The sequence below is a fragment of the Neisseria dentiae genome, assembly GCF_024580525.1.
GTDB lineage: Bacteria > Pseudomonadota > Gammaproteobacteria > Burkholderiales > Neisseriaceae > Neisseria > Neisseria dentiae_A.
Window position 1 is genome coordinate 1 of record NZ_JANIKQ010000010.1, and the last position, 103,395, is coordinate 103,395.

Here is a 103,395-nt window from a genome sequence, read left to right on the forward strand (position 1 = left end):
GCCCACCCCGGCACCCGATTTATGGCATAATAGAGACCGTATATCCGTCAGGCAGGCCACCGCCCTGCCTTATTTTTCCCCGATATTTTTTCAGACGGCCTATATTTTCACCGCCCGCACAGGCCGTCTGAAACGAAAGCAAACATTATGAATCCGACCTTTTCATCACTCGGCTTGGGCAGCGAAATCGTCGCCGCCCTCACCGAACAAGGCTACGAAACGCCCACCCCGATTCAGGCCGCCGCCATTCCCAAAGCATTGGCCGGACACGACCTTCTGGCCGCCGCCCAAACCGGCACCGGCAAAACCGCCGCCTTTATGCTGCCCAGCCTCGAGCGCCTGAAACGCTACGCTACCCCCAGCACCTCGCCCGCCATGCACCCCGTGCGCATGCTGGTGCTCACGCCCACGCGCGAGCTGGCCGACCAAATCGACCAAAACGTGCAGGGCTACATCAAAAACCTGCCGCTGCGCCACACCGTGCTCTTCGGCGGCGTGAATATGGACAAGCAAACCGCCGACCTGCGCGCAGGCTGCGAAATCGTGGTCGCCACCGTCGGCCGCCTGCTCGACCACGTCAAACAGAAAAACATCAATTTCAGCAAAGTCGAAATCGTGGTGCTCGACGAAGCCGACCGCATGCTCGACATGGGCTTTATCGACGACATCCGCAGCATCATGCGCATGCTGCCCAAACAGCGCCAAACCCTGCTGTTTTCCGCCACGTTCGCCCCGCCCATCCGCAAACTGGCGCAGGATTTCATGAACAACCCCGAGCAAGTGGAAGTGGCCGCCCAAAACGCCGCCAGCGCCAACGTCGAGCAACACGTTATCGCCGTCGACACCGCCCGCAAACGCAATCTGCTCGAGCGCCTGATTGTCGATTTAAACATGAACCAGGTTATCGTGTTCTGCAAAACCAAACAAAGCGTCGACCAGGTAACCCGCGACTTGCAGCGCCGAGAAATTTCCGCCCAAGCCATCCACGGCGACAAATCGCAGCAAACCCGCCTCGAAACTCTGGGCGCATTCAAAGAAGGCGCATTGCGCGTGCTGGTGGCCACCGACGTGGCCGCCCGCGGCCTCGACATCGCCGAGCTGCCGTTTGTGATCAACTACGAGCTGCCCACCCAGCCCGAAGACTATGTGCACCGCATCGGCCGCACCGGCCGCGCAGGCGCCGACGGCGTGGCGATTTCGCTGATGGACGAACACGAACAGAAAATGTTCGAAGCCATCAAAGAGCTGACCCGCAGCCAAGTGGAAGTCGAGCGCATCGAAGGCTTCGAGCCGAGCTGGTGGCAGCAAGACGGCACCGCGGCAACCCCGGCCGCACCGCGCACCGCCCGCGAACGCGAGCGCAACACCCGCGAGCCGAAAAACCGCGACAACAAATACGCCCGCAGCGAAAACCGCAACGAACGCCAGGCCGACCGCAACGACCCCGGCGCCGCCTGCGGCAAAATCGCCGGCCGCTCCCGCCGCAGCCGCCGCGAACGGCAGAAATGCGCCCTGCTGCAACCCAACTACGGCGCGTGAACCGCAGAGTGTTGAAGCCTTTGCACAATTCAACGAGCCTCACCGGCAGCCGCCCGGATCAAGCCCGAACATGATGCAGATGTTTTAAAAACCTGAAATGGTTTTGGCAAAATATATCAGGCCGTCTGAAAATCAAATTTTTCAGACGGCCTGATATATTTTGCCGTTATGAGGCGGCCTTAACGACCTCCTTCACATCTCCGCAGGATCCACATCCACCGACCACCTGATTTTGCCGTCGCGGTATTGCTGCAACACCTGCACCCACAGGCTCACGGCGCGGTGCAGGCTGCGGCGGTCGGGCGATTCTAAAAACACTTGCGCGCGCTCGCGTTCGGCCAGCCGCACCATAAACATCGGGGCGGGGCCGAACACGGATACGTTTTCACTGATTAACGGCTCGGTTACGGCTTTGATGCCGTTGAGAAAATCCATCGCGTCGGCCACTTTGGCGGCATCGGCGCGGATGGCCGTCTGAAAGGCAAACGGCGGCATATTCAGCAGTTTGCGCTCGGCCAATTCGGTTTCGGCGAAGATGCGGTAATTTTGCGCTTTCACGGCGGCGAACACGGGGTGTTCGGGCAGTTGGGTCTGTATCAGCACGCTGCCTGCGGTTTGCGCGCGGCCTGCGCGGCCGGAAACCTGCATCAGCTCGGCAAACAGACGCTCGGGCGCGCGGAAGTCGGCGCTGTAAAGGCTGCCGTCGGCGTTGAGCACCACCACGAGGTTCAGACGGGCGAAGTCGTGGCCTTTAGCGAGCATCTGGGTGCCGACCAGCACGTCGATTTCGTTGCCGGCGATGCGGCGGTATAAATCGGCCCAGTCGTTTTTATGGGCGGTGCTGTCGCGGTCGACGCGGGCGACGGCGGCTTGCGGCATCAGCGCGCGCAGGGTTTCTTCAACGCGCTGCGTGCCCTGGCCGACGGCGGTCAGGTCTTGGTTGCCGCAATCGGGGCATTTGTAGGGCACGCTTTGGCGGTAGTCGCAATGGTGGCAGCGCAGTTGGCGGGCACGCTGGTGCAGCACCATTTTGGCCGAACAGCGTGGGCAGCCGAAAGTGTGGCCGCAATCGCCGCAAAACAGGGCGGGGGCGAAACCGCGGCGGTTGAGGTAAACCAGCGACATACCGCCTTGTCGGTAATTTTGTTGTAAAAGTTTGAGGGCCTGCGGCGAAAAACCGTTGTCGAGTTTCAGACGGCCTACGTTTAAAACCTCCACCTGCGGCAGTTTGGCGGCGGCATGGGCGCGTTCGGCCAGCTCCAGCAGCCGGTAGGCGCCGCTTTGCGCTTTGTGCCAGCTCTCGAGGCTGGGCGTGGCGGAACCTAACACAATCGGGCAACCGCTCTGTTTGGCGCGCCACACGGCCAAATCGCGGGCTTGGTAGCGCAATTCGTTGTCTTGTTTGAACGAGCCGTCGTGTTCTTCGTCCACCACAATCAGGCCGATATCGGGCAGCGGCGTGAACACCGAGAGCCGCGTGCCGATAACCAGCTTGGCTTGGCCGAGCATGGCGCGCAGATAATCCTGCGTGCGCTGTCCGGCGGCGGTTTGGCTGTGCAGCACGGCGGCGGGCACGTCGGCAAACCGCGCCTGCACCCGTTTGAGCAGTTGCGGCGTAAGGTTGATTTCGGGCAGCAGAAACAGCACTTGTTTGCCTGCGGCCAACACTTCGGCCATCACGTCGAAATACACTTCGGTTTTACCGCTGCCGGTGATGCCGTAAAGCAGAAACGGTTGGAAAGTGCCGCCGGCAGCCTGCACGGCCTGCGATGCGGCCTGCTGCGCGGCGTTGAGCGTATGTTCGGACGGATTCAGCTTCGGCGCGGCAGCGTGTGAAGTCTGTATCCAGCCTTGGGCCGCCCATTCTTGCACGAGCTTAGTGGCTTGGTTGTTGATGCGTTTCAAGGCCGCCATTTCGAGGCCGTCTGAAAACAACGCCTGCCATAATGCGTGTTGTTTGCGAAATCGCTCCGGCGGCGGCGTTTGCGCCCTGCCGGTTTCGTTTAAAGCATAAAACAGCGGCGGCTGCGGCATGCCAACGGGCTTCGGCTCTTTCAACCCTGCCGGCAGCGCGGCAAATACGGCCTGGCCGGTGGGGTAATGATAATAGCGGGCGGTAAAGTCGAGTAGCTCGCGCCAGCTTTCGGGCAGCGGCGCCTCATCGGTAAAAGCCGTTTGCACGGGCAGGATTTTCTCAATCGCCATGCTGCTTTCCACGCTGCTTGCCCACACCACGCCCGCCACCGTTTTGCCGCGAAACGGCACCGCCACCCGGCAACCTGCGGGCAGCGCAGTCGGGTGGCGGTAAGTAAAGAGGCCGTCTGAAACCGGCACGTTGAGTGCGATGTGGTGCAAAATCATGCGGGCATTATAAGGGATATGGCGGCATTGCTGAATGCGGCATTGCGGCGGCGCGGCTTCAGGCGGATAATCGCCGTCTTTACCCGGCCGATCTGTTATGAATTCCGCGTATTCCGCCCAAGAAACCCGCAAAGGCATTTGGTATGCCGCCGGCTGTTATGCCATTTGGGGGCTGTTTCCGATTTATTGGTATCCCATCAATCAGGCGGGCATGGCGGCCGATCAGGTGTTGGCGCAGCGGATTACGTGGTCGGCGCTGTTTGCCGTGGCGGTGTTGCTGTTCACCCGTCAGCAGGGCGCGTTTGCCGCCGTGCTCAAACAGCCGAAGGTTCTGGCGGCGCTGGTGTTGAGCGGGTTCTGTATCGGCATGAACTGGCTGGTGTATTTGTGGGCGATTGCCAATAATCATGTGCTCGATGCCAGCCTGGGTTATTTTATGTCGCCGCTCTTTAGCGTGTTTCTCGGCCGCGTGGTCTTGAAAGAGCGGCTGGATAAGCTGCAAGCCGCTGCGGTGGCACTGGCGTTTGTGGGAATTTTGTGGCTGGCGGTGCCGGCCGGGCAGATACCGTGGGTGGCGCTGCTGCTGACGCTGACTTTCGGATTCTACGGTTTTATCCGCAAGCTCGCGCCGGTGGGCGCTTTGGTGGGGTTCACTTGGGAAACCCTGATCCTGCTGCCGTTTGCGCTGGGCTATCTGGCGCACCATTATGCGGCAGGCAGTTTGCAGTTTGCCCAACTGGGTGTGTTGCCGCTGGCGGTGCTGCTCGGCTCGGGCATGATTACCACCGTGCCTTTATTGATGTTCGCTGCCGGTGCGCGGCGGATTCCGCTTTCGATGCTCGGTATGCTGCAATATTTTTCGCCGGTGCTGCAATTATTGGCAGGTTTGCTGCTGTTCGGCGAAGCCTTTGATACCAACCGCCTGATCGGCTACGGCTGGGTGTGGCTGGGCGTGGTGCTGTATCTGCTGGCCGTGTGGCAGCAGTATCGCGCGGCAGGGCATAAGGTTTAGATGCCCTATTCCGAATGGAAAAGCAACAGGTGTAGGAAAAGCTAACGTTGTTTAAAGTATTCAAAGGACAATACTGTATGAACATCCATAAAAACACCCGGCTCTAACCGCCAAGCCATTTGGTGTGCTTATACGCAAGACAAAATTAGCGTTACCACGCCGGCACAACAATACCATGTCAGCAGAGTAACGATTTACCGTATACTCAAAGCAACACGGTTGCGGCTACTGGTGCCGTAAAAAAGCACCAACAACCGCTTTAAGCAAGCAAAATACGGTACGCAACGCCTGACTAAAGTTGAACGGAAAATCGAAGAGAAACTCAAAACACAGACAAAGCGTTACAACAAATCCTCCCTTGGCGAAATGGTTCATTTCGACACCAAGCGGTTGTTCTCACTGCATAACCAAAAAGCAACCAACTCCCGGACTTATCTGTTTGTTGTCATTTATGATTTTCCCGAGAACTGTACGCTGCGATATTGCCGGACCGTACCGCAGCCTGTATAGCCAAATTTCTTTTGCGCGATGTGATAGATTGGATGTAGGAAATTCTAGCGTTGTTTACACTTTCCGTTTTTTGCATACAGACCCATTTTGGGATTTTTGAGGGTTGTCAAGAATGCCGAAAGGCACGGCGAAGCCGCATCGTTCTTGAGAATGCTCAAAAATCACGAAACCATCATTCCAGCAAAAAATAAAAGCCGTTTGGCATAAAAAGTGTAAGCAACCCGACCATTTCCCACAATTGAGACCTTTGCAAAATTCTTTGAGGCCGTCTGAAACATCCAATTATCGTCATTCCCGCGTAGGCGGGAATCCAGATGGAAGTATTGAACTATTGATTAAACAAATACTTGAATACCAAGCGTCTGGATTCCCGCCTACGCGGGGATGACGGAAATCATGTTTTTCAGGTGGTAATTTGAATTTTGCAAAGATCTCAGATTGTGTCCCTATACCATCGAAGCGCCTATTCCGACAACAGTGGAGAATATCAGAACAATACTGGTATCCGTTCGACGTTGTCTGCACGCAAAACAACATAGGCCAAAAGTTCCCCATGTTGCCCAGCTGCAAACCAATGGTAAAACCGAGTGGTTTATCCGTACTTTAATGAAAATGTGGGCATGACAATATCGTTTTAAGAACTCAGCACTCCGGCAAAAAGAGCTAGGTCATTTTGTTAACTTTTATAACACCTCCAAGCCCCACAAGAACCTGAAAGACGGCACAACTTGTGAGATTTTATAGACTTCATTCCCAACCCGTTGTGTAAACACCCCAGCCTTTTCTTACATCTCTATTACCGGTATAACCTGAAAATAAAAAAGAGCCTGCATTTGCAGGCTCTTTTACACTAATCATAAGATTAGAATTTGTGACGCAGACCAACCAAACCGGCGGTAGTTTCAGCTTTGTTCTCACCGCTGCCAGCTTTCAACCAACCGGCAGATACCATGGCAGTAGTGCGTTTGGAGAAGTCATAATCAGCACCTACAACAACTTGTTTGTATTGAGTGCCGTCAACTTTGCCAGAAGCAGTTTTAGCTTTGAAGCCGTGTGCATAAGACAAGCGAGGGGTTACGTTACCGAAGCGATAGGCACCAGTAATAGCCGCTTCGTGGGTTTTCACACCAGCGCTATCGTCGGCTGCACGATCAGCATCAGTATACTCAGTATTGGTAATAGCAGCAGCATAGCTGTCTAAAGAATCCCAACCATTGGTGTATTGATAGCCCAAACCTACGAACAGATTGTTGGCATCATAGCCAGCCTCTACACGATGAACTTGACCGCTTTTGCTTGCATTATTAGCAACATAGGCCGATTTTTTATAACCCAAACCATACTGTGCAAAGAAGCCAGAGTTTTCATAATTCAAACCGGCATAGTAAGCAGAGGTATCGCCTAAGTTATTAGTACGACCAGTGCCGTCAACATTGGTGCCTAAACCGCGAGCCTCAGTTTGGTTGTCACGCGGAGTGTATTGTACGTTAGCACTGAAGCCGCCGAATACGGGGGTGTCGTAACGGGCAGACACTACTTTAGTAGCTGTACGAGTGAATACACCTAAGCCCAAAGCGTTGTTGTTGTATTCCCACGGATCGATAGTACCCATATCGTCGAGTTGGGTAGCGATTTTACCGGCGCGAATGGTACCGAAACCGCCTTCTAAACCGATATAGGCTTCACGATTACCCCAACCCTTATCAGTACCGGCGATAGAAGTTTTTTGCTCAACTTTCCAAATGGCATTCAGGTTGTTACCTACATGCTCATGACCTTTGAAACCGATGCGTGAACCGAAGTCAGCAATTTCAGTTTTGGTGTGATCTTTAGTAGTTACACCACCTTCTTTAACTTTGGTTTGAGAAACTTCAACACCGCCTTTGATTTGGCCGTACAGGGTTACGTCGGCGAAAGCGGCAACAGGCAGGGCAGCCAGGCTCAAGGCAATCAGAGATTTTTTCATTGCTGTATTCCTTTTCTATCGTTTAAGAAAACAAACTCAAATGGGCATGAAACCATCCAAGCTTTGGCATTCATCGCAAGGTTAGCGATTTCATGTCTGCTAATATAATTGCTTCGTTGCAAAAAAACAAACTTTATCGGCTTTAAATGCGCCATCCCTTGGCAGAATGTGTGGGGTTTATTCCACACCATAAAACAAATTCCTTTTAAATCAATTCAATACAAAAAAACCAACGAGATTTGGCACATTTGCAACAAATTGTCAGTTTGTGTTGTTTTTCGGCACCGTAGGGCTTTATCGGTTTTCAGACGGCTTGAACGGTAACGGTTTCGGCTACATCAAGCCTAAACTTCTTAACGCTACGATGCCTGCTGCGGCGGTAAACATGGCGCCGAAAGTGGTGATGCCGGTGATGTTGGCGGCTGCGGTGTCGTTACCGCCCATGGCTTTGGCCATCACATAGGCTGCGGCGGCTACGGGCGTGGCCGTCATCAGGAACAATACGCCGAACGCTACGCCGCTCAGGCCGAAAACCAAACCTGTGATAACGGCGATAACGGGGGCGGCCAACAATCTTCCGATGCTGGCTTGCAGGGAGATATCCGACATTTTCAGCATGGAGCGGATATCGAATGCGGCACCGGCGCAAATCAGCGCCAGCGGCAATGAGATGTTGGCGACATACCCTGCGGTTTTCATAATGGGTTTGGGTACGGGAATATGAAAGTGTTGCAGCAACAAAGCGGCCACGATGGCGAGAATCAATGGGTTGGTGAAGATTTTTTTGAGAATGTTGCCTGCTTTTTTATGCCATGCGCTGCCTTCGGCCCTGCTGAGGGTGATAACCGCCAAGATGTTGAACAATATGGTTATCACGCCGGTATAAACCGCGCCGGCGGCTACGCCGCTTTCTCCGTAGGCGTTGAATACGAATGCCAGGCCCATAATGCCTAAATTGCCGCGGAATACGCCTTGTACGAACACGCCTTTGTCGCGCGGATCGGCAACGAATTTCCATGCGTAAAGTTCGGCGGCGGCAAAACAAACCAGCACGGATGCGGTGCCCGCCGCCAACAGCAGGGCTTGTTCGCCGTAGTTGATGTTGCTTTCGGCAAGATTGGCAAACAGCAGGCACGGCAGGCCGTAGTGGTAAACCAGTTTGGAAGCTTGTGCGATAAAGTGTTCGTTAATTTGTGCCGCGCGGCGCAAAAATATGCCGAAGCCCAGCAGCAGGGTGCTGGGCAGGGTTACATTGATGGCAAACAAAACGGCGTCGGTAAAATTCTGCATGGATGGGTTTGAAACGGTTGTTCGGCAGGCGGCAACGGCAGGTTACTCTAAAATATTATGATGTCGGCCGGACGGCTTGGCGGAGGTTTCCGGCCGTCTGAAACATGGTATATTCCGCCTGCCCCGCAAGGGCTTTGCGGCAGGCGTTTTCAGACGGCCTCAACGGTGTTTGCGCCTGCTTTGGCTTTAATCGGATATTGAAACATATATTATATAGTATGAACGACACTCTGCTTTATCTGTTGTTTGCCGCGTTTGCCGGCATCGGTTTGGGCGTTTTGTTTGCCTGGCTGTTTCTGCGTGCCAAACACCAAGCCCAAGCGCACCGTTTGCACACCGAGCTGGCCGCAGCCGAAACCCGCGCTGCGCAGATCGGGCCGCTGCAAAACGAGTTGGATGAAAGCCGCCGCCGCGAACAGGAAATCCGTGCCGAGCTGCAAGAAACATCAAGCCGTTTCGCCGCCGCCCGCCAGCATATCGAAAGCCTGCAAGAGCGCGAAAACGAATTGGGCCGTCTGAAAAACGATTACCGCGATTTGCAGCAGGAGCTGGCCGAAAGCCGAATCGGTTACGAGCGTTTGAACACCCAAATCGGGCAGGAACGCCTTGCCCACGAAGAAAAAATGGCGCTGCTGGCCGAAGCCCGCCAAAGTTTGGCCGACCAGTTTCAAAACCTCGCCAACAATATCCTCGAAGAAAAAACCAAGCGCTTTACCGAACACAACACCGAAAGCATCAACCGCCTGCTTACCCCGCTCAACGAGCGCATGGGCAAATTCAGCGAGCTGGTGCAGAACACTTATGAAAAAGAAGCCAAAGAGCGGCTGACTCTGGAAAACGAACTCAAACGCCTGCAAAGCCTCAACAGCCAGCTTCACGCTGATGCCAAAGCGCTCACCGACGCGCTCACCGGCACGCAAAACAAAACGCAGGGTAACTGGGGCGAGATGATTTTGGAAACCGTGCTGGAGAATTCCGGCCTGGTTAAAGGGCGCGAATATTTCGTTCAGACGGCCTCCACCCGCACCGAAGAAGACGGCAGCGTCCGCCGCCTGCAACCCGACGTGCTCGTCAACCTGCCCGACAACAAGCAAATCATCATCGACAGCAAAGTGTCGCTTACCGCCTATGTGCGCTACACCCAAGCGCAAACGCCCGAAGCCGCCGAACGCGAGCTGGCCGCCCACACCGCCAGCGTGCGCGCCCACATCAAAAGCCTGTCGCTCAAGCAATACAGCGATTTGGAAGGGGTGAACACGCTCGATTTCGTGTTTATGTTTATCCCCGTCGAGCCGGCCTATTTATTGGCCTTGCAGCACGACGACAGCCTGTTTCAAGAATGCTTCGACAAGCGCATTATGCCCGTCGGCCCCAGCACACTGCTGGCAACCCTGCGCACGGTGGCGAATATCTGGCGCAACGAGCAGCAAAACCAAAACGCGCTCGCCATCGCCGAAGAAGGCGGCAAGCTCTACGATAAATTCGTGGGCTTCGTTACCACGCTTGAAGGCGTGGGCAAAAACATCGAGCAGGCGCAAAGCCAATACCAGGCCGCCTACAAACAGCTTTACGAAGGACGCGGCAATCTGGTCGGCCGCGCCGAAAAACTGCGCAAACTGGGCGTGAAAGCCAGCAAACAGCTCGAAAAAAGCCTGGCGGAAAAAGCGGCCGGCGAAATGCTCGAAGCCCCTGAGGCGGAATCGGAAAACGGGGAAGGGAACGTGTAAATATGGTTCCATTCTATTCGGATTAAGCCGTCGTATGGCGTGTGTACTTTTTCTCAGGTTGGCTGACTGTAGCCCGAAGGGAAAAAGGAAATACGGCAGCATTTGCCGCAGTCTGCCATCGGTGTTTTGTGCGGATTTTGTTTGCTTGGGCTTGAGGTGCCGACTGTTTTTTTATATAGCCGCAGGCCGTCTGAAAGATTTCAGACGGCCTGCGGTCTTTGCAATATTCAAAAAATATCACAAAAAGTTTGAGGCCTTTGCAAAAAAACAATTCAAACCTGAAAACATTTGTGTCTCGTCATTCCCGCGTAGGCGGGAATCCAGCCCTAAAATCATCAAGTATTTTATTTCAATAACTTATGAAAAAGTGGCTAGATTCCCGCCTACGCGGGAATGACAGAAGTTAAGCATTTCAGACGGCCTCAAAATGGTTTTGCAAAGGTCTCAGTTTATTTGCCGCTATTTAGATTCAAGCACGGCAGGTGGCGAAAATGTCTTGCTCTTTGCGGTATTCTGCGGTTTGCACATCGAAAACGCCCAGCAGCGAATGGAACAGGTTGTCGTGCGAATAGCTGCGGCCGGCGTTGCTTTTCAGACAGGCGGCCGACACGCCGCTGCCTTGGTACCAGCCCTGCTTCGCCCAAAAAATCATCGGCACTTGAGTTTGCGTTTTCGGAGCGATAGCGTAAGGCGTACCGTGCAGGTAGATGCCGTTTTCGCCCAATGATTCGCCGTGGTCGGAAACATACCATAAGGCGCTGTCGGTGTCGGTTTGCCGGTCGAGCAGTTTGATGGTGGCGGCCAGCATATGATCGACATAGCGGATGGTGTTGTTATAGGTGTTTTGCAGCGCCGCGGTGCTGCAATCTTGCAACTGGTTGGTGTCGCAAGTGGGTTGGAAGGTTTTGAATTCGGGCGTGTAGCGCTTGTAATATGCGGGGCCGTGGCTGCCTATGGTGTGCAGCACGATGATGCCGTCGCCTTTCATCGCGCGGATTTCTTCTTCCAAACCGTTGAGCAGAGCCATATCGAGACAGCCGTCGCTGCCGCATTGGCCTGCTTGGGCGATGTCGCCGATATTGATGTGTTTGATGCGGTCGCACACGCCTTTGCAGCCGCCGTCGTTTTCACGCCAAGAGGCATAGAGACCGCTGCGTTGCAATACGTCCATCACGTTTTCTTGGTGCTTGGCGCGGCTGGCGTTGTAATCGTTGCGGTTCATATTGGAAAACATGCACGGCAGCGATACGGCGGTGGATGTGCCGCAAGAAGATACGTCGGGATAGTTGATCACGCCGGCGGTTTGTTTCAACTCGGGCGTGGTATCGGGCGCGCCGGGGTTCAGCCCCCAGTTTTGCGCGCGGGTGGTTTCGCCCACCACCAACACCAGCAGGCGCTTACGCTCGTGCGGTGCGGCATGACGTTTGGCATCGTTGCCGATGGTTTCAAACGGACGGTTGGCATCGTAGGCAACATAAGCCGTTTTGATACCTGCACCAATCAGGTTGGTGGGGGTAATCTGGTGGCTGATTTTGGAGTGGTTGCGGAAAAACGAGGCGTAATGCGAATACGATGTTGCCGCCAACGCACCGATAACGGCCAGCGATGCGGCTGCGCTCAAAACGCGCCAGCCCAGCGCTTTATACCATTTGGTTGCATGCCGGATTTTGCCGTAGCGGGCGTACAGCACGGCCGGTAACACGCCGGTAAGCGCCACCCACAGCATGAATTTCCACGAAAGCCATGCGCCGGCTTCCGCCGGATTGGTTTGCAGCAGGTTTTGAATCATGTCGTCATTGAAAAAAATGTTTTGCGTCATCACCGCAAACGACGCGCCCGCTCCGGCAAGCAGCAGCAAGGGGATGGTGAGCCGGTGCAGCTTGGGCCAGAACAAAAGCTGCATAATCAGGTTCATGGCGGCCACCAAAAACAGCGGCATGGTGAGTATCAGCAGCCAGTCGCCGGTTTGGAAAACCGAACGCCAATAACCGATATTGAACACGGCGGCGACATAAAGGCTGAACAGGAAAACGGCGCGGTTGGCAGTAAAACGGAAATGCATGGAGAACTCTTGCTTTGGGATAGTCAGATTAACGAGCGGGCGATTATGCACCGGCAGGATTAAGGCTTTCTTAAGGTATAAACAAAGTTGGAGATATTTTAATAAGACGGCTTTTTTAGAAATTTCTAACAGCCTGACTTGAAAATATTTATTAATAAAATCAATTTATTATTTCTTATTTTCAGGCCGTCTGAAAAAATTGGCGGCTTTAAGGTTTGCTTAAGACGGGTTTGTTTTAATGGCACCACAGCAACAGAGACCGAGACCTCGGCAACCCAACCATCTGCGGCGCATTTCTGCGTTGCACGCTGCTCGCTCGCTTGCCTAACCATATGTTATGTCTGCACTCGCTGCGCTGCTGCGCCTTGAACTGCATCCGCATCTGGCTGGGTTGCCAAGGCCTCATGCTGTTTCATTTTCCCCTTATCAATCATTTTGAATAACCCGTTTCCCACAAGGAGCACACCATGTTGAAACAAACCCTTTTCGGCCTGATGGCCGCCGCCGTATCCTTAACCGCTTTTGCCGAAACCACCTGCACGGCCTACCCGAAAAACGAGCAGATTCCGCCCGCCAAATTCCAAGAGCAGCTCAAGCAGCAGGGCTACCAGATCATGAAATTCAAGCAAACCAAAGGCAATTGCTACGAAATCTACGGCAAAAACAAAGAAGGCAAGAAAGTTGAAATCTATTTCGACACCAAAACCGGCAAACCCGTGAAAAGCAAAACCGAAAGTTAATTTCAGACGGCTTTCACACCGTTATATACGCAGAACCAAGCAGGCCGAGACCTTTGCAAAACCCCCATCTGCGGCGCATTTCTGCGTTGTGCGCTGCTACGCCTTGAACTGCATCTGCATCTAGGGGGGGGGCAAAGGTCTCAGGCCGTCTGAAAAAAACTTTTCAGACGGCCTTGAAGCACCGAGAAAGGACGTATCATGCAAACCGTTAAAGTATGGGATTTACCCGTGCGCCTGTGCCACTGGGGGCTTGCCGCCTGCGTGCTGGCGAATCTGGCGTTTACCGAAGAGGGCAGCGACATCCACGAATATGTTGGCTATACTGCCGCCGGTATTGTCGCCTTCCGCCTGTTGTGGGGCTTTATCGGCAGCCGTTACGCCCGTTTCAGCAACTTTTTCCCCACCCCCTCGCGCCTGATGGCGCACGGCAGCAACATCATACGCCGCCGGCCCGACACCCATCTCGGCCACAACCCTTTCGGCGCACTGATGATGTTTGCCCTGTGGGCGGCGGTTATCGGCTTGGGCGTGAGCGGCTACCTGATGACGACCGACCGCTTCTGGGGCGACGAAACCGTAGAAGAAATCCACGGTTTTCTGGCCGACAGCCTGATTCCGCTGATTGCCCTGCACGTTACCGCCGCGCTGGCCATGTCGTTTCTGAGCAAAACCAATCTGGTGCGCGCCATGATTACCGGCAAGAAAAACGTGCCCGACGATGCCTTCGTTCGGCCGCAGATTTTCGATAAAGATTAGAGCCTTAACCATTCAGTTAAGCGCCCCCCCGATAAAGTTTTCAGACGGCCTCACCATCAGGCCGTCTGAAAATACACCACCGAACACACAACCGAACAAGGCCACCATCATGCGTATCCTCTTAATCGAAGACGACCCCCATATCGGCGACGGCCTCTATCACGGCCTCACCAAACATGGCTTTACCGTCGATTGGCTGAAAACCGGCAAACACGGCCGCGACGCCCTTTCCAACGCGCCTTACGATGCCGTGGTGCTCGATCTCGGCCTGCCCGATATCGACGGCATGGACATTCTCGCCGGCTGGCGGCAGCAGCGGCACGACACGCCCGTGCTGATACTCACCGCCCGCGACGCCCTGCCCGACCGCCTGGCCGGCCTCAATGGCGGCGCCGACGATTATCTGTGCAAGCCCTTCGCACTCGACGAAGTTGCCGCCCGCCTGTTGGCACTGGTGCGCCGCAGCCAAGGCCGCGCCGCTTCGCTGCTCGAATACGGCAGGCTGAAGCTCGACACTTCCGCCAAATCCGCCGAGCTGGCCGGCGAGCCGCTCGCCCTCACCCAGCGCGAATACGTCCTGCTCGAAATGCTGCTCTCGCAACCCAAACACATCCACAGCCGCGCCCAAATCGAAGACAAACTCTACGGTTGGGATCAAGAAGTCGAAAGCAACGCCGTAGAAGTGCACATTCACAACCTGCGCAAAAAAATCGGCAAAGACTTTATCCAAACCCGCCGCGGCTTGGGCTACCAAATCGGAACCGCACCGTGAAATTCTTTTGGAATATGTATCCCGCCACCAGCCTGCGCCGCCGCCTGTTTGTCTATATCAGCGGCGGCCTGCTGGCCGTTTGGCTGGCCTCGGTCAGTGCCGCCGCCTATTTTTCACTGCATGAAATCGATGAAGCCGCCGACAGCCAGATGTCACAGCTTGCCCAAACCCTGATGCAGGTGTCGCACGACAACAATACCGTACGCAATATCGTCGATATCGAAACTCTGCTCGACAGCAATCCCGGCGACGCACAAACCAGTAACTACGGCTTTGCCGTGTGGGACAAAAACGGCCGGCTCTTAATGGCCGACCGGCACGGCAAAGAGATTCCGTTTCAGACGGCCTCAGGTTTTCGGAACAACCATCCGGTATGGCAAAGCGGTGCATGGCGTTATCTCTACCTGCACGATAAAGTGGACGGCCACACCGTTGCCGTATCGCAACGCTTAAAAGAGCGTCTTTCCATCGTTGCCAGCGCCGTCGGTGCCCAATTGGCCGTTTCATTCTTAGCCTTACCCGTTTTGCTGATGCTGATTTATTTCGGCATACGCCGCGGCCTGGAACCGCTCGACAAGCTTTCCGACGAACTGCGTACCCGCGATGCCGACAGCCTGCACGCCGTATCCGAAGACGTACCCGCCGAAGCCCTGCCCATGGTGCAGTCGCTCAACGGCCTGCTCACGCGCGTGTCGGCTGCCATCGGCCGCGAACGCCGCTTCACCTCCGATGCCGCCCACGAATTGCGCAGTCCGCTGGCCGCACTTAAAGTGCAGGCCGAAGTGTTCGCCCTGAGTAACGAGCGCGAACAGCCCTACCACTTAGCCAAAATGCACGAAAGCATCGCCCGCGCCCAACGCCTGACCGAGCAACTTTTGGTGTTGTCGCGCATCGACCCGCTAAACGAAGTGCCCGATGCCGAACCCGTCAACTGGCAGCAGATTGCCCACCAAGCCCTGAAAAGCGCCAACCTGCAAGCCCGCGAAAAGCGCGTGCGCCTGCAACTGAACAGCCCCTGCGGCATCGAAAACGCCCTGCCCCTGCACGGCAACGCCGTATTGCTCGAGCTGATGCTGCGCAACCTGCTGGACAACGCCGTGCGTTACAGCCCCGAGAACAGCCGCGTATCGCTCACCCTCAACCGCGACGGCATCAGCGTGTGCGACGAAGGGCCGGGCATCGCACCCGAACACATGATGCGTATCTGCGAACGCTTCTACCGCCCCGCCGGCCAAGCCCAGCAGGGCAGCGGTTTGGGCCTGTCGATTGTAGAAAGCATCGCCGCCCTGCACGGCCTGCGGCTGGATTTGCAAAACCGCCCCGAGGGCGGTTTGTGTGCGGGTTTGGAAAAGGCCGTCTGAAACATCCGGCCGCCGTCATGCCCGTGCTCAACCCGGGTATCTGTTATTTCTTTTGAAACAAAAAGATGTTTGGGTCAAGCCCGGGTATGACGTAACGGTTGCCAAACAAACAGAGACTTTGCAAAACTGCCTTCAGGCCGAGACCTTTGCAAAATTCTTTTAGGCACCTTAAAACACTTGCGTCATGCTCGGGCTTGACCCGAGCATCTGTTTGTTTTAGAAGCAAAAGAGATACTCGGGTCAAGCCCGAGTATGACGGAATATCATACATTCAGGATTAAAACGGCTTTTTTGCAAAGGCCTCAAGCGGTTTTACCAACAAAAAACGGCTGCGCATAAACGCAGCCGTTGCCGTATGTTTCACCATACCGGTTGATCAGTTCGACCCCACTTTGATTTTCTGCCACAGATTTACCGTGAGTTTCTTCGCATCGCCTTCCATCTGCGGCATCACGAAGCCGTTTTTCATGTCTTCCTGAGTCGGGAAGATGGAACGGGTGGCCACCAGTTCTTTCGGCAGTTTCTCGCGTGCCGGCAGGCTGGCCGGTGCAAAGGTTACGGCTTTGGCGTTTTTCGCCGCAATTTCGGGGTCAAGGGTGTAGTTGATGTATTTGTGCGCGTTGGCTACGTTTTTCGCATCGGCGGGAATCAGCCAGGATTCGATCCAGAAGCCCATGCCTTTGGGCGTGAGCACTTCGATGCCGACATTGTTTTTCACTTCCTCCGAACGCGCTTTGGCCATATTCAGGTCGCCGCCGTTACCGGCCGCCAAACACACGTCGCCGCGCGCCAGCTCGTCGATAACCGAGGGGCTGAAGCGTTTCACGTCGGGGCGGATGGCCTGCAACACGCCGGCGGCCGCCTTGATGTCTTCGGCATTGCTGCCTTTCGGGTCTTTGCCCAAATAGTTCAACACAATCGGGAACATTTCAGACGGCGTGTCCCACAGCGCGATGCCGCAGGATTTCAGCTTGTTGGTGTATTCGGGTTTGAACAGCAAATCCCAGCCGTTTTCAGGCAGCTGCCCGCCCAGCACTTCTTTGCCTTTGGCGGTGATGGCCAGCGTGTTCACACCCGAGAAATAAGGCACGGCATATTCGTTGCCCGGATCGGCGGTTTCGAGCATTTTCAAAAGCTCGGGATCGATGTTTTTATAGTTGGGGATTAAGTCTTTATGTATTTTCTGATAGGCGCCCGCTTGGATTTGGCGCGGCAAAAAGGCGATGCCGGGCACCACCAGATCGTAGCCCGACTTGCCGGTCAGCACTTTGGCCTCCAGCGTTTCGTTGTTTTCATACAGGTCGTAAGTGAGCTTCAAATTGTTGGCTTTTTTAAAGTCTTCAACGGTGCTCTCGTCAACATAGTTCGACCAGTTGTAGATATTGAGCGTATCGGTAGCGGGCAGGCCGTCGGTGGCAGCAGCGGCAGAACCTGCATCTGCTTGAGGTTGGGCGGGTTTTTGCTCGCTTTGGCCGCCGCAGGCTGCCAAAGACAAGGCTGCGATAACGGCTAATACAGATTTTTTCATACGGGTTGGTTTCCTAATGAAAGGGTTGAATGAACGAAAAACCGCTGCCCCATAAAAAACCCCGGCGGCGGCGCGGGCTATTGTAAAGGAATGCTTAATAAAAATCAAAGTGATATGCACGTTTTCTTCGTATGGCCGTATGAAGCGGGCGAAGGCCGTCTGAAAACGGCAGGCAGCGGCGGGGCTGTCGTTTTTCGGGCAGGCTTCTGCAAACGGAAAGCGGCAGTCGGTGAAAACACTTGCACAGATAAGGCTAAGTATTTAAAATTACGCGTTTACGAAATTAAATTTTGATTTTTATCAGGAGACATTCAATATGGCCAACAGCGCACAAGCCCGCAAGCGTGCCCGCCAGTCGGTTAAACAACGTGCCCACAACGCCAGCCTGCGTACTGCCTTCCGCACTGCGGTTAAGAAAGTATTGAAAGCGGTTGAAACCGGCGACAAAGCCGCCGCACAAGCGGTTTACCAAGAGTCGGTAAAAGTAATCGACCGTATTGCCGACAAAGGCATTTACCACAAAAACAAAGCAGCCCGCCACAAGAGCCGCCTGTCTGCCAAAATCAAAGCTTTGGCTTAACCCGGTTCCGGCGCAGTGTCTGCTTTCCGCCACGGCGGAATGCGGAACGTTGCTTGAATACAATGCCCCTGAAGAGCGGATATCGAGCCTTTCGGGGCATTTGCTTTTTGTTCGGCGCAAGGGTAAATTAGACCGCCGAACGGCCTTGAAACCGGTGCACATTTCAGCTTAACTATTTGAGCAGCAATGGCTTCAGACGGCCTATAGTGAATTCACGCTTCAATACAAGGCAGCAAGCCGCAGACAGTACAAATAGTACGGAACCGATTCTGTTGCCACTTTAGCGGCTTACAAAATCGTTCTCTTTGAGCTAAGGCGCAGCAACGCCGTAATGGAGTAAGTGGATTCACTATAAATATACCCGATACGCCCAAAGGTAGCCCATATGACTTGGAAACATTTCGTTGCAGCCGGAGCCGGTTTGGCGGCCTTTTCTTCCGCCGCATTCGCCGAAAACAACAATGCCGCGCTGCAATGCACGCTGATACAGGACAATGCCCTGCGGCTGGCCTGTTTCGACAAAATCTATGCCGCCCAATTTCCGCCGCAAACACCGCCGGTGGCCGAAAAGCAGCCGCCCAAGGCGGTGGATTTGGTGAAATCGGTGGATACGAGTTTGACCAAAAAAGAGCCTACGGTTGTGTTCAGCCAAAACGATGCCGGCAGCGAGCCCACCGAAGCCCTGCTCGATGCGGCCGATGCCTATACGCCGTTGAGCCTGATGTATGATTTGGACCAAAACGACGTGCGCGGCATTTTGTCGGTGCGCGAACACAATCCCATGTATCTGCTGCCCGCCTGGTATAACAGCAGCCCCAACCGCTACCCTGAAACATCTACGCGCGGCGTAACCGACGACGTCCGCGCCAAAGACCAGAAACGGCTGGAAGCGAAAATGCAGGTGTCGTTCAAAACCAAACTGCTGGAAGATTTGTTCCGCACCCGCTCCGACGTGTGGTTCGGCTACACCCAAACCGCGCACTGGCAGTTGTGGAACCAGGGTGAAGAATCCGCCCCGTTCCGCAACAACGATTATTCGCCCGAAGTTTTCATCACCCAGCCCGTGAAGGCCGACCTGCCCGGCGGCGGCAAGCTGCGTATGCTCGGCCTGGGCTTCGTGCACCAATCCAACGGCCAGAGCCGCCCGATGTCGCGCTCGTGGAACCGCTTATACGGCATGGCGGGTATGGAATGGGGCAAGCTGACCGTGATTCCGCGGTTGTGGGTGCGCGCGTTCGACCAAAGCGGCGATAACGACGACAACCCCGACATCACCGACTACATGGGCTACGGCGATTTGAAACTGCAATACCGTTTCAACGACAAGCAAACCGTTGCCGCCACCATGCGCTACAACCCCAAAACCGGCAAAGGCGGCGTGCAGGCCGACTACACCTTTCCGATTAAAGGCAAGCTCAAAGCCTATGTGCAGGGCTACCACGGTTACGGCGAAAGCCTGTTGGACTACAACCACAAGCACAACAGCATAGGCTTCGGCGTAATGCTCAACGATTGGGACGGTTTTTAAACACCCGATTCGCGGCAAACACTCGTTTCTTACTGCCCGAGCGCGTATAATGGCGCGTTCGGGCGGTATTTACCGTTCACCACATATGGAATACCGATATGGCAAAAAATGCGGCTGAAAGCGGCGGCATCTCTAAGGCATTGAAAAAATACCTGATTACGGGCATTTTGGTGTGGCTGCCGATAGCCGTAACGGTATGGGTGATAACCTATATCGTTTCCGCATCCGACCAACTCTTCCAACTTTTGCCCGAAAAATGGCAGCCGGCCAGCCTGATGGGCTTCAACATTCCCGGTTTGGGCGTGATTGTGGCCGTGGTGGTGCTGTTTGTAACCGGCCTGTTCGGCGCCAACGTGCTGGGTAAGCAGATTATTGCCGCGTGGGACAACCTGCTCGGCCGCATTCCCGTGGTGAAGTCGATTTATTCCAGCGTGAAAAAGGTTTCCGAATCGCTGTTGTCCGACAACAGCCGGTCGTTCAAAACCCCCGTTTTGGTGCCGTTTCCGCAGCCGGGCATCTGGACCATCGCTTTCGTGTCGGGCAGTTTGGCGGGCGCAGTGGCGCGCAGCCTCGATAACGGCGAAGAATACCTTTCCGTTTACGTGCCGACCACGCCCAACCCCACCGGCGGCTACTATGTGATGGTGAAAAAAAGCGACGTGCGCGAACTGGACATGAGCGTGGACGACGCACTCAAATATGTGATTTCGCTGGGCATGGTGATGCCGGACGATCTGCCGGTAAAAGCCCTGCCCGATGCGCAGAGGCCGTCTGAAAACCCCGAGGGGCAAGAATAAGCGCAAGGCAATATTTTTTATTGCAGGCCGTCTGAAAAAACAAAACCTTTTCAGACGGCCTGCCGATACCGTTCAACACATTTGTCAGAAAATCAAACGAAAACAAACCGAAGGTTTTATTTATGCGTACCAATTATTGTGGCTTGATTAACGAGCAATACCTAGACCAAACCGTTACCGTCAAAGGCTGGGTGCACCGCCGGCGCGACCACGGCGGCGTGATTTTCATCGACCTGCGCGACCGCGAAGGCATCGTGCAGGTGGTGATCGATCCCGATACCCCCGAAGCCTTTCAGACGGCCGACTCCGCCCGCAACGAATACGTTTTGAGCATCACCGGCCGCGTGCGCAACCGCCCCGAAGGCACCACCAACGATAAAATGATTTCCGGCAAAATCGAAATTCTCGCCAAAGAAATCGAAGTGCTCAATGCCGCCGCCACGCCGCCGTTCCAAATCGACGACGAAAACCTGAGCGAAAACGTGCGTTTAACCAACCGCGTTATCGACTTGCGCCGCCCCGCCATGCAGCGCAACCTGCGCCTGCGCTACCAAGTGGCGATGGGTGTGCGCCGCTATCTCGACGCGCAAGGCTTTATCGATATCGAAACGCCGATGCTTACCCGTTCCACCCCCGAAGGCGCGCGCGATTATCTGGTGCCCAGCCGCGTGCACCCGGGCGAATTTTTCGCACTGCCGCAATCGCCGCAACTGTTCAAACAATTGCTGATGGTGGCCGGCTTCGACCGCTACTACCAAATCACCAAATGCTTCCGCGACGAAGATTTGCGCGCCGACCGCCAACCCGAATTCACCCAGATCGATATCGAAACCTCGTTTTTAAGCGAAAACGAAATCATGGACATCACCGAAGGCATGGCCAAACAGGTGTTTAAAGATGCCTTGGGCGTGGAATTGGCTGATTTCCCGCGCATGGAATACCGCGAAGCCATGTTCTACTACGGCTCCGACAAACCCGATATGCGCGTGAGCCTGAAATTCACCGAGCTGACCGACTTGATGAAATCGGAAGAATTCAAAGTGTTTCGTGCCGCCGCCGACATGAAAGGCGGCCGCGTGGTCGCCCTGTGCGTGCCCGGCGGCGCGAAACTCTCCCGCAAAGACATCGACGAATACACCAAATTCGTCGGCATCTACGGCGCCAAAGGCTTGGCCTATATCAAAGTGAACGATGTTACCAACCTTTCCAACGGCGAAGACAGCGGCCTGCAATCGCCGATTGTGAAATTCCTGTCTGAAAACGCCCTGAAAGAAATCATCACCCGAACCGGCGCACAAAACGGCGACATCATCTTCTTCGGTGCCGACAAAGCCAAGATTGTCAACGAAGCCATCGGTGCGCTGCGCATCAAAATCGGCCACGAGCACGGCGCCGAAAACGGCTATTTCACCGACGAATGGCGCCCGCTGTGGGTAATCGATTTCCCGATGTTCGAATACGACGAAGAAAACGACCGTTACGCCGCCATGCACCACCCCTTCACCTCGCCCAAACCCGGCCATGAAGACCTGATGGAAAGCGACCCCGAAAACTGCCTCGCCCGTGCCTACGATATGGTGCTCAACGGCTGGGAAATCGGCGGCGGCTCCATCCGTATCCACCGTGCCGAGATTCAGGAAAAAGTGTTTGCCGCGCTGAAAATCACCCCCGAAGAGCAGCAAAACAAATTCGGCTTCCTGCTGGACAACCTGAAATACGGCGCACCGCCGCACGGCGGTTTGGCGTTCGGCCTCGACCGTTTGGTGACGCTGATGACCGGCGCCGAATCCATCCGCGACGTGATTGCTTTCCCGAAAACCCAGCGTGCACAATGCCTGCTTACCAACGCCCCCAATGCGGTGGACGACAAGCAGCTGCGCGAATTAAGCCTGCGCCTGCGCCAAAAAGCGGCTGAGAGCAAAGAAGCTTAACGGTTTTGGCCGTTTAAACCATACAGGCCGTCTGAAAAATATTTTTCAGACGGCCTGATAGCTTTGAAAAATTCGTTTAGGCCGTCTGAAACTCCAATTGTCGTCATACTCGGGCTTGACCCGAGTATCTTGAATTCCAACAGTTTAACGCACTCGAACCAAGCCCGGATACGACGCAAAAACCTCAGGTTGAGGCATTGTTCAGCTTGGCTTAAGCCGGCGCATGTAATATTGCCATTTTCATTTTGATGCAGGAAAGCCGTGCAAAACGAATATTTGATTATGTTGATTCCCGCCGCCGTGGCCGTTGCCGGCGGCGTATTGGCATTGTTGTGGAACCCGTCGGCACAGGCGCGCAGCCTGATTCAGCACTTTGCCGCCGGCGTGGTGTTGTCCGCCTTGTCGGTAGAGTTGCTACCCGAAATCGGCCGCGAACACGCCCGCCCGTGGGTATTGATTGCATCATTTGCGGCAGGCAGCCTGTTAATGTTCGGCCTGAAATTGCTGACCGAAAAATTGGAAAGCGGGGCTGAACACGGCAAGCATTCCGGCGTAGCGGCTGCCGGTGCCGCCTTGCCGGTGGGCCTGCTGCTGGCCACCTTTATCGATATCGCCACCGACGGTTTTATTATCGGCGCGGGTTTTGCGTCGGGCGGCGAATCGGGCCTGATTCTGGCGCTGGGTTTGTCGGTGGAATTGTTGTTTCTCGGCCTGGCTTTGATGAGCGATGCGCTGAAAGGCTGGCGCATGGTTGTTTTAACCACATTGTTGGGCGTGGTGGTGTTTGTGTTTGCCGCACTGGGCAATTGGTTGTTAAGCGGCGCATCGCATGACGTGATGGGTGCCGTGTTAGCAGCCAGCGCGGCGGCATTGCTGTATTTGGTAACCGAAGAATTGCTGATCGAAGCGCACGAGGTGCAGGAGAAAAATTATTCGGTGTTGGTGTTGTTCGCCGGATTTTTAAGTTTCTGGGCCGTGCAGCTTTTGGCTTGATACAACTCCGGAATCGGGTTTTGCCAATGTCTTACAGCTACAGGTTCATGCTGAAAAATCTTTGTTTATTAACTTTAAATTTTAAAATTTTAAGTTTTTGGCCGATATTTTGTTTTTGTGCTTGTTTATGGGTTAGAGTGCTTGCACTTTCAATTTAAATGAATTACATTCCGTTACATAAAGTGATTCACATCACCAAGCCAAGTACACAAAGGCATATATAAAATAGAGAGAAATTTCCGGCATTATCAAAAACAGGCTGCTTTGAAGGCAGCCTGTTTTATTTGCGCTTTTGAAAACTTTCGCCCTAGCGGTGCAGAATGATTTCCAGCACGAATTTACTGCCCACATAAGCCAGCATCAGGCTGACGAAGCCGATTATCGTCCACACGGCGGCTTTTTTGCCGCGCCATGCCGTCATGCCGTGTTTCAACAGCAGGCCGCCGTAAATCAGCCACGAGAGTATGCCGAACACTGATTTATGGGTGAACGCAAACGGTTTGCCAAACACGGTTTCGGCGAAAAACGTGCCGCTTACTACGGAATAGGTCAGCAGCAGAAAGCCCGCCCATATACCTTGGAACATCAGTTTTTCAAGGCTCAGCAGGGGCGGCAGAAAAGACACCAAAGGCGAAAATTTTTTCTTGTGCAGGTTGCGGTTCAACAGCAAAACCAGCACCGCCAGCAAAGTTACGATACCGAACAGCCCGTAGGCCAGCAGCGATGCGCCCACATGCAGCATAAACGGCCAGTCGCTGATTTGGTAGCCGGTAAACTTGCCGGGAAACACCGCCGCAAGCAACAACGACAACGCCGCACACGGGTAGAGCAGCAATTGCAGCCCGCGCAGGTTATAGAAGAAGCTGCCCAGGCAATACATCATCAGCATCAGCCACACAATCAGGCTCACCGAATAGCCGAACCCCATCACCAGCACCCTGTCGTGCAGCACGGGCAAAAACAGCACCGCGCCCTGCAACAGCAGTGCGGGTGCGAGTACCGCCAATTCCGTTTTCAACGGATAAGGCCGGTCATCACGCTTTTTGTGGTGCAGCCATACGAACACCGCCATTCCCGCATACAGCAGCATCAGGCAAATCAATACTATCGGCATGACAAACTTTCTTTTGCACGCATACTCACGAAGCTGCGTGTGGTGTAAAATAAGCCGATTTTATCAAAAACGGCGGCGCCTATTGAAACTTTAATGCGGTTTTGCCGTTTTCAGACGGCCTCAAGCCCCCGCCGCCCGCCCCGATTCTCAAGGACACCCATGTTAGACAACTTAACCAGCCGCTTTGGCAATGTGCTGAAAAACATCCGCGGCCAAGCCAAGCTCACCGAAGACAATATTAAAGAAGCCCTGCGCGAAGTGCGCCTGGCCCTGCTCGAGGCCGACGTTGCCCTGCCCGTGGTGAAAGAGTTCATCAACAACGTTAAAGAAAAAGCGCTCGGCCACGAAATCACCGGCAGCCTCACGCCCGACCAAGCCTTTATCGGCGTGGTAAACGATGCCCTGATCGAATTGATGGGCAAAGAAAACAGCACGCTCAACCTTGCCGTTTCGCCGCCCGCCGTGGTGCTGATGGCCGGTTTGCAGGGCGCGGGCAAAACCACCACCGTGGGCAAACTGTCGCGCCTGCTGAAAAACGACCACAAAAAGAAAATCCTTGTGGTTTCCGCCGACGTTTACCGCCCTGCCGCCATCGAACAGCTGAAGCTTTTGGCCGAACAAGTGGGTGTGGATTTCTTTCCTTCCGACACCAGCCAGAAGCCCGTCGATATCGCCAAGGCGGCCGTGGACTATGCTAAAAAGCATTTCTACGACGTATTGATGGTCGATACCGCCGGCCGCCTGGCGATTGACGAAGAAATGATGAATGAAATCAAAGCCCTCCACGCAGCGGTTAACCCTATCGAAACCCTGTTTGTGGTGGACGCCATGCTCGGCCAAGATGCGGTGAACACCGCCCAAGCCTTTAACGAAGCCCTGCCGCTGACCGGCGTGATTCTCACCAAGATGGACGGCGATTCGCGCGGCGGCGCGGCCTTGTCGGTGCGGCAGGTAACCGGTAAGCCGATTAAATTCATCGGTATCGGTGAAAAAGTAACCGGCCTTGAGCCGTTCCACCCCGACCGCATCGCCAGCCGCATTCTCGGCATGGGCGACGTGTTGAGCCTTATCGAAGACGTGCAGAAAGGCATTGATGAAGAAGCCGCCGCCAAAATGGCGAAAAAGCTGCACAAAGGCAAGGGCTTCGATTTGAACGATTTCAAGGAACAAATCCAGCAGATGCGCAATATGGGCGGCTTGGAAAACCTGATGTCGAAAATGCCGGGCGAACTCGGCCAGCTTTCCAAACAGATTCCCGAAGGCACCGCCGAAAAAGCCATGGGGCATGTGGAAGCCATCATCAACTCGATGACGCCGAAAGAACGTGCCAACCCGGCCTTAATCAAAGCCAGCCGCAAGCGCCGCATCGCGGCCGGCTCGGGCACTTCGGTGCAGGAAGTAAACAAAATGCTCAAGCAGTTCGAGCAGTCGCAGCAGATGATGAAGATGTTCAGCGGCAAAGGCATGGCCAAGCTGATGCGCATGGCCAAAGGCATGAAGGGAATGAAAGGGATGTTTCCGGGTATGTAGCCAGTTTGTTTGATACCACCCCAACCGTTGAAGCCGCAGCCTTTGTAAAAATCAAACGATTCTCTCAAAAACCTGAAGCCTGTTATTCCCGAGCAAGCAGTAATCCAAATGGAAATATTAAAGTATTGATTAAACAAATACTAGACACCGTGGAAATTTTGTTCCAGTACATTTTGTCTACTTCGTAAAAATTACCATGGTATGGCAACTTGTGATATGATTTTCAATACTAATTCTATGTTAAAAGGAAAAGCAACCATGTCTTATGCAATCGCTTTTGATTTGGATACCGCTGTTTTACAGGGACTGTATCCGAATGATTCTTGGCAGAATGCTTACGGTGATGTCAAAAAAACGCTGCTTACCCTCGGTTTTAATCACCAACAGGGTAGTGTGTATTTTGGCAACAGCGATATTACCGCAGTGACCTGCGTTTTAGCTGCACAGAAGCTAAGTCAAACTTACCCGTGGTTCAAACCATCTGTATCGGACATCCGTATGTTACGAATTGAAGAAATGAACGATTTGGCTCCTGCGCTGTAAAATCCCTGAAGCTTACAATATTCAACCCGTACTTTCAGGTACACCCGAGTTTCACTTACCCATTATTATGCCAAGCGTCGCCAATGACGACGGTTGTGTATTTCAGACGGCCTTAGTGACTTGCAAAAATATCTTGAGGCCGTCTGAAAAGAAAAAAGCCGTTCCTTTTTCGGGAACGGCTTTTTAGGTTTAACAGGCACTTACGTTTACAAATCCGTCATCGCCATCAGGCTGGCATTACCGCCCGCCGCGGTGGTGTTGGTGCTGCACGAAACTTCTTCAAACACTTGGTAAATATCCAAACCGTTTTCAGACGGCAGCACTTTAATCAACGCGCCGTCTGAAGCGGCCAGCGACTGTTTGTATTCCGCCGGCAGCGGCGAGAGTGCGGCCACATGGCGGATGCCGCTTTGCTCGGGGCGGGTGTGCACTTCCAGCAGGCCGCCAAGCTGCTCCGCATGGGCGGCCAGCGGATGGCCGGATTCGACCACGGAGCGGATACCGTTGGCCGCCAGCGCAATCAGCGCCGCGAAACCTTGCGCCAAATCGCCGCCATACAGCCACACGCGGTCAGGCGCATGCCAGCTTAAAACGTTGCGTTCGCCGGTGGGGCCGGCCAGCACCACTTCCGCCCCCCGCAGCGTCAGCACCCTTGCGGTGCCGAGATCGCCGGCCAACCTCATTTTCAGCTCCTGCGGCAACGGCAGGTTGTGCAGCAGGCTTTCCAAGCGTTTGAGTGCGGTTTCGTCGGCCTGGCCGATGCGGCTCAGATGCGGCACTTTCCATTGCGGCAGGCGGGTGAGGCGTTGCAGGTAGAAGGGGCCGCCCGCTTTCGGGCCGGTGCCGGACAAGCCGTGGCCGCCGAAAGGCTGCACGCCAACCACCGCGCCGACGATATTGCGGTTGACATACACATTGCCCGCTTCGATACGGCCCTTGATGTGCTCGATGGTGCCGTCGATGCGGCTGTGGATGCCGTGGGTTAAGGCATAGCCTTTGGTATTGATTTGGCTGATTAAATCGTCGAGGCCGTCTGAACGGTAGCGGACAACGTGCAGCACGGGGCCGAACACTTCGCGCTGCAATTGGTCGAGGTTGTCCAACTCGAACAGGGTGGGCGGCACAAACGTGCCGTTGCCGGCGTTTTCAGACGGCCTGATTTGATGGCAGGCACGCGCGCCGCCTTTCATTTTTTCGATGTGCGCCAACAGGTTGGCCTGCGCTTCGGCATCAATCACGGGGCCGGTGTCGGTGTTTAGACGCTGCGGGTTGCCCACGCATAGCTCGTTCATCGCGCCTTTAATCATGCCCACCATATGGTCGGCCACTTCTTCCTGCACACACAAGATGCGCAGCGCCGAACAGCGTTGGCCGGCCGAATCGAAAGCGGAGTTGAGCACATCGGCGCACACTTGCTCGGCCAGCGCGGTGCTGTCGACAATCATGGCATTTTGACCGCCGGTTTCGGCAATCAGCACGGGGTTGTCGCTGCGTTTGGCCAAAGTTTGGTTAATCAGGCGCGCCACTTCGGTGGAACCGGTGAAAATCACGCCGTTGATGCGCGTATCCTGCGTAAGGGCCGCGCCGACATCGCCCGCGCCCAATACCAATTGCAGGGCTTCGGGCGGCACGCCCGCCTCGTGAAGCAGGCGCACGGCGTAATGGGCAATCAGGCTGGTTTGCTCGGCGGGTTTGGCCACCACGGTATTGCCTGCGGCCAGCGCCGCCGCCACTTCGCCCACGAAAATCGCCAGCGGGAAGTTCCACGGGCTGATGGCCACCACCGTGCCCAAAGGTTTGGCGTCTTGCGGCAGGGTTTGCTCGGCTTCGTCGGCATAGTAGCGGCAGAAATCCACCGCTTCGCGCACTTCGGCGATGGCGTTGTTCAGCGTTTTGCCCGCTTCGCGCACGGCCAGCATCATCAGCGCGGCAGTGTTCGCTTCGAGCAGGTCGGCAAAACGGCGCAGGCAGGCGGCGCGCTCGGCGGCTGAAGTGCCGCCCCAAAGGCTTTGCGCAGCCACGGCGGCGCCGACGGCTTCCTGCGCCAACGCAGCATCGGCAAACGATACGCTGCCGACAACGTCGCTATGGTCGGCGGGGTTTTTCACGGAGCTGGCGGGCTGCACTTCGCGGCTTTGGCCGTTGATTAAAGAGGCCGTCTGAAAACTTTGGCCGGCGGCCTGGTTCATTAAGGTTTGCAACTGCTGCAACACGTTTTCGTTGCTCAAATCCACGCCGTAGGAATTCAGACGGCCTGCACCGTACAGCTCGCGCGGCAGCGGCAAGGCGCTGTGGCGGCGCACGCCCTGCTCGGCCACGGTGTCGAACGGGCTGCGGATTAATTCTTCGATGCTGATTTTCTCATCGACGATTTGGTTCACGAAAGACGAGTTGGCGCCGTTTTCGAGCAGGCGGCGCACCAGATAGGCCAGCAGGGTTTCGTGCGTGCCCACCGGCGCGTAAATGCGCACGCGGCGGCCGAGGTTTTGCGTGCCGACCACTTGGTCGTACAGCGTTTCGCCCATGCCGTGCAGGCATTGGAATTCAAACTCTTTGCCCTCGCCCATTTGGTAAACCGCCGCCAGCGTGTAGGCGTTGTGGGTGGCGAACTGCGGGAACACGGCATCCTGCGCCTCAAGCAGTTTGCGCGCGCAGGCCAAGTAGGAAATATCGGTGTGCACTTTGCGGGTGTAAACGGGATAGCCGTCGAGGCCGTCCACCTGCGCCCATTTGATTTCGCTGTCCCAATACGCGCCTTTTACCAAGCGTATCATCAGCCTTTGCTTGTTGCGCCGCGCCAAATCCACCAGATAATCAATCACAAACGGGCAGCGCTTCTGATAAGCCTGCACCACAAAACCGATGCCGTTAAAGCCCGTCAAATCGGGGTCGGACACCAGCGCTTCCATCAAATCCAGCGACAGCTCCAAACGGTTGGCTTCTTCGGCGTCGATATTCAGGCCGATGTTGTAAGACTTCGCCAGCATAAACAGCTGCTTGAGCTTGGGCAGCAGCTCGCCCATCACGCGCTCGTGTTGGGCGCGCACATAACGTGGGTGGATGGCGGAAAGTTTCACCGAAATACCGTTGCCTTCATACACGCCCGCGTTTTGCGCATCTTTGCCGATGGCGTGGATAGCGTTCACATAATCCTGATAATAGCGGTCGGCATCGGCCTGCGTCATCGCCGCCTCGCCCAGCATATCGAATGAAAAACGGTAGCCCGATTTTTCGCGCTCTTTGCCGTTTTGCAGTGCCTCTTCGATGGTTTGGCCGGTAACAAACTGCTTGCCCAGCATACGCATGGCGTAATCCACGCCTTTGCGGATAAGCGGCTCGCCGCCTTTTCCCAGCATACGGGTTAAGGCCGCGCCCAAACCCTGCTCGCTGGTGGGCGTGGTGAGTTTGCCGGTAATCAGCAGGCCCCATGCGGCGGCGTTGACGAATAACGACGGGCTGTTGTTGAGGTGGCTTTTCCAATCGCCGTCTGAAAGCTTGTCTTGGATTAATTTGTTGCGGGTGGCATTGTCGGGAATGCGCAGCAGCGCTTCAGCCAAACACATCAGCGCCACGCCCTCTTCGCTGGAAAGGGAAAATTCGTGCATCAGCGCATCCACGCCGCTGGCTTTTTTGCGGTTTTCGCGCACTTGGGTAACAAGGCGGCGCGCCAGTTGCGAAGCGCCGTTTTGCTCGGCGGCGCTCATCTGCGCCCGCTGGAGCATATCCTGCACCGCCTCGGCTTCATCGCGGCGGTAGGCTTGGGTAACGGCTTGGCGCAGGGCGGTTTGCTGCGGGTGGGCAAAGCGGAACATATGTTTCTCCATTGTTTTTTGTTTCAGACGGCCTTTTGCTTTAGAGGCCGTCTGAAAAAAGCGACAGGTAAAATGATGATTATCTTGAATCAATAGTTTACCAAAGCTTACAAAAAGACGGTAGCAGGATATGCAAACCGCCTCCACGCAAAAAAGCCTGTCTGCGGGGCGTTTGCAGACAGGCCGGATTGTATATTCGAAAGTATTGTATCGCCGTTTACGGTTCGGCCTTCACAGCTTTCAACACCACTTTGCCGTTATCGTCTAGCCATTCCAACTGCGTGCCGCTGATGCGGTAGGTCCGGCGTGAACCGATGGCGGTGCCGAGGCGGTTGTCGATTTCCATATACTGCTTGTCCACGCAGGCCTTCAGGGTGCTGGCGGCATCTGAAAAAATCAGGCGGTTGCCGCTTTGGCGGTAGCGTCCGAAAAGGTTGTTGCAACCGCCGTCGGTGCGGAAATGCCCGTCTGCCCGCAAGGTGATGCTTACCCCTTCGGGCATGGCGGCGGAATCAGCTTCCTGCACCCGCCATTTGCCCGCCAAGTCGGCGGAAGGGGCGGCGGCACAGGCTGCCAGCAGCAAAGCTGCAAATAAAGTAACAGGTTTCATGGAACAGTCCTTTCTCGTATCGGTCATATTCTGCAAGCACAAAGGCCGGATGCTCAAACAACACGGGTCATCAATCATTAACCGCTTGTTTATCCTTTCCTGTCTGAGCAGATTTCAGACGGCCTGAGACATTATATATTTGATTCGACTCCGCAAACCGCGCAGGGTTCGCCCGCCTGCTCATTCCAGCGCCGCCACGGTAATCTTAGAGAGGCCGTCTGAAAAGCCTTTGGCGTAGCGGTGCGGAATCAGGCCGCCCACTTTGCCGTTTTGCACCACGGCCTCATAGGCGCACACCTGCCGCTCTTCGGGCAGAACGTTCAGCGAATAATCGGCGTTGAGCAGCGGCGAAATGCGACTGAACAGGCGCCACAGCACGCGGCTGCCGTCGGGCAGGTTGAAGGCCGCCTGAAAACGGGTGTTGCCTTCGTTGCAACCGACATGGAAGCGGTCGTAGTCGAACGGTGCGTCGTCGGGAAACGGCGCCGCGCCGGCGAAACCGAAAATACGGTCGTGCGCGCACAGGCTCTGGCGGGCATAAGGCCACACGTTTTCACGCAGAAACAACTGGTCGGCGAAATGGCGGGAAACCAAAGGCTTATTGAGATAGGCTTCGATTTTGCCGCGCATATCGGGCACGCTGCCCGCCGCCGCGCCCCACAGCCCGGCCAGTATCAGCTCGGTGTGCGTGCCGGCGTCGCGCAGGGTGTGGAACAGCTTGCCGCTGTTTATCCATTCCTGCACCGCGCGCGCTTCGCGCTGCGAAATCACCGAGTCGGCGTCGCGGAAAATCACCCGCGCGGCTTCGGGGTCGTCCATCGCCAGAAAACGCCACATCGCGCCCGGCCACGATTGGGCAGTGCCGTCTATCCGCACAATTTCGGCGCCGTTTGCCCGCAGACGCTGCACGGCCGTTTCGGGCACGCTGCCGTCGATATAGAAGCGGCACGTCCAGCCCGGGTAGATTTCGCCCGCTAATTCGGTGTTCATCACCGCCGGTTCGATATATTCGGAACTCGCGCCGAACAGCGAAAAGGCAATGATGTTTTTGCCGCCGCTGTTTTCGCGTGTTTGCGGCGGCTCGGCCTGTGCGGCTATGCTTTTATCGCGCAGCTGCAAGGCTTGCAGGCCGTAGGTGCGGCAGTTTGCCCAATCGCCGAGGCCGCCGTAGGCGTGGGCGAGCGCGTCGAGCGAGTTGATGTGCTGCGGGTTGCGCTGCAAGGCTCTTTTGGCATAGTCGATGCCTTCCTGCCACAAACCGCCTTTCACCGCCGCAGTGGCGGCATCGCTCAACGGCGCAACGGCTTTGGGAATCAGTGCGTGGGCCTTGGCGGCTTCGCGCACGGCCTCGGGGTAGCGTCCGGCGGCCATATGCTGTTTGAACGCGTCGGAAATCCGGTCTAACTGCTGCTGGGTTTTCTGCAATTTGGGCGGCAGCGGTTTGCTCATAATATGTTTTCCCTTTTTCAGACGGCCTGAAGACAGTTTTTCAAAGGTTCCGGCCTGTTATTTAAAGGCGTAATGATAATGTAGCCGGCACCGTTAACGGCAGGCCGTCTGAAAAATTCGCTGCAAACGGCGCGGTGCCTGTTGCGGCAGGCCGACACCGCGTTTTCCGCCGGCACCTCAGGTTTTTATAAATATGTAAACCGTGCGCTTCAAACCGCTTTAGAATAAATGCTCGCCAGCCTTTCCGGCTATTCGGCCTTCCGGCCGGCAATTCGAATATTCGCATCAAAAACGGCCTTTTTTTGATATTTTGCTGGACATTTAGCAGCAAGTTGGTAAAAATAGCCGGATATCTTTTTTTGTTACCGCCTGTAAAACGGTGCTGCATTCCCGCCGTGCAGCGCGGCGGTTTTTTCACGCTGCACGGCTTTAAAGTTATAAGCGGGTTAACGCTTATCCGGTTTTTGTTAATCCGCTGTCACGAGCAAAAGGAACCACGATGGACTTACGCAAACTTAAAAAATTAATCGACCTGGTTGAAGAATCGGGCATTGCCGAAATCGAAGTAACCGAAGGCGAAGAAAAAGTGCGCATCACCCGCTCCGCACCGCAGCAGGCCGTTTACGCCGCGCCCGCACCCGTGCACCATGCCGCACCTGCCGCTGCACCCGCACCCGTTGCCGCCGCGCCTGCCGCTGCGCCCGCACCCGCCGCACGCGATTTGTCGGCCGCTCAGAAATCGCCGATGGTCGGCACGTTCTACCGCGCACCCAGCCCCTCGTCTCCCCCGTTTGTGGAAGTGGGCCAAAGCGTTAAAGCGGGCGAAACCCTGTGCATCATCGAAGCGATGAAGCTGATGAACGAAATCGAAGCCGAAAAATCCGGCGTAATCAAAGAAATTCTGGTTGAAAACGGCCAGCCGGTAGAATACGGCGAACCGCTGTTTATCATCGAATAACCTTTTCAGACGGCCTTAACCTGTTTAAGGCCGTCTGAAACGCTTGCTATATTCAGAACAAAGCCGCGCGCTTGGAAACCCCTTCTGAAAGAATCCCTATGCTGAAAAAAGTATTGATTGCCAACCGTGGCGAAATCGCGCTCCGCGTGTTACGCGCCTGCCGCGAAATGGGTATCGCCACCGTTGCCGTGCATTCCGAAGCAGATAAAGACAGCCTGCACGTGAAGCTGGCCGACGAATCCGTGTGCATCGGCCCCGCCCCTTCCCCGCAAAGCTATCTCAACATTCCCGCTCTCATCGCCGCCGCCGAAGTAACCGGTGCCGACGCCATCCACCCAGGCTACGGTTTTCTGGCCGAAAACGCCAATTTCGCCGAACAGGTGGAACAGTCCGGCTTCGTGTTCATCGGCCCGCGCCCCGACACCATCCGCCTGATGGGCGACAAAGTATCGGCCAAACACGCCATGATCGAAGCGGGCGTGCCCTGTGTGCCTGGCTCCGACGGCGCCCTGCCCGACGATGATGCCGAAATTCTCAAAATCGCCGACAAAGTGGGCTTTCCCGTGATTATCAAAGCATCGGGCGGCGGCGGCGGACGCGGTATGCGCGTGGTCGAGAAAAAAGAAGACCTGCTCAAATCGGTGGAAATGACCAAAACCGAAGCCGGCATGGCCTTCGGCAACCCCATGGTTTACATGGAACGCTACCTGCAAAAACCGCGCCACGTCGAAATCCAGGTTTTGGCCGACGAACACGGCAATGCCATTTATCTGGGCGAGCGCGACTGCTCCATGCAGCGCCGCCACCAGAAAGTTATCGAAGAAGCCCCCGCCCCCGGCATCACCGACAAAGAGCGCAAAAAAATCGGCGAAGCCTGCGTGGCCGCCTGCAAACGCATCGGCTACCGCGGCGCGGGCACGTTTGAGTTTCTGTATGAAGACGGCGAATTTTTCTTTATCGAAATGAACACCCGCGTGCAGGTGGAACACCCCGTTACCGAGCTGATCACCGGCGTGGACATCGTGCAGGAACAAATCCGCGTTGCCAGCGGCCTGCCCCTGCAATACAAGCAGAAAGACATCGTGCTCGAAGGCCACGCGTTCGAGTGCCGCATCAACGCCGAAGACCCCTACAACTTCATTCCCAGCCCCGGCCTGATCGAAAGCTGCCACCTGCCCGGCGGCTTGGGCATCCGTGTCGACAGCCACATCTATCAGGGCTACCGCATTCCGCCCAACTACGACAGCCTGATCGGCAAAATCTGCGTGCACGGCAAAACCCGCGAGCAGGCCATGGCCAAAATGCGCGTGGCGCTGGCCGAACTGGCCGTAACCGGCATCAAAACCAACGCCCCGCTGCACCGCGATCTGTTTGTCGACCCCGGCTTCCAAGAAGGCGGCGTGAGCATCCATTATCTGGAGCATTGGCTGGAGGCCAGAAAAGCCAAACAGCAATCCTAGCCACAAATGCAAACCGCCCGGACATCCGGGCGGTTTTTCATCGTGCCGCCAAGAAAACAGGCCGTCTGAAGAATATTTTCAGACGGCCTGCCGTGCCTTAACCGGCTAAACATCAATCATCATCATCGCGATCGTGTTTATAGCGTTTGTGGTGGTGGCCTTTTTTGCCGTATTTTTTATAACTTGCATGATGATGGCGGTATTTGCGCTTTATGTCGTCGTCATCGACGTCATAATAATAATGGTTGTGCGTGTTGCGGTAAACCACGCGGCGCTGCTTTTCACGCTCGGCCGCTTCGCGCTTCTGGTTGCGTTTGGCGTAAAGATTACCCGCCGTGCCGCCCAATGCGGCGCCGATCAGCGTGCTTTCCATATTATTGCCGGCAGCACTGCCGATTACGCCGCCCACGGCAGCGCCCACAATCGTAGCCGTTGTGCGGTCGGTCATGCGTGCCTGCGCCACCGGCGCCAGCACCAGCGCCGAAGCAGCCACCACGGTTATCATAGATTTGCGGACCATATTCATAGAAAATCTCCGTATCGTTTCGGGAAAACGGTTGCCTTTTACCACAAAATGCAGCGATTGCCGATAAAATGCAGACAAACGGCTTATTAAAGCAACCGATTGCATCATACCCGCACGCCGTTTAAAGATATGCACTCACAATGTAATATTGTGCAGCCCTTTGTCATGCTCTAGCCGTTTTCAGACGGCCTGAAGCCTTTCAGGAACCCAAACCATGCCCTACCGCTACCGCCGCCCCCTGCCCGAAACCCCGCTCGACATCGTCGGCGACGTTCACGGCGAAATCGACGCCCTGCAAGCCCTGCTGCACCATCTCGGCTACCGTGAAAACGGCAGCCATCCGCAAGGCAGAAAGCTCGTGTTCGTAGGCGATTTGTGCGACCGCGGCCCCGACAGCCCGGCCGTACTCGCGTGGTTTTTACAGATGCACGACGCAGGCAATGCCTTTACCGTTTTGGGCAACCACGAACTCAACGCCCTGATGCACGACCCCAAAGACGGCTCCGGCTGTTTTTTTCCCGAACGCGAAGCCAAAGACGCCGCCCTTTACGCACCCTGGCATACCCTGCCGCCTTCCGAACGCCCCGCCCTTGAAAGCCATTTGGCGGAGCTGCCGCTGATATTGGAACGCAGCGATGTGCGCATCGTGCACGCCGCCTGGTTGCCCTACACCTTTGCGCGGCTCGAAGAAGCCGGCGGCGAAAGCCTCACCGAACAATACCGCCGTTTCGACCGCGAGCTGAACGCACAACTTCAAACTGCCCCTTGGTATGCCGACTATCTGCGCGAACAGCAACGCTACGCCGAAGCCGCCGAAAACCCGCAGCAGGCACCGCCGCCCATGCCCGCCACCGCACAATACGAACTCAACCGCAGCCGTCTGCACCCCATACGCGCACTCACCAGCGGCGTCGAACAAATCGCCCCGCAACCGTTTTACGCCGGCGGCCGCTGGCGTTACACCGCCCGCAGCAGCTGGTGGAACGATTACCGCGAACCCGTTCCCGTGCTGATCGGCCACTACTGGCGCAGCTGGCAGCCCCAACCGCCCGCGCCCGACCGCGAAAACATTCTGCCCGCCGCAGGCAACGCATGGCACGGTGCCGAACGCAATGTGTTCTGCACCGACTTTTCCGCCGGTGCGCGCTGGCGCGACCGCAAACAGCAAATCCCGCCCGCACAATCCCGCTTCAGGCTCGCCGCCATGCGCTGGCCGGAACGGGTGTTGGTGTTCGACAACGGCGATATTGAAAAAACGGTGTAAGCATCATGAACAGGCCGTCTGAAACATTTTTTCAGACGGCCTGCCGTTTTTCGGTTAACGCCGGAAAACCAACTTAACGGCATACCCCGCATTAGACAAAACGCGATACCTTATGCATAATCGGCACAACATTCCGCAAACATAAACCGCCCGTAGAAACCGAAAGGAAAAACATGAGGATAACCACCTTAGCCGTTACCGTTGCCGCCATCGGCCTGAGCGCCTGCAGCACCTTAAACGGCAAATCGGCACACGAAATGGTGCAGCATTCCATCGAGCGCAGCCTCACCAAAGATTACAGTTACAACTACCACGGTGAAATCAAAGCCTACCTCAGCCCGCCCGACAAAGGCGAAGCGCCCGATACCGCAGCTGCGTCTGCCGCAGCATCATCCGTTGCGGTAGATTCCGAAACCACCATGCAGACCGGTGAAAACGAGACCTCGGAACCCCCCGCCCTGCTCGGCGGCAAAGCGGCCGATTGGTTGCAGGCCAACCCCGCCCTCGCCCGCTATCTGGAAAACGGCCGTCTGAAATACACCGGCGCGGTGGATTTGCGCCGCAAGCAGATCGAATTCATTCCCGAGCTAACGTTCAACAACCACAACGAAAACAGCAGCATGCGCATGCCCATGCTGTTTGACGGCAACGATATGAGCCTCACTGCGGATATGCCCGCCAGCATTCCCGTGATTCTGAATTTCTTTGTCGAGCCCAAGCTGCGCGAACGCCTGATTAACGAACCGCTGCGCATCACGTTAACCGACGCGGCCGAGAGCTTCGACACAGACGGCAAAATCAAACAACTTCCCGTCAAATCAGCTGTAAAAGCCGCCTATATTGCCATTTTGCGCGCCTACGGCGATATTCCCGCACAATACTACACCGCCCTGCCGCCGGACAGCTACGCCAAACAGGCAGGTGCGAAATACCGCATCCGCTATGTGGAAGACGCCGCATTTGAGAAACTGTATCTTCAGGCGGCAGCCAAACACTTCCGCCGGGAACTCGACCGCCTGCAAAAAGAAACCCCTGAAAAAGGCATCGGCGCCGAAAAATACGAAGAGTTGAAACAATGGGCCGATTCTTTGGCCGATACCGGAGAACTCCCGTCAAACGCATCGCTGCTGGGCACACCGATACTGACCGACTGGTATCTCGACCGCAAAGGCCGCATAGTGGGTATGCGCTCCTTCCTGCAAGCCAACGGTAAAGAAAAAGCCTTAAACATCAGCTCGGTGTTTTATATGCACGATTTCAACCGGCCTAAATTCACCTTTAAGCCCAAGCAGGGCAAAACCATCAGCTGGAAAGAATTGGCCGACGCCGTTACCGCGCAGAAAAACGCCCGCTACGGCAAAGATGAAAGCGAAGGCGGCGGCGAAATCGGCGAACCCAACCGGATTTACGAAAAAACGGTGCGCTGATGCGCGTTGGAACAAACGGCAGGGCAACCAACCACCCCGCCGTTTCTAAAACGGCAAAGGCCGAAACCTTTGCAAAAATAACTTCAGGCCGTCTGAAATCTGTTTTCAGACGGCCTGAAGCGTACCTGCCCTGCCTTACACCACGGTAAAGTTGGCTTGGTTGATTTCCAAATCTTTATCGAGCGTGGCAAAGTGGATGCCGTCGGCCTTGCCGCTGCCGTCGCTGTCGTAGGTGAGATGGCCGGTGTCGGCGTGGTAGCGGACGTATTGTTCCCATTCTTCCATCGTGTTGCTGACCAGGCTCTCGAAAATGCTGCTGTGCAGTTCGATGATGTCGAAGCTTGCGGCAAAATCGGTGATGGTGTCGATGCTGCCGTTTAAAACGCTGTCGAATACGAAAGTGTCGCGCCCTTCGCCGCCGGTGAGGGTGTCGCTGCCCGCCCCGCCGATGATGCGGTCGTCGCCCGCACCGCCGTTAAGCAGGTTGTCTGCGCCGTTGCCGGTGAGGGTGTTGTTCAGGCCGTTGCCGTTGCCAACGATGGCGGTGGTGCCGATCAGGGTGAGGGCTTCGAGGTGGTTGCCGAGGGTGTGGTCGGTGCTGCTGTACACATGATCCTCGCCTTCGTTTTCGGCTTCGATAACGGTGTCGCCGATGTCGTCGGTTACGTAGGTGTCGTTGCCCGAGCCGCCGGTTAGGGTGTCGGCGCCACTGCCGCCGTCGAGATAGTCGTTACCGGCACCGCCGCGCAGGGTGTCGTTGCCCGCACCGCCGATGATGTGGTTGTCGGCGTTGTTGCCGGTGAGCACGTCGTCGTGTTCGGAGCCAATCAGGTTTTCTATCTGCGTGCCGTAACCGATAAAGGCCTGGCCTTCGGTGTAGGTGTTCAGCGTAACGGTGGTGCTGCTGTTGCCGCTGAGTGCGGCATCGGCGCCCAACCCGAAATAGCTGCGCATATCGTAGGTGTTGCTGCTTTCTACGGCGAAGGTGGTTGCCAGATTGTTGCCGGTGTAAATCCACGAACCCGGGGTGAGGTTGACGTTTACGCCCTGTTTTTCGGCGGAAGCGTCGAAGGTGTCGACGCCGCCTGCGTCCCAGATGTAGCGGTCGGCATCCTGGCTGTACATATTGTAGTTTTTGAAGGTGTAGGTGTCGTCGCCGGTGCGCACGTTTTGGTTGACGCCGAATGCGTAATGCAGATAGGCCAAATCGTAGGTGCGCAATTCGCCTTTGATCAAAAACAGGGCGTTGTTGACATAGGCGTTATACGACATATTGGAAAACTCGAGGGTTTCTTCTTTTTTGTAATCACCGGTGAAGCCTGCGGAGGTGTGCGCCATACCGAGGGTGTGGGTTACTTCGTGCAGCACGGTGTAGTGGACGAACTCTTTGCCCCACGACATATAGTTGTGGCGGCTGTTCCACGCAATCAGGCCGCCGTTGTAGGCGATGGCCGATGCGCTTTCAAAACCGTTGGTCAGGTTGCCCATGAAATAGTTGGTGTTGGCTTCGGCCATGCTGCCGACTTCAACGAATTCGATATTGGTTACGGCGCTGATTTCTTTATAAGCGTTGCGCACGATTTCCTGCAAATCCGACGAATAGGTGCTCATCGTGCTGCGGTCGATATAGTTATTGTAATTCTCGGGCAGACCGGCAATTTCGTCGAGCGTCATAAAGTGGTATTTGATCACGGCGGGGCCGTCGGTGTTGCCGCCGAAGGTGATGCCGTAGCTGCCGCCGTTGAGACTGCCGGTTTTCTGGATGAAATACGGGAAGTTATACCCTTCGGCGGTGTGGTCGCTGTTAACCGCCGCAGCGCTGATTTTGCCGTGCGCGCTGACGAACGCGCCGCTGTTTTGATTCGGTGTGGCATAGGTTTCGCTGTCGGCAACGGTGATGCTGCCGCCTGCGCCATCGGTGGCGCTCAACACGGCGCGCACGGTGTGGGTTTCGGCGTTTGCCAAGTCTTCCGTCAGCACTTTGGCGCTGAAGGTAAGGTCGTCGCTAACGCGCGCGGTGTAGATTCTGCCGCCCGCTTCCAGCGTTACGGTATCGCCCGCTTTGGCGCTGCCGCCCACCGTGCCGCTAATCAGGGTTTGCCCGGCTTCGGCTCCGGCCACTACATACAGGCCGTCTGAATTCTGTTCGATATAGGGGCTGTCGAACGTAACCGATTTCACCTGCACTTGCGCGTAACGTGAAAGCGTGTTGATGCGGTAGGCATTGCTGCCGGTTTCCACCAAATCAAGCAGATTCGGGTCGGCATCCACTTTAAAAGCCAGCGTTTGGCCGTTTAACGCCGCCAATTCTCGGGTAGGGATATCCAGATAAAAACTGCGGTCGGCCTTAACGCCTGCGGTGTAGCTTTTATCGCCTATGGTTACGGTGATTTGGCGCAGCCTTTCGCTGTTCAGGCCTTCGGCAAACACGCCGTCAACCTCGATTATGCCGCCGATGCGGGTGGTGTCGGCCTGCGGCAGAGCTACGCCGAAACTACTGCCGATTCGGGTGATGTCGATGCTGGCGGCGGCTTCGGCGGCCACTCCGTAGCTGCGCGCGGTAACGGCTTCGGCACCGTTTAACCCGTTCACGGCAGCCTGCACGGCGTAGCCGCCGGCCGCAAGCAGTTTTTCGGCTGCCACCAACGCGCTGAAGCTGTAATCGCCGTTTACTTCGGCGCGTACGGCTTCGCCGCCCACCGTTAATGTTACGGTTTGGCCGGGCTGGGCGTCGGCTCCCGACACGCGGCCGGAAATTTCGATTGTTTGCCCGGCTTCGGTTACGTTGATTAAATCGTCGGCAGTAACCGCATTGAGGCTGATGCCGATATCGCCCGACTGTATGCTGTAGCCGAGGCTGGTTCGGGCGGAACCGGTGTTGCCGGCATCGTCGGCTGTGTTAACGGCGGCATGAATCACGGGCACGGCGGCTGCGGCCAGCAAGGCACCGGATACGTTAACGGCAAACGCGCCGCTGCCGTCAACGGCGGCTTCATGGCTGCTGCCGTTAACGGTTAAGGTAACGGTGTCGCCCGCCTTGAATTCGCCGCCTACTCTGCCCGACACGGTTACTTCGCCGCTTTTTTCGCCGCTGCCGATGATATTGCCTGCGGCGATGTCGTTTAATTCGATGGTCGGCACGGGTGCAACGGTGTCCACATCATAGCTGCCGCTTGCCGTGTGTTCGGCGGTGTTACCGTAAATATCGGCTGCGCTAACGTGGGCGCTGATGTTCAGACGGCCTTCGCTGCCGGCCAGCGCGGTGGCGGGCAGTTCCAATATCCAGTTGCCGTCTGAAAGCACCGGCGTGTAGGCGGTGCCGTTTACGGTAACGGCAACGGTTATGCTGCTCTCGGCAACGGTATTGCCTGCGGTGAGCGTGCCTGTAATCAAAACGGTTTGGGAAAGACCGGCCGCATTCACGGCTTTGCCGCCGTTGATGCTGCCGATGCCGATTTCGATTTCGATTTCTGGCGGCACGGTTTGATAAATATAGCCTTGTGTGGCAACCGCAACTTCGGCGGTGCGCCCGGCCTTATCTTTAACCGCACCTGTTGCGCTCACTTCGGTGTTGGCCGCCATCACTTCGGCCGGCACTTCCACGCTGAACGTTACGCCTTTCAGCTCGGCGCGGTATTCGTTGCCACCCACGGTAACGGTTACCGACTGCACGTCGTCGCCGTCGGCCAAGCGGGTAACTTTGCCGGAAACGGTAACCGCCGCCTGCGCCGCTTCGCTGCGGTTGAGCACGTTGTCGCCCGTTATCGCGTTGAACACGATCACGCCTGCGGGCGGGGTTTTGTCGAGAAAGATCATGCGGGAAGCGCTGGCGTTGCCGCTGCCTTCGTTGCCTGCCTCATCGATGCGCGGCACGCTGGTAATAACGGCATAGCGGCCTTCTGTACCGTTGGGGAACACGCGGGCGGTGTCCACTTCGACGCTGTAAGTGCCGTCGGCCTGCACGGTGGCGGTATATTCGATTTTGTTAACGCTTACGGTTACGGTGGCGCCCGTTTTGCCGTCGGTTACTTTGCCCGAAACCGTGAGGGTGGCCTGCTCCAGATCGTTGCCGTCCACCACGTTGTCGCCCGTTACTGCGTCGATGGTAATCGCGGTGTTGTTCGTAAAATCTACGCTGTATGCCTGCGAATCGGAAACCGTTACCGCTATTCCGTCGTCGCCCGTGGCGCTAACCGATGCGGTGAGCGTGCCAGTGGCGCTGCGGGTGTTGTTGTTGATGCCGAAGAAGGCTGCGCCCACATTCGTGCTGAACAGGCCGTCTGAAACCACGGCGGTGGTGCGCTGCGTGCCCACGCTCAAGGTAACTTCGGCACCGTTTTCCACGTTTTCCACGCGGCCGGAAAGGGTAATGGCGTTGCTGTTGGCTTCGGCTTTGCCAATGATGCCGTCGCCGGCAACCTTATCGAGCGTGATCACGGGCGCAGGCACGGCATTGAGATAGCTGCGGGTGTGTTCCGCCGTGCCGATATTGCCGGCCGCATCAATCACTTCGGCGCGCACGGCCACTTCGTTTGCCGCCGCCAGCTGCCCGGCCGGAATATCGGCGCGGTAGCCGTTGCCGTTCACTTCGGCGGTATAATCCGCACCATTCACGCGCACGGTAACGCTGCTGATCCGCTCATCGGGCTGCACGCCCGTTACCGTGCCCGAAACCGTGTGGGTGGTTTGCGCACGCTCGGCGCGGTTGAGCACATCATCGCCCGCAATCACATCAATCGAAACCGCCACGTCGGGCGCCTGCAAATCGCGGGTATAGCTTTGGCTGGTTTCGACGGTGGCGGTGTTGCCCGCATCGTCGGCAGAAGTTACGCTGGCTTTCACAATATTGTAATTGCCGGTTTTCATATCGGCGCCGGAAAAATCCACCGAAAAACCGCCGTCTTTCACCTTTGCCCAAAGATTGATCCAGTTGACCGTGCCGCAGCTTTCGCAGCCGCACGACACCAGCACGCTTTCGCCGTCGGCCACGTCGGTTACTTTGCCGTTTACCGTTACCGTGCCTTCCGCTTCGCGGATGTTGAGCACATTATCACCGGCGATTTTGTCCAAACTGATGGCGGGGCGGTATTCGGTATCGACACGGTAGGCGCGATCCGCCGTGGCGGCGGCGCTGTTTTGCGCGTTGTCGGAAGTGGTGAGCGCAGCCGATACTTTGCCGTGGTTGAGCAGGGTTTTGGTGTCCACCGCCACTGCAAACGCGCCGTCCGCAACCGTACCGCGGTAGCTCGCTTCGCCCACCGCCAACACGATTTCGTCGTTTTCGCGGGCGTTTTCCACCGTGCCCGAAACCACCGTGGTTTCGGTTTGGGATTCGGCCAGATTGATGATGTCGTCTTGCGCGATGGCATCGAAACGGATAATAGGCGCGGCGATTTCAGTATCGACCGCATAAGTTTTCACCGCAGACGCTTCGACAGTGTTGCCCGCCGCATCAGCCGTTTGAACGGATGCGCGGACTTCGCCGGCGGCGGCCAAAACCGCGCCCTCAACCGCCACGCTGAACGTGCCGTTCTGCACGGTTGCGGTGTAGCTCCGGCCGCCGACGGCAACCGTAACTTCATTTCCGTCGAGAACGTTTTCAACCGTGCCGGATACTGTTACCCAAGCCTGCGATTCGGCAGCGTTAACGATGTCGTCGCCCGCCAGCGTATGCAAAACAATCACCGGCTGCGGTAGTGTAACTGCGGGGACAGAAGGTTTCTCCGTTGCCCCGGCTGTTTCAGACGACTGTTCGGGTTCAGTTGCAGGCGCAGACGGTTCCTCCGCTGTTCCAACCGTTTCAGACGGCTGTTCAGATTCGGTTGCGGGTGCAGACGGTTCCTCCGCTGTTCCAACCGTTTCAGACGGCTGCTCGGGTTCTGTTGCGGGCGCGGACGGTTCTTCCGTGTTTCCAGCCGTTTCAGACGGCTGCTCGGGTTCTATTGCCGGTGCAGAGGGTACGGACGGTGCAGCGGGCTGGGAAGCGGTTTCCGAAGCGTTCTGCACGGCGGCAGGTTGCGCTTGTGCCGCACCGTCTGCCGTGTCATCGCCGCGCCGCGCAGCAGTCAAACCCACTGCGGCCAGGCCCGAAGCTACCACTGCCGCGCCCCATAACTTCGCGCCGCTCATGCCGCCTCCCACGGCCACTTCTTCGGCCACAAGCTGCGCCGCCTGCTGCCACGCCGCTTCATCTGCGGCGGTGGCAAACGTGTTGCCCGCCTGCACGGTGTATTGCTGGTTTTGTATCGGCAAGCTCGTGCGGTAGCCTTGCAACACCAAATCGGGCGTGCTGCCGCGCGTTTCACTGGTATACACCCACAAATCGTCGCCCACCCACTCGACATCAGGCTGCGCCACCAAGTTGCCTTGCTCATCTAACAGTTGATACGCCGTGCCGGGCTGCGCCTGCACGGTGGCGGGCTGGTCGGGCTGTATCTTCACGGTTTCCGTTTTGCCGTTGCGGGTGATGTTGAGTGTGTAAGCTTTCATAGGTTTTCCGTAAAATAATGTGAAATACGTTTTATTAGAGCTGTCCATTATAGATTAAAGTTTGCCGACCGGAAGATATTCGGTATCGTTTTTAAAATAAACGGCATAAATTGACATAAAATAACAACAGTAACCATCATGTTATTTATATTTTGACCAGTTATTCAAATAGCCTATTTCGAATTTCGACTGCTTACTTTCGCCCCGAGGCCGTCTGAAAACATATTTTTCGATGCTTATTGCAGGATATCATTGAGATTAACAGCGTATTGGAATAATATTAGCCGTTGAAACACCCGAATACGCCACACAGCCACTACAATCGGAAAATAACGGAGAACCGCCATGCCTCACCCCTCGAAGCACGCATCTATGAACATCAGCCTGATTCAGGCGCGCGAAGCCCTGATGACGCAGTTCCGCCCCATTCTGCACAACGTCGGCCTCACCGATCAGCAATGGCGCATCATCCGCCTTTTGGCCGAAAACGGCACACTGGATTTCCAAGACCTGGCCAACCAAGCCTGCATTCTGCGCCCCAGCCTCACCGGCATCCTCACCCGCCTTGAAAAAGCCGACCTTCTGGTGCGCCTGAAGCCTTCCAACGACCAGCGCCGCGTTTATTTGAAACTCACCGCCGAGGGCGAACAACTCTACCACTCGCTCGGCGCCGAAGTCGACAAATGCTACGACCGCATCGAAACCGTGTTTTCAAAAGAAAAAATGCTGCAACTGCAAAGCCTTCTGGCCGAACTCTCCCACATCGGCGAGCATCTCGACAAACCATAACCCCTACGCCATGACCGACACACACACCGCAACACACCCCCTGCAACAACCTTTCCGCGACGCCATGGCCTCATGCGCCGCCGGCGTGCACGTTATCACCACCGACGGCAGCGCGGGGCGTTACGGCATCACCATGACCGCCGTCGCCCCCATCACCGACGAACCGCCCACCGTGCTGCTGTGCATCAACCGCCAGTCGGCCATCATCCCCATACTTTCTGCCAACAGCCATTTGTGTATCAACGTACTGTCCGCCCACCAGCAAGACATCGCCGAACACTTCGCCGGCCTCACCCCGCTGTCGCCCGAAGAACGCTTCGAATACCACATCTGGCACCGCGGCCAAACCGGCCAGCTGCAAGTGGAAGGCGCACTCGCCCACCTGCACGGCAAAATCACCGCCCAACACGACATCGGTACCCACCATGTGTTTTATGTGGAAATCGGCGAAATCAAAGTACACGACACCACCGCCCCCGCCTTGGTTTACTTTCGCAGAAACTTCAACAGCCTGACATAAAGCAAGGCCGTCTGAAAAAACGTTTTCAGACGGCCTTGTTGCCAAACGCCAAAAAGCGCCGCACTGCTCTCTCACTCAAACAGCACGGGCTTCCGCTATACGGCAAGTGCTTCTTTACGCTACAATCCCTCCAACAGCCACCCGCCGTGCAACGCTTATGAAATGCCCTTTCTGCCACAACCCCAACACCCAAGTTACCGATTCGCGGCTTTTGGAAGAAACCAACAGCATCCGCCGCCGCCGCCGCTGCCCCGCCTGCGGGCAGCGTTTCGGCACGTTTGAAACGGTGGAAATGCGTATGCCGCAGATTATCAAAAGCACCGGCAGCCGCGTGGCGTTCAACCCCCACAAACTGCGCACCAGCTTGGAGCGCGCGCTGCACAAACGCCCGATAGACGCGGAAACCATAGATGACACCGTTGCCCTTATCGAACAGCGTTTATACGGGCTGGGGCATAAAGAAGTATCGTCGCAGCTTGTGGGCGAAATGGCGATGGAAGAGCTGGCTAAAATCGACCAAGTGGCTTATGTGCGCTTCGCTTCGGTGTATAAGAGTTTCAACGATGTGTCGGAATTCACCCAAGCCATCGCCACCCTGCCCCAAGACAGCGAAGGCAAGCATTAAGCGTTTAAGTTTGATATACTGAAAACCGTTTTTTTCACAACACATACGGAACCTGATTTGATGAAACCCCATGCTTTTGTTTTGGTTGCCGCCGCCGTTTTAGGTTTGGGCGCATGCAGCCAGAAAGTCGAAACTTCCGTGCCTGCCGGCAGCGCGCAGGCATCTGCGGCCTCCGATGCCGCATCCGTCGTGCAAACCCTCACCGGCAGCGACGGCAAAATCAGCATCGTGATTCAGGGCAGTAATTTTGCCGATGCTTCGGGCGGCGAGCTGCCCGCAGGCGTAACCGCGGGAGAACTCACGCTGCTGCAACGCGACGACACCCGCGACATCACCCTGTATGTTGCCAACCTCGGCGCACCCAAAACCGATGCCAAAACCTATTTCGCCAACCTGAAAGCCGCGCTTGATGCCGACAAATCGCTGAGCGACGTGCAAACCGGCGCCGCCACCGACACGCGCATGAACTACCGCTTCGCCCAAAACGGTGCAGATAACGCGCTGCTGCGCGAAAACTGCATCGCCATTTACGAAACCGGCCTGTATAACGTGTGCGCCTCGAGCAGCACCGCCAGCCAGGAAGAATTGGCGGCTGTTTTGAAAGAAGTGAATTTAGCGAAATAACGCCGTCATGCCGCCTGAAAACCGGAAACGCAGCAATGGCCGGTCAATACCGCAATGCGGCAACATGCAACAGTGCCGCTGCGGAAAGTTGATCCGGCAATATGTGCGGCCGGTTTTCAGACGGCCTGAAACCTTTACAGCAGACACAAAACCCCAACCGAGGCCGTCTGAAAATGTTTGACGCAAACGATACGCAAATGATGCACACCGCCCTTGCCCTCGCCAGACAAGGGCGTTTTTCCACTTCGCCCAATCCGCGCGTAGGCTGCGTGGTGGCGCACGGCACGCAGATTGTGGGGCAGGGTTTCCATGTGCGGGCGGGCGAACCCCATGCGGAAGTGCATGCCCTGCGTCAGGCCGGAGACATGGCGCGCGGCGCCACCGCCTATGTTACGCTGGAGCCTTGCAGCCACTACGGCCGCACCCCGCCCTGTGCCGAAGCGCTGATTCGGGCGGGCGTATCGCGCGTGGTAGCAGCCATGTCCGACCCCAATCCGCAGGTGGCGGGCAAAGGTTTGGCGATGCTGCGCGAAGCGGGCATACAGGTGGATTGCGGCCTGCTCGAAACCGAAGCGCGCGCCTTAAACCGAGGCTTTCTTTCGCGTATCGAGCGCGGCCGCCCCTTCGTGCGTTTGAAATGCGCCGCCAGCCTCGACGGCAAAACTGCGCTTTCAGACGGCCGCAGCCAATGGATTACCGGCCCCGAAGCGCGCGCCGACGTGCAAATACTGCGCGCCGAAAGCTGTGCCGTAATCACCGGCATCGGCACGGTGCTGGCCGACGATCCGCAACTGAACGTGCGCGCCTTTCCAACCCTGCGCCAGCCCGCCCGAGTGATTCTTGACAGCCGCCTGCAAACCCCGCTCTCCAGCCGCGTGGTGCAGGATGGCGGCAGCCCCACGCTCATTGCCACTTTAAACAATTGCCATCAATCTTTGCAAAACTACACAAAAAACCAACATTTGCAAATTTTAAGGCCGTCTGAAAGCAACCGGCGCATAAACTTGCACCATCTACTGGTTTTACTGGCAGAAAAAGGCTACGGCGAAGTGATGGTGGAAGCCGGCGCCGTATTGGCAGGCGCATTCATCGAAGCCGGCCTGGTTGATGAAATCGTGCTCTACCAGGCACCGAAAATTTTAGGCGGAAACGGCAAGGGTTTGTTTTCTTTAGCGGAAAACCCGAAATCGCTTACCGAACCGCCGCTTTGGCAAACTGTGTCGGTAACGCCGTTGGGGAACGACATTAAATGGGTTTTGCAAAAATAACCTGTTTTATTGTAAATATTTTGAAATATCACACAGACGTTACTTTCACTACCGTCAAGATGCAAATTTTTGTAAACCGAATCCACGCCTTTCCAATACGAAACCGCCCGCCACCAAGCCGGGCGGTTTCGGCTTTTTCAGGCATTTTATTCTTTTGTAATATCTATTCAAACACTTATCGGCAAACATCAGCCCGCCCCGCACGATTTCTTAAAAAAGCCGCCTCCCTCTTTTGTTTGTCATATATTAACAAGAGCGGCTATCATTTGTTGCCATTGTGTAAACTTCCCGTCCTACGTCTGTTTTGATGAAACCGACACCTCCGAAAACAGTCTGATTATGTGAATCTGCATCTTAGAATTTCTTTTTTCTTAATCACGCGAGAATACCTTCATGAAAAATACCACCATTCAAAAATTCGCCGACAAATCGGCCAAAATCGGCATTGTCGGCCTGGGTTACGTCGGCCTGCCGCTGATGCTGCGCTATGTGGACATCGGCTATCAGGTGTTGGGTTTCGACATCGACGAAGAAAAAGTGCGCAAACTCAACAACGGCGAAAGCTATATCGAGCACATTCCCGCCGATAAAATCGCCGCCGCCAAGAACAGCCTGTTTGAAGCCACCACCGACTTCACCCGCATCGGCGAAGTGGAGGCGGTGATTCTGTGTGTGCCCACCCCGCTCAACAAATACCGTGAGCCGGACATGAGCTTCGTTATCGACACCACCGATGCCGTGAAGCCTTATCTGCGCGCAGGCCAAGTGTTGTCGCTCGAATCCACCACCTACCCCGGCACCACCGAAGAAGAGCTGCTGCCGCGCGTGGAAGAAGGCGGCCTGAAAGTGGGCGAAAACGTATTCTTGGTGTATTCGCCCGAGCGCGAAGACCCGGGCAACCCCGATTTCGAAACCCGCACCATTCCGAAAGTTATCGGCGGCCACACCCCCGCCTGTTTGGAAGTGGGCATCGCGCTTTACCAACCGGCCATCGACAAAGTGGTGCCGGTAAGCTCCACCAAAGCGGCCGAGCTGACCAAGCTGCTGGAAAACATCCACCGTGCCGTCAACATCGGCCTGGTAAACGAGATGAAAATCGTGGCCGACAAAATGGACATCGACATCCACGAAGTGATTTCCGCCGCCGCCACCAAACCGTTCGGCTTCGTGGCCTACTACCCCGGCCCCGGCTTGGGCGGCCACTGCATCCCCATCGACCCTTTCTATTTAACTTGGAAGGCACGCGAATACGGTGTGAACACCCGCTTTATCGAGCTGGCGGGCGAAGTGAACTCGGCCATGCCCGAATATGTGGTGAACAAAACCGCGCTGGCGCTCAACGACCACAACCGTTCCATCAAAGGCAGCAAAATCTTGGTTTTGGGCATCGCCTACAAAAAAAACGTCGACGATATGCGCGAAAGCCCCTCGGTCGAAGTGATGGAACTCTTGCGCGATTTGGGCGCGGAAGTGTCGTACAGCGACCCGCACGTGCCCGTGTTCCCGAAAATGCGCGAACACAAATTCGACCTGAAGAGCGAGCCGTTAACGGCCGAAAACGTGGCAAAGTTCGACTGCGTGGTGCTGGCCACCGACCACGACAAATTCGACTACGACCTGCTCAAGCAGCACGCCAAACTGATTATCGACACCCGCGGCAAATACCAGGGCAAAGCCGATAACGTAGTGAAAGCATAAAGTTTAAAGAAAGGCCGTCTGAAAAGACCCAGTTTTTCAGACGGCCTTTAAGTCAGGACAAAATATGTACGAAACCATTCAAAACCGAAAAATCAAATTTGCGCTGGTCGGCTGCGGCCGCATTTCCAACAACCATTTCGGCTCGTTCGAAACCCTGAAAGACGATTGTGAAGTGGTGGCCGTGTGCGACACCAACCCCGAAAACCTGCAAAAAGCCGTAGAGCGCACCGGCGCCAAAGGCTACGCTTCCTACACCGAAATGCTGGCCGCCACCGACGCCGACATCATCGTGCTCACCACTCCCTCCGGCCAACACCCCGAGCAGGCCGTGCAGGCCGTTGAAGCCGGTTTCCATGTGGTTACCGAAAAGCCGATGGCCACCCGCCTGCACGACGGCGAACGCATGGTGAAAGCGGCCGACAAAGCAGGCAAACGCCTGTTTGTAGTGAAACAAAACCGCCTCAACGCCACCCTGCAAATGCTCAAACGCGCCGTAGAAGAAAAACGCTTCGGCAAAATCTGCATGGTGCATCTCAACGTGTTTTGGACGCGCCCGCAGGAATATTACGACCAGGGCGGCGGCTGGCGCGGCACTTGGGAATTCGACGGCGGCGCATTCATGAACCAGGCCAGCCACTATGTTGACCTGATGGAATGGCTGATCGGCCCGGTGGAAGACGTGCAGGCGATGATTTCCACCCACCGCGACATCGAAACCGAAGACACCGGCGTGGTCAACATCCGCTGGCGCAACGGCGCACTCGGCTCGATGGCCGTTACCATGTGCACCTACCCGAAAAACCTCGAAGGCTCGATTACCATTTTGGGCGAAACCGGCACCGTGCGCATCGGCGGCGTGGCGGTTAACGAAATCCAAGAATGGAACTTCGCCGACACGCGCGACTACGACGAGCAGGTAAAAACCGCCAACTACGAAACCACTTCGGTTTACGGCTTCGGCCACCCGCTCTACTACAAAAACGTTATTGACGTGATGCGCGGCCAAGCCGAGCCGATTACCGACGGACGCGAAGGTTTGAAATCGCTGGAACTCTTGATTGCAGCTTATCTTTCCGCCCGCGACAACAAAACCGTGTCGCTGCCGCTGGTTTACTGATAAGGCCGTCTGAATATGAAAATCGCCGTAGCAGGCGCAGGCATCATAGGCGCGTGCACCGCTTGGGCGGCGGCCAAACAAGGCCACGCCGTTACGCTGTTCGAGCAGGACACCGTGATGGCGCACACCAGCCAATCGTCGTCCAAACTGCTGCACGGCGGCCTGCGCTACCTTGAAACCGGCCAGTTTGCGCTGGTGAAAAAAGCCCTGCTGGCGCGCCGTTTCTGGCTGGAACACGCACCCGAACTGTGCCGCCCGCTGGAATTGCTGTTCCCCATCTATGCGGGGCGCGGCCGCCCCAAATGGCAGATCAGCATCGGCACCAAACTCTACGACTTTCTGGCTGCCGGCAGCGGCTTCCCGCGCAGCTCGTGGCTGGATAAAGCCGAAACGCTCGCCCGCTGCCCTACCCTGCTTTCAGACGGCCTCAAAGGCGCATTCTCGTTCTACGACGCACAAATGGACGATTTCGCGCTGGGCCGCTGGGTGGTGGAACAATGCCGCAGCTTGGGCGTAAACGTGGAAGAGCAGCATAAAATCGAAACCCTGGCCGAACTCAGCGGTTTCGAGCGCATCGCCAACGCCACCGGCCCGTGGGCGATGGAACTGCGCCGGCAGCAGGGCGGAGAACCCGCCTACACCATCGACTGGGTGCGCGGCAGCCACATCTTTATCGACCGCGAACAAAAACAGGCGCTGATGCTGCCGATTCCGCAAGAAAAACGGATTTTCTTCGTGCTGCCCTACCAAGGCAAAACCCTGATCGGCACCACCGAAATCCGCCAAAACCACCCCGAAGCGGAAAGGCCGTCTGAAACCGAAACCGATTACCTTTTGGCCGCCTACAACGCTTACCACAGCGAAAAACTCACGGCGGCCGACGTTAGCGGCAGCTTTTCGGGCGTGCGCCCCCTGCTCAAAAGCGCCGCCAACCCGAGCGACGCCACCCGCGAATGGGCGTTCGAGCGCGTGGACAACGTGCTGCACATCTACGGCGGCAAATGGACGACGGCACAGCTTCAGGGCGAAGCGGCCTTACAGGAGTTATTGAAATGACCGACTACACCGTACACCCCAGCGCCATCGTTGACGAAGGCGCGAAAATCGGCGCCGGCAGCCGCATCTGGCATTTCGTGCACATCTGCGGCGGTGCCGAAATCGGCGAAAACTGCTCGTTCGGGCAAAACGTGTTTGTGGGCAACCGCGTGAAAATCGGCGACAACTGCAAAATCCAAAACAACGTTTCCGTTTACGACAACGTTTACCTCGAAGAAGGCGTGTTTTGCGGCCCCAGCATGGTGTTCACCAACGTGTATAACCCGCGCTCCTTAATCGAGCGCAAAAGCGAATACCGCGACACCCTGGTGAAAAAAGGCGCCACGCTGGGCGCCAACTGCACCATCGTGTGCGGCGTTACCATCGGCCGCTTCGCCTTCGTGGGCGCGGGCGCGGTGGTGAATAAAGACGTGCCCGACTACGCGCTGATGGTTGGCGTGCCCGCCCGCCAGATCGGCTGGATGAGCGAATACGGCGAGCAACTCAACCTGCCCGTGAGCGGCAGCGGCAGCGCCGTCTGCTCACACACCGGCGCCGTTTATACGCTTTCAGACGGCCGTTTGAGCAAATCAGAATAATATTCCAATCAGATACGCAAAGGACAAACACCATGCAGTTCATTGATCTCGCCGCGCAACAGGCGCGCATCAAACCGCAAATTGATGCCAACATTCAAAAAGTGCTCGCCCACGGTGCCTATATTCTCGGCCCCGAAGTGGCCGAGCTTGAAGAGCAGCTGAAAGCCTACTGCGGCGCGAAATACTGCATCAGCGTGGCCAACGGCACCGATGCGCTGCAAATCGCGCTGATGGCCTTGGGCGTCGGCCCGGGCGACGAAGTGATCACCCCCGGTTTCACCTACATCGCCACCGCCGAAACCGTGGCGCTGTTGGGCGCCAAACCGGTGTATGTGGACGTGATCGAATCCACCTACAACATAGACCCCACCAAACTCGAAGCGGCCATCACCGATAAAACCCGCGCGATTATCCCCGTTTCGCTGTACGGCCAATGCGCCGATTTCGATGCCGTTAACGCAATCGCCGCCAAACACAACCTGCCCGTGATTGAAGACGCGGCACAAAGTTTCGGCGCCACCTACAAAGGCACCAAATCCTGCAACCTCACCACCATCGCCTGCACCAGCTTTTTCCCCAGCAAACCGCTGGGCTGCTACGGCGACGGCGGCGCGGTGTTTACCAACGACGAAGCGCTGGCAACCGTTATCCGCCAGATTGCCCGCCACGGCCAAGACCGCCGCTACCACCATATCCGCGTGGGCGTAAACAGCCGTCTCGACACCTTGCAGGCCGCCATTCTGCTGCCCAAACTGGCGATACTCGAAGAAGAAATGCAACTGCGCGGGCAAGTGGCCGGAATGTATGCCGCCGCCCTTGCTGAAGCCGGCATCGCCGCGCCGTTTATCGAAGCGCACAACCGCAGCGCCTACGCGCAATACACCGTGCGTGTGAAAAACCGCGACGCGGTGCAGGCCAAGCTGAAAGAGGCAGGCATTCCCACCGCCGTGCATTATCCGATTCCGCTCAACAAACAGCCCGCTGTGGCCAGCGATGCCGTGCTGCCCGTTGGCGACAAAGTTGCCGAAGAAGTGATGAGCCTGCCCATGCACCCGTATTTAACCGAAGCGCAGGTGCGCCAAGTGGCCGAAGCGCTCAAGGCAGCCGTTTGATGGTTTCAGACGGCCTGTAAAAATATGCAGGCGCCTTCGGAACACAACCGTTGTGATGTTGCGAAGGCCGTCTGAAAAACTTTAGAAGCGTTGCCCGGCTACGCTTCTGTTATTTTATGAATGCACGAAAATTATTGGGCTACGCGCTCGGCCCCTTAGGCAGCGCCGCCATCGGAATCGTTTCCCTGCCGCTGATTTCTTGGTATTACCCTGCCGAAGATATCGGCCGCACGGTGCTGCTGCAAACCGTTGCTGCTCTGATGCTCACCGTGGCAGGCTTGGGCTTGGATCAGTCGTATGTGCGCGAATACCATGCCGCCGAAAACAAAGCGGCTTTGCTGAAAACCATTCTTTCGCTGCCGCTGCTCATCACCTTAACCCTTTGCGGCGGCTTGGCATTGTGGTGCGCGGCCTGGCCGTCTGAAATGATATTGGAAATCAGCAACGGCGTTTTGGGGCTGCTGTGTTTGATGTTTTTGGCCGGTGCGGTGTTTTCGCGTTATCTGCTGCTGATTTTGCGGATGCAGGATAAGGCTTTCGCTTTCTCGCTCGGCCAACTGTCGCCCAAGGCCTTGATTTTGGTGTTTGTGCTGGTTTATGTGGCCGCCGGCCTGCCCACCGACACGCTCACGCTGATATCGGCCTATGTGTTGGCGCAAGTTATCACCATCAGTGCTTTACTTTGGCAGACTCGCCGCGAGCTGAAAGCCGCCGCCGCTGCGCCGTTTTCCATGCCGCAGCTGCAGGAAAGCCTGCGCTACGGCGTGCCGCTGGCTTTGGGCGGGCTGGCTTATTGGGGCTTTACCTCGATAGACCGCTTTCTACTGAAAGAGCTGGCGGGGCTGTCGGAGCTGGGCGTGTATTCGATGGCAGTGAGCTTCGGCGCTATTGCATTGATTTTTCAAAATATTTTTTCGGTTATCTGGGCGCCAATGGTGTTCAGATGGGTGAAAGAAAACACCAACTTGGATAAAATCGGCGGTATCACCGAATCGATGACCGACCTGATCGCTGCGCTTATCTGTATTGTGGGAATTTTTTCGCCGCTGGTGGCTTGGATACTGCCCGATAAATATGCGCCGGTGCAGTTTATCCTGCTCTCGAGTATGCTGTTTCCGCTGCTTTACACCTTAACCGAGGTAACCGGCATCGGCATCAACGTGAGCAAAAAAACCTGGCTGATTACGGTGTTTTCGGTAACTGCCCTGCTGGTGAACGCCGTGCTTTTATATGTGCTGGTGCCCGCATTGGGCGCCAAAGGTGCGGCCATTGCCAATGCTGTTTCATTTTGGGCGTTTTCGGCATTGAAAAGCGAGGCTTCGGCCCGCCTGTGGCTGCCGCTGCCGCGCGCCAAACTCTACGGCACCACCTTTGCCTGTTTGGCTGTATGCGTGGCTTACACTTATGGCGGCAACAGCGGCAATTATTATATTTTCGCCCTGATGTGGCTGGCTGCATTGGTCGCGCTGTATTGGAAACACCGTGCCACCATCGGCTCTTTGGCGGCAAAAGTTAAAGGCCGTCTGAAAAAATAGCCGCCGGCACAATTTAATAATAACAAGGTAACGTTCTATGCACGTTTTAATCATTCCTTCTTGGTATCCCGCCACCCCCGAGGATGTGGACGGTATTTTCTTCCGCCAACAGGCGCAGGCTTTGCAGCGTTCCGGCTTGCAAGTGGGGGTGATTGCTCCGCTTTTCCGCTCGCTGCGCCACACCAAAACCATTTTTACCGGCGGCTACGGCATCCGCAGTTATATTGAAGAAGAAATACCCACTTATGTGTATAAAAGTATGTATTTCTTTCCGCGCCAGCCGCTGGACCGCACCCGCTGGGTTAAGGCGGGCAAAAAACTGTTTGAACGTTATGTGCGTGATTATGGCCGCCCGGATATTATCCACGCTCATGCCATGAACTTCGGCGGTATACTTGCTTATGAAATCCACAGCGAAACCGGCATTCCCTATGTGATTACCGAGCACAGCTCAACTTATGCGCGCAAACTGATTCATGATTGGCAATGGGATGGTATGCACCGTTCCGCCGCTGCCTGCGCTTCCCGTATTGCCGTCAGCAAACATTTTTGCGAACTGTTACATTCCGAATACCGGGGATTGGATTGGAAATATATTCCCAATATGTTATCGGCCAAAGCCGCCGAACCTTTCAATCTTGCCGAAAAACCGCACAACGGCAATTTTACTTTCTGCTCGGTTGCCCACCTGAATTTCAATAAAGGTTTCGATATTCTGCTGCCTGCTTTTGCCGAAGCCCTGAAAACCCACCCCAATCTCAAGCTGGAAATCGGCGGCACGGGTATGGCCGATGCGGATCTGCACGCCCAAGCCGAACAGCTCGGCCTGCAAAATGCCGTAACCTTTCTCGGTGCATTAAAGTATGATGAAGTATTGGCCTTGATGCGGCGGTCTGATGCTTTTGTGTTGGCCAGCCGCAATGAAACTTTCGGTGTGGTTTATATCGAAGCTCTGTCACAAGGTTTGCCGGTTATTGCCACCCGCTGCGGCGGCCCTGAATCAATCGTTACACCTGAAAACGGCTTGCTGGTGCCTAAAGAAAATGTGCAGGCACTCACTCAGGCTTTAGTTGATATCTATGAAAACCGCAACCGTTACGATACGGCAACACTCCGAAACAACTGCCTGGAAGAGTTCAGCGAAAAAAGTGTTGTGTCGCGAATCACCGAAGAATACCGCCGTGTTTTATCGGCCGACTCAGTTTCAGCAGGTGGTTAATATGAAAATCAAAAGCCAGAATCTTTATATTTTTATGCTATACGGCATGCTTTTCGCCTATATGGCGGGACCCATGCTGGCATCTTTGGCAGGTATTCCGCGTATCGACAATCCACTGTCGATGGTATTTGTGTTCGGTACGCTGCTGATTGCATTTTTTGAAAACAAGCGCTTCAACGGCACTGTTGCCTTTATGCTGCTCAGCCTGACCGTGATGGCCGCTTGGGCTTCAATGCACTTTTTTATCTCTTCACTCGCTACATCCAATTATGCGGATTTAACGTTTTTTATAACGGTTCCCTGCTTTTTCTATCTGCTGCAATCTATTTTGCTGCACCATCCAAACAGGCTTCAATTCATACGCAGGCTGCTTTTGGTGATGATTTTGCTTATCTGTGTGCCGCCCGTTTTCGAGCTGCTTTTGGGCATACAGTTTGTGAGAGGCGATGAAATCATCACGCTCGAATCCGGAATCATCAAAGGTTTATTCTTTAACCCTAACAACTTAGGCACAACTGCCTTGTGCTTTGCCCCTGCCGTGATGTTTTTTTTCAACCTGCAAAGTAACTCAAACAAAGACATCGTAACGGGCTGGCTGCTGTTTCTGCTTTTAGGTTTTATCATCATCATCAGCGCCTCACGCACGGCCACTATGCTTTATGTGCTGCTGTTTTTAGGCACCCTGATGTATCGCGGCAACGCCTTGGTAACGTTGGTTGCTGTTTTTTTGGTGGCTATCGGTGTGTATTCCATTCCCACCCAATGGGTGAAAGAATTTTTGCTGTCACTTTACGGCAATCCGTTTTTAGAAAACATTTCATCGCGTCTTTATTTGTTTTTATTCGATTTGGAAAGCGACAATTCCGTATCTTACCGGCAGGAAATTTATAACTTTTTCTGGAACAACCCGCCTTTCCTGATAACCGGATACGGCCCCAAAAACTTTCAAGAATATTTTGGCGGCAACCTCAGCGGCAGTTTGGGCTTCAACAACCCCCACAGCTTCATCATCGAGCTGTATTTGGGCTTCGGCATCGTGTCACTTTTGGCATTTATCGCTTATGTGCTGGCTTACACCGTAGCGCTGATTGCTGCCCGCTTAAACAACAGGCAACGTTTTTTCGGTTTGTTCTGCATGGTGATTTTTTTAGTGGGTGGCTTTATTCCCTCTTCGATTTTGCGTTTGCCTTTTATTTGGCTGCCCTGCATGTTGATTTTACTCGACACGGTTTACCGTGCCACTCCTGCCCGTGCACCACAATACACATACCAACCCTACTCCGTATCACGCAGATAATAATATTATGAAGAAAATTGTTTTAGCCACTTCGATGAGCGGTTTGGGCGGCACAGAAAACGCCACTTTCCGCTTAGGCCGGCTGTTGCGCCAATACGGCCATCCTGTTGTGTTGGCCTCTTCAAACGGCCCTTTGATAGAGCGTGCCCGAGGTTTGGGCATCAACTGGTACGACATTGATTTTTACAGCGGCGGCAAAACCGGCTATCTGAAAAGTATGTGGGCATTCGCCAAAATGCTCAAACATGAACAGCCCGACATCATCCACTGCCAAATGGCCCGCATCGTGCCCGCCTGCGCCATCGCGGCCAAACTGGCTTCTCCGAAAACCAAGGTGTTTTACCATGCCCGCGGCCTGCACGCAGAAACCTATCCGAAAATCACTTCATTATTCAGCAAGCTCGGCGTAAACATTATTGCCAACTGCAAAACCGAGCGCGACAAAATCATTCGTTACGGCTTTCCGGCAAACCGCATCACTTACACTTATAACGCCTTGCACAAAGTAGAATCCGTGCCGGAAAAAACCGTTAAAGATTATGTGGTGTTAGGCACTTTGTCACGCCTCGACAAACACCGCGCCGTACATCTGATGCTGGACATTTTCAAAACCCTAACCAGCGAACGCAACCTGCCCGTCAAACTTTTGGTTGCCGGAAACGGTGAGGAAGCCGATAACCTGAAGACTCAAGCCGGGCGTTTGGGCATTGCCGATAAAGTTACCTTTCTCGGCGGCATCCACGATCTGACCGCTTTTTTCAGAGAAGTCGATATATTGGTCAGCACACCGTTTTTTCAGGGCGACTACGGTGCCGGCGTGGGCAACAATGTTTTGGAAGCCGCGCTCTATAACACACCGGTTGTAACCTACAATATGTCGGGCGTATCGGAAATCGTGGTAAGCGGGGAAACCGGCTACTGCATCCCCACCGGCGACAGCCATGCTTTCGTTGAAGCAGTAGAAGCGCTGGTTCTCAACCCTGATTTACGGGTTGAAATGGGCAACGCGCTACACAACCGTGTTGTTTCACTCTGTTCCGACGAAGAAATCTACCGCACCACTATGGCTGCCTACAAAATGGAGAATAACCGATGAAAATCATTCTAACCTCTTCCATGAGCGGCTTGGGCGGCACGGAAAACGCCACCTTTCGTTTGGCCCGTTTACTTCACGAACACGGCCACAATGTTATTTTAGCCTCTTCAGACGGCCCCTTGGTGAAAGATGCCAAAGATTTGGGCATCTCTTGGCGCAATATCGATTTTTACCAAAGCGGAAAAGCCGGTTACCTGAAAGGCGCATTGGCCTACGCCAAACTGCTCAGGCAGGAAAAGCCCGACATCGTGCACTGCCAGATGGCGCGTATTGTTCCCGCCTGCGCCGTTGCCGCCAAGTTGGTTTCTCCGAAAACCAAAGTGTTCTACCACGCCCGCGGCCTCGACCCCGAAACCTATCCGAGAATTGCCAGGCTGTTCGACAAACTCGGCGTGTATATCATCGGCAACTGCAAACACGAGCAGGCCAAACTTATCCGCCACGGGTTTCCTGCTTCGCGTATCACCTACACCTACAATGCCCTGCCCAAGCTGGCCGCTGCCCCGCAAAAATCCGAACGCGACCATGTGATGATCGGCACTTTGTCGCGCCTGGACAAAGTGCGCGCAGTAGATTTAACACTTGATGTGTTCAAAATTTTAACCGACAGGGGATTGAATGTGCGCCTGAACATCGCCGGCATCGGCGAAGAAACCGACAACCTGAAACAACAGGCACACCGCTTAGGCATTGCCGACAAAGTTACTTTTCTCGGCGGCATACGGGATTTAAACGCCTATTTCAAAGAAATCGATATTCTGGTTAATACACTCAACTGCGACGGCGATCACGGCGCAGGCGTGGGCAACAATATTTTAGAAGCCGGAATGTATGAAACCGCCGTGGTCAGCTACGGCGTTATCGGCATTCCCGAAATGATTATTAACGGTGAAACGGGCTTCTGCACCCCCTTGCGCGACCAAGAAAAATTTGCCGATGCCGTTGAAAAACTGGTTCACGACAAAGCCTTGCGCACACAAATGGGCAAAGCCCTCAGGCAACACGTTGAAGCCCTGTGTTCCGATGAAGAAATCTACCGCGCCACCATGGCGGCATACCGTATGTGAGGCCCGATAATGAAGATTACCATTGTCGCCCCCTATTGCTCCCTGCCCTCCGAGCCGCACTTCAACCGTTTTTGGTATCTTGCCGAACTGTTGTCGCAGCAGCACGATGTTTTATTGATTACCAGCAATTTCAAACATTACGACAAATCTTTCAGACGGCCTGAAGATGCCGCAGCCGCTTCCAAAGGCCGTCTGAAAGTGATGCTGCTCAACGAAAGCGGCTACACTAAAAATGTATCGCTCAAGCGCGTGCAAAGCCATCATGTGTTCGTGAAACACTTCGAAAAATGGCTGGAACAATGCCGCCCCGGCGAACAAGACATCGTGTATTCGGCCTACCCGTTTATTGCCACCAACATTCTCTTGGGCAAACATAAAGCGCGTTTGGGCTATAAGTTAATCATAGATGTGCAAGACGTTTGGCCCGAATCATTTTCAGCCGTGCTGCCGTTTTTAAAAAAAATACCGCCCAAACTGCTGCCGTTTTCCGGCCGCGCCGATACCGCCTACCGTTATGCCGACGGTTTGGTTGCCGTATCGCAAACCTATCTTGACCGTGCCAAAGCAGCCAACCCGAACGTTCCGGGTGAAGTAGTTTACATCGGTGCAGATTACGAAACCTTAGAAAACGCCCCCGCCAAGGTGTTTGACAACACCGGTGTTACCCGTTTTTTCTATTTGGGCACCCTCAGTTTCAGCTACGATATGCAAACCGTATGCCAAGGCATCCGACAGCTTGCCGCCGCAGGAGAAAAAGTCGAGCTGCACATAATGGGCGGCGGCCCTAATTTACAAACATTAAAACAATACGCTGATGAATCAATTTGTTTTTACGGTTATATTCCCTACTCTGAAATGATGTCGGTAGCAAAAAGTTGCGATATTGCCGTCAATCCCATACACGCCCACTCATCGGCCTCCATCACCAACAAACTGTCCGACTACATGGCTTTGCAAAAACCGATTCTGAACAGCCAGGTCAACAGCGAAGTGGCCGAAGTATTGCAGCTAGTTCCCCATGCCGACTACAGCTCAGGCAATGTGGAAAGTTTTACAGCCGCAGCCAAACGCATTTTGCAGCAAAAAAACCAACCCGCCCGTTCAGAAGAAATTATCCGCCGTTTCAAACGCGATGTATCCTACCGGAAAATCGCCAACCTTATTGAAAGCCTAGGCCATGAATAAAATCATAAAACGCCTTTTCGACATTACCGCCTCGGCAGCCGGCCTGATTATTCTGTCGCCCGTGTTTTTGGTGTTGGTTTACCTTATCCGCAAAAACCTCGGCTCGCCCGTGTTTTTCACCCAAGAGCGGCCGGGACTGGGCGGCAAACCGTTCAAAATGATTAAATTCCGCTCCATGCGCGATGCCGTTGATGCAAACGGCAACCCGCTGCCCGACAGCGAACGGCTCACCCCGTTCGGCAGAAAACTGCGCGCCACCAGTCTCGACGAACTGCCCGAATTGTGGAACGTGCTCAAAGGCGACATGAGCCTGGTCGGTCCCCGCCCGCTGCTGATGCATTATCTGCCGCTGTATAACGCATTCCAATACCGCCGCCACGAAATGAAGCCCGGTGTTACCGGCTGGGCGCAGGTAAACGGGCGCAATGCGATTTCGTGGGACGAAAAATTCAAATATGATGTCTGGTATATCGACAACTACAGCTTTTGGCTGGATATCAAAATTTTATTCTTAACCATCAAAAAGGTATTCGTGCGGGAAGGAATTTCTGCCGAAGGCGAAGCCACCATGCCTTACTTCACTGGAAACCAAGACCATGATGAAAAATAACATCCTTATTTTATCTGCCGGCCGCCGCGTAGAGCTTGTGCAGGACTTCCAAGCCGAAGCCGCCAAGTTTTCAGACGGCATCAAGGTGCTGGCCACCGACCTGAACCCCTGTATGTCGCCCGCCTGCCATGTGGCCGACGGCGCGTTCAGCGTGCCGCCGATTTCCGCCGAAAACTATATCGACAGCATTTTCGATCTGGCGGTCGAGCAAAACATCGGCCTGATTATCCCCACCATCGACACCGAGCTGCAAAAACTCGCCGACGCGCGCCGCCGTTTTGAAGAAGCGGGCATCCACATCATCGTTTCCGATTCGGAGCTGGTGACCATCTGCCGCGACAAGCGTTTCACCGCCAGCCTTTTCAACCGCTGCGACATCGCCACACCCGAAATCTACGAGCGCGAAAACCTCACCTTCCCCTGCTTTGCCAAACCCTACGACGGCAGCCGCAGCATTGGTGCGAAATATATCCACACCGCCGAAGATTTGTCTTACGACATGCTCAAAGACCCGAAAATCATCTTCTGCCAATACATCGACATCACCAACGAATTCACCGAATTCACCGTCGATTTGTATTACGACCGTGCAGGCCGTCTGAAATGCTGCGTGCCGCGCGAACGCTTGGAAGTGCGCTCCGGCGAAGTGAGCAAAGGCGCCACCCGCCGCAACGCTCTCTACGCGCTGTTAACCGACAAAATGTCGCACCTCGACGGCGCGCGCGGCTGCATTACCGCCCAATTCTTCTGCAAAGACGACACAGTTTACGGTATCGAAATCAACCCGCGCTTCGGCGGCGGCTTCCCGCTCACCTATGCCGCCGGCGGCAACTATCCCGGTTGGCTGATACGCGAATACCTCTACGGCGAAAAAATCCCGTTTTTCGACGAATGGGAAAACAACCTGATTATGCTGCGCTACGACGCGAAAGTATTGGTTCATGAATAAGCGTATCGTCCCTGCCGAATCTGTGTTGGTGCTGGATTTGGACGACACCCTGTATGCCGAATACCACTACAAACTTTCGGGTATTCAAGCCGTGTGCCGCCATATTGCCGCACTCTACCCGCAGCACACTTCAGACGGCCTGCTGGCGCAAATCGATCCCGAAAGCAGCAGCTGGCTCGAACAGATTTGTGCAGCGTGCGGATTTAACAATGATGAAAAACAATCACTTTTGTGGTTATACCGGCTGCACACACCGAACTTAACCGGCTATATACCGTCTGAGAAACTAAAGCAACTGATGCGCCCGTTTGCCTCCCGTGTATTGGTTTCAGACGGCCGCAGCTTCACCCAGCGTCAGAAACTCAAAGCACTGGGACTGCTTGATGCTTTCGACCAACTATTGATTTCGGAAGCCTGCCGATCCGAGAAGCCCGATGAAAAACGCTTCTGTGCAATACAAGTGGCCTATCCCGGCAAAACCTGCATTTATGTGGGCGACAATATAAAAAAAGACTTCCTTGCCCCCAACCGTTTGGGTTGGCTAACCATCGGCATCCTGCCGCAGGCTCATAATATCCACCGCTACCGCCCGCAGGATTTCGATGCCGCCCACCAGCCCGCACTCTGGTTGAGCAGTATCGACGGCTTGGCAAGTTTAATAAACACCTAAACCTCAATTTTAAAATTCACCTTTCAAGCAAAAAGGATTGCACGATGACCAGAATTCTCTTTATGGGACGGAAAAAAGTTTCCGCCGGCCTCTTGGAATTTCTATCCTCCCAAAGCGGCATCGAAATCGTCGGCGTATTAACCGACAGCCATCTGCAAGGCTCGCCCACCACGGCGGCGGCCAAACGTTTGGGGCTGCCGCTCTACACCTTCGACACTGCGCTCGAAGCCATGCGTGAAGGCCGTCTGAAATACGATTTGGGCTTATCGGTATTGTATTGGCGCAAACTGCGCGACGAATTTTTAACCGTGCCCCCGCGCGGCACCATCAACTTCCACCCTGCCATCCTGCCCGAATACAAAGGCACGGGCGGCTATAACCTGGCGATTATGGACGGCCTCTCCGAATGGGGTATCTCCGCCCACTATATCGACGATTCCATCGACACCGGTGATTTAATCGAAGTGGTGCGCTTTGCGATGGACCCCGACACCGCCACCGCGCAATCGCTCGAACGCGAATCGATGCAGGTGCTCGACGGTTTTGCCAAACGCCTGATTATGCAGGCGGTTGAGAGCGAAGCCAAACTGCCCACCTTCCCGAATATCGGCGGCGAATACACCAGCCGCGCCGAAATGGAAGCCATGAAAGAAATCCGCCCCGGCGACGACGTGGGCAGAAAAATCCGCGCGTTCTGGTTCCCCCCCTACGACGGCGCCTACGTCGAAATCAACGGTCAGAAATACACCTTGGTCGACCGCCGCATTTTGGAAGAAGTCGCCCCCAAAGATTCCACCAGCCTTTTTGCAGGATCAGCCGATGCTTAACACTTCTATCGCCCCGTGGCCCAGCTTCACCCAAGAAGAGGCCGACGCCGTTTCGCGCGTTTTACTGTCTAACAAAGTGAACTACTGGACAGGCACCGAATGCCGCGAGTTTGAAAAAGAATTTGCCGAATTCGCCGGCACCGAATACGCCGTTGCACTGGGCAACGGCACGCTGGCGCTCGACGTTGCCCTCAAAGCGATGGGCATCGGCGCGGGCGACGACGTGATTGTTACCTCGCGCACGTTTCTCGCCTCCGCCTCCGCCATCGTAACCGCCGGCGCCAACCCCGTGTTCGCCGATGTGGATTTGAACAGCCAGAATATTTCCGCCGAAACCGTTCAGGCGGCCTTAACGCCGAACACCAAAGCCATCATCGTGGTGCACTTGGCCGGTATGCCCGCCGAAATGGACGGCATCATGGCGCTGGCCGAAAAGCACAAACTGTGGGTTATCGAAGACTGCGCCCAAGCGCACGGCGCCAAATACAAGGGCAGGCCCGTCGGCTCCATCGGCCACGTCGGCGCATGGTCGTTCTGCCAAGACAAAATCATGACCACCGGCGGCGAAGGCGGCATGGTTACCACCAACGATAAAGATTTGTGGTCGAAAATGTGGTCGTATAAAGACCACGGCAAAAGCTACGATGCGGTGTACAACCGCCAACATCCGCCCGGTTTCCGCTGGCTGCACGAGAGCTTCGGCACCAACTGGCGCATGATGGAGATGCAGGCGGTTATCGGCCGCATCCAGCTCAAGCGCATGAGCGATTGGACGGCCAAACGCCAAGCCAACGCCGCGCAACTCGAAGCGGTGCTCAAACCGTTTGCCTGCATCCGCTTGGTAAACGTGCCCGACTATATCGAACACGCGCAATATAAATTTTATGCGTTTGTGAAACCGGAAAACCTGAAAGCGGGCTGGAGCCGCGACCGCATCGTCGAAACCTTGGCCGAACGCAAAGTGCCCTGCTACCAAGGCAGCTGCTCGGAAGTGTATTTGGAAAAAGCTTTCGACAACACGCCGTGGCGGCCTAAAGAGCGGTTGAAAAACGCCGTCGAACTGGGCGACACCAGCCTGATGTTTTTGGTGCACCCGACCATCACGCCCGAAGAAATGGCGTTTTGCTGCAAAAACATACAAGAAGTGCTCGCAGAAGCAACCGCATGAAAGTTTTCAGACGGCTCCGGCCTTCTGAAGGCCGTCTGAAAAAACACTGTTATCCCGATCGAGAATACGCTTTTCCAAAACAATAACAACCGGATAATAAAACGATGAACTTGGAAACCTTACTTGCATTGCCCCGCAATGTGAAAAAAACCTTTTTCGTTATCCACGATACCCTGGTGATTTTTGTGGCTTTTTGGTTCGCCCAAAGCCTGAAAGCCAACTATTTCAACGAATGGGGCAGCTTTGCCAACTGGCTGGCGTTCGCCTCCACCGCCGTACTGACCATCTTGCTGTTTGTACGGCTGGGTCTCTACCGCGCCGTTACCCGCTATGTAAGCACCCGCATTCTCAGCACCGCCGTGCTCGGCTGCGTGGCCTCGGCGTTTATTTTCCTATTCAGCGTGCTGCTGTTCGAACAGCGGCTGCGGCTGGCCTTGCCGGTGGTGTATTTCCTGATGCTGGTGGTGCTGGTGACCAGTTCGCGCATCATTTTGAAAGCCGTTCTCACCGACCGCAGCCACCGCAAACAAATGGCACCCGTGATTATCTACGGTGCGGGGCAGTCGGGCCGCCAACTGCTCGAAGCCATCAAGCAGGTAAACGAATACAACGCCGTGGCGTTTGTGGACGACAACACCGCCATCCAGCGCACCACCATTTACGACCTGCCCGTTTACAGGCCGTCTGAAATCGAAGACTTAATCAAACGCTACGGCGTGGAAAAAATCCTGCTGGCCATTCCCAGCGCCTCGCAGGAACAGCGCAAACTGATTATCGAGCGCCTCAAAGCCCTGCCGTGCGAAGTGCTGGCGATTCCCGGCATGAAGGATTTGGTCGACGGCAAAATCAGCATCAGTTCGCTGAAAAAAGTGTCGGTGGTGGACTTGCTCGGCCGCGACCCCGTCGCCCCGCGCCCCGAGCTGATGAGCGCCGACATTTCCGGCAAAGTGGTGCTGGTAACCGGCGCGGGCGGTTCCATCGGCTCCGAGCTGTGCCGCCAGATTATCCGCTACCGCCCCGCCAAGCTGCTGCTGTTTGAATTATCGGAATTTTCGCTTTACAGCATCGACAAAGAACTGAACGAATTTCAGGCGGCCCCGGGCATGAATATCGAAGTGGTGCCGCTGCTCGGCTCGGTGCAGCACCGCAACCGCCTCTTCAGCATCATGAAGGCCTACGGCGTGCAAACCGTGTATCACGCCGCCGCCTACAAACACGTGCCGATGGTCGAATTCAACACCATCGAAGGCGTGCGCAACAATGTGTACGGCACGCTCTTCTGCGCGCAGGCCGCCGTTGATGCGGGCGTGGAAACCTTTGTTTTGATTTCCACCGACAAAGCCGTGCGCCCCACCAACACCATGGGCGCAAGCAAACGCATGGCCGAGTTGTGTTTGCAGGCATTGGCCGCCGAACCCGGCCAGCAAACCCGCTTCTGCATGGTGCGCTTCGGCAACGTGCTCGGCTCTTCCGGCTCGGTGGTGCCCGTGTTTGAAAAACAAATCGCCGCCGGCGGCCCCATCACCCTCACCCACGGCGACATCACCCGCTACTTCATGACCATTCCCGAAGCCGCACAGCTGGTGATTCAGGCGGGCGCGATGGGCAAAGGCGGCGACGTGTTCGTACTTGACATGGGCGAGTCGGTGAAAATCATTGATCTGGCCAAACAGATGATCCGCCTGAGCGGTTTGGAGGTGAAAGACGACCAAAACCCCGACGGCGACATCGAAATCAAAATCACCGGCCTGCGCCCGGGCGAAAAATTATATGAAGAATTGTTAATCGGCGACGAAGTGCAGAAGACCACTCATCCCCGCATTATGACCGCCAGCGAAGTAATGCTGCCGTGGGAAGTATTATCCGACATACTTAACCGTATGGATTCAGCATGTAAGCAAATGAACCAAATGGCGCTGCGGCAACTCTTATTGGAAGCGCCCACCGGCTTTGCACCCAAAGACGATATCTGCGATTTAGTGTGGTTGCAGAACCGCAAGGCCGTCTGAAACACTATTCTTTTCAGACGGCCTCAACAACCTTTTCACCAATGGAAGATAAAACGTGAATATCCCGAAACTCTCTGCCATCAGCTTATCATTGCTCGCTTTCGCAGGCTGTACCGTTATCCCCGGCTCCGGCCTGCCCACCTACAATAAAACCGTGGTCTACGAAGAAGGCGAAAGCCGCTCCGACACCAACATCAGCAACCGCGTCAGCATCCATCCGATTACCCCCGGCCTGCTCGACCGCATGGAAGAAGCGCCGCGCCGCGCCCTGAGCAACCCCGCGCTCGACCGTCAAAAAGCCGACTACCGCTACCGCATCGGCAGCGGCGACGTGCTGAACATCTTGGTTTGGCACCACCCCGACCTGAACACCCCCGCCACCGACAGCCTCAGCCCCGACAGCAAACAGGTGAGCAACGGTGCTTGGGTTGACGAATCCGGCTATCTGTCCTACCCGCTGGCCGGCAAAATCTACGCACGCGGCAAAACCCTGCCCGAGTTGCAATCCATACTCACCGCCCGCCTGAAACGCTATATCAAAAACCCGCAGGTTTCGGTGAACGTGGCAGAATTCCGTTCGCAACGCGTTTCCGTATCCGGCGCCGTAGGCAAACCCGGCCAGTTCCCGCTGACCAACGTGCCGCTCACCCTGCTTGACGTTATCGACCAAGCCGGCGGCGCCGCCGGCAATGCCGACACCAACAACATCAAATGGACGCAAAACGGCGTAGAGCGCACCATTTCGCTGCAAGATATCCGCCAATACGGCGATTTGTCGCAGAATCTGCTCTTGCGCGGCGGTGACGTCATCTATGTGCCCACCAACGAAAACAGCCGCATCCATGTGATGGGCGAAGTCGGCAAACAAACCTCCCTGCCGTTGGGCAACTACGGCCTGACCCTCACCCAGGCATTGGGCAACGCGGGCGGCATGAACCAGGTAACCGCCAACGCCTCGGGCGTGTTCGTTATCCGCAACGTGCCGGCCGACCGCGAAAAACCCATACACGTTTACCAGCTTAACCTGAAAGATGCCTCGGCCTACGCCATGGCCAACCGCTTCAAACTGCGCGCCAACGACGTGGTATATGTTACCGCCGCGCCGGTTGCCCGCTGGAACCGCGTCGTTTCGCAAGTTACCCCATCGATCAGCAACATTTACTACATCGACAATATTTTCGGCGGCAACTAACCGATCTCGGCCAAATGTATCAGAAGATTTTAATCGTGTGCATAGGCAATATCTGCCGCTCGCCCACCGCCGAGCGGCTGTTGCAGCAGAAAATGCCCCATCTGCAAGTGTCGTCGGCGGGATTGAGGGCACTGGTGGGCAAAGATGCCGACCTGCAGGCCATACGCACCGCCCTGCGCCGCAGCGTGGTTGTCGCCGGCCATACCGCCCGCCAATTAACGGCCGCCATGTGCGAAGAAGCCGATTTGATTTTGGTGATGGAACCCCGGCATATCGACAGCGTGGCCGACGTACTGCCCGCAGCACGCAGCAAAACCATGCTGTTCGGCCAATGGCTGCCCAAAAAAAGCATACCCGACCCCTACGGGCAAACCGACGAAGTGTTTGAAACGGTTTACCGCCAGATTGACGATGCCGCCGAACAATGGGCGTTCAAGCTGATGGTTCGGCCTTAATACCGGCCGGTCAAACCCACAACGAAAAAATAGAAATGAAAAGGAATTTCCGAACATGGCAAAACAATACCCACAATATCCGCACCCGCCGCAAAACAGCGGCGGCGAAATCGACGTAGGCCAGCAGCTGCGCAACCTGCTCCACTATAAATACCCGATTGCCATCGCCGTTTTGGCCGGCGGCTTTTTGGGCGCGCTCTACAGCCTGGCCGCCACCCCCGTTTACCGCGCCGACGCCATGCTGGAAATCGAAACCAAGCAAAACCAGATTCTGACCGAAATCAGCAACCTGTTCTCGCCCGAAAACAGCAACCTCACGTTTGAAGGCGAACTGGAGCTGGCGCAGTCGCGGCTGGTGCTGGGCAAAACCGTCGACGACCTGCAACTTGCCCAAACCGTTACGCCGAAATATTTCCCCATTGTCGGCAGCCTGGTGCACAACCTCAGCAGCGACACCGAACCCGAGCTGAAAATCCACACGTTTGATGTGGAGCCGGACTGGCTTAACGAAGCATTCGTGCTTACCGCCCAAAACAACAAAAGCTACACCGTCGAGCTGCCCGACGGGCGCACGCTCAACGGCAAAGTCGGCCAGGCGCTGAAACTCAGCCCGCAAACCACGCTTCAGGTCAACCAGATTCTGGCCGACGACGGCCAACGCTTTACGCTGGTGAAACATTCCAAACTCAGCGCGATCGAAAACCTCAAGCAAAACCTGACCGTATCGAGCAAAGGCAAAACCAGCCCGATTATCAACTTGGCCTACAAAGGCACCGAGCCGGACAAAATCACCAAAATCCTGAACAGCATCGCCGATAACTACGTCAACCAAAACATCAACCGCGACGTTCAGGTGGCCGCCAGCGGCTTGGCCTTTATCAGCGACGAACTGCCGCGCCTGAAAGCCACATTGCAGGAAGCCGAAAACAAATTAAACGAATACCGCAAAAAAAGCGGCTCGCTCGATATTCCCGTCGAATCGAAAGGCGCGCTCGAGAGCTTGGTAAACATCGAAACCCAGATTACCAACCTGCGCACCGAAGAAGCCGGGCTGGCCGAACTCTACACCCAAGAGCACCCCACCTATAAAGCCGTGCTCGACAAACTGGCCGTGCTCGAAAAAGCCAAAAGCAGAATCAACCAACAAATCGCCGAGCTGCCCAACACCCAGCAGGAAGTTATCCGCCTGACCCGCGACGTGGAAACCAACCAAACCACCTACACCCAACTGTTGGCCAAGCAGCAGGAACTCAACATCATGAAGGCCAGCACCCAGGGTAACGTGTGGATTGTTGACTACGCCGACGTGCCCGAAAAACCCGTTGCCCCGCGCAAAGCCGTGATTACCCTCTTGGCCGCCATGACCGCAGGCGTATTGACCGCAGGCTGGTTCCTGCTGCGCTCCGCCCTGCGCCACGGCATCACCAAGCCCGAGGAAATCGAAGCGATGGGCATGGATGTCGCCGCGATTATTCCGCTTTCCAAAGCGCAGAGTAAGCGCGACACCCTGCGCAGCAAGCTCAAATCGTTTTCAGGCAACCGCGCCAACTACCTGTTGGGCGTGGAAGCGCCCACCGACGCCGCAGTGGAAGCCCTGCGCGCCCTGCGCACCAACATCTATTTCTCGATGATAGATGCCAAAAACAATATCCTGATGATTACCGGCACTTCGCCCAACGTGGGCAAATCGTTCGTGGCCGCCAATCTGGCCACCGTGATGGCGCAATCGGGTAAAAAAGTGCTGCTGATTGATGCCGATATGCGCAAAGGCTATCTCAACGAACTGTTTGCCGTCGACTCTGAAAAAGGCCTGTCCGACATTCTCGAAGGCAAACTCTCCCCCGGCCAGGCCGTGCAGGAAACCGAAATCCCCAATCTGAGCTTTATCGGCCACGGCCCCCTGCCCGAAAATCCGTCGGAGCTGCTGCTCGACGGCCGTCTCGCCACACTGTTGAGCCGTGCCCGCCAGCGTTATGATTATGTGGTTATCGACACTCCGCCGGTGCTGTCGGTAACCGATGCCAACATTGTCGGTCAACAAGCGGGCACCACGCTCTTGGTAACGCGCTACAACGCCACCTCCGCCCGCGAACTCGATATCAGCGCCAACCGTCTGGCCCAAAGCAACATCAAGGTCAGCGGCGTAATACTCAACGGCATGCGCAGCGAAGGCCGCAGCGGTTACGGCTATTATGCTACCTATACGCGCAAGGCCGATAAAAAATAACCCGCAAACATCAAGGCCGTCTGAAAACGTTTCAGACGGCCTTATCGTTCGGATTAGCTCCAAATATATGCAAAACTTGCGTTTGCCGCTTTGCTTTTTTAATGATGTCCTTTTGCCTCGCCCACCAATTGATACACCGCACCGCAATACGGGCACTCTATGGTGCTGTTCGACTGAATGGGCAGAAACACGCGCGGGTGGCCGTTCCACGTTTCGTTTTGCGGGCCGGAGCAATGCAGCGGCAAATCATGCGGGGTGATTGTGATCGTGATGACAGCGTTTTGGTCGGTCATGTTTTTTCCTTTGCGAAAAACCGTTTAATATTCTCAACGGCAGATATTACGACAAGGCCGCAGTGTTGAAAAGTGCTGCGGGCGGCAGGCGGGCGTATCCTGCAACAGAAAAACTTATTTCCGCCGTAACTTCACCTCACCGGAGCGGGCTAAAGTTTTTTTCGCTATAACAAAGCAAATCGTTTAAACTTCGGGTTTCCGCGCCTTTCAGACGGCCCGGCCCTTTGCAATACGGAGCATGAGATGAAAATCTTCTACACCATCATCAAAATCATCATCTTATTGATATTTTTAATTCTCGCCGTCAGCAACACGCAAAGCGTACAGTTTTTCTATCTGCCCGCGCAAAGCGTGGACGTGCCGCTGATTTTGGTATTGTTCGGTGCCTTCGTTATCGGCTCGGTGTTCGGCATTTTCGCACTCTTCGGCCGCCTGCTGGCCCTGCGCAGCGAAAACAACCGCCTGCGCGCCGAAGTGAAAAAATCCGCCCGCACCGCCGCCGCCGATTTGGCCGTGCCGCAGCCGCAAAACCCCGCGCCCGCCCCGCTCGAACGCAAGGAATAAACCCGCATGGAAAACGAAATCTGGATACTGCTGCTGCCGATTATCCTGCTGCCGGTTTTCTTCGCAATGGGCTGGTTCGCCGCACGCGTCGATATGAAAACCGTGCTCAAACAGGCCAAAACCGTACCCGGCGGCTTTTATAAAAGCCTCGATGCCCTCGTTGACCGCAACAGCGGCAAAGCCGCGCGCGAACTGGCCGAAGTGATCGACCAGCAGCCGCAGTCTTACGACTTGAACCTCACACTGGGCAAACTCTACCGCCAGCGCGGCGAAAACGACAAAGCCATCAATATGCACCAAGCCCTGCTCGATTCGCCCGACACCGTGGGCGACAAACGCGAACGTGTGCTGTTCGAGCTGGGCCTGAACTACCAAAGCGCCGGCCTGGTCGACCGCGCCGAGCAGATTTTCACCGGCCTGCAAAACGGCAACATGGCCAAAGAAGCCCGCCAAGTGCTGCTGAGCATCTACCAGCAAGACCGCGACTGGGAAAAAGCCATCGAAACGGCGCAGCTGTTAAGCCACGACGAACAAACCTACCAATTCGAAATCGCCCAATTCTATTGCGAGCTGGCGCAGGCCGCACTATTCCAGTCCGATTTCGATACCGCCCGCCGCCATGTGCACAACGCCTTGAACGCCAACAAAAAATGCACCCGCGCCAACATGATTTTGGGCGACATCGAGCAAAAGCAAGGCCACTACGCCGCCGCCGTCGAAGCCTACACCGCCATCGAAAAACAAAACCACGCCTACCTGAGCATGGTCGGCGAACGGCTCTACGACGCCTACGACGCGCAGGGCAAACCGCAGGAAGGCTTGAGCGTGCTCATCGGCTATATGCACACCTTTCCGCAACTCGACCTGATCAACGTGATTTACGACAAATCGCTGCTACTCAACGGCGAAGCCGCCGCCAACCAAACCGCCGCAGACTTGGTGCGCAAAAAGCCCGACCTCAACGGCGTTTACCGCCTGCTCGGCCTGCAATTGAGCGGCCTGCCTCCCGAATGGAAAGCCGACGCCGACATGATGCGCGCCATCATCGGCCGCCAGCTGCAAAAAGCCGTGATGTACCGCTGCCGCAACTGCCATTTCAAATCGCAAGTCTTCTTCTGGCACTGCCCTGCGTGCAACAAATGGGAAACCTTCACCCCCAACCGCATCGAAGTATAGACTTTCAGACGGCCCCGCCGCACAGTCAGGCCGTCTGAAAAACTTCCGACACCCTTCTTTCACCGCCGGAACACACCGCCATGACCGTCAACCCCGCCGACTTCGACCCGCAAGACGCCGCCGCATTCCTCTACGCCCTCGCTTCCGCCTACCTCGAACACAGCGAAGCGCACGGCATCGAAACACTCAACGACGAACAGCACACCCTGCTGGCCTATTGCTATCTCGACAGCCAAGTGCAGGAAGGCGGCTTCGTGCAACTGATTGCCGCCGGTTACGGCGAATATATCTTCATGAATCCGCTCGCCGACAGCCTGCGCCGCTGGCGCATCAAACCCACCCCGAAAATCATCGACCAGGCCAAAGCCCTCTATGCTCAGCACGGCAGCGCCATCGAATGGCTCGCCGATGAAGACACTCCGCCCGACGCCATCCGCGCCCGTTTCGATATGTTTGAAGAGTTGGACGGAGCCTACTACGATGCCGCCGACGAAGACATCGCCGCCGCCGCAGAATATGTGCGCACCAATTGGCAAAAATTTGTACCGCCGGCGCAATAAACCGGCACAATTTGAGAATATTTTTGCCACACCCGGGCTTGGCCCGGACATAACGGAAGCATTCCTTATGCCAGTATGAATTTGGCAAAAGATTCAGGCCGTCTGAAAAATATTTTCAGACGGCCTTTCGTTTCAACCTGTTACAGGCAGAATCTTACTGCTTAAATAACGGCGGCATTCTGCACGGTATCTTCGGTGTAGAAAACCGTTTCGTTGGCGGCATAGGCGGCGGTGTCTGCCATACCGATACCAGCGCCCGCAACGGCTTGCGAACCGTCGGACAAGGCGGCCAAGCCGTTTTCAAGCACTTGTGCGCCGTTGCTTTCCAACAGGCCGTCGGAAACGGCTGCCGTGCTGCTTTCCGCCGCAGGCAGATTGGCACTGTGAACGGTTAACACGCTGCCTTCGGTAGATGCCGGCAAAATGGTGGTAGAGCCTAAATCACCGCTGTACAGATAAGCGTCGGGATAGCCGTAATCAGGATGATAGAAGCTGTCAAAATCATTGAAAGCGCTTAAATACACTTTTGCCGTGCCGGTTTCAATGCCGTCGGTTGCCGTGTATTCGATCACCACCTCGTGATCACCGGCTTGCTCGAAGTTAGTCCAATAACCAATACCTTTCTCATCAAAGTAAATCTCGGCGTTACCAGAAACCACTTCTGCATTAAGCAGCGTTAAACCATTTCCCGAAGAGGTGCTGTCGTTATCCAACACAGAAAAATAAGCAAATCCTTCATTGTTATAATCAAACGTAACAGACAGATAATCGTCATTCAACACCAACCCTGAAGCAGCGGGAACAAGGCCGAATGTTTCTGCCAAAGCAGCGCTGCTTACGCTGCCGCTGTCAAACACAAACTCCGCTGCGGCTTCACCGGCTTGGGTTTGGTTTTCAAGGGTTAAGGTGTCGCCGGTTTCTTTCAGCGTAATCACCCAATTGGCACCCTCTTCGCGCACGGTAATATCGTCAACCGTAATGCCGCTGCCGAAACGGACGATGTTGCTGCCCTCGGTATCGCGCACCACGTCATGACCGTAGCCTTGGGCGAAATAATAGGTGTCGTTACCGGCTTGGCCGCGCAACAAATCGTTGCCGGTGCCACCGTCGATATAGTCGTTACCGGTGCCGCCGAAGATATGGTCGCGGTCGGCACCGCCGTAGAGGTTGTCGTCGCCTTCGCCGCCGTCGATGGTGTCTTCGCCGCCGTTACCGTAGATGGTATCGTTGCCGCGGCCGCCGTTTAAGCGGTTGTAGTTGTCGTTGCCGGTGATGGTGTTGTCGCTGTTGTTGCCAGTGCCGTTGATGCGGGCGCTGCCGGTTAACACCAGGTTTTCTACATTGCGCGATGCGGTGTAGCTGACGCTGCTGTAAATGATGTCGGTGCCTTCGCCCGCTTCTTCGATAACGGTGTCGTCAACGTTATCAACGTAGTAAACGTCGTCTCCGGTCTGGCCGCGCATCACGTCTTTACCGGTGCCGCCGTCGAGCAGGTCGTTACCCGCACCGCCGAAGATGTTGTCGCGGTCAGCGCCGCCGTAGAGTTTGTCGTCGCCTTCGCCGCCGTCGATGGTGTCTTCGCCGCCGTTACCGTAAATGGTGTCGTTGCCGCGGCCGCCGTTTAAGCGGTTGTAGTTGTCGTTGCCGGTGATGGTATTGTCGCTGTTGTTGCCGGTACCGTTGATACGGGCGTCGCCGGTTAACACCAGGTTTTCTACATTGCGCGATGCGGTGTAGCTGACGCTGCTGTAAATGATGTCGGTGCCTTCGCCCGTTTCTTCGATAACGGTGTCGTCAACGTTATCAACGTGGTAAACGTCGTCGCCGGTCTGGCCGCGCATCACGTCTTTACCGGTGCCGCCGTCGAGCAGGTCGTTACCCGCACCGCCGAAGATGTTGTCGCGGTCAGCGCCGCCGTAGAGTTTGTCGTCGCCTTCGCCGCCGTCGATGGTGTCTTCGCCGCCGTTACCGTAAATGGTGTCGTTGCCGCGGCCGCCGTTTAAGCGGTTGTAGTTGTCGTTGCCGGTGATGGTATTGTCGCTGTTGTTGCCGGTACCGTTGATGCGGGCATCGCCGGTTAACACCAGATTCTCAACGTTTCTGGGCGCGGTATAGCTGACGCTGCTGTACACGGTGTCGGAGCCTTGACCGGATTCTTCAATAATGGTGTCGCCGCTTCCCGCGATATGGAACGTGTCGTTGCCTTCTCCGCCATACATGGTATCCAAGCCCGACAAACCGTAAATAGTGTCGTTACCGCCGTTGCCGTAGATAACGGTACGGCCCAAACTGCCGTAAAGTACGTCGTCGTTCGGGGTGCCGTTCACAACTACTGTATTGGTATCCATGATTTCTCTCCTTAATATTAAAACATTATTAATCACAGGGATAACGTTAACTTTATAACGTCAAAATCATCTTATACCTTTTCAAAAAAGGTAAAAAGATTTGCCTTTGTAAATTTATCTTAATAATAGTTTACTTAACTTATTGAAATGACGATGTATTTACAGATTAACTATAAGCACCATAGCATAAGCCTTTCGCATTTATGTAATTTCAATTTTATTTAAATTAAATATTTATTTGGTATAAACATTTTGTTGTTTCGGACACACAAAATCCAACTTAGACAAAATTTTTGCTGTTACCCTACACACCGCCGCCCTTACACCACGACTGCTCCGCCCAATCCTCGGGCTGCCCGAAAATGCTATTATTTATTTATGAAAGAGTTTTCCTGATTTTATTTGGCTCAATAAACAGGCCGTCTGAAAATGTTTTCAGACGGCCTGTTTGCCGGAAATAAAAGTTTTATAGGTTAAATAACGGCAATATTCTGCATATTGTCCTCGGTGTAGAAGGCGGTACCGTTGCTTGCGTATGCCACATTATTTGGCACCATGCCCGCCGAACCCTGTACAACAGTTTCGGTTTCGCTTCCACCCGACCAAGCCGCCAAACCGCTCTCAAGGGCTTGGGTTTGGCTGCTTTCAAGCAGGCCGTCTGAAACGCTGCGGGCAGCTGCATACAGTTCTAGGTTAACAGGGAACAGTTCGAACAGTTCGCCGAAGCTGTCGCTACTAATACTGCTGCCGTCGGCAAACACAAACTCCGACACGGCAGGCCCGCCCTGATCGTTAAACTGCTTTTGAATGGTTAATACATCATCGGTACCGGTGATTTGTATTTTCCAATCATAGGTATTTTCAGCAACGCGCACGGCCTCGGCGGTGATGTTATCCACCGTAACACCTTCGCCGAAATATAAGGTATTGTAGCCGCCCGTATCGGCCAAAACATCCTGCCCGCTGCCGAAGCCGAACCGATAGGCATCATTGCCTACATAACCATAAAAAACATCCGAACCCGTACTTGAGCCGAGCACGCTGCCTTCCGGGTTATTGGCGATATAAACCGTACCGTAATCGTTGGTGTAGATTGCATAGTCACCGTCGGCAGGGGTGACTGCAAACTCGATGATTTGATCGTGGCGGGTGGTGTCGCCGAAATAGGTGTCGTATTGCCAATACGCTACTTTGCCTTCGCTTGTATGTTTATCCGGCACAAACAATATGGTGTTGTTAAGTAAACTGCCCCATCCACGGAAAGTGGCGGCTTCGGTAATTTCGCCGGCTATTTCGTTTCTTTCCAAACCGTAACGCTGATAAATATTTATCAATCGGCCACCGCTAACCTCTGTGATATAAAGCTCATCGTCAGAAGACAGCCTCACCTTGTCGAAAACGGTATAGTTTTGATTATCGGTCATGGCCACTTCTGTTGTGGTATAGCCAATACCGAAAAGCTTGCCCATCTCATAAGAAGTCAGCGTTTGGTTGTCGAACTCGAAAAAGCTTATGGCGGAATAACCGTTGGTCTGGTTCAGCAGCGTAATGCTGTCGTCTGTACCCTTCAGCTTGATATGCCAAGTGTCCCCTTCGGTTTGCAGCCTGGAAACCGAATATGGAAACTCAATCGTACCCAGCCCTTCATAACCGGGCGTAACAGTCAACTCTAAATCCTCTGGGCGGATTCCCGGGCCGAACTTCAACGTATTGTCTGCCTGGGGTGTGTCGAATGCTTCACCCGTGCCCAAACCTATTCTGCTGAAATCCAAAACGGTATCACGGCCGGAACCTCTGCCGAAATAGTAAACATCATGGCCATAGCCACCTTCCATGCGGTCATTGCCCGCACCGCCGTCAAAATAATCATTGCCTTCTTTTCCGATCAATAAATCGTTGCCGTCTCCGCCTATCAGCCTGTCGGCTTCGGGCGTGCCGGTAATGGTTTGGCCGAAAGCTTCATCAGGCTGCGTGCCGTTTACCGCTTTCCACAGTTCCGAGGCGCCATAAAGGCCGTCTGAAAACTCGAAAGAAGCTGCGGCTTCACCGGCTTGGGTTTGGTTTTCAAGGGTTAAGGTGTCGCCGGTTTCTTTCAGCGTAATCACCCAATTGGCACCCTCTTCGCGAACGGTAATATCGTCAACCGTAATGCCGCTGCCGAAACGGACGATGTTGCTGCCCTCAGTATCGCGTACCACGTCATGACCGTAGCCTTGGGCGAAATAATAGGTATCGTTACCGACTTGGCCGCGCAACAAATCGTTGCCGGTGCCGCCGAAGATATGGTCGCGGTCGGCACCGCCATACAGTTTGTCGTCGCCTTCGCCGCCGTCGATGGTGTCTTCGCCGCCGTTACCATAGATGGTATCGTTGCCGCGGCCGCCGTTTAAGCGGTTGTAGTTGTCGTTGCCGGTGATCACGTTGTCGCTGTTGTTACCGGTGCCGTTAATGCGGGCATCGCCGGTTAACACCAGATTTTCTACATTGCGCGATGCGGTGTAGCTGACGCTGCTGTAAATGGTGTCGGTGCCTTCGCCCGCTTCTTCGGTTACGGTGTCGCCGCTTCCCTTAATATGGAACGTGTCGTTACCTTCTCCGCCATACATGGCATCCAAGCCCGATAAACCGTAAATGGTATCGTTGCCGCCGTTGCCGTAGATAACGGTACGGCCCAAACTGCCGTAAAGCACATCGTTATTCTGGGTGCCGACCACAACCACTACATCATTACCGGCAACAGGCACATAGGTATTGAGATTGGCATTCATGATTTCACTCCTTAATATTAAAAAATTATTAATCACGGAGATAACGTTAACTTTCTAACGTTATAATCATCTTATGCCTTTTCAAAAAAGGTAAAAAGATTTTATTTTGTAAAATTATTTTAAGAAATATTATCCAAGTTATTGAAATGACGATGTATTTAGAAAGGCTTTATAACACTAGAGCGGCAAGCTTTTTTTATCTTTCGTATTTATCCAAACTATTTAAATCAAATATTCATTTAAACTAAACATTTACACTTTCTCATAGGCAACAAACTTATTAAAGCAAAACCTTGACCGCATCCAAACTCATATTCCCCTCACTTCACAACAACCCGGCTCCAACACCAATCTGCTTGACACCCATACCATTTATTTATAAACAGAATATTCTGCTATCAATATAAAGCCGGCCGTCTGAAAACCATCTTGACGCATATTAAACCCGCCATAAAAACCACACATCGGATACATCTTTTCAGGTATGCTTACGCCTGTTTGATATTTGCCATAGCAAAGGAACCGTCATGACTCCGACCAGCGACATTATCGTCGTCGGCGCAGGCCCGGCAGGATTGAGCTTCGCCGCCTCTTTGGCAGGCAGCGGCCTGAGCGTTACCTTAATTGAAAAAAGCCCGCTGGAAACCCTGCAAAACCCGCCTTACGACGGCAGGGAAATCGCCCTGACGCACCTTTCCAAAGAAATCATGCAGCGTTTGGGTATGTGGCAGCGTATTCCCGAAAGCGAAATCTATCCTTTGCGCGACGCCAAAGTGCTCAACGGGCAATCCAACTATCAACTGCATTTTCCACAGCCCAACCAAGCGCGCGGCGAGCCTGCCGACTGCTTGGGCTATCTGATTTCCAACCACAACATCCGCAAAGCTGCATACGAAACTGCGGCAGAATCGGAAAACGTGTCTTTCATCTGCGCCTTGGGCGTGAAAGAAGTCAAAACCAACCCCGACCAAGCGCAAGTGGTTTTGGAAAACGGCGAAACGCTGACGGCCAAACTGTTGATTGCCGCCGACAGCCGTTTCTCGCAAACCCGCCGACAGCTCGGCATTGCATCCGATATGCACGATTACAGCCGCACCATGTTTCTATGCCGTATGAAACACACCATTTCCAATCAGCATACTGCTTACGAGTGCTTCCATTACGGCCGCACCATCGCCCTATTACCGCTGGAAGAATATTTAACCAACACCGTAATTACGGTTGACAGCGACCGTGCCTCATCTGTTCAAAACCTTTCGCCCGAAGAGTTGGCGGAAAGCGTCAAACAACAGCTTAACGGCCGCTTGGGCGAGATGGAATTGGTCAGCACCATTCACGCTTATCCGCTGGTCGGCATGTTGGCCGAACGGTTTTACGGCACCCGCAGCGCGCTGATTGGTGATGCGGCAGTAGGTATGCACCCCGTTACCGCCCACGGTTTCAATTTAGGTTTATCCAGTGCCGATATCCTTGCCGGCCTGGTCAAAGAAGCGGCACGGCAAGGGCACGATATCGCCTCCCCTACCCTGCTTTCCCACTATGACAGCAAACACGCCCTGCACGCCCGCCCGTTATATCACGGCACCAATATGCTGTTAAAACTGTTTACCGACGAAACCCCGCCCGCCAAACTACTGCGCGGTTTGGTGCTGCGTGTGAGCAATAACCTGCCGCCATTGAAAAAACTGATTACACGGCAATTAACGGGCTAGCCCGGTTTTATTCATTAACCGCTTGGTGCCAAACCGGAATATTTGTACAGCCCTATAATTAAACCAATCAATTTTCATAACAGCTCCGCCATACTCGAGCCAAGCTTGAGTATGACGTATGTTTTTTATTAAATTGATTAGCCATAACGGACAGGTATTTTCAGACGGCCTGCGACCTTTGCAAAAATACCTTGAGGCCGTCTGAAGCCAATCAAATTTTGCAAAGGTCTCAAACTGGTTCCTGTTTTACAAAAAAAAATTCAGGGCGGGTGCAAACCCGCCCTTATAAACTTTACAACAATAACTTTTGAGAAACCCCGGATATCCAAAACCCTGCCGATTACCCCCCAATACTTAATCAAATAAGCAACCGGCTTATACAGGCTCTCCGTTTTTAGGGGTGTTTCTGTTTTTATCTTTATACAACGCCACAACGATTGCGGCCTGACACCGTTTCCATTCCAAAGGAATCACAAACGAACGTCCTTCTCTCGGCAACATAATTTCGTCCGGCGCACCACGGATTACAATAGGCACGGAAATTTCAAACTTTTCTCCAAACTCACTGCGCGCATTACCGGCAATCGTATTGGCAACCTCTCCAACCAAATCCATCAGGTTAGCCTCGGAAGTATCTTTCTCACCCATCAGCTCAAGCAGTCGTTTAGCCATTTTTTCAGGAGAAGTAAAATAAACAATCCCTTTATTTTTTCCGGAAATCGCAATCACACCGGAATAATGCTGCGCTTCCGGGATAGAATTTTCAACCAAATACGGCGTGCCTACAAAAATCTCCTCCCCCGACACTCGGGTAAAATATTTTCTAACCCCTTCTAAAAATACCTGAAGCTGATCTTCTCTCACTTTTGCAACCCTTCCGCCATTTCATTGAGCGCGTCAAATAGTTCTTCATCGGTAAACGGTTTATAAAGAAACCCTCTTGCACCATATTCCAATGCTTTAATACCGGTGGCTTTATCTGCCAACGCCGAAACAACCAAAATATTGGCATCTTCATTCAGGCTGATAATATTACGGATACACTCCAGCCCATTCATTTCAGGCATAGTTAAATCCATGGTAACAATATCAGGGCGCAAAACATCATAAAGCTGCACCGCATCTCTTCCGTTTGCCGCCGTTGCCACCACGTCAAAGCGCATACTTTCCGAGCCGCGCGTAATGCGGTTACGGATAATATTGGAATCGTCCACCACCATTATTGTAAGCATCATTTTTTCCCTATATTGTGTGTTAAAGCCAATTTTATTCTAAGCATGAAAGCCTCTTTTCAATACTGATTACTCTCAGCAACCATATGATTTTAATTTTATTTTTAAAGTTTATTCGGAACCGTCAAAATAATCCTCGTATAGGAACCGGTACGCGTAGCCAAAGATACTTTGCCTTTCATCTGTTTAACGCGGTCGCTGACAATGTCCATGCCTACTCCTCTGCCGGCATCTTCACTGCTGCCGGCAGCAGTAGAAAAGCCCGGAGCAAATACTTTTTGTATCAATGCGCGGCTATCCAGTTTAGCGGCCTCTTCATGGGAATAATCACCTTGTTCTACCAGCTTGCTGCGGATTAGCTCCGGATTAATACCCGCACCGTCGTCTTGAACAGTCAACCGCACGAAATCATCACCATCTTCCAAAACCAAACGTATATGGCCCGCATCAAGTTTGTGCTGCTTAATACGTTCTTCAGGCGTTTCAATACCATGCACCACCGCGTTACGCAGCAGTTGTACCGCCAGTTCCCGAAGTTGGCTTCTGATAGTCAGATTAACTGCTTGGTTATCCATACCCTCGCAGCTGAAGTCCACTTTTTTATGATTCCGTTGCGCAAGCTCTTCAACATATTTCGATAATTGCCCTTTAACCGGTTCAGAATTGGTAGCCCGCCGAACCGCCTGACGGGAAGATTTGCCGTTATTATCTGTAGTCAGGTTATTGATGCGGTTATTGAAGTCTTCGATAGTTTGGGTCAGGTTGAATAACTCTTCCAAAGAAACTGCCAGCGTCAGGAAGTCTTCGCCATTCAAAGTTTTCCTGCCTTGCAGATCCCGCAAACTGTCTTCCAAATGTTCGGCGATAGAAACAAAACCATGCAAACTCAACGAGCTGGCATCACCCTTCAAGCCGTGCACTTCGCGGAAAATAGTTCTCAGCTTATTAAAGAAATCAGCCTGCGCCTGTACCGGCTGTTTCAATACTTCGTTAATGCTGTTATTGCATTTCTTGGCCGACTCGATGAAATCGGTTAACAGTTGCACATCGGCATTTAAAATGAACGACAGCATTTCCATCTGCAAATCATTCTGCTCACGCTCTTTGGCGATTTTGTCTTCCAGCAATACGGCATTGGTTACGTCACTTACGCTAACAAGCACCCGGGTAATTTCCCCGTCTTGGTAAACGCGGTTAAATTTGAAATCAAGGTAGCGTGTTTCTTTAACACCCGACTGGTTAGTCACATTCATCGGGCTGCGCGCCAAAGGGTTCAAGCTTTCAATTAATTTTTCTTTGGTGCGCGGATTATAAAGCTGGCGCACAAAACTGCCTGCGGTTTCCAAATCTGCGGGATTGGATACCATATCAGACAAGACACTAAGCATATTCTGACCGGCAAAATCTTTCTTACCCCACAAACGCTCCAATTCATCCGAATATTGGGAACCGATATTCAGGTTCTTATCCAATAGAAACAAACCGCTATTTACCGTTTGCAAAATCTCACGGTTTTCGCGACGAACAAGAGCAGCCGCTTGGTCGGCCTTACCTAAACGGCGCATAAAGAAGCTTACGAAAAATAGAAAGTACAGTAACGATAAGCCGATACCAACCATCTGCACTATTCTCAACTTAGCAGAGTTTTCCGTAACATCTTCATTTAAAGAAACAATAATTTCATCAATGCTTTCATAAAGCGTATCTTGGTTATCTGCTGCAAATACCACAACCGCTTTAGCAAAGTCGGGATCCGACCCTGAAGCTACCGGATATTTAATTGCACTATCAAGCAGCGGTTGGTATTGTTTCCAAATTTCTTGAACCTTACCGAGCGGTTGACGGACAGCTCCCTGACCGAGGGCTTCAACGCTATCCACCCCTTCCACCACATCATACGCGCCACCTTTATCCATGACGTTGATTAAGTTTTGCGCATAGTTGTGGGTTTCTTCCAAAAGTTTTTGATTTTCAACTTGATTGGCAACATACTCCGTCTTATCTCCCTGCCCTTGCTCGGCAGCATATTCCAAGTTTGCCAACTGCAAGGATTGGGTTGTTACCAACAAATCATAGAAAATATCACTCAAGGTGCCGGCTGCATCGATTTGAACCTGGCTTTTATTGACTTGCTGCGCAAGAAGATAGCCGCAATACATCAGCCCCGAAACGATGGCCAGAAATACGGCGATAGAAATAATGATACCGCGATAACGCTTTAATGAGGAATTTTGCTCATCCGTTAACTCTGCAACAGTTTGAGTATTACTCATAGCATCCCCTTCTTAATTGGTCATAAACAGTGCTTTACAAAAATGTTTTTATCCAGACCAAAAGCAGTTTTAATTTGACATCTTCCCTTAAAACCACATTCAACCAAGATACAATATACCAAATAACTTTCTTTATTTCAGCAACACTACCAATTTAATGTGACAGTTACAACCATCCAAAGTTCACCCAAAAAGGATAATCTTTATTATTTATAACAGCTTATATTTATCAATTCCATTGTCGTTGATTTGATACACAAGTTTACTATTATCTAAAAAATAGACTTCGCCATTTATTCTCCATCCCATACCAGCTAGAGCCGCCACCAAACCATATTCTTGCAAGACGTAGGCTAGAGAAGCATTGGCAAAATTCGCTTAAACCGAACCAACTGCGCCCAATCCATAACGAAAAAGCCCTTACTTTTCAGCAAGGGCTTCACGGTTGCATATTGCAAACCGATTTATTTCAATTTGGTTTCTTTGTAAATCACGTGCTTGCGGGCAACCGGATCGAATTTTTTAATCTCCAGTTTGCCGGGCATGGTACGTTTGTTTTTGGTCGTGGTGTAGAAGTGACCGGTACCGGCTGATGATTCCAATTTGATTTTATCGCGCATTACAGTATTCCTTGTAATTCGTTAATTAAGCTTCGCCGCGGGCGCGCATTTCAGCCAAAACAACATCGATGCCTACTTTGTCGATGGTGCGCAGCGCAGCATTGGATACGCGCAGGCGAACCCAGCGGTTTTCACTTTCTACCCAGAAACGACGTGATTGCAAGTTGGGCAAAAAACGACGTTTGGTTTTGTTGTTGGCGTGTGATACGTTATTGCCAGACATCGGGCGTTTACCGGTCACTTTGCAAACTCGTGCCATGGTTAGTCTCCAAACTTCTAAAATAGTAAAACGCGATTTATACCACAAAAAGCATTTGTGTTTCAAGCTTGTTTTTTGAAAAGGCGGTGTTTTTCTGTTTCCTCAGGGCGGATTCTGTTGTTTTCAAACCGAATAGTAGAGGCCGTCTGAAAGGTTTTCAGACGGCCTCTACGAGTTTTTACTGCATATTATTAAATGTATCAATGGCGGAAATGGCGCACGCCGGTGAGCACCATCGCAATGCCGTGTTCGTCGGCTGCGTCGAACACTTCCTGATCGCGCATCGAGCCGCCGGGGTGGATGATGGCTTTGATGCCCTGTTCGGCAATCACGTCGATGCCGTCGCGGAACGGGAAGAAGGCGTCTGATGCGGCGCAGGCACCATTCAGATCGAAGCCGCCGTCCTGCGCTTTGCGGGCGGCGATGCGGGTGGAGTCGACACGGCTCATTTGCCCTGCGCCGATGCCGTAGGTTTGGCCGCCTTTGCCGAACACGATGGCATTGGATTTCACGAACTTCGCCACGTTCCACACAAACATCAAATCCGCCCATTCCTGCTCGGTCGGTTGGCGTTTGCTCACCACTTTCAAATCTTCGCGGCGGATGCGGTGGATGTCTGGCGTTTGCACCAACAGGCCGCCGCCCACGCGTTTGAGTTCGAAGCGGTTGGCACCGGCCAAAAGCGGCACTTCCAACACGCGCACGTTTTTCTTGGCGGCGATGATTTCTTTGGCTTTGTCGGTGAATTTCGGCGCCATCAGCACTTCGAGGAACTGGCCGGTAACGGCTTCTACGGTTTCGGCGTCCACTTCGCGGTTAAAGGCGATGATGCCGCCGAACGCGCTGGTGGTGTCGGTGGCGAACGCCAGTTTGTAGGCGTTGAGCGGGGTATCGGCCACCGCCACGCCGCAGGGATTGGCGTGTTTCACGATGACGCAGGCGGGTGCGTCAAACGCTTTAACCGCTTCCCAAGCCGCGTCGGCATCGGCGATGTTGTTGTAAGACAATTCTTTGCCCTGCAACTGGTTATAGGCGGCCAGGCTGCCGGCGGCAGGATACAGGTCGCGGTAGAACGCGGCTTGCTGGTGCGGGTTTTCGCCGTAGCGCATTTCCTGCACTTTCACCCAGCTTTGGTTGAACTGTTCAGGGAATTCGCGGATTTCCGGCTCGCCCGAAAGTTTTTCGTCCGACACGCTGGTTAAATAATTGGAAATCATGCCGTCGTATTGGGCGGTATGACTGAAGGCTTTGCGCGAAAGGTTGAAGCGGGTTTTGTCGCTCAGCTTGCCGCCGTTGTTTTGCAACTCTTCAATCACTGCGGCGAAATCGCCGTTGTCGGTAACGATGGCGACGTGTTTCCAGTTTTTGGCGGCGGAGCGCACCATGGTGGGGCCGCCGATGTCGATGTTTTCAATCGCGTCTTCCAGCGTGCAGCCGGGTTTGGCGATGGTGGCGGCAAACGGATAAAGGTTGACGCACACCAGATCGATGTTGCCGATGCCGTGCTCTTCCATTTTGGCGACGTGTTCGTCCAAATCGCGGCGGCCGAGGATGCCGCCGTGGATTTTCGGGTGCAGTGTTTTGACGCGGCCGTCGAGCATTTCGGGGAAGCCGGTGTAATCGGCCACTTCGATAACGGGTATGCCGGCGTCGGCCAGCAGTTTGGCGGTACCGCCGGTGGAGAGGATTTCCACGCCGAGTTTATCGAGCGATTGGGCGAATTCGACAACGCCTGTTTTGTCGGACAGGCTGATAAGGGCACGTTTTACGGTTGCCATTTCGGTTCCTTATTTTAAAGAGTCAAACAACGGTAGATAAAGATAATCATAAGGCCGTCTGAAAACATGATGCTTTCAGACGGCCTTGTTTTACATTATGAATCCAGCAAACCATACTGCACCAGTTTCTTGCGCAGGGTGTTGCGGTTCAGCCCCAGCATGGCGGCGGCTTTGCTCTGGTTGCCGCCGCATTCGGCCATCACGCACCGCAGCAGCGGTTTTTCAACCTGCTCCAGCACCATATCGTATACGCCGCAGGCGGCTTCGCCGTTGAGGTCGCGGAAATATTGTTGTAGGTTTTGTTCGATACAGTGGGCGATGTCGGGCGGGGTGTTTTTCATGATTTCTCTTATTATATATGTATTTATTTTATGTGTTCGGACAGCTTGCGGGTGCAGAGGCCGTCTGAAAATACTGCTTAACGGTAGGCACACGGCCAGCGGTCGGTGGTTTCGGGGGCTTTTTCCAAAAACGCCGCCAGCGCATCGTATTGCTCCGCCGCGCTTTCCATGCGGTTGATTTCGCGGCGGACGGTTTCGCCGGCGGGCAGCTCAGCTATATACCAACCTATGTGTTTGCGGGCGATGCGCACGCCGTCGCGCTCGCCGTAAAATTCGTGCATGGCGCCGATATGGCGCAAGGCGGTTTCGCCGCATTGCGCCACGCTCAGCGGCTCAGGCAGGCGGCCGTGTTCGGCGAAATAGCTTATATCGCGGAACAGCCACGGCTGCCCCTGCGCCCCGCGTCCTATCATGATGCCGTCGGCACCGGTTTGCGCCAGCACGGCCTGCGCTTTCTGCGGGCTGGTGATGTCGCCGTTCACCCACACGGGTATGTTCAGACGGCTTTTGGCTTCGGCAATCAAGTCGTATGATGCCTCACCCCGATACATCTGCGTGCGCGTGCGCCCGTGAATGGCGATGGCGGCTATGCCCGCCTCTTCGGCCATGCGCGCTACGGTTAAGATGTTTTTGTGTTCGTCGTGCCAGCCCAAACGGGTTTTCAGGGTAACGGGCACATTAACGGCTTTTACCACGGCATTTAATATTTCGTACACCAGCGGTTCGTTCTGCATCAGTGCGCTGCCCGCCGAAACGTTGCAGACTTTTTTGGCCGGGCAGCCCATGTTGATGTCGATAACCTGCGCGCCCAGCCCGACGTTATAACGCGCGGCTTCGGCCATCTGCGCGGGGTCGTTGCCGGCAATCTGCACCGCCGCTATGCCGCTTTCGCCGGAAAAATCGCTGCGGCGCAGGGTTTTGCGGGTATGGCGCAGGGTCGGGTCGCTGTTGAGCATTTCGCCCACCGCCCAACCCGCGCCGTATTCGCGGCAGAGGCGGCGGAAAGGTTTGTCGGTAATGCCTGCCATCGGCGCAAGTGCGACGGGGGTGTCTATCAGATAAGCGCCGATACGCATGGGTGGAACGGTGGGGTGTGAAAATGGCGATTGTACATTTTTTAAGCAGGTTTTCCAATTGGAAATTGCTTGGCCGCACAAAATTTTCAAACGGAAAAGCCGTTGATTGGAATGCTTATTTCATAATGGCGGCTTTCAGACGGCCTGTAAACCCGTTTAAGGGATTACCTGCCGGCTGCTTTGCTCTGCAACCGTAAAGCTATCAGGCCGTCTGAAATATCGGTTTCAGACGGCCTTTCCATAATTTTTTCTTTAAAAACAATATAGTTTACTACCTGATGTCGGTACGTATTTCTCCACATCTGCGTTATCTTTAATGCAATGCTGCATCAGCGCCCGAACAATTCGGCCACCATTCTGACCTGTTCATCGGTATAGGCCTCGCCGCCGATTTTGGCCGTCAAGGCGAATTCGCCGCTTAAGCCTTTGTCGGCACAGGTTTGCTGCCAGCCTTGCAGGCGTTCTTCATCGGTTTGCCGGTTTTTCAGGCGGCGTATGTTTCGGGCGGTTTTTTGGGTTTCGCTGTCCATATCTGCAACCTTTGCGGTGTTTTCAGGCGGCCTGCGGCCGGCAGGCTTCACAGGCTGTTCACAATCCCGTCGGCACCTGCCGCCTCGGCCAGTTTATATAAAACCTGCTGCGGCATATCGCCGTGCCACAGGCGGGTGATGTTGGCAATCACGGGCAGATGGCTGGCTTTGCGTACGCGCACGATGGCATCCACGTCCAAACGGTAGGGATGTTCCGGCTCGAAGCTGAGCGTGCCCGCTTCGCCGAGGATAATATGGTGGTTGCCGCGCAGGGCGATGTGTTCGGCGGCCACCAGCCATTCGTCGGCACGGTGGTGTTTGTCTTTGCACAGCACCACAGGCGTGTTCAGACGGCCTACTTCGTCTTGCAGGGCGCGGTTGCTCATCAGTTCGCCGCCCAGATACAGTACGTCGGCTTCGGCCTCCAGCGCGGGGGCGAGCTGGCGAACATCACGTATGCGCACCACTGCGGGCTTGCCCGCTTCGTGGCAGCGTGCAATCTCCGCCTGCATGGTGCGGATTTGTTCTTTTTCGTTGCCGCTGCCGCCGGAGGCATACGGGCGCGCGGGCAGATAAAAAGGATCTGCAAACACCGCATCGGCGTTATCTGCGCGTTGCGGGTTGGCGGTTATATCAAGCATTCTGCCGCTGCCGAACGACACGCCGCGCACGGTAATCACGCTGCTTTCGGGCTGCGTTTCGCGGCTGATGATGCGCCATTCGTTCAACACGCGGATGGCGCGCTCCACACCGGGCAGGCTTTCCAGCTCGTTGGGGTGGAACACCCGCTCGTCGCCCACCGCGCCGATAATGGTGCGCTCTTCGCCGCGCGAAATATGTTCCTGCAAGCCCCTGCTGCGGATAAACCCGATCACCCGCTCCACCGCTTCCGGCGCTGCCTGCTTCTGCATCACGATAATCATCGTAACCTCCTGATTCCATTTGGCCGCATAGTAGCAATAATCTGCCGCGCGTGCCAGCCGCGCGGCGTTTCAAACGGCCTCTGTGCTATACTGCGCCCATTCACCGGTTATTCTTTCATCATGATCCGTTTGTTCCAATCGGGAAAATTCTGGCTGCGTTTCGCGGTGTACGGCACATTGGCCGCCGCTGCCGCCGCATTCGGCCTTTATTTCCTGCTGCACCATCTGTTCGACGGCCGCCGCATTCAGGCGCTGGCCGACGATGCTGTGCGCGGCACCGGCCGCACAGTGCGCTTCAGCACCGATATCGGCCGCAGCTGGCTGCCGCGCCCCACCCTTACCCTGCGCGATGTGGCCGTGAGCAAACCGAACAGCCGCGCCGATGCCGTGCATATCGGCGAAATGCGTATCGGCCTTTCGTGGCGCAGCTTGTGGAACGGCGCGGAAATCGAAAAATGGGTGCTGCAAAACGCCGATGCCGAACTCACCCGCCGTGCCGACGGCAGCTGGGGCCTGCAAGATCTATGGCAGCCGCGCGGCGGCACATGGCACGTTAACCGCCTGATTGTGGAAAACAGCCGTATCAACCTACACCTGCCCGAAGGCGGCTACCGCACCGAACGTTTTCATTTGAATATCGAACGGGCCGCCGAAGCAGGCGGCGTTTTCCAAAGCAGCGGCATCACCCGCCGCAACAACGGCCTGCCGTTGGCTTGGGAGAGCAGCGGCACGGCCACGCCGTCGGACAACGGCTGGCAGCTGCCCGCCCTGCATTTGGAAGCCGAGCTGCCTTTCCAAAACGGCACCGCCCGCGTGGCCGCCGATGCCGACGTGGTTTGGCAGTCGCAACACAACACCCTGCGGGCCGAAAACTTCAGCCTGCGCGCCGACAGCGCCTACCGGCAATTCCACTTAACCGCCCGCAGCCCGCTGGTGCTGTGGAAAGGCAACCACATCAGCACCGCCGAAATCAACAGCGTGTTTACCGCCGGCAACGACGACAGCCATTGGGACGGCTCGTTTTCGCTCTCCCGCGTCAGCCTGCGCCCGAGCGTGGCCACCGTGGGCGAATTCAACCTCAACGTCAGCCACAAAAACGCTTCGCGGCAAACCACTTTCGGCCTTTCCGGCCCGCTTGTCTGGCAAAAAAACACCTTGCTCGAATCAGACCGCCTGGTGCTGACTACCCACCAAGACAACGTTAAGGCCGCCCCGCGCCCGCGCCTGATCAGCCGCATGGAAGGACGTTTCTCCATGAACGGCGGCCGAAACTGGCAGCTCGACCTCAAAGGCCTGTTCGACCGCCAACACGCCGCCCTTTCCGCCCGCTATACCGCCGCAGCCGATGCCGCCCCCGCCAAACTCACTGCCGAACTGGATGCAGGCAAAATTTCACTCGCCCCCTATTGGAACGATTTGCAGGCGCAAGGCGGTCATTCCTTCCCCACCCTATTCAACCACACCCTGATGCCGAATATCGAGGCCGCCGTCCGCATCGGCGGTCTCACCCTGCCCGGCCTGCAAATCGACGATCTGCAAACCACCCTTCACGCCGACAACCGCCGCATCGCCCTAACCAACTTCAGCGCCGGCCTATACGGCGGCCGCACCGAAGGCGGCATCAGCATCGCCAACACCAGTCCGCCCGTTTACCATTTGCAGCAAAACGCCCAAGGCGTGCAGATACGCCCGCTGCTGCAAGACCTGCTCGGCTATCACGGCATCAGCGGCAGCGGCAATGCCGTACTCGACCTCACCGCCAAAGGCAGCGACCGCGCCGGCCTCACCCAAACACTTAACGGCAGCCTGCAACTGAATATTTCCAACGGCGCATGGCTGGGCGTGGACATGGCCAACTTTCTGCGCAACCTGCGTAACAACACCGCCGCCGACGGAAAAACCCGCAACGAACAGGTGCAAACACCGTTCAGCAGCTTCTCGCTCAACAGCGAAATCAGCGCAGGCATAGGCCGCCACGACCATACCGAGCTGGAATCCGATGCCTTCAGCATTACCAGCAGCGGCCAAACCGACCTCAATACCCAAACCGTTTCGGAAAACGTGTTGATCCGCAATAATGCCAACCCCAATGCAAAACCCATTCCCATCAAAATCAGCGGCCCCGTCGCCAACCCTTCGGTAACGCTCGACTATAACCGCCTAACTTCCGGCATGGCCACGCCCGAGGAAAAACAGCGTGCCCTCGCAGAAACCTTGCGCGAACAATGGCAATGGCTGAACACGCCGCCGAAAACGGCGGGGGAATCTGCCAATAAACGCTGAAACATAAAAAACCTGAACCGCTGTAAAACGGTTCAGGTTTTTTTCAGACGGCCTTAAGGCGGTTTATCAATATCTGCTTTAAAGCATCTGTCTTTAAAAACAGGCGCACATAAAATCCCAAAAATATCAATAATTAACCTGTACGGTTACGGTGTCCTGATAATCGCCGTAGTGGTAGTCGGCGGAAGGTACGGTGGCGTAAATATTGTAGTTTTGCAGTGAACCCGTTCCCGTTCCGCCTACGCCGTTTCCGGTTTGTGTGGCGGTGGCGGTGTTGCCCCAAACCGCACCGTTGGCACCGCTGCCCGAGCGGAGCTGGTAGGGGATGCGGTCGGTATTGCCTCCGCCCGGTGTAACGGGCAGCATTTCGCCCGCACCGGCGGTATTGTTGTTGGACGGCTTCAAGCCGATGTTGTAAGGCGTGCCGCTGGTGCAGGTTACGTCGAGAGACGTACTCCCCGCCAAATTGCTGTCGCCGGGATTCACCGTGCCGAAGTCGATGTTATTGGGCTTGTTAACATTGCAGTTTTTTACTACGGTGGCGGAAACGGTAAACGGAAAGCGAAAGCGGGTAGCTGTTAACAGTGAACCACAAGAACTACCCGTGCCAAAAGCGACAGCCGTCGAACCATCTGCAAAACTGGCCGTATATCGACCGGGTGGGACATTCGATAAAGGCGTGATGAGTCGGGCGTACACGGTTAAATTTACGGATCTGGTTGTATTTGCCGCTTCAGTAGCAGAAAAACTGACAGACGTATTCAGCATATCTCTATATTGCGAACCCCTACTGATCGTTCCCCAAATAGTGCTGCGGCTGGCATCGATATACATATTGTATGCAAACTGGTTTGCCGTTGTGCATGAAACTCCGCTCGGGCACATATAGCGGGGGTTAAGTTGAGTGGTGTTGGCCCTGCTGCCGTCTGCGGCCAGACAAACTTGAAAAGCTTGGGCAGTTCCACTAGCAACGCTTTTCGTACAGGTAACGGTTACCGTAGCCTGAGTGGCCAGCGTGCCGGGGTTGAGCAAATCTACATTGCCGAAATTAACAGGCTGCATGGCTGCCGTGCACTCTGCTCTGGCCGTCTGAACAAATAACAGCAGGCAGGCGACGACAAGCAGCCGGGCAATAAACAGTATGCGCTGTTTGGCGGGGCGGACGGAAAACGGGCGGCCGGGCGGGTTTATTTTGTGCATATGATTTCACCTAAATCGGGCAGGTCGGCCTGATGCGGGCCGGTTTGATAGTTTGCGCTGAAACGGCATTCGCTTTCGTCGGGCAGGGCGATGCTGAAGCGGTTTTCTCCTGCCGCCAGGTTTTCAATAAAGGTTTGGCCGTCGAAACCGACCACGGCCGCCGGAATGCCGTCTGAACGGCGGATAACGGCTCCGGCGGGAATAACCTGCCCGTCGGTGCTTTTCAAAACCATCGAAGCGGCCTGCATGCGGTTGAGCCTGAAACTAACGTTCACGCCGGATCGTTCGGACGGCACGGCCAAAATGCGTGCGCGCTCGGCTGCCATATTCTGCGGCAGGTCGGTGATGTCGATATCGAGCGTATTCTCCTGATAGGCCGAAAGATTAGGCACCAGCAATAAGCCTTTGCGGTTGGTATGGCCTACTTTGTTGTTAAACAAAGACACGGGCACGTCTGCCACACCGTCGGTGCTGACGACGGCAAAGCTGTTGTTGACGGCGCGCGTGGCAAACAGGCCGCCGTTCATCCACACCAGGCCGCCTTTCCAACCTGCGCTCCAATCGGTGCGGCCCTGTGCGTTGTAGACATTGCCGCGCGCATCGCCGTATTGGGTATCGTAGTTAATAAAGCCGTTCAGACGGCCTCTACTCCGCCCCTGTGTTTCGTTTTGCTGCCAACCGATGTTCCACGACGGGCTGTTCAGGCCGTCTGAAGATTTGCTGACCGAAACGCGGTAGCTGTTGTCGCCGCCGTTGTCGCGTTGGCCGCTGAGTGTGGAGAAATAGCCTTTGTCGAGGTTGAACGACACGCCGCCGTAAAGGCTGTGCTGCCCGCCGGGGGTGAAGTTGCGGGCCGCGCTTAAAAATATGCTGGTGCGGCTGCCGAAATTGCGGTTCCAGTTTAAAGTGCCCACCTTATCGGGCGTTTCCTGCCCTTTTTTGCTGTGCAGGTAAGACAAGGCAAAAGAGCCTAACAGGTTGTTGTTCCAACCGACGGCAAGGGATGCGGTGCGGACGGGGGCGGCGGCTTCGGCAAGATAGGCGGCGGGATCGAGCGTGGCGCTCAAGTGGGCGAAACGGCCGTCGGTTCGGCTCCAACCCGTGCCGAACGACCAATCGCCTTTCTGCGTACTGAAAGAAATACTGCTCTGCCTGCCGTTTTGTGTTTGAAGGCGGCTGTGCGCATGGCTGAGGTTTAACTGGCCCAACGAACCCAGCACCATGCTGGATGCCGCGCCGATTTGGCGGTAGCCGCTGCTGCCTTCGGCGTGCAGTTGGATGGTTAGGGCATTGGTGATGCCGTAACGCCATGTGCCGCTGCCTGCCGGTTTGTTGTCGTAATCGGCGGAGGCTAAACCGTAGCCACGGCGCAGATAGCCCGCCTCCAGCGACCATTCCGACAATCCTTTGGCCAAGAGGCCGCTGCCGCCGTATAAAGGCATATCCACAACCACGGTACGACCCAGCACATCGGTGGCCACCACTTGCGCCATGCCGCTGCCGCTGATGCCCGGCGGCAGGGTGATTTCATATTTGCCTGCGGCAATATCGCGGCTGTATTGTTTTACGCCGTCCAGATATAAATCTATCGTGCCCGGCAGCGTGCTTTCGCCCAAATAAGAAAACAACGGGGCAGTATTGCGCCACGGCTGCACGCCGTATGTGCGCTCCAGCCTGATGCCGCCGAGACGCGAACTGCCCGAGCCGTGCAATTGGCTGGTGAGCACGTCGCCGGCAGTCAACACCAACCCCTTGTCGGCCCATACCGTGCGCCAATAAGTGTCCAAACGGACATGGTTCGACGACGCGGCAGCGTCTTGCGGGCTTTGGCGGCTCCAAAGTTGGTTATGGCTCAAATAGCCGGCGGGCGTGGTGAGACGTGCCTCTGCCAACAGCCCTTGGCTGACATCGCCGTTGTGGTTGCGGGAAACGTTGTAATCATAATTGAGCACACCTGCAAAACCCGATTCGGCAACTTGGTAAGCCCGTTGCGACCGGCTGCCGATGCGGGTGGTCGGCAAATCCAGCCACGCCAGCGGCGCGGTTAGCGCCAAAGCCTGCCCGGCGGCATCGTATTGCATCTGTAGCTGCGCAATGCTGTCCAGCACATACCAAGCATCATGCGGCGGTTCGGCGGGGGCGGTTTCGGTTGTTGTTTTGGTATCGGGTAAGGCGGCAACAGATGTGGTGAGGCCGTCTGAATTTGAAGAGCCATCCGGCAGCGGCTGTTGCGGCTTCATGCTGCGTGCCTGCTGCAACAATTCGGGCGGTATGCGGATGCCGAGCGAGGTTAAGGTTTTGTTTTGAACCAACAAGGTTTCGTTATGCGAAATGAATTCATATAGGCCGTCTGAAACGCTGCCGTTTACGCTCACCTGAGGGTAAACCGGCAGCCATTCGGCCGAGTAAACAGCCGCGTCCGGCAGATTCGGCTGTGCAGATATTTGAAGGGGTAGAAAACACAGCAAAATGCCGGAAACGATATGTTTAAGCGGGAAAGCAGCATTAACGGGCTGCAAACTGAACCTCCGGTTGAATTATGCGGCCGTTAACCGTAACAAAAAGTTTGCCTTGCCGCAGGGCGGCGGCAGATGTGTTCAAACTGTATTGCCAGGTTTTGCCCGGCAGCACATATCCGGCCAAACCGCCCACCAAACTTTGGCGGTTTTTGCCGTTTTCTACGGCGATATTGCTCAATTGCGCATGAGCCGTGCCGGTGTTGGCGGCTGTGAGCAGCACCTTGCCGTCGGGCGTGCTTTGGGCGCGCCACTGCAACACGGTTTCGGGGTTTTCGGTTTGGTTTAAAAACAGGGGCACCGAATAGCGCAATACGAATTGCAGGCCTTTTTGCGGTTTATCCGGTGCAGGCAGTTCGTCGACCACCAAGCGGTAGGCTTCTTCGGCCGCTCCGGCAGATTGGGTGCGGATAACCCGGAACTGCTGCGAACCGCCCGCAGCAAGCTTAACCATAGGCGGGCTGGCCACCACCGCATGGCTGGGCGTGAGCACGTCTTTGCCTGTGCCGTCCTGATCCCAACGGTAAACGCGCACTTGCGCAGTCAGCGGTTGTGCACCCGTATTGGTTAAAGTGAAAACACCCGCCCGCTGTTTGGCGGGCAGGGCAAGTCCGGTAGGGCTGATTTGCAGGCCGGCGGCTTGGCTGCAAAGCGCCGCAGCGCCCAACGCCAAACCGCACAGCCAACCGGCCGGCTTATGTGTGAACCATACCATGTGTATATCTGCTTATCTTAGTAGATAACGGAAACGGTTACTTTGTCGCTGTAGCGGCCAACCGGCTTGTCGAGCTGGTTGCCTGCCACACGGCCGTAAACCGGATAATTGACATTTTGGGCAAAACCTTGGCCGGTTGCGGATAAGGTGTTGGTGCCGTTTTGGTCGCCCCATACTTGGCTGCGGGCGCTGTCTTGATACAGGGTGTAGGCGATTTTTTCGTTGGCTGCACCGGTGCCGGCCAAACCGTTCATGTTACCGCCGCCGGCATTGTTATTGTCGGTAGCGGGGGTAAGGGCGATTTGGTAAGGCGTGCCTTTGGTGCATTTCACGGCAATCCCGTCTGAACCGCCGGCCTTGCTTTGGCCGTCAACATCGGTGTTGTGGTTGGAGAAGTATTCGCCGAAATCGATGTCTGCACCGGCAGAAGGCGTGGTTGCCTCTGCCGTGGGGGCGCCGCCGCCGTTGGTTACCACTTCGCAAACAGGTTTGATGCGGATGGTAACGTGGAAGTCGGCGGTTTTGGTTTCCGCCGCCGCCATACCGGAAGCCAATAAAGCTGCTGCTGTTGAGGTGAGTACAAAGAGTTTTTTTACCGTTTTCATGTGTAAAGTCCTTTTATTAAAACAACCGGTTAAAAATACCGGCCGTATTTATTTTTTTAGCGTTGCGTTGGAAGTTATCTTGCAGGCCGTCTATATTGATTGCGGGCTGCACCGTAAATCTCGTGAAAGACTTTATACATACCGAATATCAAAAATATCTGCCGTCAGGATATTGGAATTATCCGGTTGTTTACTAAAATTGGCAATATTTTTACTTATGTTAATTTAAAGCACTTGCCCATCTGTTGCAATCACATCTATGCGCCCAAAACCGGGCGGCTTTGGCGGGCACTTTACCGGCAACAACCGTTCTATCCCGCCGAATCGGCGGCATACCGCGTTTTGCAAGACTTTAAAGTTTGTAAACCTTTCAACTCGCAGGTAAAATCCTGCCGGTTGGAAATTTATGTTGATGCGGCCGTGCTGCCGTTATTTTTGTGGAGAAACAGATATGAATGCCGTGGTGATTGCGGTTTTTGTGATGCTCGCACTATCGCTTGCGCGTGTGCATGTGGTATTGAGCCTGCTGCTGGGCGCGCTTGCCGGCGGCCTGATGGCCGGATTGGGCTTGGCGGAAACCATGAAAGTGTTTCAAACCGGCCTGGCCAACGGCGCACAGATTGCGCTTTCGTATGCCATGCTCGGTGCTTTCGCCGTGGCCATCGCCCATTCGGGCTTGCCGCAAACGCTGGCCAATGCGGTTATCCGCCGTTTGGATGCCAACCATGTGCGCGACAATGCGCCCGGCCGCATCGGCAGCATCAAATGGGGGCTGCTGCTGGCTCTTTTGGCTATGAGTATCATGAGCCAAAACCTGATTCCGATTCATATCGCCTTTATTCCGTTGATTATTCCGCCGCTGCTGCTGGTGTTCAACCGTATGCAGATCGACCGCCGCCTGCTTGCCTGCGTAATGACTTTCGGCTTGGTTACCACTTATATGTGGCTGCCCTACGGCTTCGGCGAAATTTTCTTGAAACAGATTCTGGTGGGCAATATCAACAAGTCGGGCCTGAACGTGGATAATGTGAACGTGATTCACGCCATGACCATTCCCGCTTTGGGCATGGTTGCCGGCCTGCTGATTGCGGTGTTTTTCAGCTACCGCCGCCCGCGCGCCTATCAAAACACTTCCGCCGATGTGGCGGCCAACCATCAGGCGATGGTGCAGCCGAAAATGTCTGCCTACCGCAGCTGGGTGGCGTTGGCGGCGATTGTGGTGTCGTTTGCCGTGCAATTATGGGCCGATTCCCTGCTGCTGGGCGCGATGGTCGGCTTTGCCGTGTTTATGGCCGCCGGTGTGGTGCGCTGGGGCGAAGCCGATGCCGTGTTTAACAACGGCGTGAAAATGATGGCGATGATCGGCTTTATCATGATTGCCGCACAAGGTTTTGCCGAAGTGATGAAGGCCACCGGCCAGATCGAGCCGCTGGTAAAAACCTCGGCCGATATGTTTGCCGGCAGCAAAGGCATGGCCGCTTTTGTGATGCTGCTGGTGGGGTTGTTGGTAACCATGGGCATCGGCAGCTCGTTTTCCACCCTGCCGATTATTACCGCGATTTATGTGCCGCTGTGCGTGGGCATGGGCTTCTCACCGATGGCAACGCTGGCGATTATCGGCACCGCAGGCGCGCTTGGTGATGCCGGTTCGCCCGCGTCCGACTCCACTCTCGGCCCCACCGCCGGTTTGAATGTGGACGGCCAGCACGACCACATGCGCGACACGGTTATCCCCACCTTTCTACACTACAACCTGCCGCTGATGGTATCGGGTTGGATTGCCGCCATGGTGTTGTGATGCAAAACCTCGAAAACCGCATCATCGAATTGGAAATCCAAACCGCGTTGCAGGCCGATTTAATCGACAGCCTCGGCAACACCGTCGCCAAGATGCAGCAAGTGTTGGATTTACAGCAGGGGCAGCTCAGGCTGCTCTACCGGCGACTGCAAGAAAAGGGAGGCGAAGGCAGCGGTGCCGCATACAATCCGGCAGACGAAATCCCGCCGCATTATTGAATGTGCCGACAGGTCGAGACCTTTGCAAACTCCCCAGATGTGGATGCAGTTCAAGGCGTAGCAGCGCAGCGAGCGCAGACATAACATAGAGTTAGGCAAGCGAGCGAGCAGCGCACAACGCAGAAATGCGCCGCAGATGGGGAGTTTGCAAAGGTCTCAGGCCGTCTGAACCATTATGTATGTTTTCAGACGGCCTGTTTGGTATCCGCCGCCGCTGCGCTTTATTAAGGCCGTCTGAAAACATAACCCATCAAGCCAACCGCAACCAAACAAGATTTTGCCGGGCAGAAAGATTATCCATTATGAACATCACCGTTTTGGCCGTCGGCACCAAAATGCCGCGCTGGGTCGATGAAGCCGTCAACGAATACGCCAAGCGTTTCGGACGCGATGTTTGCTACACCTTAAAAGAAATCAAACCCGAAAAGCGCGGCGCCGGCGTCAATGCCGCCCAAGGCATGGCCGCAGAAGAAAAACGCATACTCGAAGCCATACCCGCCGGCGCGTTTTTGGTGGTGCTCGACGAGCGCGGCAAAGCCCCCACATCGGTAGAACTGGCGGGTCATTTGGAAAACTGGCAACGCAACGGCGAGCACGTCTGCTTCGTTATCGGCGGTGCCGACGGCATGACCGACCGGCTCAAGCAACAGGCACGCCTGATGATGCGCCTGTCCAGCCTCACCCTGCCACACGGCATGGTACGCGTGCTGCTCACTGAACAGCTCTACCGCGCCGTATCGATTCTGCACAACCACCCCTATCACCGCGAATAAACAGGTACGCAACAAAAGGCCGTCTGAAAACATTTTCAGACGGCCGAAAATTTTTAACAGACACCGCTTGCAACACAACAGCGACCACGCAAAATATGCCGCAAACGGCAGATTCGCACAGGCTGATGCCCGAACCGTTATAGATTTTCACCCCCCTTTGCTATATCATTCCCCCATCTATTTGCAGGAGCACAGCCATGTATGAAGTTAACCGCAGCGTATTTTTCCTGATTCCCCTCGAGCCGTTTTGGAACTGGCTGCAATCACTGCCCGAAAGCCCCGAAGACATCCGTCTCGAAGACTTGCAGGCCGATTCCAATTCCTATCTCGTACGCCCCTGCGAAACCGCCGACGAAGTGTGGGACGAAATCGAAAGCCGCTACGAACAGCTTTTCGCCGCCGAGCTGGCCGACTGGTGCGAAGACGAAAGCCTGTGGCCCGATTTGGACCCCGACATCTTCAACGAATGGTTCGACATCCAACTTTCCACCGTATTGACCGATTTGGAACAAGAACCGCTCGGCCGCGAAATCTTCCAGCCCATAACCCTGAATTAAGTTTTCAGACGGCCTTTCGCATGACCCGCATACGCATACGCAGCTACCACCTCGACGGCTACGGCCATGTCAACAACGCGCGCTATCTCGAATTTCTCGAAGAAGCGCGCTGGGCTTTTTTCGAACGGCACAACCTGCTGCGCCTGCTCGACGGCATCATGATGGTGGTTGCCCGCATCGACATCCGCTACCTGCGTGCCGCACAAGAAGGCCAAACGCTGGATATCGCCACCCGTATCCAGTCTGCCGAACCCCGTCAAGTTATGCTCCGCCAAACCATCCGCCGCAGCGACACCGGCAAAACCGCCGCCGAAGCCGACATCACGCTGGTTCCCGTCAGCGCCGCCAACGGCCGCACCACCGACCTGCCTGCCGAACTGCTCACCTTTTTAACCGAACACACACACGCCGAATCATGAAAAAAATCCTTACCTCCGCCGCCGCGCTCATTGTCGCCGCCCTGCTTGCCTTCGTGCTGTGGCCGAAAAACCAACCCGCCACCGCCTTTTCCCTGCCCGACTTAAACGGCAAAACCGTCAGCAATGCCGACTTGCAGGGCAAAGTTACCCTGATTAACTTTTGGTACCCCTCCTGCCCCGGCTGCGTCAGCGAAATGCCCAAGCTGATTCAAACCGCCAAAGACTACCACGGCAAAGATTTCCAAATCATCGCCGTTTCCCTGCCCTACGACCCGCTGGAAAGCGTCAAAAACTATGCTGCCGACCGCCAACTGCCGTTTACCGTCATGTATGATGCCGACGGCAAAACCGGCAAAGCCTTCGGCGTAAAAGTCGCCCCCACTTCGTTTTTCGTCAATAAAAAAGGCGAACTGCTGAAAACCTTTGTCGGCGAACCGGATTTCGCCAAGCTCTATCAGGAAATCGATCGGGAGCTGGCGAAATAAGCCGAAGCCTTACACAATCCGAAATTTTTTCAAACCATATCGGCTCCTAACACGCCCGCGCAATACTTGAATTTGACAAAAACCTCTCCCAAACCACCCAACCGCAAAGAGGCCGTCTGAAACATTTCAGACGGCCTCTTTCATTAGCAAAATATACCGTTACCGATAAAATTCTTCGACACAAAACAGATAACGTATCAAAAAACTCAGCTTCACCCTTCCCGCAAAATTTTGCGGATAGCAGCCAATTGCCGACGGCTCACGGCCAAAGGTTTCTCCACATCCAAAATACGGGCGCCCCAAGTGGCATTATTATCATCTTCCTCGCCGTTATCCAAGCGGATCAAGCAATCCAAAGTATGGCGGAACACCAAAGCATTACGGTGGATGCGGATAACCTTCTCCCCCAGCAATTCTTCCCAATAAACCAGCGTTTTCGGCAACTCATAACTCTGTCCGTCGCCGGTAAACAAAAACACCGTTTTATGCTCGGCCAACAAATAACGCACCTGCTGCCACGGAATCTCAACCATACGGTTACGGTTGAACACTTTGAAGTGCGTAAAATCATCGGCCTTTTCGCGGTGCTTCTCATTCAGCCGCTCCAACGCCGTTTGCAAACGCGAAACTTTAATCGGCTTAAGCAGATAATCCGCAGCCGCAAGCTCGAAAGCACGCAAAGCATGTTCTTCGTATGCCGTCGTAAAAATAATTTCCGGCTGCTTCTTCGCCACCCGCTTAATGCGCTCGACAAAATCCAACCCGGTAATCTCCGGCAGGCCGATATCGGCGAATACAATATCCACCTCATGGATACTCAACCAATCCAAAGCGGGCTGGGCGTGATGGAAAATCTTCAGCAAAACAACATTGCACTCTTCCAGCAGAACCCGCAAACGCTCTGCCGCCAATACTTCATCTTCAACAATAATGGCACTCAGCATATTCTGTCATTCTGTTGGTTAATCAATCAAAATGTTCAATTTCAAACAATAACAAGCACTCTGCTGTCAAGTCAGTTATAAACCTGCCATATAGGCATTTCCAAACTGAACGGATAAGGGCATATCGTATCCTGAACAATAGCTTATATCAATATTAATCATTAAAAAACAAAGAGAGGCTTTACACCCCCCATCGAACACCATTTCAAAACAAACAAATAAATGAAATTTTTCTCTATAAAAAAACCAAATAATAAAACAAAATTTACAATAAATAAAAAAAACAAAATAAAATTCCACAAAAAAGGAGAAAAAAAGCTATATGACAAATGTAACAAGATTCATAATTTTGTAAACTTAATACAACGGACGGTATTAACAGACGGTTTTATAGACATGAAAAAACCGCCTTCGGTTAGGCGGTTTTCTATGTTTGGTTGCGGGGGCAGGATTCGAACCTACGACCTTCGGGTTATGAGCCCGACGAGCTACCATGCTGCTCCACCCCGCGTCATTAGATTTAAAATTATATAAAATTATCAAAACCGTGTCAACCGTTTTAATCAGGATCACAATATTTCTTTCCAATTATCTACTTCACCTGAAGATTAAAAAGTGACGCTATTGAATACCTAGGCTGCCTATGCCTATACCGTTTGGCCGGCTGGTACCGGCTGCACAAGCATACGGCTCCCGCAACACTTGCCGAATAGAACAACACGATATTCAAGAAATCAGCCCTGCAATTAGGCCGTCTGAAATAGATTCATTTCAGACGGCCTCTGCATCTGTTACCATACGCAGCCTGCCGGCAGCTTCACTACTTAGCGGTCGGTTTTTTCACCGCAGGCTGCGCCTTCTTCGCCTCCTTGGCCCCCACCGTCGCCTCCTCCCGCAGCTT

General features: G+C 54.8%; 84 protein-coding genes, 1 tRNA gene and 2 pseudogenes. 55 read left to right on the top strand and 32 right to left on the bottom strand.

Going from position 1 to position 103,395, the window contains the following annotated elements; translation table 11 throughout:
- Positions 1-147 precede the first annotated feature (147 nt).
- Positions 148-1,539: a DEAD/DEAH box helicase gene (locus tag NQ012_RS07210; RefSeq protein ID WP_115336263.1), complete on the top strand. Its 1,392-nt coding sequence runs from the start codon at positions 148-150 to the stop codon at positions 1,537-1,539.
- 192 nt (positions 1,540-1,731) lie between these two features.
- Here the strand turns inward: NQ012_RS07210 and NQ012_RS07215 are convergent, their stop codons facing one another.
- On the bottom strand, positions 1,732-3,900 hold the full coding sequence (locus NQ012_RS07215; protein ID WP_257066931.1) for a primosomal protein N': 2,169 nt from the start codon (positions 3,898-3,900) through the stop codon (positions 1,732-1,734).
- Between the two features lie 97 nt (positions 3,901-3,997).
- On the opposite strand from NQ012_RS07215, the gene rarD reads away from it, so the two are divergent.
- Entirely contained in the window at positions 3,998-4,912 is a 915-nt protein-coding gene (gene rarD, locus NQ012_RS07220) for an EamA family transporter RarD (protein WP_257066933.1), read from the top strand.
- 77 nt (positions 4,913-4,989) lie between these two features.
- A pseudogene (locus NQ012_RS07225) lies at positions 4,990-5,451 on the top strand (IS481 family transposase); the annotation flags it as partial.
- An 833-nt stretch (positions 5,452-6,284) separates the two neighbouring features.
- Here the strand turns inward: NQ012_RS07225 and porB are convergent.
- Positions 6,285-7,388 (bottom strand): trimeric porin PorB, encoded by a 1,104-nt coding sequence (gene porB / locus NQ012_RS07230; RefSeq protein WP_257066934.1) that lies wholly within the window; start codon positions 7,386-7,388, stop codon positions 6,285-6,287.
- Positions 7,389-7,721: 333 nt separating this feature from the next.
- Positions 7,722-8,678, bottom strand: a complete 957-nt coding sequence (locus NQ012_RS07235) for an AEC family transporter (protein ID WP_257066935.1) — start codon at positions 8,676-8,678, stop codon at positions 7,722-7,724.
- Between the two features lie 218 nt (positions 8,679-8,896).
- Here NQ012_RS07235 and rmuC point away from each other — a divergent pair, with 218 nt between their 5' ends.
- A complete protein-coding gene (gene rmuC / locus NQ012_RS07240) occupies positions 8,897-10,405 on the top strand; it encodes a DNA recombination protein RmuC (protein WP_257066936.1) in 1,509 nt (502 codons plus the stop codon).
- Positions 10,406-10,874: 469 nt separating this feature from the next.
- Here rmuC and NQ012_RS07245 read toward each other — a convergent pair whose 3' ends face one another.
- Positions 10,875-12,467 carry a phosphoethanolamine transferase gene (locus tag NQ012_RS07245; protein ID WP_257066937.1) on the bottom strand — a complete coding sequence of 531 codons (1,593 nt, stop codon included), beginning with the start codon at positions 12,465-12,467 and terminating at the stop codon, positions 10,875-10,877.
- A gap of 467 nt (positions 12,468-12,934) precedes the next feature.
- Between NQ012_RS07245 and NQ012_RS07255 the strand changes: the two genes are divergently transcribed.
- The 4 genes from NQ012_RS07255 (at position 12,935) to NQ012_RS07270 (ending at position 16,096) form a co-directional block, all read left to right on the top strand.
- Positions 12,935-13,207: a PepSY domain-containing protein gene (locus NQ012_RS07255; protein WP_257066938.1), complete on the top strand. Its 273-nt coding sequence runs from the start codon at positions 12,935-12,937 to the stop codon at positions 13,205-13,207.
- A 198-nt stretch (positions 13,208-13,405) separates the two neighbouring features.
- Positions 13,406-13,963: a cytochrome b/b6 domain-containing protein gene (locus NQ012_RS07260; RefSeq protein WP_257066939.1), complete on the top strand. Its 558-nt coding sequence runs from the start codon at positions 13,406-13,408 to the stop codon at positions 13,961-13,963.
- Positions 13,964-14,072: 109 nt separating this feature from the next.
- Positions 14,073-14,735 carry a response regulator gene (locus tag NQ012_RS07265; RefSeq protein ID WP_257066940.1) on the top strand — a complete coding sequence of 221 codons (663 nt, stop codon included), beginning with the start codon at positions 14,073-14,075 and terminating at the stop codon, positions 14,733-14,735.
- Positions 14,732-16,096 carry an ATP-binding protein gene (locus NQ012_RS07270; protein ID WP_257066942.1) on the top strand — a complete coding sequence of 455 codons (1,365 nt, stop codon included), beginning with the start codon at positions 14,732-14,734 and terminating at the stop codon, positions 16,094-16,096. Before NQ012_RS07265 ends, NQ012_RS07270 begins: the two co-directional genes overlap by 4 nt.
- Positions 16,097-16,472: 376 nt before the next feature.
- Here the strand turns inward: NQ012_RS07270 and NQ012_RS07275 are convergent, their stop codons facing one another.
- Positions 16,473-17,624 carry an extracellular solute-binding protein gene (locus NQ012_RS07275; protein ID WP_257066944.1) on the bottom strand — a complete coding sequence of 384 codons (1,152 nt, stop codon included), beginning with the start codon at positions 17,622-17,624 and terminating at the stop codon, positions 16,473-16,475.
- 316 nt (positions 17,625-17,940) lie between these two features.
- On the opposite strand from NQ012_RS07275, the gene rpsT reads away from it, so the two are divergent.
- From rpsT to NQ012_RS07300, 5 genes are all read left to right on the top strand, one after another.
- Positions 17,941-18,204 (top strand): 30S ribosomal protein S20, encoded by a 264-nt coding sequence (gene rpsT, locus NQ012_RS07280; RefSeq protein ID WP_257066945.1) that lies wholly within the window; start codon positions 17,941-17,943, stop codon positions 18,202-18,204.
- Positions 18,205-18,589: 385 nt separating this feature from the next.
- On the top strand, positions 18,590-19,732 hold the full coding sequence (locus tag NQ012_RS07285; RefSeq protein WP_257066947.1) for a phospholipase A: 1,143 nt from the start codon (positions 18,590-18,592) through the stop codon (positions 19,730-19,732).
- Between the two features lie 98 nt (positions 19,733-19,830).
- A complete protein-coding gene (locus NQ012_RS07290) occupies positions 19,831-20,529 on the top strand; it encodes a DUF502 domain-containing protein (protein WP_257066948.1) in 699 nt (232 codons plus the stop codon).
- A 122-nt stretch (positions 20,530-20,651) separates the two neighbouring features.
- Positions 20,652-22,460, top strand: a complete 1,809-nt coding sequence (gene aspS / locus NQ012_RS07295; protein WP_257066949.1) for an aspartate--tRNA ligase — start codon at positions 20,652-20,654, stop codon at positions 22,458-22,460.
- A gap of 261 nt (positions 22,461-22,721) precedes the next feature.
- Positions 22,722-23,453, top strand: coding sequence for a ZIP family metal transporter (locus tag NQ012_RS07300; RefSeq protein ID WP_257066950.1), 732 nt, complete (start codon positions 22,722-22,724; stop codon positions 23,451-23,453).
- 307 nt (positions 23,454-23,760) lie between these two features.
- On the opposite strand, the gene NQ012_RS07305 is transcribed toward NQ012_RS07300, so the two are convergent.
- Complete coding sequence (locus NQ012_RS07305) at positions 23,761-24,567, bottom strand: cytochrome C assembly family protein (protein WP_257066951.1); 807 nt, start codon at positions 24,565-24,567, stop codon at positions 23,761-23,763.
- 159 nt (positions 24,568-24,726) lie between these two features.
- On the opposite strand from NQ012_RS07305, the gene ffh reads away from it, so the two are divergent.
- Together ffh and NQ012_RS07315 are read left to right on the top strand one after the other, a co-directional pair.
- Positions 24,727-26,097 carry a signal recognition particle protein gene (ffh, locus tag NQ012_RS07310; RefSeq protein WP_257066952.1) on the top strand — a complete coding sequence of 457 codons (1,371 nt, stop codon included), beginning with the start codon at positions 24,727-24,729 and terminating at the stop codon, positions 26,095-26,097.
- 258 nt (positions 26,098-26,355) lie between these two features.
- Positions 26,356-26,640 (top strand): virulence factor, encoded by a 285-nt coding sequence (locus tag NQ012_RS07315; RefSeq protein WP_257066954.1) that lies wholly within the window; start codon positions 26,356-26,358, stop codon positions 26,638-26,640.
- 206 nt (positions 26,641-26,846) lie between these two features.
- Here NQ012_RS07315 and putA read toward each other — a convergent pair whose 3' ends face one another.
- The 4 genes from putA to NQ012_RS07335 all read right to left on the bottom strand — a co-directional run bounded on the left by putA (position 26,847) and on the right by NQ012_RS07335 (position 32,929).
- A complete protein-coding gene (putA, locus tag NQ012_RS07320; protein WP_257067011.1) occupies positions 26,847-30,452 on the bottom strand; it encodes a bifunctional proline dehydrogenase/L-glutamate gamma-semialdehyde dehydrogenase PutA in 3,606 nt (1,201 codons plus the stop codon).
- 217 nt (positions 30,453-30,669) lie between these two features.
- Positions 30,670-31,062 (bottom strand): META domain-containing protein, encoded by a 393-nt coding sequence (locus NQ012_RS07325; RefSeq protein WP_257066955.1) that lies wholly within the window; start codon positions 31,060-31,062, stop codon positions 30,670-30,672.
- Between the two features lie 180 nt (positions 31,063-31,242).
- A complete protein-coding gene (locus NQ012_RS07330; RefSeq protein WP_257066956.1) occupies positions 31,243-32,511 on the bottom strand; it encodes a tetratricopeptide repeat protein in 1,269 nt (422 codons plus the stop codon).
- Between the two features lie 61 nt (positions 32,512-32,572).
- Entirely contained in the window at positions 32,573-32,929 is a 357-nt protein-coding gene (locus NQ012_RS07335) for a hypothetical protein (protein WP_257066958.1), read from the bottom strand.
- Between the two features lie 81 nt (positions 32,930-33,010).
- Here NQ012_RS07335 and accB point away from each other — a divergent pair, with 81 nt between their 5' ends.
- A complete protein-coding gene (accB, locus tag NQ012_RS07340) occupies positions 33,011-33,469 on the top strand; it encodes an acetyl-CoA carboxylase biotin carboxyl carrier protein (protein ID WP_257066959.1) in 459 nt (152 codons plus the stop codon).
- A 98-nt stretch (positions 33,470-33,567) separates the two neighbouring features.
- Positions 33,568-34,929, top strand: coding sequence for an acetyl-CoA carboxylase biotin carboxylase subunit (gene accC / locus NQ012_RS07345; protein WP_257066960.1), 1,362 nt, complete (start codon positions 33,568-33,570; stop codon positions 34,927-34,929).
- Between the two features lie 112 nt (positions 34,930-35,041).
- Here accC and NQ012_RS07350 read toward each other — a convergent pair whose 3' ends face one another.
- The gene (locus tag NQ012_RS07350) at positions 35,042-35,455 is read right to left on the bottom strand and encodes a glycine zipper domain-containing protein (protein ID WP_257066961.1); all 414 of its coding nucleotides are present in this window, start codon (positions 35,453-35,455) and stop codon (positions 35,042-35,044) included.
- 214 nt (positions 35,456-35,669) lie between these two features.
- On the opposite strand from NQ012_RS07350, the gene NQ012_RS07355 reads away from it, so the two are divergent.
- Both NQ012_RS07355 and NQ012_RS07360 read left to right on the top strand, forming a co-directional pair.
- A complete protein-coding gene (locus NQ012_RS07355) occupies positions 35,670-36,719 on the top strand; it encodes a metallophosphoesterase (protein ID WP_257066962.1) in 1,050 nt (349 codons plus the stop codon).
- A 173-nt stretch (positions 36,720-36,892) separates the two neighbouring features.
- The gene (locus NQ012_RS07360) at positions 36,893-38,146 is read left to right on the top strand and encodes a hypothetical protein (protein WP_257066963.1); all 1,254 of its coding nucleotides are present in this window, start codon (positions 36,893-36,895) and stop codon (positions 38,144-38,146) included.
- 135 nt (positions 38,147-38,281) lie between these two features.
- Here the strand turns inward: NQ012_RS07360 and NQ012_RS07365 are convergent, their stop codons facing one another.
- Positions 38,282-44,635: an Ig-like domain-containing protein gene (locus NQ012_RS07365; protein WP_257066964.1), complete on the bottom strand. Its 6,354-nt coding sequence runs from the start codon at positions 44,633-44,635 to the stop codon at positions 38,282-38,284.
- Between the two features lie 345 nt (positions 44,636-44,980).
- Here NQ012_RS07365 and hpaR point away from each other — a divergent pair, with 345 nt between their 5' ends.
- From hpaR to NQ012_RS07490, 25 genes are all read left to right on the top strand, one after another.
- On the top strand, positions 44,981-45,424 hold the full coding sequence (hpaR, locus tag NQ012_RS07370) for a homoprotocatechuate degradation operon regulator HpaR (RefSeq protein ID WP_085366931.1): 444 nt from the start codon (positions 44,981-44,983) through the stop codon (positions 45,422-45,424).
- A 10-nt stretch (positions 45,425-45,434) separates the two neighbouring features.
- Positions 45,435-45,944 (top strand): 4-hydroxyphenylacetate 3-monooxygenase, reductase component, encoded by a 510-nt coding sequence (gene hpaC, locus NQ012_RS07375; RefSeq protein WP_257066965.1) that lies wholly within the window; start codon positions 45,435-45,437, stop codon positions 45,942-45,944.
- Between the two features lie 157 nt (positions 45,945-46,101).
- Positions 46,102-46,569, top strand: a complete 468-nt coding sequence (nrdR, locus tag NQ012_RS07380; protein WP_115336259.1) for a transcriptional regulator NrdR — start codon at positions 46,102-46,104, stop codon at positions 46,567-46,569.
- 60 nt (positions 46,570-46,629) lie between these two features.
- Entirely contained in the window at positions 46,630-47,193 is a 564-nt protein-coding gene (locus NQ012_RS07385) for a cytochrome C (RefSeq protein ID WP_257066966.1), read from the top strand.
- Positions 47,194-47,366: 173 nt separating this feature from the next.
- Positions 47,367-48,461: a bifunctional diaminohydroxyphosphoribosylaminopyrimidine deaminase/5-amino-6-(5-phosphoribosylamino)uracil reductase RibD gene (gene ribD, locus NQ012_RS07390; RefSeq protein ID WP_257066967.1), complete on the top strand. Its 1,095-nt coding sequence runs from the start codon at positions 47,367-47,369 to the stop codon at positions 48,459-48,461.
- A 393-nt stretch (positions 48,462-48,854) separates the two neighbouring features.
- A complete protein-coding gene (locus tag NQ012_RS07395; protein WP_257066968.1) occupies positions 48,855-50,159 on the top strand; it encodes a nucleotide sugar dehydrogenase in 1,305 nt (434 codons plus the stop codon).
- 64 nt (positions 50,160-50,223) lie between these two features.
- On the top strand, positions 50,224-51,276 hold the full coding sequence (locus NQ012_RS07400; protein ID WP_257066969.1) for a Gfo/Idh/MocA family protein: 1,053 nt from the start codon (positions 50,224-50,226) through the stop codon (positions 51,274-51,276).
- A gap of 15 nt (positions 51,277-51,291) precedes the next feature.
- A complete protein-coding gene (locus NQ012_RS07405; protein ID WP_257066970.1) occupies positions 51,292-52,332 on the top strand; it encodes a glycerol-3-phosphate dehydrogenase/oxidase in 1,041 nt (346 codons plus the stop codon).
- On the top strand, positions 52,329-52,910 hold the full coding sequence (locus NQ012_RS07410) for an acyltransferase (RefSeq protein ID WP_257066971.1): 582 nt from the start codon (positions 52,329-52,331) through the stop codon (positions 52,908-52,910). The genes NQ012_RS07405 and NQ012_RS07410 overlap by 4 nt, the downstream gene beginning before the upstream one ends.
- Before the next feature lie 32 nt (positions 52,911-52,942).
- Positions 52,943-54,022 carry a DegT/DnrJ/EryC1/StrS family aminotransferase gene (locus NQ012_RS07415; protein WP_257066972.1) on the top strand — a complete coding sequence of 360 codons (1,080 nt, stop codon included), beginning with the start codon at positions 52,943-52,945 and terminating at the stop codon, positions 54,020-54,022.
- A gap of 116 nt (positions 54,023-54,138) precedes the next feature.
- Positions 54,139-55,557, top strand: a complete 1,419-nt coding sequence (locus NQ012_RS07420; protein WP_257066973.1) for a lipopolysaccharide biosynthesis protein — start codon at positions 54,139-54,141, stop codon at positions 55,555-55,557.
- A 37-nt stretch (positions 55,558-55,594) separates the two neighbouring features.
- Positions 55,595-56,776, top strand: a complete 1,182-nt coding sequence (locus NQ012_RS07425) for a glycosyltransferase (protein ID WP_257066974.1) — start codon at positions 55,595-55,597, stop codon at positions 56,774-56,776.
- 1 nt (position 56,777) lies between these two features.
- On the top strand, positions 56,778-58,073 hold the full coding sequence (locus tag NQ012_RS07430; protein ID WP_257066975.1) for an O-antigen ligase family protein: 1,296 nt from the start codon (positions 56,778-56,780) through the stop codon (positions 58,071-58,073).
- Positions 58,074-58,080: 7 nt separating this feature from the next.
- Positions 58,081-59,169 carry a glycosyltransferase family 4 protein gene (locus NQ012_RS07435; RefSeq protein ID WP_257066976.1) on the top strand — a complete coding sequence of 363 codons (1,089 nt, stop codon included), beginning with the start codon at positions 58,081-58,083 and terminating at the stop codon, positions 59,167-59,169.
- Positions 59,166-60,236 (top strand): glycosyltransferase family 4 protein, encoded by a 1,071-nt coding sequence (locus NQ012_RS07440; RefSeq protein WP_257066977.1) that lies wholly within the window; start codon positions 59,166-59,168, stop codon positions 60,234-60,236. Before NQ012_RS07435 ends, NQ012_RS07440 begins: the two co-directional genes overlap by 4 nt.
- 9 nt (positions 60,237-60,245) lie before the next feature.
- Entirely contained in the window at positions 60,246-61,421 is a 1,176-nt protein-coding gene (locus NQ012_RS07445; protein WP_257066978.1) for a glycosyltransferase, read from the top strand.
- Complete coding sequence (locus tag NQ012_RS07450; RefSeq protein WP_257066979.1) at positions 61,414-62,031, top strand: sugar transferase; 618 nt, start codon at positions 61,414-61,416, stop codon at positions 62,029-62,031. The genes NQ012_RS07445 and NQ012_RS07450 overlap by 8 nt, the downstream gene beginning before the upstream one ends.
- Complete coding sequence (locus tag NQ012_RS07455; protein WP_257066980.1) at positions 62,018-62,980, top strand: ATP-grasp domain-containing protein; 963 nt, start codon at positions 62,018-62,020, stop codon at positions 62,978-62,980. The genes NQ012_RS07450 and NQ012_RS07455 overlap by 14 nt, the downstream gene beginning before the upstream one ends.
- Entirely contained in the window at positions 62,973-63,650 is a 678-nt protein-coding gene (locus NQ012_RS07460; RefSeq protein ID WP_257066981.1) for an HAD family hydrolase, read from the top strand. Before NQ012_RS07455 ends, NQ012_RS07460 begins: the two co-directional genes overlap by 8 nt.
- A 44-nt stretch (positions 63,651-63,694) precedes the next feature.
- Positions 63,695-64,477 (top strand): formyltransferase family protein, encoded by a 783-nt coding sequence (locus tag NQ012_RS07465; RefSeq protein WP_257066982.1) that lies wholly within the window; start codon positions 63,695-63,697, stop codon positions 64,475-64,477.
- On the top strand, positions 64,470-65,645 hold the full coding sequence (locus tag NQ012_RS07470) for a DegT/DnrJ/EryC1/StrS family aminotransferase (RefSeq protein WP_257066983.1): 1,176 nt from the start codon (positions 64,470-64,472) through the stop codon (positions 65,643-65,645). Before NQ012_RS07465 ends, NQ012_RS07470 begins: the two co-directional genes overlap by 8 nt.
- 104 nt (positions 65,646-65,749) lie before the next feature.
- Positions 65,750-67,654 carry a nucleoside-diphosphate sugar epimerase/dehydratase gene (locus NQ012_RS07475; RefSeq protein ID WP_257066984.1) on the top strand — a complete coding sequence of 635 codons (1,905 nt, stop codon included), beginning with the start codon at positions 65,750-65,752 and terminating at the stop codon, positions 67,652-67,654.
- 61 nt (positions 67,655-67,715) lie between these two features.
- The gene (locus NQ012_RS07480) at positions 67,716-68,846 is read left to right on the top strand and encodes a polysaccharide export protein (protein ID WP_257067012.1); all 1,131 of its coding nucleotides are present in this window, start codon (positions 67,716-67,718) and stop codon (positions 68,844-68,846) included.
- Positions 68,847-68,860: 14 nt separating this feature from the next.
- Positions 68,861-69,301, top strand: coding sequence for a low molecular weight protein-tyrosine-phosphatase (locus NQ012_RS07485; RefSeq protein ID WP_257066985.1), 441 nt, complete (start codon positions 68,861-68,863; stop codon positions 69,299-69,301).
- A gap of 55 nt (positions 69,302-69,356) precedes the next feature.
- Entirely contained in the window at positions 69,357-71,528 is a 2,172-nt protein-coding gene (locus NQ012_RS07490) for a polysaccharide biosynthesis tyrosine autokinase (RefSeq protein WP_257066986.1), read from the top strand.
- A 98-nt stretch (positions 71,529-71,626) separates the two neighbouring features.
- Here NQ012_RS07490 and NQ012_RS07495 read toward each other — a convergent pair whose 3' ends face one another.
- Entirely contained in the window at positions 71,627-71,821 is a 195-nt protein-coding gene (locus tag NQ012_RS07495) for a zinc-finger domain-containing protein (RefSeq protein ID WP_257066987.1), read from the bottom strand.
- A 243-nt stretch (positions 71,822-72,064) separates the two neighbouring features.
- Here NQ012_RS07495 and NQ012_RS07500 point away from each other — a divergent pair, with 243 nt between their 5' ends.
- The 3 genes from NQ012_RS07500 (at position 72,065) to NQ012_RS07510 (ending at position 74,121) form a co-directional block, all read left to right on the top strand.
- Complete coding sequence (locus tag NQ012_RS07500; RefSeq protein WP_257066988.1) at positions 72,065-72,385, top strand: LapA family protein; 321 nt, start codon at positions 72,065-72,067, stop codon at positions 72,383-72,385.
- A 6-nt stretch (positions 72,386-72,391) separates the two neighbouring features.
- On the top strand, positions 72,392-73,561 hold the full coding sequence (gene lapB, locus NQ012_RS07505; RefSeq protein ID WP_257066989.1) for a lipopolysaccharide assembly protein LapB: 1,170 nt from the start codon (positions 72,392-72,394) through the stop codon (positions 73,559-73,561).
- Positions 73,562-73,641: 80 nt separating this feature from the next.
- Positions 73,642-74,121, top strand: a complete 480-nt coding sequence (locus NQ012_RS07510; RefSeq protein WP_257066990.1) for a DMP19 family protein — start codon at positions 73,642-73,644, stop codon at positions 74,119-74,121.
- Positions 74,122-74,282: 161 nt separating this feature from the next.
- Here NQ012_RS07510 and NQ012_RS07515 read toward each other — a convergent pair whose 3' ends face one another.
- The gene (locus NQ012_RS07515; protein ID WP_257066991.1) at positions 74,283-76,469 is read right to left on the bottom strand and encodes a calcium-binding protein; all 2,187 of its coding nucleotides are present in this window, start codon (positions 76,467-76,469) and stop codon (positions 74,283-74,285) included.
- A 473-nt stretch (positions 76,470-76,942) separates the two neighbouring features.
- A complete protein-coding gene (locus NQ012_RS07520) occupies positions 76,943-79,237 on the bottom strand; it encodes a calcium-binding protein (RefSeq protein ID WP_257066992.1) in 2,295 nt (764 codons plus the stop codon).
- A gap of 527 nt (positions 79,238-79,764) precedes the next feature.
- Here NQ012_RS07520 and ubiM point away from each other — a divergent pair.
- Entirely contained in the window at positions 79,765-80,949 is a 1,185-nt protein-coding gene (gene ubiM, locus NQ012_RS07525; protein ID WP_257066993.1) for a 5-demethoxyubiquinol-8 5-hydroxylase UbiM, read from the top strand.
- 375 nt (positions 80,950-81,324) lie between these two features.
- On the opposite strand, the gene NQ012_RS07530 is transcribed toward ubiM, so the two are convergent.
- The 10 genes from NQ012_RS07530 to NQ012_RS07575 all read right to left on the bottom strand — a co-directional run bounded on the left by NQ012_RS07530 (position 81,325) and on the right by NQ012_RS07575 (position 89,981).
- Positions 81,325-81,813 (bottom strand): chemotaxis protein CheX, encoded by a 489-nt coding sequence (locus tag NQ012_RS07530; RefSeq protein ID WP_257066994.1) that lies wholly within the window; start codon positions 81,811-81,813, stop codon positions 81,325-81,327.
- Positions 81,810-82,184 carry a response regulator gene (locus NQ012_RS07535; protein ID WP_257066995.1) on the bottom strand — a complete coding sequence of 125 codons (375 nt, stop codon included), beginning with the start codon at positions 82,182-82,184 and terminating at the stop codon, positions 81,810-81,812. The genes NQ012_RS07530 and NQ012_RS07535 overlap by 4 nt, the downstream gene beginning before the upstream one ends.
- 101 nt (positions 82,185-82,285) lie before the next feature.
- The gene (locus NQ012_RS07540) at positions 82,286-84,454 is read right to left on the bottom strand and encodes an ATP-binding protein (protein ID WP_257066996.1); all 2,169 of its coding nucleotides are present in this window, start codon (positions 84,452-84,454) and stop codon (positions 82,286-82,288) included.
- 464 nt (positions 84,455-84,918) lie between these two features.
- On the bottom strand, positions 84,919-85,074 hold the full coding sequence (gene rpmG, locus NQ012_RS07545; RefSeq protein ID WP_003684373.1) for a 50S ribosomal protein L33: 156 nt from the start codon (positions 85,072-85,074) through the stop codon (positions 84,919-84,921).
- Between the two features lie 25 nt (positions 85,075-85,099).
- Positions 85,100-85,333: a 50S ribosomal protein L28 gene (rpmB, locus tag NQ012_RS07550; RefSeq protein ID WP_085364522.1), complete on the bottom strand. Its 234-nt coding sequence runs from the start codon at positions 85,331-85,333 to the stop codon at positions 85,100-85,102.
- Positions 85,334-85,533: 200 nt separating this feature from the next.
- Positions 85,534-87,111: a bifunctional phosphoribosylaminoimidazolecarboxamide formyltransferase/IMP cyclohydrolase gene (purH, locus tag NQ012_RS07555; RefSeq protein WP_257066997.1), complete on the bottom strand. Its 1,578-nt coding sequence runs from the start codon at positions 87,109-87,111 to the stop codon at positions 85,534-85,536.
- A 95-nt stretch (positions 87,112-87,206) separates the two neighbouring features.
- Entirely contained in the window at positions 87,207-87,452 is a 246-nt protein-coding gene (locus NQ012_RS07560; RefSeq protein ID WP_085365210.1) for a Fis family transcriptional regulator, read from the bottom strand.
- 77 nt (positions 87,453-87,529) lie between these two features.
- Positions 87,530-88,528 carry a tRNA dihydrouridine synthase DusB gene (gene dusB / locus NQ012_RS07565; protein ID WP_257066998.1) on the bottom strand — a complete coding sequence of 333 codons (999 nt, stop codon included), beginning with the start codon at positions 88,526-88,528 and terminating at the stop codon, positions 87,530-87,532.
- Between the two features lie 329 nt (positions 88,529-88,857).
- A complete protein-coding gene (locus NQ012_RS07570) occupies positions 88,858-89,058 on the bottom strand; it encodes a hypothetical protein (protein WP_257066999.1) in 201 nt (66 codons plus the stop codon).
- A gap of 47 nt (positions 89,059-89,105) precedes the next feature.
- The gene (locus NQ012_RS07575) at positions 89,106-89,981 is read right to left on the bottom strand and encodes a chorismate mutase (RefSeq protein ID WP_257067000.1); all 876 of its coding nucleotides are present in this window, start codon (positions 89,979-89,981) and stop codon (positions 89,106-89,108) included.
- A 120-nt stretch (positions 89,982-90,101) separates the two neighbouring features.
- On the opposite strand from NQ012_RS07575, the gene NQ012_RS07580 reads away from it, so the two are divergent.
- The gene (locus tag NQ012_RS07580; RefSeq protein ID WP_257067001.1) at positions 90,102-92,264 is read left to right on the top strand and encodes an AsmA family protein; all 2,163 of its coding nucleotides are present in this window, start codon (positions 90,102-90,104) and stop codon (positions 92,262-92,264) included.
- Between the two features lie 126 nt (positions 92,265-92,390).
- On the opposite strand, the gene NQ012_RS07585 is transcribed toward NQ012_RS07580, so the two are convergent.
- The 4 genes from NQ012_RS07585 to NQ012_RS07600 are packed head-to-tail and all read right to left on the bottom strand — an operon-like array spanning position 92,391 to position 97,300.
- On the bottom strand, positions 92,391-93,464 hold the full coding sequence (locus tag NQ012_RS07585) for a Csu type fimbrial protein (RefSeq protein ID WP_257067002.1): 1,074 nt from the start codon (positions 93,462-93,464) through the stop codon (positions 92,391-92,393).
- The gene (locus NQ012_RS07590) at positions 93,452-95,983 is read right to left on the bottom strand and encodes a fimbria/pilus outer membrane usher protein (protein WP_257067003.1); all 2,532 of its coding nucleotides are present in this window, start codon (positions 95,981-95,983) and stop codon (positions 93,452-93,454) included. The genes NQ012_RS07585 and NQ012_RS07590 overlap by 13 nt, the downstream gene beginning before the upstream one ends.
- On the bottom strand, positions 95,970-96,695 hold the full coding sequence (locus tag NQ012_RS07595; protein ID WP_257067005.1) for a fimbrial biogenesis chaperone: 726 nt from the start codon (positions 96,693-96,695) through the stop codon (positions 95,970-95,972). The genes NQ012_RS07590 and NQ012_RS07595 overlap by 14 nt, the downstream gene beginning before the upstream one ends.
- A 17-nt stretch (positions 96,696-96,712) precedes the next feature.
- A complete protein-coding gene (locus tag NQ012_RS07600; protein ID WP_257067006.1) occupies positions 96,713-97,300 on the bottom strand; it encodes a Csu type fimbrial protein in 588 nt (195 codons plus the stop codon).
- A 451-nt stretch (positions 97,301-97,751) separates the two neighbouring features.
- Between NQ012_RS07600 and NQ012_RS07605 the strand changes: the two genes are divergently transcribed.
- The gene (locus NQ012_RS07605) at positions 97,752-99,098 is read left to right on the top strand and encodes a Na+/H+ antiporter family protein (protein WP_257067007.1); all 1,347 of its coding nucleotides are present in this window, start codon (positions 97,752-97,754) and stop codon (positions 99,096-99,098) included.
- On the top strand, positions 99,098-99,316 hold the full coding sequence (locus tag NQ012_RS07610; protein ID WP_257067008.1) for a SlyX family protein: 219 nt from the start codon (positions 99,098-99,100) through the stop codon (positions 99,314-99,316). Before NQ012_RS07605 ends, NQ012_RS07610 begins: the two co-directional genes overlap by 1 nt.
- A gap of 13 nt (positions 99,317-99,329) precedes the next feature.
- Here NQ012_RS07610 and NQ012_RS13150 read toward each other — a convergent pair.
- Positions 99,330-99,467 (bottom strand): annotated as a pseudogene (locus NQ012_RS13150) (lipoprotein signal peptidase); the annotation flags it as partial.
- Positions 99,468-99,618: 151 nt separating this feature from the next.
- On the opposite strand from NQ012_RS13150, the gene rlmH reads away from it, so the two are divergent.
- The 4 genes from rlmH (at position 99,619) to NQ012_RS07635 (ending at position 101,550) form a co-directional block, all read left to right on the top strand.
- Positions 99,619-100,089, top strand: a complete 471-nt coding sequence (gene rlmH / locus NQ012_RS07620; RefSeq protein ID WP_085367124.1) for a 23S rRNA (pseudouridine(1915)-N(3))-methyltransferase RlmH — start codon at positions 99,619-99,621, stop codon at positions 100,087-100,089.
- 197 nt (positions 100,090-100,286) lie between these two features.
- Positions 100,287-100,646, top strand: a complete 360-nt coding sequence (locus tag NQ012_RS07625; RefSeq protein WP_085367123.1) for a VacJ — start codon at positions 100,287-100,289, stop codon at positions 100,644-100,646.
- A 20-nt stretch (positions 100,647-100,666) separates the two neighbouring features.
- Complete coding sequence (locus NQ012_RS07630; protein ID WP_257067009.1) at positions 100,667-101,065, top strand: acyl-CoA thioesterase; 399 nt, start codon at positions 100,667-100,669, stop codon at positions 101,063-101,065.
- Positions 101,062-101,550, top strand: a complete 489-nt coding sequence (locus NQ012_RS07635; protein WP_257067010.1) for a TlpA disulfide reductase family protein — start codon at positions 101,062-101,064, stop codon at positions 101,548-101,550. Before NQ012_RS07630 ends, NQ012_RS07635 begins: the two co-directional genes overlap by 4 nt.
- A 212-nt stretch (positions 101,551-101,762) precedes the next feature.
- On the opposite strand, the gene NQ012_RS07640 is transcribed toward NQ012_RS07635, so the two are convergent.
- Positions 101,763-102,494 carry a LytR/AlgR family response regulator transcription factor gene (locus NQ012_RS07640; RefSeq protein WP_085367207.1) on the bottom strand — a complete coding sequence of 244 codons (732 nt, stop codon included), beginning with the start codon at positions 102,492-102,494 and terminating at the stop codon, positions 101,763-101,765.
- Positions 102,495-102,928: 434 nt separating this feature from the next.
- Positions 102,929-103,005, bottom strand: a tRNA-Met gene (locus tag NQ012_RS07645).
- Positions 103,006-103,395 lie beyond the last annotated feature (390 nt).

What these genes read in the sequence shown, in the direction of transcription:
- NQ012_RS07515 (WP_257066991.1), bottom strand. Translation starts at nt 76,469, where the DNA reads ATGGATACCAATACAGTAGTTGTGAACGGCACCCCGAACGACGACGTA.
- NQ012_RS07275 (WP_257066944.1), bottom strand. Translation starts at nt 17,624, where the DNA reads ATGAAAAAATCTGTATTAGCCGTTATCGCAGCCTTGTCTTTGGCAGCC.
- accB (WP_257066959.1), top strand. Translation starts at nt 33,011, where the DNA reads ATGGACTTACGCAAACTTAAAAAATTAATCGACCTGGTTGAAGAATCG.
- porB (WP_257066934.1), bottom strand. Translation starts at nt 7,388, where the DNA reads ATGAAAAAATCTCTGATTGCCTTGAGCCTGGCTGCCCTGCCTGTTGCC.
- NQ012_RS07305 (WP_257066951.1), bottom strand. Translation starts at nt 24,567, where the DNA reads ATGCCGATAGTATTGATTTGCCTGATGCTGCTGTATGCGGGAATGGCG.
- NQ012_RS07475 (WP_257066984.1), top strand. Translation starts at nt 65,750, where the DNA reads ATGAACTTGGAAACCTTACTTGCATTGCCCCGCAATGTGAAAAAAACC.
- NQ012_RS07630 (WP_257067009.1), top strand. Translation starts at nt 100,667, where the DNA reads ATGACCCGCATACGCATACGCAGCTACCACCTCGACGGCTACGGCCAT.
- NQ012_RS07425 (WP_257066974.1), top strand. Translation starts at nt 55,595, where the DNA reads ATGCACGTTTTAATCATTCCTTCTTGGTATCCCGCCACCCCCGAGGAT.
- rmuC (WP_257066936.1), top strand. Translation starts at nt 8,897, where the DNA reads ATGAACGACACTCTGCTTTATCTGTTGTTTGCCGCGTTTGCCGGCATC.
- ubiM (WP_257066993.1), top strand. Translation starts at nt 79,765, where the DNA reads ATGACTCCGACCAGCGACATTATCGTCGTCGGCGCAGGCCCGGCAGGA.
- rarD (WP_257066933.1), top strand. Translation starts at nt 3,998, where the DNA reads ATGAATTCCGCGTATTCCGCCCAAGAAACCCGCAAAGGCATTTGGTAT.
- NQ012_RS07450 (WP_257066979.1), top strand. Translation starts at nt 61,414, where the DNA reads ATGAATAAAATCATAAAACGCCTTTTCGACATTACCGCCTCGGCAGCC.
- aspS (WP_257066949.1), top strand. Translation starts at nt 20,652, where the DNA reads ATGCGTACCAATTATTGTGGCTTGATTAACGAGCAATACCTAGACCAA.
- NQ012_RS07395 (WP_257066968.1), top strand. Translation starts at nt 48,855, where the DNA reads ATGAAAAATACCACCATTCAAAAATTCGCCGACAAATCGGCCAAAATC.
- NQ012_RS07640 (WP_085367207.1), bottom strand. Translation starts at nt 102,494, where the DNA reads ATGCTGAGTGCCATTATTGTTGAAGATGAAGTATTGGCGGCAGAGCGT.
- NQ012_RS07490 (WP_257066986.1), top strand. Translation starts at nt 69,357, where the DNA reads ATGGCAAAACAATACCCACAATATCCGCACCCGCCGCAAAACAGCGGC.
- NQ012_RS07405 (WP_257066970.1), top strand. Translation starts at nt 51,292, where the DNA reads ATGAAAATCGCCGTAGCAGGCGCAGGCATCATAGGCGCGTGCACCGCT.
- NQ012_RS07445 (WP_257066978.1), top strand. Translation starts at nt 60,246, where the DNA reads ATGAAGATTACCATTGTCGCCCCCTATTGCTCCCTGCCCTCCGAGCCG.
- NQ012_RS07265 (WP_257066940.1), top strand. Translation starts at nt 14,073, where the DNA reads ATGCGTATCCTCTTAATCGAAGACGACCCCCATATCGGCGACGGCCTC.
- NQ012_RS07410 (WP_257066971.1), top strand. Translation starts at nt 52,329, where the DNA reads ATGACCGACTACACCGTACACCCCAGCGCCATCGTTGACGAAGGCGCG.
- ribD (WP_257066967.1), top strand. Translation starts at nt 47,367, where the DNA reads ATGTTTGACGCAAACGATACGCAAATGATGCACACCGCCCTTGCCCTC.
- NQ012_RS07635 (WP_257067010.1), top strand. Translation starts at nt 101,062, where the DNA reads ATGAAAAAAATCCTTACCTCCGCCGCCGCGCTCATTGTCGCCGCCCTG.
- NQ012_RS07330 (WP_257066956.1), bottom strand. Translation starts at nt 32,511, where the DNA reads ATGAGCAAACCGCTGCCGCCCAAATTGCAGAAAACCCAGCAGCAGTTA.
- NQ012_RS07210 (WP_115336263.1), top strand. Translation starts at nt 148, where the DNA reads ATGAATCCGACCTTTTCATCACTCGGCTTGGGCAGCGAAATCGTCGCC.
- NQ012_RS07625 (WP_085367123.1), top strand. Translation starts at nt 100,287, where the DNA reads ATGTATGAAGTTAACCGCAGCGTATTTTTCCTGATTCCCCTCGAGCCG.
- NQ012_RS07260 (WP_257066939.1), top strand. Translation starts at nt 13,406, where the DNA reads ATGCAAACCGTTAAAGTATGGGATTTACCCGTGCGCCTGTGCCACTGG.
- NQ012_RS07235 (WP_257066935.1), bottom strand. Translation starts at nt 8,678, where the DNA reads ATGCAGAATTTTACCGACGCCGTTTTGTTTGCCATCAATGTAACCCTG.
- NQ012_RS07500 (WP_257066988.1), top strand. Translation starts at nt 72,065, where the DNA reads ATGAAAATCTTCTACACCATCATCAAAATCATCATCTTATTGATATTT.
- NQ012_RS07600 (WP_257067006.1), bottom strand. Translation starts at nt 97,300, where the DNA reads ATGAAAACGGTAAAAAAACTCTTTGTACTCACCTCAACAGCAGCAGCT.
- NQ012_RS07575 (WP_257067000.1), bottom strand. Translation starts at nt 89,981, where the DNA reads ATGATTATCGTGATGCAGAAGCAGGCAGCGCCGGAAGCGGTGGAGCGG.
- NQ012_RS07580 (WP_257067001.1), top strand. Translation starts at nt 90,102, where the DNA reads ATGATCCGTTTGTTCCAATCGGGAAAATTCTGGCTGCGTTTCGCGGTG.
- nrdR (WP_115336259.1), top strand. Translation starts at nt 46,102, where the DNA reads ATGAAATGCCCTTTCTGCCACAACCCCAACACCCAAGTTACCGATTCG.
- NQ012_RS07595 (WP_257067005.1), bottom strand. Translation starts at nt 96,695, where the DNA reads ATGGTATGGTTCACACATAAGCCGGCCGGTTGGCTGTGCGGTTTGGCG.
- NQ012_RS07315 (WP_257066954.1), top strand. Translation starts at nt 26,356, where the DNA reads ATGTCTTATGCAATCGCTTTTGATTTGGATACCGCTGTTTTACAGGGA.
- NQ012_RS07245 (WP_257066937.1), bottom strand. Translation starts at nt 12,467, where the DNA reads ATGCATTTCCGTTTTACTGCCAACCGCGCCGTTTTCCTGTTCAGCCTT.
- hpaC (WP_257066965.1), top strand. Translation starts at nt 45,435, where the DNA reads ATGACCGACACACACACCGCAACACACCCCCTGCAACAACCTTTCCGC.
- NQ012_RS07215 (WP_257066931.1), bottom strand. Translation starts at nt 3,900, where the DNA reads ATGATTTTGCACCACATCGCACTCAACGTGCCGGTTTCAGACGGCCTC.
- NQ012_RS07325 (WP_257066955.1), bottom strand. Translation starts at nt 31,062, where the DNA reads ATGAAACCTGTTACTTTATTTGCAGCTTTGCTGCTGGCAGCCTGTGCC.
- NQ012_RS07385 (WP_257066966.1), top strand. Translation starts at nt 46,630, where the DNA reads ATGAAACCCCATGCTTTTGTTTTGGTTGCCGCCGCCGTTTTAGGTTTG.
- ffh (WP_257066952.1), top strand. Translation starts at nt 24,727, where the DNA reads ATGTTAGACAACTTAACCAGCCGCTTTGGCAATGTGCTGAAAAACATC.
- NQ012_RS07610 (WP_257067008.1), top strand. Translation starts at nt 99,098, where the DNA reads ATGCAAAACCTCGAAAACCGCATCATCGAATTGGAAATCCAAACCGCG.
- NQ012_RS07495 (WP_257066987.1), bottom strand. Translation starts at nt 71,821, where the DNA reads ATGACCGACCAAAACGCTGTCATCACGATCACAATCACCCCGCATGAT.
- dusB (WP_257066998.1), bottom strand. Translation starts at nt 88,528, where the DNA reads ATGCGTATCGGCGCTTATCTGATAGACACCCCCGTCGCACTTGCGCCG.
- rlmH (WP_085367124.1), top strand. Translation starts at nt 99,619, where the DNA reads ATGAACATCACCGTTTTGGCCGTCGGCACCAAAATGCCGCGCTGGGTC.
- NQ012_RS07570 (WP_257066999.1), bottom strand. Translation starts at nt 89,058, where the DNA reads ATGGACAGCGAAACCCAAAAAACCGCCCGAAACATACGCCGCCTGAAA.
- rpmG (WP_003684373.1), bottom strand. Translation starts at nt 85,074, where the DNA reads ATGCGCGATAAAATCAAATTGGAATCATCAGCCGGTACCGGTCACTTC.
- NQ012_RS07540 (WP_257066996.1), bottom strand. Translation starts at nt 84,454, where the DNA reads ATGAGTAATACTCAAACTGTTGCAGAGTTAACGGATGAGCAAAATTCC.
- NQ012_RS07455 (WP_257066980.1), top strand. Translation starts at nt 62,018, where the DNA reads ATGATGAAAAATAACATCCTTATTTTATCTGCCGGCCGCCGCGTAGAG.
- NQ012_RS07415 (WP_257066972.1), top strand. Translation starts at nt 52,943, where the DNA reads ATGCAGTTCATTGATCTCGCCGCGCAACAGGCGCGCATCAAACCGCAA.
- NQ012_RS07285 (WP_257066947.1), top strand. Translation starts at nt 18,590, where the DNA reads ATGACTTGGAAACATTTCGTTGCAGCCGGAGCCGGTTTGGCGGCCTTT.
- NQ012_RS07255 (WP_257066938.1), top strand. Translation starts at nt 12,935, where the DNA reads ATGTTGAAACAAACCCTTTTCGGCCTGATGGCCGCCGCCGTATCCTTA.
- NQ012_RS07430 (WP_257066975.1), top strand. Translation starts at nt 56,778, where the DNA reads ATGAAAATCAAAAGCCAGAATCTTTATATTTTTATGCTATACGGCATG.
- NQ012_RS07460 (WP_257066981.1), top strand. Translation starts at nt 62,973, where the DNA reads ATGAATAAGCGTATCGTCCCTGCCGAATCTGTGTTGGTGCTGGATTTG.
- purH (WP_257066997.1), bottom strand. Translation starts at nt 87,111, where the DNA reads ATGGCAACCGTAAAACGTGCCCTTATCAGCCTGTCCGACAAAACAGGC.
- NQ012_RS07400 (WP_257066969.1), top strand. Translation starts at nt 50,224, where the DNA reads ATGTACGAAACCATTCAAAACCGAAAAATCAAATTTGCGCTGGTCGGC.
- NQ012_RS07420 (WP_257066973.1), top strand. Translation starts at nt 54,139, where the DNA reads ATGAATGCACGAAAATTATTGGGCTACGCGCTCGGCCCCTTAGGCAGC.
- putA (WP_257067011.1), bottom strand. Translation starts at nt 30,452, where the DNA reads ATGTTCCGCTTTGCCCACCCGCAGCAAACCGCCCTGCGCCAAGCCGTT.
- NQ012_RS07360 (WP_257066963.1), top strand. Translation starts at nt 36,893, where the DNA reads ATGAGGATAACCACCTTAGCCGTTACCGTTGCCGCCATCGGCCTGAGC.
- rpmB (WP_085364522.1), bottom strand. Translation starts at nt 85,333, where the DNA reads ATGGCACGAGTTTGCAAAGTGACCGGTAAACGCCCGATGTCTGGCAAT.
- NQ012_RS07485 (WP_257066985.1), top strand. Translation starts at nt 68,861, where the DNA reads ATGTATCAGAAGATTTTAATCGTGTGCATAGGCAATATCTGCCGCTCG.
- NQ012_RS07290 (WP_257066948.1), top strand. Translation starts at nt 19,831, where the DNA reads ATGGCAAAAAATGCGGCTGAAAGCGGCGGCATCTCTAAGGCATTGAAA.
- NQ012_RS07440 (WP_257066977.1), top strand. Translation starts at nt 59,166, where the DNA reads ATGAAAATCATTCTAACCTCTTCCATGAGCGGCTTGGGCGGCACGGAA.
- NQ012_RS07470 (WP_257066983.1), top strand. Translation starts at nt 64,470, where the DNA reads ATGCTTAACACTTCTATCGCCCCGTGGCCCAGCTTCACCCAAGAAGAG.
- NQ012_RS07560 (WP_085365210.1), bottom strand. Translation starts at nt 87,452, where the DNA reads ATGAAAAACACCCCGCCCGACATCGCCCACTGTATCGAACAAAACCTA.
- NQ012_RS07585 (WP_257067002.1), bottom strand. Translation starts at nt 93,464, where the DNA reads ATGCACAAAATAAACCCGCCCGGCCGCCCGTTTTCCGTCCGCCCCGCC.
- rpsT (WP_257066945.1), top strand. Translation starts at nt 17,941, where the DNA reads ATGGCCAACAGCGCACAAGCCCGCAAGCGTGCCCGCCAGTCGGTTAAA.
- lapB (WP_257066989.1), top strand. Translation starts at nt 72,392, where the DNA reads ATGGAAAACGAAATCTGGATACTGCTGCTGCCGATTATCCTGCTGCCG.
- NQ012_RS07605 (WP_257067007.1), top strand. Translation starts at nt 97,752, where the DNA reads ATGAATGCCGTGGTGATTGCGGTTTTTGTGATGCTCGCACTATCGCTT.
- NQ012_RS07535 (WP_257066995.1), bottom strand. Translation starts at nt 82,184, where the DNA reads ATGATGCTTACAATAATGGTGGTGGACGATTCCAATATTATCCGTAAC.
- NQ012_RS07355 (WP_257066962.1), top strand. Translation starts at nt 35,670, where the DNA reads ATGCCCTACCGCTACCGCCGCCCCCTGCCCGAAACCCCGCTCGACATC.
- NQ012_RS07520 (WP_257066992.1), bottom strand. Translation starts at nt 79,237, where the DNA reads ATGAATGCCAATCTCAATACCTATGTGCCTGTTGCCGGTAATGATGTA.
- accC (WP_257066960.1), top strand. Translation starts at nt 33,568, where the DNA reads ATGCTGAAAAAAGTATTGATTGCCAACCGTGGCGAAATCGCGCTCCGC.
- NQ012_RS07365 (WP_257066964.1), bottom strand. Translation starts at nt 44,635, where the DNA reads ATGAAAGCTTACACACTCAACATCACCCGCAACGGCAAAACGGAAACC.
- NQ012_RS07350 (WP_257066961.1), bottom strand. Translation starts at nt 35,455, where the DNA reads ATGAATATGGTCCGCAAATCTATGATAACCGTGGTGGCTGCTTCGGCG.
- NQ012_RS07465 (WP_257066982.1), top strand. Translation starts at nt 63,695, where the DNA reads ATGACCAGAATTCTCTTTATGGGACGGAAAAAAGTTTCCGCCGGCCTC.
- NQ012_RS07435 (WP_257066976.1), top strand. Translation starts at nt 58,081, where the DNA reads ATGAAGAAAATTGTTTTAGCCACTTCGATGAGCGGTTTGGGCGGCACA.
- NQ012_RS07510 (WP_257066990.1), top strand. Translation starts at nt 73,642, where the DNA reads ATGACCGTCAACCCCGCCGACTTCGACCCGCAAGACGCCGCCGCATTC.
- hpaR (WP_085366931.1), top strand. Translation starts at nt 44,981, where the DNA reads ATGCCTCACCCCTCGAAGCACGCATCTATGAACATCAGCCTGATTCAG.